106 protein-coding genes, 1 tRNA gene and 1 pseudogene (2 of these 108 cut by a window edge) are annotated in these 110,921 nt (G+C 62.9%); 50 read left to right on the forward strand and 58 right to left on the reverse strand.

Annotation, left to right across the window (positions count from 1 at the left end):
• Positions 1 to 820, reverse strand: partial view of an ABC transporter substrate-binding protein gene (locus ACVWWD_RS04795; protein ID WP_023783630.1) — the 5' portion only. 167 nt of this gene lie to the left of the window's left edge; 820 of the gene's 987 nt are visible here — the first part of the coding sequence; the start codon lies at positions 818 to 820; the stop codon falls past the left edge of the window.
• A gap of 263 nt (positions 821 to 1,083) precedes the next feature.
• Between ACVWWD_RS04795 and ACVWWD_RS04800 the strand changes: the two genes are divergently transcribed.
• Entirely contained in the window at positions 1,084 to 2,055 is a 972-nt protein-coding gene (locus tag ACVWWD_RS04800; RefSeq protein ID WP_352552686.1) for a sugar-binding transcriptional regulator, read from the forward strand.
• Positions 2,056 to 2,069: 14 nt separating this feature from the next.
• Here ACVWWD_RS04800 and ACVWWD_RS04805 read toward each other — a convergent pair whose 3' ends face one another.
• The 5 genes from ACVWWD_RS04805 to ACVWWD_RS04825 form a co-directional block, all read right to left on the reverse strand.
• Positions 2,070 to 2,438 (reverse strand): hypothetical protein, encoded by a 369-nt coding sequence (locus tag ACVWWD_RS04805; RefSeq protein ID WP_023774166.1) that lies wholly within the window; start codon positions 2,436 to 2,438, stop codon positions 2,070 to 2,072.
• Positions 2,439 to 2,548: 110 nt separating this feature from the next.
• Entirely contained in the window at positions 2,549 to 3,913 is a 1,365-nt protein-coding gene (locus tag ACVWWD_RS04810) for a pyruvate dehydrogenase complex dihydrolipoamide acetyltransferase (protein WP_457102931.1), read from the reverse strand.
• Between the two features lie 3 nt (positions 3,914 to 3,916).
• Positions 3,917 to 4,915: an alpha-ketoacid dehydrogenase subunit beta gene (locus ACVWWD_RS04815; protein ID WP_023774165.1), complete on the reverse strand. Its 999-nt coding sequence runs from the start codon at positions 4,913 to 4,915 to the stop codon at positions 3,917 to 3,919.
• Positions 4,915 to 5,943 carry a thiamine pyrophosphate-dependent dehydrogenase E1 component subunit alpha gene (locus tag ACVWWD_RS04820; protein WP_023783632.1) on the reverse strand — a complete coding sequence of 343 codons (1,029 nt, stop codon included), beginning with the start codon at positions 5,941 to 5,943 and terminating at the stop codon, positions 4,915 to 4,917. The genes ACVWWD_RS04815 and ACVWWD_RS04820 overlap by 1 nt, the downstream gene beginning before the upstream one ends.
• Positions 5,944 to 5,945: 2 nt before the next feature.
• A complete protein-coding gene (locus ACVWWD_RS04825) occupies positions 5,946 to 7,274 on the reverse strand; it encodes an NAD(P)H-dependent oxidoreductase (protein WP_352553608.1) in 1,329 nt (442 codons plus the stop codon).
• A 301-nt stretch (positions 7,275 to 7,575) separates the two neighbouring features.
• Between ACVWWD_RS04825 and ACVWWD_RS04830 the strand changes: the two genes are divergently transcribed.
• On the forward strand, positions 7,576 to 8,631 hold the full coding sequence (locus ACVWWD_RS04830; RefSeq protein ID WP_352553610.1) for a thioesterase domain-containing protein: 1,056 nt from the start codon (positions 7,576 to 7,578) through the stop codon (positions 8,629 to 8,631).
• Positions 8,628 to 10,100, forward strand: coding sequence for a class I adenylate-forming enzyme family protein (locus ACVWWD_RS04835; RefSeq protein ID WP_457102932.1), 1,473 nt, complete (start codon positions 8,628 to 8,630; stop codon positions 10,098 to 10,100). Before ACVWWD_RS04830 ends, ACVWWD_RS04835 begins: the two co-directional genes overlap by 4 nt.
• On the opposite strand, the gene ACVWWD_RS04840 is transcribed toward ACVWWD_RS04835, so the two are convergent.
• The 3 genes from ACVWWD_RS04840 to ACVWWD_RS04850 are packed head-to-tail and all read right to left on the reverse strand — an operon-like array spanning position 10,097 to position 13,536.
• Positions 10,097 to 12,070 carry a tripartite tricarboxylate transporter permease gene (locus tag ACVWWD_RS04840; RefSeq protein WP_352553614.1) on the reverse strand — a complete coding sequence of 658 codons (1,974 nt, stop codon included), beginning with the start codon at positions 12,068 to 12,070 and terminating at the stop codon, positions 10,097 to 10,099. The genes ACVWWD_RS04835 and ACVWWD_RS04840 overlap by 4 nt on opposite strands.
• A gap of 20 nt (positions 12,071 to 12,090) precedes the next feature.
• Positions 12,091 to 13,098 carry a Bug family tripartite tricarboxylate transporter substrate binding protein gene (locus ACVWWD_RS04845; protein ID WP_352553616.1) on the reverse strand — a complete coding sequence of 336 codons (1,008 nt, stop codon included), beginning with the start codon at positions 13,096 to 13,098 and terminating at the stop codon, positions 12,091 to 12,093.
• A gap of 36 nt (positions 13,099 to 13,134) precedes the next feature.
• Positions 13,135 to 13,536 (reverse strand): hypothetical protein, encoded by a 402-nt coding sequence (locus ACVWWD_RS04850; protein ID WP_457102933.1) that lies wholly within the window; start codon positions 13,534 to 13,536, stop codon positions 13,135 to 13,137.
• A gap of 243 nt (positions 13,537 to 13,779) precedes the next feature.
• Here ACVWWD_RS04850 and ACVWWD_RS04855 point away from each other — a divergent pair, with 243 nt between their 5' ends.
• Positions 13,780 to 14,205: a hypothetical protein gene (locus tag ACVWWD_RS04855; RefSeq protein ID WP_245276131.1), complete on the forward strand. Its 426-nt coding sequence runs from the start codon at positions 13,780 to 13,782 to the stop codon at positions 14,203 to 14,205.
• On the opposite strand, the gene ACVWWD_RS04860 is transcribed toward ACVWWD_RS04855, so the two are convergent.
• Both ACVWWD_RS04860 and ACVWWD_RS04865 read right to left on the reverse strand, forming a co-directional pair.
• On the reverse strand, positions 14,192 to 14,971 hold the full coding sequence (locus tag ACVWWD_RS04860; protein WP_352553904.1) for a phosphodiesterase: 780 nt from the start codon (positions 14,969 to 14,971) through the stop codon (positions 14,192 to 14,194). The genes ACVWWD_RS04855 and ACVWWD_RS04860 overlap by 14 nt on opposite strands.
• Before the next feature lie 66 nt (positions 14,972 to 15,037).
• Complete coding sequence (locus ACVWWD_RS04865; RefSeq protein WP_352553906.1) at positions 15,038 to 15,826, reverse strand: 3-hydroxybutyrate dehydrogenase; 789 nt, start codon at positions 15,824 to 15,826, stop codon at positions 15,038 to 15,040.
• Between the two features lie 244 nt (positions 15,827 to 16,070).
• Here ACVWWD_RS04865 and ACVWWD_RS04870 point away from each other — a divergent pair, with 244 nt between their 5' ends.
• Positions 16,071 to 16,859, forward strand: a complete 789-nt coding sequence (locus ACVWWD_RS04870) for an acetoacetate decarboxylase (protein ID WP_023774156.1) — start codon at positions 16,071 to 16,073, stop codon at positions 16,857 to 16,859.
• A complete protein-coding gene (locus ACVWWD_RS04875) occupies positions 16,852 to 18,012 on the forward strand; it encodes a patatin-like phospholipase family protein (protein ID WP_457102934.1) in 1,161 nt (386 codons plus the stop codon). Before ACVWWD_RS04870 ends, ACVWWD_RS04875 begins: the two co-directional genes overlap by 8 nt.
• Positions 18,013 to 18,394: 382 nt before the next feature.
• On the opposite strand, the gene ACVWWD_RS04880 is transcribed toward ACVWWD_RS04875, so the two are convergent.
• Positions 18,395 to 20,005 carry an inorganic phosphate transporter gene (locus ACVWWD_RS04880; RefSeq protein ID WP_352550557.1) on the reverse strand — a complete coding sequence of 537 codons (1,611 nt, stop codon included), beginning with the start codon at positions 20,003 to 20,005 and terminating at the stop codon, positions 18,395 to 18,397.
• 105 nt (positions 20,006 to 20,110) lie between these two features.
• Positions 20,111 to 21,325: an ROK family transcriptional regulator gene (locus ACVWWD_RS04885; protein ID WP_352550559.1), complete on the reverse strand. Its 1,215-nt coding sequence runs from the start codon at positions 21,323 to 21,325 to the stop codon at positions 20,111 to 20,113.
• Positions 21,326 to 21,541: 216 nt separating this feature from the next.
• On the opposite strand from ACVWWD_RS04885, the gene ACVWWD_RS04890 reads away from it, so the two are divergent.
• The 6 genes from ACVWWD_RS04890 (at position 21,542) to ACVWWD_RS04915 (ending at position 27,716) form a co-directional block, all read left to right on the forward strand.
• Entirely contained in the window at positions 21,542 to 22,780 is a 1,239-nt protein-coding gene (locus ACVWWD_RS04890; protein WP_352550561.1) for an extracellular solute-binding protein, read from the forward strand.
• Between the two features lie 186 nt (positions 22,781 to 22,966).
• Positions 22,967 to 23,851 (forward strand): carbohydrate ABC transporter permease, encoded by an 885-nt coding sequence (locus tag ACVWWD_RS04895; protein ID WP_023774150.1) that lies wholly within the window; start codon positions 22,967 to 22,969, stop codon positions 23,849 to 23,851.
• Positions 23,851 to 24,696, forward strand: coding sequence for a carbohydrate ABC transporter permease (locus ACVWWD_RS04900; protein ID WP_352550566.1), 846 nt, complete (start codon positions 23,851 to 23,853; stop codon positions 24,694 to 24,696). Before ACVWWD_RS04895 ends, ACVWWD_RS04900 begins: the two co-directional genes overlap by 1 nt.
• Positions 24,693 to 25,715, forward strand: coding sequence for an SIS domain-containing protein (locus tag ACVWWD_RS04905; RefSeq protein ID WP_352550568.1), 1,023 nt, complete (start codon positions 24,693 to 24,695; stop codon positions 25,713 to 25,715). Before ACVWWD_RS04900 ends, ACVWWD_RS04905 begins: the two co-directional genes overlap by 4 nt.
• Positions 25,715 to 26,653, forward strand: coding sequence for a PfkB family carbohydrate kinase (locus tag ACVWWD_RS04910; RefSeq protein WP_457102935.1), 939 nt, complete (start codon positions 25,715 to 25,717; stop codon positions 26,651 to 26,653). The genes ACVWWD_RS04905 and ACVWWD_RS04910 overlap by 1 nt, the downstream gene beginning before the upstream one ends.
• Positions 26,640 to 27,716 (forward strand): ABC transporter ATP-binding protein, encoded by a 1,077-nt coding sequence (locus ACVWWD_RS04915; RefSeq protein WP_023774146.1) that lies wholly within the window; start codon positions 26,640 to 26,642, stop codon positions 27,714 to 27,716. Before ACVWWD_RS04910 ends, ACVWWD_RS04915 begins: the two co-directional genes overlap by 14 nt.
• A gap of 54 nt (positions 27,717 to 27,770) precedes the next feature.
• Here ACVWWD_RS04915 and ACVWWD_RS04920 read toward each other — a convergent pair whose 3' ends face one another.
• A complete protein-coding gene (locus ACVWWD_RS04920) occupies positions 27,771 to 28,304 on the reverse strand; it encodes a TetR/AcrR family transcriptional regulator (protein WP_023783649.1) in 534 nt (177 codons plus the stop codon).
• A 146-nt stretch (positions 28,305 to 28,450) separates the two neighbouring features.
• On the opposite strand from ACVWWD_RS04920, the gene ACVWWD_RS04925 reads away from it, so the two are divergent.
• Together ACVWWD_RS04925 and ACVWWD_RS04930 are read left to right on the forward strand one after the other, a co-directional pair.
• Positions 28,451 to 29,860, forward strand: coding sequence for an efflux RND transporter periplasmic adaptor subunit (locus ACVWWD_RS04925; protein WP_352550573.1), 1,410 nt, complete (start codon positions 28,451 to 28,453; stop codon positions 29,858 to 29,860).
• The gene (locus ACVWWD_RS04930; RefSeq protein WP_023774144.1) at positions 29,857 to 32,940 is read left to right on the forward strand and encodes an efflux RND transporter permease subunit; all 3,084 of its coding nucleotides are present in this window, start codon (positions 29,857 to 29,859) and stop codon (positions 32,938 to 32,940) included. Before ACVWWD_RS04925 ends, ACVWWD_RS04930 begins: the two co-directional genes overlap by 4 nt.
• A 104-nt stretch (positions 32,941 to 33,044) precedes the next feature.
• On the opposite strand, the gene ACVWWD_RS04935 is transcribed toward ACVWWD_RS04930, so the two are convergent.
• On the reverse strand, positions 33,045 to 33,500 hold the full coding sequence (locus ACVWWD_RS04935; RefSeq protein WP_023774143.1) for a L,D-transpeptidase: 456 nt from the start codon (positions 33,498 to 33,500) through the stop codon (positions 33,045 to 33,047).
• 711 nt (positions 33,501 to 34,211) lie between these two features.
• On the opposite strand from ACVWWD_RS04935, the gene ACVWWD_RS04940 reads away from it, so the two are divergent.
• Positions 34,212 to 34,379, forward strand: a complete 168-nt coding sequence (locus ACVWWD_RS04940) for a hypothetical protein (protein WP_023774141.1) — start codon at positions 34,212 to 34,214, stop codon at positions 34,377 to 34,379.
• Positions 34,380 to 34,450: 71 nt separating this feature from the next.
• Here ACVWWD_RS04940 and ACVWWD_RS04945 read toward each other — a convergent pair whose 3' ends face one another.
• Entirely contained in the window at positions 34,451 to 35,152 is a 702-nt protein-coding gene (locus ACVWWD_RS04945; protein ID WP_023774140.1) for a response regulator transcription factor, read from the reverse strand.
• Between the two features lie 45 nt (positions 35,153 to 35,197).
• Here ACVWWD_RS04945 and ACVWWD_RS04950 point away from each other — a divergent pair, with 45 nt between their 5' ends.
• Together ACVWWD_RS04950 and ACVWWD_RS04955 are read left to right on the forward strand one after the other, a co-directional pair.
• The gene (locus ACVWWD_RS04950) at positions 35,198 to 35,971 is read left to right on the forward strand and encodes a response regulator transcription factor (protein WP_352550578.1); all 774 of its coding nucleotides are present in this window, start codon (positions 35,198 to 35,200) and stop codon (positions 35,969 to 35,971) included.
• Between the two features lie 79 nt (positions 35,972 to 36,050).
• Positions 36,051 to 38,138 (forward strand): PAS domain S-box protein, encoded by a 2,088-nt coding sequence (locus ACVWWD_RS04955; RefSeq protein ID WP_031241120.1) that lies wholly within the window; start codon positions 36,051 to 36,053, stop codon positions 38,136 to 38,138.
• Between the two features lie 129 nt (positions 38,139 to 38,267).
• Here the strand turns inward: ACVWWD_RS04955 and ACVWWD_RS04960 are convergent, their stop codons facing one another.
• On the reverse strand, positions 38,268 to 38,675 hold the full coding sequence (locus tag ACVWWD_RS04960) for a hypothetical protein (protein ID WP_023783652.1): 408 nt from the start codon (positions 38,673 to 38,675) through the stop codon (positions 38,268 to 38,270).
• Between the two features lie 451 nt (positions 38,676 to 39,126).
• Between ACVWWD_RS04960 and ACVWWD_RS04965 the strand changes: the two genes are divergently transcribed.
• The gene (locus ACVWWD_RS04965) at positions 39,127 to 40,329 is read left to right on the forward strand and encodes an aromatic ring-hydroxylating oxygenase subunit alpha (protein ID WP_023774136.1); all 1,203 of its coding nucleotides are present in this window, start codon (positions 39,127 to 39,129) and stop codon (positions 40,327 to 40,329) included.
• A 124-nt stretch (positions 40,330 to 40,453) separates the two neighbouring features.
• Here ACVWWD_RS04965 and ACVWWD_RS04970 read toward each other — a convergent pair whose 3' ends face one another.
• Positions 40,454 to 41,872 (reverse strand): aminotransferase, encoded by a 1,419-nt coding sequence (locus ACVWWD_RS04970; protein ID WP_457103614.1) that lies wholly within the window; start codon positions 41,870 to 41,872, stop codon positions 40,454 to 40,456.
• 268 nt (positions 41,873 to 42,140) lie between these two features.
• Between ACVWWD_RS04970 and ACVWWD_RS04975 the strand changes: the two genes are divergently transcribed.
• Genes ACVWWD_RS04975 through ACVWWD_RS04985 form a run of 3 tightly spaced genes read left to right on the forward strand, consistent with a single transcriptional unit; the run spans position 42,141 to position 45,002 of the window.
• Positions 42,141 to 43,058, forward strand: a complete 918-nt coding sequence (locus ACVWWD_RS04975; RefSeq protein WP_352550584.1) for an ABC transporter permease — start codon at positions 42,141 to 42,143, stop codon at positions 43,056 to 43,058.
• Complete coding sequence (locus ACVWWD_RS04980) at positions 43,055 to 43,876, forward strand: ABC transporter permease (RefSeq protein WP_352550586.1); 822 nt, start codon at positions 43,055 to 43,057, stop codon at positions 43,874 to 43,876. Before ACVWWD_RS04975 ends, ACVWWD_RS04980 begins: the two co-directional genes overlap by 4 nt.
• A 52-nt stretch (positions 43,877 to 43,928) precedes the next feature.
• Positions 43,929 to 45,002 carry an ABC transporter ATP-binding protein gene (locus tag ACVWWD_RS04985; RefSeq protein ID WP_023794983.1) on the forward strand — a complete coding sequence of 358 codons (1,074 nt, stop codon included), beginning with the start codon at positions 43,929 to 43,931 and terminating at the stop codon, positions 45,000 to 45,002.
• Here the strand turns inward: ACVWWD_RS04985 and ACVWWD_RS04990 are convergent.
• The 4 genes and pseudogenes from ACVWWD_RS04990 to betI all read right to left on the reverse strand — a co-directional run bounded on the left by ACVWWD_RS04990 (position 44,966) and on the right by betI (position 49,140).
• Positions 44,966 to 46,276, reverse strand: a complete 1,311-nt coding sequence (locus tag ACVWWD_RS04990) for a flavin monoamine oxidase family protein (RefSeq protein ID WP_352550588.1) — start codon at positions 46,274 to 46,276, stop codon at positions 44,966 to 44,968. The genes ACVWWD_RS04985 and ACVWWD_RS04990 overlap by 37 nt on opposite strands.
• A pseudogene (locus ACVWWD_RS04995) lies at positions 46,273 to 47,183 on the reverse strand (ABC transporter substrate-binding protein). Before ACVWWD_RS04995 ends, ACVWWD_RS04990 begins: the two are co-directional and overlap by 4 nt.
• A gap of 119 nt (positions 47,184 to 47,302) precedes the next feature.
• Positions 47,303 to 48,385, reverse strand: coding sequence for an ABC transporter substrate-binding protein (locus ACVWWD_RS05000; protein WP_352550590.1), 1,083 nt, complete (start codon positions 48,383 to 48,385; stop codon positions 47,303 to 47,305).
• Between the two features lie 41 nt (positions 48,386 to 48,426).
• Positions 48,427 to 49,140: a transcriptional regulator BetI gene (gene betI / locus ACVWWD_RS05005; RefSeq protein WP_435054021.1), complete on the reverse strand. Its 714-nt coding sequence runs from the start codon at positions 49,138 to 49,140 to the stop codon at positions 48,427 to 48,429.
• A gap of 341 nt (positions 49,141 to 49,481) precedes the next feature.
• Here betI and ACVWWD_RS05010 point away from each other — a divergent pair, with 341 nt between their 5' ends.
• Genes ACVWWD_RS05010 through ACVWWD_RS05025 form a run of 4 tightly spaced genes read left to right on the forward strand, consistent with a single transcriptional unit; the run spans position 49,482 to position 54,179 of the window.
• Positions 49,482 to 51,101, forward strand: coding sequence for a phytoene desaturase family protein (locus ACVWWD_RS05010; RefSeq protein WP_352550593.1), 1,620 nt, complete (start codon positions 49,482 to 49,484; stop codon positions 51,099 to 51,101).
• Positions 51,088 to 52,653 carry a phytoene desaturase family protein gene (locus ACVWWD_RS05015; RefSeq protein WP_352550595.1) on the forward strand — a complete coding sequence of 522 codons (1,566 nt, stop codon included), beginning with the start codon at positions 51,088 to 51,090 and terminating at the stop codon, positions 52,651 to 52,653. The genes ACVWWD_RS05010 and ACVWWD_RS05015 overlap by 14 nt, the downstream gene beginning before the upstream one ends.
• Before the next feature lie 3 nt (positions 52,654 to 52,656).
• Complete coding sequence (locus tag ACVWWD_RS05020) at positions 52,657 to 53,916, forward strand: aminomethyltransferase family protein (RefSeq protein WP_457102936.1); 1,260 nt, start codon at positions 52,657 to 52,659, stop codon at positions 53,914 to 53,916.
• Between the two features lie 2 nt (positions 53,917 to 53,918).
• The gene (locus ACVWWD_RS05025; protein ID WP_023774126.1) at positions 53,919 to 54,179 is read left to right on the forward strand and encodes a hypothetical protein; all 261 of its coding nucleotides are present in this window, start codon (positions 53,919 to 53,921) and stop codon (positions 54,177 to 54,179) included.
• A 6-nt stretch (positions 54,180 to 54,185) separates the two neighbouring features.
• On the opposite strand, the gene ACVWWD_RS05030 is transcribed toward ACVWWD_RS05025, so the two are convergent.
• The 4 genes from ACVWWD_RS05030 to ACVWWD_RS05045 all read right to left on the reverse strand — a co-directional run bounded on the left by ACVWWD_RS05030 (position 54,186) and on the right by ACVWWD_RS05045 (position 57,250).
• Positions 54,186 to 55,244 carry a dipeptidase gene (locus tag ACVWWD_RS05030; RefSeq protein WP_352550597.1) on the reverse strand — a complete coding sequence of 353 codons (1,059 nt, stop codon included), beginning with the start codon at positions 55,242 to 55,244 and terminating at the stop codon, positions 54,186 to 54,188.
• A 146-nt stretch (positions 55,245 to 55,390) separates the two neighbouring features.
• Positions 55,391 to 55,690: a GNAT family N-acetyltransferase gene (locus ACVWWD_RS05035; protein WP_023774124.1), complete on the reverse strand. Its 300-nt coding sequence runs from the start codon at positions 55,688 to 55,690 to the stop codon at positions 55,391 to 55,393.
• Between the two features lie 2 nt (positions 55,691 to 55,692).
• Positions 55,693 to 56,313, reverse strand: coding sequence for an alpha/beta hydrolase (locus ACVWWD_RS05040; RefSeq protein WP_457102937.1), 621 nt, complete (start codon positions 56,311 to 56,313; stop codon positions 55,693 to 55,695).
• Positions 56,314 to 56,317: 4 nt separating this feature from the next.
• Complete coding sequence (locus tag ACVWWD_RS05045) at positions 56,318 to 57,250, reverse strand: VOC family protein (RefSeq protein ID WP_352550601.1); 933 nt, start codon at positions 57,248 to 57,250, stop codon at positions 56,318 to 56,320.
• A gap of 226 nt (positions 57,251 to 57,476) precedes the next feature.
• On the opposite strand from ACVWWD_RS05045, the gene ACVWWD_RS05050 reads away from it, so the two are divergent.
• On the forward strand, positions 57,477 to 59,027 hold the full coding sequence (locus ACVWWD_RS05050; protein ID WP_457102938.1) for an alkaline phosphatase family protein: 1,551 nt from the start codon (positions 57,477 to 57,479) through the stop codon (positions 59,025 to 59,027).
• 85 nt (positions 59,028 to 59,112) lie between these two features.
• Here ACVWWD_RS05050 and ACVWWD_RS05055 read toward each other — a convergent pair whose 3' ends face one another.
• The gene (locus ACVWWD_RS05055; protein WP_457102939.1) at positions 59,113 to 60,432 is read right to left on the reverse strand and encodes a PRC-barrel domain-containing protein; all 1,320 of its coding nucleotides are present in this window, start codon (positions 60,430 to 60,432) and stop codon (positions 59,113 to 59,115) included.
• 285 nt (positions 60,433 to 60,717) lie between these two features.
• Between ACVWWD_RS05055 and ACVWWD_RS05060 the strand changes: the two genes are divergently transcribed.
• Entirely contained in the window at positions 60,718 to 61,638 is a 921-nt protein-coding gene (locus tag ACVWWD_RS05060; protein WP_023774119.1) for a diacylglycerol/lipid kinase family protein, read from the forward strand.
• A 29-nt stretch (positions 61,639 to 61,667) separates the two neighbouring features.
• Here the strand turns inward: ACVWWD_RS05060 and ACVWWD_RS05065 are convergent, their stop codons facing one another.
• On the reverse strand, positions 61,668 to 61,868 hold the full coding sequence (locus tag ACVWWD_RS05065) for a hypothetical protein (RefSeq protein WP_023774118.1): 201 nt from the start codon (positions 61,866 to 61,868) through the stop codon (positions 61,668 to 61,670).
• 145 nt (positions 61,869 to 62,013) lie between these two features.
• Here ACVWWD_RS05065 and ACVWWD_RS05070 point away from each other — a divergent pair, with 145 nt between their 5' ends.
• Entirely contained in the window at positions 62,014 to 63,546 is a 1,533-nt protein-coding gene (locus ACVWWD_RS05070; protein WP_457102940.1) for a sensor histidine kinase, read from the forward strand.
• 23 nt (positions 63,547 to 63,569) lie between these two features.
• Here the strand turns inward: ACVWWD_RS05070 and ACVWWD_RS05075 are convergent, their stop codons facing one another.
• The 3 genes from ACVWWD_RS05075 to ACVWWD_RS05085 form a co-directional block, all read right to left on the reverse strand.
• Positions 63,570 to 64,046, reverse strand: coding sequence for a hypothetical protein (locus ACVWWD_RS05075; protein ID WP_023774116.1), 477 nt, complete (start codon positions 64,044 to 64,046; stop codon positions 63,570 to 63,572).
• A gap of 10 nt (positions 64,047 to 64,056) precedes the next feature.
• Positions 64,057 to 64,383 carry a DUF883 family protein gene (locus ACVWWD_RS05080; RefSeq protein WP_023774115.1) on the reverse strand — a complete coding sequence of 109 codons (327 nt, stop codon included), beginning with the start codon at positions 64,381 to 64,383 and terminating at the stop codon, positions 64,057 to 64,059.
• A gap of 121 nt (positions 64,384 to 64,504) precedes the next feature.
• Positions 64,505 to 65,266, reverse strand: coding sequence for a Crp/Fnr family transcriptional regulator (locus ACVWWD_RS05085; protein WP_023774114.1), 762 nt, complete (start codon positions 65,264 to 65,266; stop codon positions 64,505 to 64,507).
• A 72-nt stretch (positions 65,267 to 65,338) separates the two neighbouring features.
• Here ACVWWD_RS05085 and ACVWWD_RS05090 point away from each other — a divergent pair, with 72 nt between their 5' ends.
• The gene (locus ACVWWD_RS05090) at positions 65,339 to 65,788 is read left to right on the forward strand and encodes a response regulator (RefSeq protein WP_435053041.1); all 450 of its coding nucleotides are present in this window, start codon (positions 65,339 to 65,341) and stop codon (positions 65,786 to 65,788) included.
• Positions 65,789 to 65,831: 43 nt separating this feature from the next.
• Here the strand turns inward: ACVWWD_RS05090 and ACVWWD_RS05095 are convergent, their stop codons facing one another.
• Together ACVWWD_RS05095 and ACVWWD_RS05100 are read right to left on the reverse strand one after the other, a co-directional pair.
• The gene (locus tag ACVWWD_RS05095) at positions 65,832 to 66,383 is read right to left on the reverse strand and encodes an RNA polymerase sigma factor (protein ID WP_010911883.1); all 552 of its coding nucleotides are present in this window, start codon (positions 66,381 to 66,383) and stop codon (positions 65,832 to 65,834) included.
• A gap of 3 nt (positions 66,384 to 66,386) precedes the next feature.
• A complete protein-coding gene (locus ACVWWD_RS05100) occupies positions 66,387 to 66,590 on the reverse strand; it encodes a NepR family anti-sigma factor (RefSeq protein ID WP_023774112.1) in 204 nt (67 codons plus the stop codon).
• A 216-nt stretch (positions 66,591 to 66,806) separates the two neighbouring features.
• On the opposite strand from ACVWWD_RS05100, the gene ACVWWD_RS05105 reads away from it, so the two are divergent.
• The 6 genes from ACVWWD_RS05105 to ACVWWD_RS05130 all read left to right on the forward strand — a co-directional run bounded on the left by ACVWWD_RS05105 (position 66,807) and on the right by ACVWWD_RS05130 (position 70,327).
• Positions 66,807 to 67,601 (forward strand): response regulator, encoded by a 795-nt coding sequence (locus ACVWWD_RS05105; protein WP_015315397.1) that lies wholly within the window; start codon positions 66,807 to 66,809, stop codon positions 67,599 to 67,601.
• 204 nt (positions 67,602 to 67,805) lie between these two features.
• Positions 67,806 to 67,970, forward strand: coding sequence for a DUF1328 domain-containing protein (locus ACVWWD_RS05110; RefSeq protein WP_010911886.1), 165 nt, complete (start codon positions 67,806 to 67,808; stop codon positions 67,968 to 67,970).
• Positions 67,971 to 68,156: 186 nt separating this feature from the next.
• Positions 68,157 to 69,191 (forward strand): sensor histidine kinase, encoded by a 1,035-nt coding sequence (locus tag ACVWWD_RS05115; protein ID WP_352550658.1) that lies wholly within the window; start codon positions 68,157 to 68,159, stop codon positions 69,189 to 69,191.
• A 132-nt stretch (positions 69,192 to 69,323) separates the two neighbouring features.
• A complete protein-coding gene (locus ACVWWD_RS05120; protein ID WP_352550660.1) occupies positions 69,324 to 69,497 on the forward strand; it encodes a hypothetical protein in 174 nt (57 codons plus the stop codon).
• Between the two features lie 176 nt (positions 69,498 to 69,673).
• Positions 69,674 to 70,000 (forward strand): hypothetical protein, encoded by a 327-nt coding sequence (locus ACVWWD_RS05125; protein ID WP_352550662.1) that lies wholly within the window; start codon positions 69,674 to 69,676, stop codon positions 69,998 to 70,000.
• An 81-nt stretch (positions 70,001 to 70,081) separates the two neighbouring features.
• On the forward strand, positions 70,082 to 70,327 hold the full coding sequence (locus ACVWWD_RS05130) for a YMGG-like glycine zipper-containing protein (RefSeq protein ID WP_015315393.1): 246 nt from the start codon (positions 70,082 to 70,084) through the stop codon (positions 70,325 to 70,327).
• A gap of 91 nt (positions 70,328 to 70,418) precedes the next feature.
• Here ACVWWD_RS05130 and ACVWWD_RS05135 read toward each other — a convergent pair whose 3' ends face one another.
• The 4 genes from ACVWWD_RS05135 to xylF all read right to left on the reverse strand — a co-directional run bounded on the left by ACVWWD_RS05135 (position 70,419) and on the right by xylF (position 75,540).
• A complete protein-coding gene (locus tag ACVWWD_RS05135) occupies positions 70,419 to 72,041 on the reverse strand; it encodes a CHASE domain-containing protein (RefSeq protein ID WP_352550664.1) in 1,623 nt (540 codons plus the stop codon).
• 138 nt (positions 72,042 to 72,179) lie between these two features.
• Positions 72,180 to 73,004 (reverse strand): ATP-binding cassette domain-containing protein, encoded by an 825-nt coding sequence (locus ACVWWD_RS05140; RefSeq protein WP_352550666.1) that lies wholly within the window; start codon positions 73,002 to 73,004, stop codon positions 72,180 to 72,182.
• A 10-nt stretch (positions 73,005 to 73,014) separates the two neighbouring features.
• A complete protein-coding gene (locus tag ACVWWD_RS05145; protein WP_352550668.1) occupies positions 73,015 to 74,367 on the reverse strand; it encodes a sugar ABC transporter permease in 1,353 nt (450 codons plus the stop codon).
• Positions 74,368 to 74,499: 132 nt separating this feature from the next.
• A complete protein-coding gene (gene xylF / locus ACVWWD_RS05150; RefSeq protein ID WP_023774105.1) occupies positions 74,500 to 75,540 on the reverse strand; it encodes a D-xylose ABC transporter substrate-binding protein in 1,041 nt (346 codons plus the stop codon).
• Positions 75,541 to 75,805: 265 nt separating this feature from the next.
• Here xylF and ACVWWD_RS05155 point away from each other — a divergent pair, with 265 nt between their 5' ends.
• Complete coding sequence (locus ACVWWD_RS05155) at positions 75,806 to 77,041, forward strand: ROK family protein (protein ID WP_023774104.1); 1,236 nt, start codon at positions 75,806 to 75,808, stop codon at positions 77,039 to 77,041.
• A 2-nt stretch (positions 77,042 to 77,043) separates the two neighbouring features.
• Here the strand turns inward: ACVWWD_RS05155 and phoB are convergent, their stop codons facing one another.
• The 8 genes from phoB to ACVWWD_RS05195 all read right to left on the reverse strand — a co-directional run bounded on the left by phoB (position 77,044) and on the right by ACVWWD_RS05195 (position 88,158).
• Complete coding sequence (phoB, locus tag ACVWWD_RS05160) at positions 77,044 to 77,733, reverse strand: phosphate regulon transcriptional regulator PhoB (protein ID WP_010911896.1); 690 nt, start codon at positions 77,731 to 77,733, stop codon at positions 77,044 to 77,046.
• Positions 77,734 to 77,752: 19 nt separating this feature from the next.
• Positions 77,753 to 78,460, reverse strand: a complete 708-nt coding sequence (gene phoU, locus ACVWWD_RS05165; protein WP_023774103.1) for a phosphate signaling complex protein PhoU — start codon at positions 78,458 to 78,460, stop codon at positions 77,753 to 77,755.
• A 25-nt stretch (positions 78,461 to 78,485) separates the two neighbouring features.
• Complete coding sequence (gene pstB / locus ACVWWD_RS05170; RefSeq protein WP_015315386.1) at positions 78,486 to 79,289, reverse strand: phosphate ABC transporter ATP-binding protein PstB; 804 nt, start codon at positions 79,287 to 79,289, stop codon at positions 78,486 to 78,488.
• A complete protein-coding gene (pstA, locus tag ACVWWD_RS05175; protein WP_023774102.1) occupies positions 79,286 to 80,137 on the reverse strand; it encodes a phosphate ABC transporter permease PstA in 852 nt (283 codons plus the stop codon). Before pstA ends, pstB begins: the two co-directional genes overlap by 4 nt.
• A gap of 3 nt (positions 80,138 to 80,140) precedes the next feature.
• Positions 80,141 to 81,124, reverse strand: coding sequence for a phosphate ABC transporter permease subunit PstC (gene pstC / locus ACVWWD_RS05180; protein ID WP_023794962.1), 984 nt, complete (start codon positions 81,122 to 81,124; stop codon positions 80,141 to 80,143).
• A gap of 66 nt (positions 81,125 to 81,190) precedes the next feature.
• The gene (gene pstS / locus ACVWWD_RS05185) at positions 81,191 to 82,246 is read right to left on the reverse strand and encodes a phosphate ABC transporter substrate-binding protein PstS (RefSeq protein ID WP_023774100.1); all 1,056 of its coding nucleotides are present in this window, start codon (positions 82,244 to 82,246) and stop codon (positions 81,191 to 81,193) included.
• A gap of 532 nt (positions 82,247 to 82,778) precedes the next feature.
• Positions 82,779 to 87,332, reverse strand: coding sequence for a PAS domain-containing protein (locus tag ACVWWD_RS05190; RefSeq protein ID WP_352550672.1), 4,554 nt, complete (start codon positions 87,330 to 87,332; stop codon positions 82,779 to 82,781).
• Between the two features lie 589 nt (positions 87,333 to 87,921).
• On the reverse strand, positions 87,922 to 88,158 hold the full coding sequence (locus ACVWWD_RS05195) for a hypothetical protein (protein WP_023774098.1): 237 nt from the start codon (positions 88,156 to 88,158) through the stop codon (positions 87,922 to 87,924).
• A 215-nt stretch (positions 88,159 to 88,373) separates the two neighbouring features.
• Here ACVWWD_RS05195 and ACVWWD_RS05200 point away from each other — a divergent pair, with 215 nt between their 5' ends.
• Positions 88,374 to 88,589 (forward strand): hypothetical protein, encoded by a 216-nt coding sequence (locus ACVWWD_RS05200; protein ID WP_084056335.1) that lies wholly within the window; start codon positions 88,374 to 88,376, stop codon positions 88,587 to 88,589.
• Between the two features lie 96 nt (positions 88,590 to 88,685).
• On the opposite strand, the gene ACVWWD_RS05205 is transcribed toward ACVWWD_RS05200, so the two are convergent.
• The 4 genes from ACVWWD_RS05205 to ACVWWD_RS05220 all read right to left on the reverse strand — a co-directional run bounded on the left by ACVWWD_RS05205 (position 88,686) and on the right by ACVWWD_RS05220 (position 90,837).
• Positions 88,686 to 89,051, reverse strand: coding sequence for a hypothetical protein (locus tag ACVWWD_RS05205; protein ID WP_352550674.1), 366 nt, complete (start codon positions 89,049 to 89,051; stop codon positions 88,686 to 88,688).
• Between the two features lie 793 nt (positions 89,052 to 89,844).
• A tRNA-Glu gene (locus tag ACVWWD_RS05210) sits at positions 89,845 to 89,919 on the reverse strand.
• Positions 89,920 to 90,009: 90 nt separating this feature from the next.
• On the reverse strand, positions 90,010 to 90,417 hold the full coding sequence (locus tag ACVWWD_RS05215) for a VOC family protein (RefSeq protein WP_352550676.1): 408 nt from the start codon (positions 90,415 to 90,417) through the stop codon (positions 90,010 to 90,012).
• Positions 90,418 to 90,453: 36 nt separating this feature from the next.
• On the reverse strand, positions 90,454 to 90,837 hold the full coding sequence (locus ACVWWD_RS05220; protein WP_352550678.1) for a fimbrial protein: 384 nt from the start codon (positions 90,835 to 90,837) through the stop codon (positions 90,454 to 90,456).
• Between the two features lie 26 nt (positions 90,838 to 90,863).
• On the opposite strand from ACVWWD_RS05220, the gene ACVWWD_RS05225 reads away from it, so the two are divergent.
• Both ACVWWD_RS05225 and rpoH read left to right on the forward strand, forming a co-directional pair.
• Positions 90,864 to 91,919: an RluA family pseudouridine synthase gene (locus ACVWWD_RS05225; RefSeq protein WP_352550680.1), complete on the forward strand. Its 1,056-nt coding sequence runs from the start codon at positions 90,864 to 90,866 to the stop codon at positions 91,917 to 91,919.
• 189 nt (positions 91,920 to 92,108) lie between these two features.
• Positions 92,109 to 93,020 (forward strand): RNA polymerase sigma factor RpoH, encoded by a 912-nt coding sequence (gene rpoH, locus ACVWWD_RS05230; protein ID WP_015315375.1) that lies wholly within the window; start codon positions 92,109 to 92,111, stop codon positions 93,018 to 93,020.
• 264 nt (positions 93,021 to 93,284) lie between these two features.
• Here the strand turns inward: rpoH and ACVWWD_RS05235 are convergent, their stop codons facing one another.
• The 4 genes from ACVWWD_RS05235 to ACVWWD_RS05250 all read right to left on the reverse strand — a co-directional run bounded on the left by ACVWWD_RS05235 (position 93,285) and on the right by ACVWWD_RS05250 (position 95,826).
• Positions 93,285 to 94,157 (reverse strand): MBL fold metallo-hydrolase, encoded by an 873-nt coding sequence (locus ACVWWD_RS05235; RefSeq protein WP_031248214.1) that lies wholly within the window; start codon positions 94,155 to 94,157, stop codon positions 93,285 to 93,287.
• A gap of 143 nt (positions 94,158 to 94,300) precedes the next feature.
• Positions 94,301 to 94,960 (reverse strand): peroxiredoxin, encoded by a 660-nt coding sequence (locus tag ACVWWD_RS05240; RefSeq protein ID WP_352550682.1) that lies wholly within the window; start codon positions 94,958 to 94,960, stop codon positions 94,301 to 94,303.
• A gap of 216 nt (positions 94,961 to 95,176) precedes the next feature.
• On the reverse strand, positions 95,177 to 95,542 hold the full coding sequence (locus ACVWWD_RS05245; RefSeq protein WP_140616704.1) for a cell division protein ZapA: 366 nt from the start codon (positions 95,540 to 95,542) through the stop codon (positions 95,177 to 95,179).
• An 11-nt stretch (positions 95,543 to 95,553) separates the two neighbouring features.
• Positions 95,554 to 95,826 carry a DUF4164 domain-containing protein gene (locus ACVWWD_RS05250; RefSeq protein ID WP_015315371.1) on the reverse strand — a complete coding sequence of 91 codons (273 nt, stop codon included), beginning with the start codon at positions 95,824 to 95,826 and terminating at the stop codon, positions 95,554 to 95,556.
• Positions 95,827 to 96,087: 261 nt separating this feature from the next.
• On the opposite strand from ACVWWD_RS05250, the gene tkt reads away from it, so the two are divergent.
• The 7 genes from tkt to ACVWWD_RS05285 all read left to right on the forward strand — a co-directional run bounded on the left by tkt (position 96,088) and on the right by ACVWWD_RS05285 (position 105,671).
• Complete coding sequence (gene tkt, locus ACVWWD_RS05255; RefSeq protein WP_023773986.1) at positions 96,088 to 98,079, forward strand: transketolase; 1,992 nt, start codon at positions 96,088 to 96,090, stop codon at positions 98,077 to 98,079.
• A 211-nt stretch (positions 98,080 to 98,290) separates the two neighbouring features.
• The gene (gap, locus tag ACVWWD_RS05260; protein WP_023773985.1) at positions 98,291 to 99,301 is read left to right on the forward strand and encodes a type I glyceraldehyde-3-phosphate dehydrogenase; all 1,011 of its coding nucleotides are present in this window, start codon (positions 98,291 to 98,293) and stop codon (positions 99,299 to 99,301) included.
• A gap of 186 nt (positions 99,302 to 99,487) precedes the next feature.
• Positions 99,488 to 101,368 (forward strand): potassium/proton antiporter, encoded by a 1,881-nt coding sequence (locus ACVWWD_RS05265; protein WP_023784536.1) that lies wholly within the window; start codon positions 99,488 to 99,490, stop codon positions 101,366 to 101,368.
• A gap of 157 nt (positions 101,369 to 101,525) precedes the next feature.
• Positions 101,526 to 102,722 (forward strand): phosphoglycerate kinase, encoded by a 1,197-nt coding sequence (locus tag ACVWWD_RS05270; protein WP_352550686.1) that lies wholly within the window; start codon positions 101,526 to 101,528, stop codon positions 102,720 to 102,722.
• A gap of 145 nt (positions 102,723 to 102,867) precedes the next feature.
• Positions 102,868 to 103,893 (forward strand): class I fructose-bisphosphate aldolase, encoded by a 1,026-nt coding sequence (locus tag ACVWWD_RS05275; RefSeq protein ID WP_023773982.1) that lies wholly within the window; start codon positions 102,868 to 102,870, stop codon positions 103,891 to 103,893.
• Between the two features lie 173 nt (positions 103,894 to 104,066).
• Entirely contained in the window at positions 104,067 to 104,810 is a 744-nt protein-coding gene (locus ACVWWD_RS05280; protein WP_352550688.1) for a DUF899 domain-containing protein, read from the forward strand.
• A gap of 144 nt (positions 104,811 to 104,954) precedes the next feature.
• On the forward strand, positions 104,955 to 105,671 hold the full coding sequence (locus tag ACVWWD_RS05285) for an SGNH/GDSL hydrolase family protein (RefSeq protein WP_023784533.1): 717 nt from the start codon (positions 104,955 to 104,957) through the stop codon (positions 105,669 to 105,671).
• A 25-nt stretch (positions 105,672 to 105,696) separates the two neighbouring features.
• Here ACVWWD_RS05285 and ACVWWD_RS05290 read toward each other — a convergent pair whose 3' ends face one another.
• Positions 105,697 to 105,858, reverse strand: coding sequence for a hypothetical protein (locus ACVWWD_RS05290; RefSeq protein ID WP_015315363.1), 162 nt, complete (start codon positions 105,856 to 105,858; stop codon positions 105,697 to 105,699).
• Positions 105,859 to 105,974: 116 nt separating this feature from the next.
• Positions 105,975 to 106,928, reverse strand: a complete 954-nt coding sequence (locus ACVWWD_RS05295; RefSeq protein WP_457102941.1) for a ring-cleaving dioxygenase — start codon at positions 106,926 to 106,928, stop codon at positions 105,975 to 105,977.
• Between the two features lie 265 nt (positions 106,929 to 107,193).
• Here ACVWWD_RS05295 and ACVWWD_RS05300 point away from each other — a divergent pair, with 265 nt between their 5' ends.
• The 4 genes from ACVWWD_RS05300 to ACVWWD_RS05315 all read left to right on the forward strand — a co-directional run bounded on the left by ACVWWD_RS05300 (position 107,194) and on the right by ACVWWD_RS05315 (position 109,302).
• On the forward strand, positions 107,194 to 107,361 hold the full coding sequence (locus ACVWWD_RS05300) for a hypothetical protein (RefSeq protein WP_015315361.1): 168 nt from the start codon (positions 107,194 to 107,196) through the stop codon (positions 107,359 to 107,361).
• Positions 107,362 to 107,445: 84 nt separating this feature from the next.
• Positions 107,446 to 108,036 carry a DJ-1/PfpI family protein gene (locus ACVWWD_RS05305; protein WP_352550692.1) on the forward strand — a complete coding sequence of 197 codons (591 nt, stop codon included), beginning with the start codon at positions 107,446 to 107,448 and terminating at the stop codon, positions 108,034 to 108,036.
• A gap of 66 nt (positions 108,037 to 108,102) precedes the next feature.
• Positions 108,103 to 108,510: a hypothetical protein gene (locus ACVWWD_RS05310; protein ID WP_352550694.1), complete on the forward strand. Its 408-nt coding sequence runs from the start codon at positions 108,103 to 108,105 to the stop codon at positions 108,508 to 108,510.
• A gap of 72 nt (positions 108,511 to 108,582) precedes the next feature.
• Positions 108,583 to 109,302 (forward strand): helix-turn-helix transcriptional regulator, encoded by a 720-nt coding sequence (locus tag ACVWWD_RS05315; protein ID WP_013529238.1) that lies wholly within the window; start codon positions 108,583 to 108,585, stop codon positions 109,300 to 109,302.
• A gap of 64 nt (positions 109,303 to 109,366) precedes the next feature.
• On the opposite strand, the gene ACVWWD_RS05320 is transcribed toward ACVWWD_RS05315, so the two are convergent.
• The 3 genes from ACVWWD_RS05320 to ACVWWD_RS05330 form a co-directional block, all read right to left on the reverse strand.
• Positions 109,367 to 110,059, reverse strand: coding sequence for a DUF1013 domain-containing protein (locus tag ACVWWD_RS05320; RefSeq protein WP_023773976.1), 693 nt, complete (start codon positions 110,057 to 110,059; stop codon positions 109,367 to 109,369).
• Positions 110,060 to 110,419: 360 nt separating this feature from the next.
• Positions 110,420 to 110,560 carry a DUF1127 domain-containing protein gene (locus ACVWWD_RS05325; RefSeq protein ID WP_352550696.1) on the reverse strand — a complete coding sequence of 47 codons (141 nt, stop codon included), beginning with the start codon at positions 110,558 to 110,560 and terminating at the stop codon, positions 110,420 to 110,422.
• Positions 110,561 to 110,761: 201 nt separating this feature from the next.
• Positions 110,762 to 110,921: the end of an NAD(P)H-quinone oxidoreductase gene (locus tag ACVWWD_RS05330; RefSeq protein ID WP_352550698.1), read on the reverse strand. The gene runs 851 nt beyond the window's last position; 160 of the gene's 1,011 nt are visible here — the last part of the coding sequence; its start codon lies beyond the right edge, outside the window; the stop codon is at positions 110,762 to 110,764.

A 110,921-nucleotide genomic window follows, 5' to 3' on the forward strand; every position in this document is an offset into this window, starting at 1 on the left:
GGCCTTCATCGGACAGAATGAAGTCGACGAACTTTTTCGCGCCGTCGACGTTCTTGGCTGTCTTCATGATGGCCACTGGTTCTGTCACGGCCGGCACGCCTTCAGAGGGGAACACGAATTCGACGGGCGAACCCTTCTTCTTGGCGTTCATCGCCATGAAGTCGACGAGGATGCCATAGGGCTTCTCGCCCGATGCCACCGACTTCAGCACCGCGCCATTGCCGCGCACGCTGACGGTATTGTTGGTCTTCAGCTTCTGGAAGAAATCCCAGCCATAATTGCTGTCGCCGGCGAAGCCCGAAAGCAGGTAGGCGGCCGCACCGGAATAGAGCGGGCTCGGCATGACCAGGCTGTCGGCATAGGCCGGCTTGGCGAGGTCCGCCCAATGCTGCGGCTTTTCGGCGGCAGCGGTGTTGTAGACGATGCCGGTGGTGATCAGCTTGCTGCCGAAATAAGTCTTGTCGGCGTCATAGGCATCCGCCTCGATGCCGTCGAGCTTGGCCTCGGGATAGGCCAGCAGCCGGTCGTCCTTCTTCAGCAGTTCCATCGACACCGCGTCGGCGATCAGCAGCACGTCGGGCTGCGGGCTGCCTGCGGCGAACTCGGCCGCCAGCTTGGTCAGGATGTCGCTGGTTCCGGAGCGATAGATGGTGACGTCGATGTCGGGCTGTGCCTTCTTGAAGGCATCCACGGTCTTGGCTGCATCTGCCTCGGGCTGGGATGTGTAGAGCGTCAGTGTTTCAGCATTTGCCACGCCGGCAAACAAAGTTGCCGCGAGCGCCAGCTGGCTAGCCAGCTGCTTGATGAAGTGCGTCTTCATGAGACCTCCTGTCTTGTCTGTGCATGACCGGTCCGGCCGCTGGCCAGCACCCCGTCTCTTCCTCCCTGCACGGCGCATATGACTGGTGGATGACACAGCGCGTGAAACCAACAAAATATGTTCATATGTACGATGTCAATTACAAATGATCACAATTATGCGATAATCGGCCTGCCGCGAACCCGACATCCGATTGACATAAGAGCGGCCTCTCCCGGATGAGGACAACGCCGGCCGCCATGACGCATGAGGGACGACAATCCATGCCCACGCAAAAGCCCGCACCGGCTCGCCTGCCGATGGTCTCGTCGGACCTCAGCGTCAAGACGGCATGGCTCTATTACGTCGAGGGCTTCACGCAGGAGCAGATCGCCGAAAAGCTCGGTGTCTCCAGGGTGAAGGTCATGCGTACGCTGGCCGCCTGTACCGCTGAAGGCATCGTCGTTACCACGATCAACGCGCCGACAGCCGAACAGGTGGCGCTTGAGCGGAAACTGGAAAAACGCTGGGCCCTCAACGCCGCGGTCGTCATCCCGACACCCTCGGTTCACGACCATCTGGAGAAGGCCATCGGCCACGCCGTGGCGGCCTATCTCGGCGAGCAGATGCAGGATGGCATGACGCTGGCGATCGGCGGTGGCGCCACGCTGCATGCCAGCGTGAGCTTCCTCGCCCGCCGGCACTTGAAGCGCACCTCCGTGGTGGCGCTTGTCGGCAGCCTGCCGCATTCGCAATGGATCAATCCGTCGATCGTGGCCGCCAAGGTCGCCGATGTGTTCGAGGTCGACAGCTATCAGATCACGGCGCCGGTAATGGTGGAGGACCCTTCACTGCGCGATCTCCTGTGGGCCCAGCCGACGCTGCAGGACGTGCGCCGGCGCGCCGCGGCGGCCGATATCGCATTGCTCACCGTCGGCGACATGTCGCCCGATGCAACCATCTTCCGGCATGGCATCGTGCCGTCATCGCTGATTACACCCTTGAAGGCAAAAGGCGCGGTCGCCAACATGCTGTGCTATTTCGTCGATGCCACCGGCAGGCTCGTCGACCACGAAGTCAACCGGCGCGTCATGGCGATCGATCTCGATGTCGTCGCCCATGTGCCGAATGTCGTGCTGGCCGCCGGCGGAAAGCGCAAGGTGGCGGCAATCCTCGCCGCGCTCAAGGCTGTCAGCGCCAATGTGCTGATCACCGACAGCGACACCGCCATGGCGTTGCTGGCCAAGGCGGGCTGAGACGCCTGCAGGGCTTAAATCAATCCGCGCTCGCGCAAAAAATCCTCGACGCCGACATGGGTCATGGATTCGAATTCGGCGATCGCTTCGGCCACGCGTCTACGCTGCCCCGCCAGCAGCGTGAACACCTGCTTCATCTCGCCCGAAACGCCAAAACGGTTCCAGCGCTCGGCGATATGAGCGGGCAGGCCGATATCATTGCAGAACGCATCGAGGCTGTCGTAGCCGAGGCCAACGACAAGCCGCCTTGTCTCTTCCGCCGACATGCGTGGCTCGAAAGCATGATCGTGCAGGCGCTGCGCCACCAGCTTGATGTCGGAAGGCGATGCACCCATGACCTTGCCGAACAAGGTTTTGACGTCAGACGGGTCGAATGCAGGCATGTTGGCCTCCCTTGGTCGCGATCACCCGAGAACATGGGTCAAGGGTCGGTGCCTGACAAGTCGTGTCATCATGAGCCGGCGCATCATTGGCGCCGGCTTACGGCAGGAAACTAGACCAGCATGCCCATCGGATTCTCGATCAGCTTCTTGAACGCGACCAGCAATTCGGCCCCCAGCGCGCCATCAACCGCACGATGGTCGGTCGACAGCGTCACCGACATCACTGTGGCAATCTTGATCTCGCCATTCCTGACCACCGCCCGCTGCTCGCCCGCGCCGACCGCCAGGATCGTCGCATGCGGCGGGTTGATGACGGCGGCAAAGTCCTTGATGCCGAACATGCCGAGGTTGGAGACGGCGGTCGTGCCGCCTTGATATTCTTCCGGCTTCAGCTTGCGGCTGCGGGCGCGGCTGGCCAGGTCCTTCATCTCGTTGGAGATGACCGACAGCGTCTTGTCGTCCGCATGCCGGATGATCGGCGTGATCAGGCCGCCGGGAATGGAGACGGCCACCCCGACATCGGCATGCTTGTGCTTGACCATGGCGCTCTCGGTCCATGAGGCATTGGCATCCGGCACCGCCTTCAGCGCCATCGCCATCGCCTTGATCACCATGTCATTGACCGACAGCTTGTAGGCGGGCGCCTCACCCTTTTCGGTCTTTTTCACCGGCGCAGCGGCATTGAGCTGAGTGCGTAAAGCCAGCAGCGCGTCGAGTTCGCAGTCGAGCGTCAGATAGAAATGCGGGATGGTGGTTTTTGCTTCGACCAGGCGCCGCGCGATGGTCTTGCGCATGTTGTCGTGAGGGACGAGTTCGTAGGAGCCTTGCTCGAACAGTTTCAGCACCTGCTCGTCCGACATCGCCTTCACCGGCGGGGCGGAGGCAGGCGCGCCAGCCGGAGCCTTGGCAGCCGGTGCCGCCTTGGCGCCACCACCGGCAATCGCGGCATCGACGTCAGCCTTGACCACACGGCCGTGTGGGCCGGTGCCGGATATGGCTGAAAGAGTCAGGCCCGCCTCGCGCGCGAGACGGCGAGCCAGCGGTGTCGCGCGGCCGCCCGACGCAGATTGGCCAATCTCCCCCCTCGTGGGGGAGATGCCCGGCAGGGCAGAGGGGAGTGTGAGGGGACGGGACGCTAGTGGGACAGCGCCCCCCCTTGTCGGCTTCGCCGACATCTCCCCCACGAGAGGCGAGATTGGCGTCCCATTCTGCTTCGCGCCAGCTCCATAGGTCTCATCCTCGGCATAGATCCAGGCAACCGCCGATCCGACCGCAATATCGACTCCTTCCTTGCCGGTCACGTCGCGCAACACACCGCTTGCCGGAGCGTCGATCTCCATCGCCGCCTTGTCGGTTTCGATCTCGAACAGCAAATCGCCCTTCTTCACGGTGGCGCCTTCCTCGGCGAACCAGCGCGAAATCTGTCCGGTCGCCATATCCATGTCGACCTTGGGAAGAATGACTTCGGTCGGCATGGATCAGCGAACCCCTTTGACGAGGTCGCGCGCGGCGGTGACGATGTCCGGAACCTGCGGCACCGTGGCTTTTTCCAGTTCCGGATTGTAGGGGATCGGCGTTTCCGCACCGCCCAGCCGCACGATCGGCGCATCGAGATAATCGAACGCCTCGCTCTCGGCGATCATGGCGCTGACCTCGGCGCCGATGCCCAGCGTCTTGACCGCCTCATAGACGCACATCAGCCGCGACGTCTTCTTGACGCTGTCGATGACGGTCTGCTTGTCCATCGGCCGGATAGTCCGGAGGTCGACGACTTCGACGTCGATGCCCTCGGCTTCCAGCGCGGCAGCGGCGTCGAGCGCCTTCTGTACCATGATCGAGGTGGCGACGATGGTGAGATCGCGGCCCTCGCGGCGGATATCTGCCTTGCCGATCGGAACGGTGTAATAGCCTTCAGGCACCGGGCCCTTCATTTTGTAGAGCAGCTTGTGCTCGAAGATCATCACCGGATCCGGATCGGCGACAGCAGCCAGAAGCATGCCCTTGGCATCATGTGGTGTCGCCGGCTGGATAACCTTGAGACCCGGCACGTGGCCGAGCCAGGCTTCCAGGCTCTGGCTGTGCTGCGCGGCGGCACCGGTACCGGAGCCGGCGGGAAAGCGCATCACGACGGGCACCGAAACCTCGCCGCCCAGCATGAATCGCATCTTGGCAGCCTGGTTGACGATCTGCTCCATGGCCAGCGTGGCGAAATCGGAGAACTGGAATTCGAAGATCGGCCGCATGCCGGTCAGCGCGGCGCCGACAGCGACGCCCGCGCCGCCGAGTTCCGAGATCGGCGTGTCCAGCACCCGGTCCGCGCCGTAACGATCGACGAGGTCGCCGGTCACCTGGAAGGCGCCGCCATAGACGCCGATGTCCTCGCCCATCAGGAAGACGCGCTCGTCCATGTCCATGGCGATTGCCATGGCTTCCTGGATCGCCTGGGCGTAGCTCAGTTCACGCACCATCGCGTCCATCACGCCTGCTCCGTATACACGTAATTGCCGGTCTCGCTGACGTCAGGCGACGGGCTCGCCTTGGCGAACTCGATGCCGTCGACGATCTCCCGCGCCACCACCTCGCGGATGGCTTCGATGCCCTTGTCGTCGATGAATCCGAATTCCCGCAACTCGTTTTCGAACAGTGTGATCGGATCGCGGTTCGACATCCAGTCCTCGATCTCTTCCTTGGTCCGGTAGCGATTGCGGTCGCTCTTGGAATGGCCGCGATGGCGATAGGTCTTGGATTCGATCAGCGTCGGCCCCTCGCCCGCACGTGCCCGCTCGACCGCCTTGTAAGAAGCCTCGGCGACCTCGGAAAAGATGTTGCCGTTGACGATGACGCCCGGCATCGAATAGGCGGCGGCGCGATCAGCGATATTCTTCACCGCGGTGGACCGGGCCGTCGATGTCGACATGCCGTAGCCATTGTTCTCGCAAACGAAAATGACAGGCAGCTTCCAGACCGCGGCCATGTTGAGCGCCTCGTGGAAGGCGCCTTCATTGTTGGCGCCGTCGCCGAAGAAGGAGACCACGACCTTGCCGGTCTTCATCATCTTGGCGGACAGCGCGGCGCCAACGGCGATCGGAATGCCGCCGCCGACAATGCCATTGGCACCGAGATTGCCCTTGGCGACATCGGCAATGTGCATCGAACCGCCGCGGCCCTTGCAGTAGCCGGTGGTCTTGCCGAAGAACTCCGCGAACATGCGCTTGACCTCGGCGCCCTTGGCGATGCAGTGGCCGTGCCCCCGATGGGTCGAGGTGATCTGGTCGTCCTCGCCAAGCGGCATGCATATGCCCATGGCGCTGGCCTCCTGGCCGATCGACAGATGCATGGTGCCGTGGATGAGGCCGCGCGTGTAGCTTTCCTCCGCGCCCTCTTCGAAACGGCGGATGAGGTACATCTTGTAGAGCACCTGCTTCAGCTGCTCGGCGCTGTACTGGCGATAGACGAAGGGCAGGTTGGCGCGGCTGTCCGCGACGGCTTTGCTGGCTCCGGCCATGATTACGCCTCCACGGTGCCGTAGACGAGCTTGTCCTGGCGGGCGCGCAGTTCGGCGATCTTGGAGCCCGCTGCCGGGGCGGCATTGGCGTAGGTGATAAGCTCACCCTTCTTGATCGGCGCCGTCACCGACCCGCCCTGCAGCAGGCCGCAGGGAATGGCCCTTGCGACATGCGCTTCCGGTGCAGTCATGATCCAGGCGCGGTAGCAATATTCGCCGATCGCATCGAGCTTCTCGCCGGGCTGCATGTCCTTCTTGGCCACGCCGGCCACTTCGGCTACCGGCTTGGCCAGCGGCACCATGTCGGGCTTGCCGTAGAGCACGACGCGGGCGCAGGTCAGCGGCACTTCGAGCGAGGTCAAATGATAGGGACGATGGAAGGTGAAGTACGGACCCTTGCCCATCTTCAAATCTTCCATGCGCTCCGAGATGCGCGGATGCGACATGTCGGCGACGACGAAGACGCCGGGGGCAACGCCCTTGCCGATCGAATAGTCGACGACGCCGACCCTGGACAGCACACCGCCATCCTTTTGCGGCACCAGGACCTTGGAGAGTTCACCAAGCGTCGCGGCCGGGCCATGCATGCCGGCCTTGTCGGGCACCAGACCTGTGGCGTTGGCGATCGCCGCCATCTCGACCATGGTTTTCGAGCCGTCGACGAACTCGACCAGCATGCGCACATTCATGTGCCGGCGCCTGGCCTCTTCCTCATAGGCGGGCGGCGTGGCGTCGATGTTGAGCGGATTGTTCTTGCCCTTGCCGGCGGCAACGATCGGGTGGCCCATCGCCGAGACGAATTCGATCAGCTCCATGCAGGAGGACGGCTCGTCGCCGGCGCCCAGCGAATAGGTGACGCCGAGCCGGTCGGCTTCGCTCTTGAGATAGGCGCCGATGGTGACATCGGCCTCGACATTCATCATCACCAGATGCTTGCCATGCTCCATCGCGCGCAAGCCGATTTCGGCGCCGACGGCGGGAACGCCGGTGGCATCTATGACGACGTCTATAAGATCGTTGTTGATGACCAGGCTGGCGTCGTTGGTCACCGCCACCTTGCCGGCCTCCATGGCGGCCGTCATCGCCGAGGCGTTCGACACCTCGCGCGCATGCCCGGTTTCCTGGAAGGCGATGTCCACCGCCTTGCTGGCGGCCGGCAGGTTCAGCTCGGAGATCGCGCCGATCTCTATGCCCGACATATGAGCGACGCGGGTGACGATGTCGGTTCCCATCTCGCCCGAGCCGATCAGCCCGATGCGGATCGGCTTGCCCGATTTGCCGCGTTCCTCGAGATCGCGGGCAAGGCCCGTCAACGAAACATTGGACGCCATACCGCTCATTCCTCCCATAATGCAGGCTCGTTCAATTGCCTGACGGGTATTGAACATCTGTATTTCTGTCAAGACTAATGTCCAAATCCGCGTGCTTTTGCAGCACTTTCACAAGGCATTCAGCAGGACGAAAAACCTGTTGAAGAGCCGGCAAATCGCGGGATTCGGCATTGCCGTCACTGGACTGCACGCAACGGCTGTTCGCGAGCGTCTCATCGCGCGGCGCACAGGACACTTGTTAGGAGCTCTCACCCTGCGTAAAAGCATTAGCAGTGAACACCCATCGGTTAGGGGTTTTCCGATGAACGTCCTACAACGGGCAAGACCTATGCCGCCGCCGGGCGATGGACCGGCCCATGCGATTGCCGGCATCTTCGCCGCGGAATTGAAGGTGCCGGCCGTCGGCTTCGACGACAATTTCTTCGATCTCGGCGGCGATTCGCTGATGGCGGAGACTCTGGTGCTCGCCGTGCAAAAGCGGTTCGGCGTGAAATTGCAGACTTCCGTCCTGCTCGAAGCGCAGACACCCCGCGAATTCGGCCGGTTGATCGCATCGCTGGTGCCGGAGCATCCGGCCCGTGAGCTGATCGTGCCCGTGTCCGGCAGCGTCGGCCAGGAGCCGATCGCGATGATCCACGGCATCACCGGCTCGGCCTTGTTCGCCAATCGCTTCAGCAGGCGTCTGAAAGAGAAATACGCGATCATGGCGGTGCGCGGCATGGGCACGGAACCCGGCGAGACGCCCTATTCCACCATGGCCGAAATTGGCACCAACTATTTTGAAGCCTTCACCTCGGTAACAGGCAGGCACCCTGAAGTCATCGGCGGCATATGCGTGGGTGGCCTGCTCGCGATCGAGGTCGGACGGCTGAGCCAAGAGGCGACGGGCAAGCGGCCGGCAATTGTGCTCATCGATCCGCCGTCGCCAGGTTCGGCCTGGCTGAAGCCGATGCTCGACGATCGCCTCACCGAGAGGAGGCGGCGCGATATCGCGCGCAAGGTGGCCTATTGGCGCCTGTTGCGAGACACGCTGACGACGGTCGGCTTCGGACAGACCCGCCTGGGCCGCCATCTGCGCAAGAAAGCATACAAGAGCGCGCTGCTGCAGGCCGCGGCCGGTTTTGTGCCCTCGTCCTATCCCTGCGACATCCTCATTCTCGCCAGTTCGGAATGGGGAGCCACTACAGTGAAGGACTACAAGGGCTGGGCATCTGACAAGGCCAGCGTGAAAACGGTCGTCATGCCGGGTACGCATAACAAATTCCGCAAGGCCAACATGGACGCGATCGACGCGGAGATCTTGACCTTCCTTTCCGCCCGGAGCGAAGCCGCGCGCGAAAACCCGCATCGCCAATGAGTTTTGGTCGGCAGATATTAGAGGCCTTCGCCGCGCATGGCGACAAGGTAGCGATGGTCAGCGGTCGGTCTGATATCACCTATTCCCAGGCCCTGACGCAGAGCGGGCATCTTGCAGCCAATTTCGGCGCATCGGACATCCGGCCGGGCGACCGCGTCGGCCTCGCCATGGTCGACAACATCGACGTGATCCTTTCCATCCTCGCCTGCTGGAAGATCGGCGCGACCCCTGTTGTCGTTGACTTTCGAACTCCCAGGAGTCAGCGAGCCAGGCAGGCCCGCGACTTCGATCTTAGAATGGTTTTCGAAAGCCGCGCCATGCCGGGCGATGAGGTCTATCCGAACGCCCTTTTCGACGCTGGCTGGAAATCGGCCCCGGCGCCGGGATCCGGCGTCGGCCCCCCGCCGAACGATGCCGCCCCGGCCTTTTTGATCTTTTCGTCCGGCACGACGGGCGATCCAAAGGCCTACACCCAGTCGCATGAGGCGCTCGCCAGGCGCATCGCGGCGCGCCGGGGCGTCGTGGAGGGAACCGCCAAGCGATTCCTGACCCCGATGGCCCTGTCATACTCGGCAATGCGCCACCAGGCCCTTGGCTATCTGCTTTATGGCGGCGTCGTCCGGTTCTTCCCGCCCCTGTTCACTCCCTCGGAACTCATCGAGGCGCTGTTATCGTTCCACGCAAGCGGCACGGCGCTGGCACCATCGGTGATTGCACGGATGGTCAAGGAAGCAGGCGAACGCGCGAGCCCCCTCCTTCCCCAGCTTTCTGTTCTTTACAGCATAGGCGGACCTGCCAGAGGCGAAGACAAGATCGCTGCCTACCGTTATCTCTCCTCCGGATACCGGATCAGCTACTCATCGAGCCTTACCGGCATCATATCCTCGCTATGGGGCGGGGATATTCTGGCAAAGCCGGAAAGCGCCGGCCGTCCGGTCGCCGGCGTACAGGTCGAAATCCTCGGCGCCGATGGCCGCGTATTGCCGCAAGGTGAGCGCGGGCTGATCAAGGCGTGGACACCGACCATGGCATCCGCGGTCCTCATGCCCGGCAACCGCCTGTTCGTCGATCCGCAGATCATGAGCTCCGACTGGGGCATCCCTGGCGATATAGGATTTCTGGACGCCGACGGATTTATCACAATCGTCGATCGGGAGGCCGATATGATTGTTCGCGGCGGTGTCAGCGTCGCGCCGCAGGAGCTTGAAAAGCTGATCCGCACCCATGCCAAGGTGCAGGACGTCGCCGTGGCCGGCTTTCCAGATGAGACCATGGGGCAGGAAATCGCTGCCTTCATCGTCTCCGACCGGGGAACAGTCGAGGAATTCCAGGCTTTCATGCGCGCCAACATCGCGCCCGACCGGCGCCCGCGCGAGATACGGCTCGTTGCATCGCTGCCTTACAGCGGCAACGGCAAGCTGCTGCGCCGCCAGATGGTCGAAGCACTGCTGCCCCATAAGGGTTCTTAGAAAATCCCACCGATGCCTGCGAGCCACGGCGTCGGCCAGGGCTGGGATGCCAGCATGTCGAAGACCGAATAGACAAAGGCCGTCGCGGCGGCAGCGATCACCAGGGGTGGCCGCCTCGACTTCGTTCCAAGCACCACTATGCTGCAGGCAACGAAAATAAAGGTCGCTGCCAGGTGCCCGACCAACAGGATGAGAAAGGCGAGGGCTAGGCAAAGGCCGATGATCGCGAGATTGCCTTTCATGGTGGGTTCCGAAACCGGAGACCATTCGCCTGGTATCGCGGCAGGCGCGGATAGGACAGGCGTGGCCCGCCTGCGCCATCGCAGCGACGTCTGCACTGTGGTCACCAGCGAAAACGCCATCAGCAATCCGGCCGTGATGATCGGGAAGATGGCGGCCTCGAAGGGAAAGCCGGTCACGGCCGTCACCAACGCCGCGAACGCAAGCAATGTCATGGTGGCGCCTGCGACAATGTCTGGCAGCGCGGGTGGCAGCGGTCCGCCGGAATTTCTGGCCCTGAACCACGACAGCGTCTGCCTGACGACCCCGAACACGGTCAGTCCAAGCAGGATGAGCACCAGCGGCTGGGCAAGCCACGACCAGCCGGAAATCTGATAGGCGAGAAAGAAATAGTTCTCGAGGCTGGGGCCGAGCACGAATCCCAGTGAAAAGGCCGAGCGTGGCCAGTTGAGTTCCTTCATCGCCATGCCGACGGCGCCGACGCTGATGACCAGCGCGAAATCGAAGGCGCTCATATTGGTCTGGTATGCGCCAACCACGATGAAAGTGACCACCAGTGGCACCAGTATGGCGGCCGGAACCTGCGCCACGCGTGCCAGCGGCCGGGTCAGCACAAGGCAGGTCACCGCGCCCACGATATTCGCCACGGCGATGCTGAACACCATCGACATGGTGAGCGCGGCATTCTTGCCCAGCATGTCGGGGCCGGGAACGAGCCCATGGACGACAAACGCGCCGAGCAGGATGCTCATCGAGGCTGAACCCGGCACGCCGAAGGCGATGGTCGGGATGAGCGAGCCGCCCTCCTTGGCATTGTTGGCGCTCTCGGGCGCGATGACGCCCCTGACATTGCCTTCGCCGAATTTCGGTCCCGAGCCAGGCCTCCTTGACGCATGGCCATAGGCGATCCAGTCCAGCACCGCGATGCCGACACCGGGAACCGCGCCAAGCAGCGAACCGATGCTGCTGCATCGCAGCACCAGCGGCCACTCCCGCAACGTGTCCCTGATGCCTTGCCACATGCCCGCATAGGTCGGTCGCTCCGCGTTGCCCTGGATGGAACCTCGCAACAGGAGCGAAGCCAGCTCCGGTAGGCCGAACAGGCCGAGAAACACCAGGGCCACCGGCAGACCGTCCCAAAGATAGATTTCACCGAAGGTCCACCGGTCGATGCCGGCGATCTTATCGATGCCGACAAACGAGGCGAGCATGCCGAACATGGCCGCAGCCAGCCCCTTCAGCGGCTGGCTCCCGGCCAGCATCGCGACGATAGAGAGGCCGAAGGCACAGATGGCGAAGAAGTCCGGCGTCTTTAGATAGAGGACAAGCGGTCGCATGACGGGAATAGCTGCGGCAAGCACCAGAGCGCCGAACACGCCGCCAATCATCGACGCGGAATAGGAGGCGCCGAAGGCGCGCGCGGCTTCGCCCTTTTTGGCCATGGCATGGCCGTCGAGCACCGTCGCCGCCGCGCCGACCGAGCCCGGAACCCCGAACAGGATGGCCGGGATCGTATCGGAGGTCGTATTGACCGATCCCATACCGAGCAGGAGCGCGAAGGCGGCATAGGCGTCCATGTTGTAGGTCATGGGGATGAGCAAGGCCATCGCGAACAGCCCGCCAATGCCCGGGACAACGCCGACGACGAGGCCGACGAAAACGCCGGTCACCAGCATCAGCATGCGAAACGGCTGGGCCATCTCGACGACGGCGGTGAGGATCAGATCCACCGTTGAGCCTCGGCGGGAATCTACTTCACCAGATTTCTGGCGGTCTCGAACACATTCGGATCCACCTTCAACTGCTTCGAGACAAGCCGGCTTATATCTTCGCCGCTGGTGGCGTTGACGGTCATTTCACTGAGCTTGCCGACGTCAGCCAGGAATACCGGATCCCTGACCATCTCCATATATCCCTTGCGCAGCGCTTCGACCGTCTCCTTGGGCGTGCCCGGTGGGACAACCAACGGGTGATGGAACTGCAAGGTCGTCTCGATGAGCGCGGCCGCCTCCCGGACCTTGGTATCCTCGATCTTGTCACTGAACCGAATAAGCTTCTCCTTGCCTGCGACGGTGCCTGAACCGAACCTCCCGATGAGGTTGAGCGTATCGCGGTTTCCGGAGATGTTGTAACTGGAAACTCCGCACATTCCGGCGATTTCGCCCCGCTGCATCGCCAGTTCGATGTCGGCTGTGCCTTCAAAGCCCGTCACGATCTTGAACTTCGCCTTCAGTCCATTCTTGACCAGCGCCGCGAAAATATAGGTCACACTGCTCTTGCCCGTCGCCCCTATCAGGAAATCAGACCGCAGGAACTTGTCCATCGTGTCGACGCCGGAGCTCTTGGCCGTCAGGCAATAGGCCGGCTCGTTGACGAGCGAGCCGATCCACTGCAGGGCAAGCGGATCGAAATTGGCGTTCTGGGGATCGAGCACTGGCGCATATGACATGGCTTCGCTGACGGAAGCGATGACGCTGCCGTCGGCCGGCTCGCTGCCCAGCACCATCTTGGTGAGTTTCAGGCTGCCGCCCCCGGGCACATTTTGGACCACTATATCCGGATTGCCTGGAAGGAACCGGCCGAAGTGGCGGGCGATCAGCCGCGATGTCTGGTCATAGCCCCCGCCGGGGCCATAGCCGACCTTGATCGTGATTGTCTTGAATTCGACCGCTTGCGCCTGGGCGCCCATGGCAAAGACAATACTCGCGGCAAGGAAGGGAACAGCGCGCAATGCGCGCAAGAAGATCACGACTAACATATCAACCCCCGTGCAGAACCCCATGGCATTTTAGCGCTACGATGTCGCGATTGATAGCGCCCGCGGCCAGATCAGGCTGAAATACAGCACGCGTGTACGACAAGCCGGTGGTCGCAAAAATTCTCGCGATTCGAGACCGGGGTTGTGGGAGGATGAGCTTCGTCTTATGGAGCGAGCATCCGATTTGGAGCCGTGGCGAAGTTTGTAATGAGCTGGAAACCGGCCAAGGGCCTTGTTGATCTGCTGAATCACAATTGGCCTGTCAGAAAGGCCAAGGCTTTTCGCAACGCCTTGGTTGAGCGTGACTTTCGCGGGCGCGGCGTTGCCGAAGGCCTGAAATTCGCCGAGGAGCTGCGGCAAACCGGCTCCCGGCGCTTCTGCTTTGTCATTGCCTTCAACACGCCCTGGGTCATCGATGCGCTCACCCGAGCCTGGCAATTATATTCCTCGGGAATGACGCTGGTGGTCATCGACAATTCATCCGATCGAACGGCCAGGGTGCGCATCGCGGACATCTGCCGGGCGCGAAAAATCGCTTATTTCGGTTTGCCTCGGAACCGGGAAAGCCATCCCAACCGGTCGCACGGGATATCCATGAACTGGATCTTCCACAACATCGTTCGGCCATTGCGGCCGGAGCTTTTCGGATTTCTGGATCACGACTGCTTTCCGACCGTCCCGGTGGATATCGCCGCGGCGATGGAGGGTAAAATCGTCCATGGCTCAAAGCGCCCAGCGCAAGCGGACCCCGAAGCCTGGTTCTTGTGGGCTGGGTTCTGCTTCTTCCGCTTCAGCGCCGTGCAAGGACTGGACCTGGACTTCACACCGCGCTTTGCCAGCGGAATGGACACCGGCGGCGGAAACTGGAGCCTGCTGTATCGCGGGCTTGGCGAAAACGATGTTTCCGATGCGCAAAAGACGGCAGCCGATCTCGACTTTGATGGGATGGAAGCGAACCATCGCATGCTGGGCGGCGCCTTTTTCCACGTCGGCGGCGCCTCGCACAGAAAATTGGTCATGACCCCGCGATACCGGCGGCTGATCTCCGATCATGTGTGGGAGACCCATCTTGGCGGCGGCGAAAGCCGCCTCGTCAAGGACCCTTGACCGGCTCGGGCCGGCCCGCCTCAAAATCGTGAAAATGGACGACCACTCCATCCGCATCGATGAAGATGACGGCACAGGCTGGCGGCTCGTGGCCGAGCCGCCAGCTGTCCGAAAAATCGAGGGCGCTCTGATGGTTGGTGCTGCGTAGCGTGCTCACCGGTATGCCGCGCCAGCTGCCGGCGATCAGCCGGTGGACATGGCCGGCAAAGATGTGGCCGACATTGCCATGGCGCCGGAGAATGTCATGGAAGGCATCGGCGTCGGCGAGCCTGACCTTGTCGAGCACAGGCATGTGGATGCGGAACGGCGGGTGGTGCATGAAGAGGAAGACCGGCCTGTCGCGCGCCTCGTGCAGCTTCTCGTCCAGCCAGTCGAGACGGGCAGCGCACAGCCTGCCCTCGACATGTCCGCTGTCCAGCGTATCGAGCAGGATCAGGCGGCCATCGCCGCCATCGAAAACGCTCTGGACGAAGTCGCACTCGGCCGGCATTCCCGGGAACATTTCCAGGAAAAGCGCCCTGTCGTCGTGGTTGCCGAGCATCAGCCGGCAAGGCGGCTCGAACCGCGCCAGCGCCTCTCGCAACGCCGCATAGGCCGCGCGCTCGCCGTCATTGGTCAGGTCGCCTGAGATCACCACCAGGTCGGCATCGGCATGGTTCCTGCCGATATCCGCCAGGCAGGCTTCTAGCCGGGCGAGCGGATCGGAACCGTAGAGAAGGCCACCCGGCGCCATCAGATGCGGATCGGAGAGCTGGATGATTTTCATGGGCCGCGTACTGCCTTCCTGCCAGCGCCCTGGCGTTGGCCTGAAGGCGGCGTGTTTCGACCAATTTTACTGTGCCGTCCAGCCGCCATCCATCGGCAACGTCGTGCCGGTGATCTGCCTGGCCGCATCCGAGCACAGGAACAATGCCAGTCCCGCCAGCTCTTCGACGGTGACGAATTCCTTGGTCGGCTGCGCGGCCAGAAGCACGTCGTGCTTGACCTGTTCCTCGGTCATGCCCCGCGCCTTCATCGTGTCGGGGATCTGCTTTTCGACTAGCGGCGTCCAGACATAGCCAGGCGCGATCGCGTTCACGGTGATGCCGTCCTGCGCGACTTCCAGCGCCACCGTCTTGGTCAGGCCTGATATGCCGTGCTTGGCCGAGACATAGGCCGACTTGAACGGCGAGGCGACCAGCGCGTGCGCGGAAGCCGTGTTGATGATGCGGCCCCATTTGCGTGCCTTCATGCCGGGCACCACCGCCTTGATGGCGTAGAAGGCGGCCAAAAGGTTGATGCGGATGATGGCTTCCCATTTGTCGTCGGGAAACTCCTCGATCGGCGCCACATGCTGGATGCCGGCATTGTTGACCAGTATGTCGAGGCTGCCGAGCGCCTCTTCCGCGTCATGGATCATGGCGGTGACCGCGGCGCCATCCATCATGTTGGCATCGGAATAGCGGCACTTGACGCCGAAATCCTTCTCGATGCCGGCGCGCTCCCGCTCGATGACGTCAGCATCCCCAAGACCGTTGATGGTCACGTTGGCGCCCTCGGCGGCAAAGGCGCGGGCGATTGCCAGGCCGATACCGCTGGTCGAGCCGGTGACGAGGGCATTCTTCGAAGACAGGGAACCCATGGGAGATCTCGCGCGAGGTGGGAGGGAACATGACGATATGATTGTGCGTCGCAGCATGACAATGGCAGAGCCATATGTCGATGCGATTACAAGCCAGGAGACAGCGCCTGCCTGTCCTCGCCGGTTCGGAAACCATGGTCGTTAGGCTGACACGGCACTGTCATGGTGCCGTGCAACACAATCGTTGCGCATTCGCGCGGTCCTTCCTGAACGAATTCGTCCGACAGAACCTTGGGGCACCAGCATGGAAATCGCCGATGTCGTTAAGCGCGCCTATGCAATGCCGCTCACCAATCCCTCATTCCCGCCGGGCCCCTATCGCTTCTTCGACCGCGAATACATCATCATCACCTATCGCACGACACGCGAGGCGCTCGAGGCCGTCGTGCCGGCGCCGCTGGAAATCGACGAACCGCTGGTCAAGTACGAATTCATCCGCATGCCGGACTCCACCGGCTTCGGCGACTACACCGAGACCGGCCAGGTCATCCCGGTGCGCTACAAGGGCCAGCATGGCGGCTACGTCCATTCGATGTATCTCGACGATGACGCGCCGATTGCCGGCGGTCGCGAGCTGTGGGGTTTTCCAAAGAAGCTCGCCAATCCCAAGATCGTCCATGAAGGCGAGGTGATCGTCGGCACGCTGCACTATGGCAGCGTTCTGTGCGCCACCGGCACGATGGGCTACAAGCATCGGGAAGCCGACCACGATTCCGTGCTCGCCTCGCTCGCCTCCCCCAATTTCCTTATCAAGATCATCCCCCATGTCGACGGCACGCCGCGCATCTGCGAGCTGGTCCGCTACTACCTCACCGATATCACGCTGAAGGAAGCTTGGACGGCGCCCGCCGCGCTCGATCTGCGGCCACATGTCATGGCCGACGTGGCGAAGCTGCCCGTGCTCGACATCGTGTCGGCGGTTCACTTCAAGGCCGATCTGACGCTCGGCCTGGGCGAAGTCGTGCATGATTACCTCGCTGACCACAGCCGATCCGCTGCCAGCGCAACCCAGCTGGAGAAAGTCAGTGCTTGATCGTAACCGCAACAAGGCAGCCGCCGCCACCATCGAGGAAATCACGGCGCAGTATGACCGTATCGCGCTGGTCTTTCAGGGCGGCGGCGCGCTCGGCGCCTATCAGGCAGGGGTCTATCAGGCGCTTGCCGATGCCGGCTGCGAGCCGACCTGGCTATCCGGAGTCTCGATCGGCGCCATCAATGCCGCGATCATCGCAGGCAACGAGCCGAGCCGCCGGCTGCAGCGGCTGGAACAGTTCTGGCAGACGATTTCCGGCCGCAAGATCTGGTCCTACACGCCCGAAGGCGACATCTACCGCGACATCCGCAACCAGACCTCATCGTTGATGACGATGACGATGGGCCAGCCCGGTTTCTTCAAGCCGCGCAATCCCAATCCTTGGTTCCAGCTGTCGGGCGCCGAAGGCGCCACCAGCTTCTACGACACCGCCGAACTGAAGGGCACGCTGGAGAGCCTGATCGACTTCGACGTGCTCAACGACGGCAAGAAGCGGCTGAGCGTCGGCGCGGTCAATGTCAGGACCGGTAACTTCGTCTATTTCGACACCGACAAGGTGCGTATCGAGCCGGAGCACATCATGGCCAGCGGCGCGCTGCCGCCGGCCTTTCCTTCGATCCGGATCGAGGGCGAGTACTATTGGGATGGTGGCATCGTCTCCAACACGCCGCTGCAATACCTGCTCGACCAGGAAGAGGACCGTTCCTCGCTAGTCTTCCAGGTCGATCTGTTCAGCGCCCGCGGCGTGCTGCCGCGCGGCATGGCCGACGTGCTGTCGCGCCACAAGGACATCATGTATTCGAGCCGCACGCGGCAGAACACCGACAATTTCGAGCGCATCTATGCGCTGAAGATGAAGCTGCTCGATGCGCTGAAGCGCGTGCCGTCGGAGCAGCTTAGGGAAGGCGAGCAGGAGTTGATCGTCGACTATTCCAACGCCGGCGTCGTCAACATCGTCCACCTGATCTATCAGCACAAGGGCTATGAGGGCCACGCCAAGGACTATGAGTTTTCGGGCACCTCGATGCGCGAGCATTGGGAGATGGGCCTCGAGGACACCGAGCGCACGCTGCGTCACAAGAAGTGGCTGATGCTGCCGACCAATGCCGACGGCGTCACCATCCACGACCTGCATCGCGAAGATCCGACCTGAAGGTCAGGCCTGAAACGCCTTGGCCCGGAATGCCGGGCCGGGCTCGGACCTAAGATTGGCGCAAGATCTCGTGCGCCCTTGCCGACAGCTTCCAGTCCGAGCGGTCCTCGTCCTGGAAAAGTGCCGCTAGCGCCGAGATCGGGCGGTGGAGGGAGACCGCCAGACGGCGAACATCTTTCAGCCGCCTTTTCGTCGGCAAGCCGTTCGGTCACCAGATGATCTTCCACCTCGTCGAGCCTCTTTGTCGTCACGGCAAGCAGGGCCGGATGCGATGCGTCGTTCATGACTGACGCCCGAAATCGTCGCGAACCTGTCGCTGGAAAACGAGACGGCGCCAATGTGGCGCCGTCGGTAGTGTTGTCAGTGTTGCCGCTTCGCCCGCTCAGAACACCTGGCGGAAGATGATGAACAGCACGAAGGCCAGTGTGATCGAGCAGGGCAGGGTCAGCACCCAGGCGAGCAGCAGATTGCGCACCGTCGACCATTGCAGGCCCGAGCCGTTGGCAGCCATGGTTCCGGCAACGCCGGACGACAGCACATGGGTCGTCGACACCGGCAGACCCAGGCGGTCGGCCATGCCGATGGTGACCATCGCCACGAGTTCGGCGGCCGCGCCCTGGCCATAGGTCAGGTGGCTCTTGCCGATCTTCTCGCCGACCGTGACGACGATGCGTTTCCAGCCGACCATGGTGCCCAGGCCAAGCGCCAGGGCCACCGCGACCTTCACCCAGATCGGGATGAACTTCGTCGCGTTGTCGACGGCCTTGTGATAGTCGGTCACCGCCTTGAGATCGGCGGCCTCCATCGGCAGCAACTGTTTCTTGTCGATCAGTTTCAGCGCCTCGCCGATCAGGTAGATGTCGTTGCGGGCGTTGCTGACCAGATCGGTCGGCACGGTGTCGACGGAAGCGTAAGGCTGCAGCTCGGCCGTCGTGTCGTGGATGTAGCTCTGCAGAGCGACGGTCGTCTTGTCGGTCCAGCTCCGGGTGCGCACGGCATCCTGCACGGCTGCCTTGGCATCCTTCGCATCGGCGATGGTGACACCGGGCTTCACATATTTGCCCAGCGCGGTCTCCACGCTGACCGAAGCGGACTTGTAGGCTTCGAGATAGTTGATGTCGGGCGTGCGGTTGAGCGCATAGGCCGTCGGCACCACGCCGATCAGGATCAGCATGATCAGGCCCATGCCCTTCTGGCCGTCATTGGAGCCATGCGCGAAGCTGACGCCGGTGCAGGTGAAGATCAACAGCGCGCGGATCCACCAGGGCGGCGGGGCATTGCCTTTCGGCGCCTCGTAGAGCGCCGGATTGCGGACGAGAAGCTTCATCGCATAGAGCAGGATCGCCGCGGCAAAGAAGCCGATGATCGGCGACACCAGCAGGGTTATGCCGACGTTGGTCGCCTGCGACCAGTCGACACCGCTGGTGGCGCTGCCGGCAGGCGCCATGAACTGGTTGGCGAGGCCGACGCCGATGATCGAACCGACCATCGTGTGTGAGCTCGACGCCGGCAGGCCGAGAAACCAGGTGCCGAGGTTCCACAGGATGGCGGCCACCAGCAGTGCGAACACCATGGCAAAGCCGGAGGAAGAACCCACCTGCAGGATCAGCTCGACCGGCAGTAGCGACAGGATGCCGAAGGCGACCGCGCCGCTGGAAGTGAGAACCCCGAGGAAATTGAAGGCGCCCGACCACATGACGGCGAATTCCGCCGGCAGCGAGCGTGTGTAGATGACGGTCGCCACCGCATTGGCGGTGTCATGGAAACCGTTGACGAATTCGAAGCCGAGCGCGATCAGCAAGGCGATGCCGAGCAGGATCCACGGCACCGTCTTGGCGACCGCCAGATCCTGGCTCAGTGCGTAGCCGACATACACCACCCCGACCAGCACCAGCACACCGAAGACCGGCAGGAACCACTTCGCGCCACCCGAACTATCCAGCGGATGATCCGGCCTTGGAATGCCCGCCTCGCTAGAAACTATGTCCACCATGTCCCACTCCTATTGCATTGCAGCAAAGAACTGGAAAAGACGCTATGTCCGGACAATGAACCCTGTGTGACGCCGGGAGAGGCTTGGCCTTGCGCGTGGTCTCCTTCAGGCGGGACCGGAACGTGTCTTCAGGATCGCCGAGAACAGCGGATCGAAGGCGCGGCTGATCGGCGCCGCCGCGGCTCCCAACGCGATCGACCAGGGATCGGTGGTGCCGAGCTGCAGGCGCGGCAAGGTCCGGCCTGGCCGGTCGGCGATCGACGAATGCAGCGGATGCATGGCCTCGACGAGCCGGCGCGCCAGCGCTTCCGGCGCGCCGCTGGTCAGGATGACTGTCTGCGGATCGAAGATGGTTTCGATGAGATGCACGCTCCAGCGCAGATCATGGGCCGCGCCCTCGATCCAGCGCATGATCTTCACATCACCCGCCGCGGCCAGCGCGCCGATCTTTCCGTAGAGGTCCTCGTCGGTGGGATCGAGGCCAAGATGCTGATAGAGCGAGGCGAGCGAGGCGCGATGTTCCAGCGGTGTCGAGCCCGGACCGGCCGGCGACAGCAAGGCCATGCCGATTTCTCCGGCATTGCCATGGCCGCCGCTGTACAGTTCGCCGTTGAGGATCAGTCCAGCGCCAATGCCATAGCCGACATAAAGACACACTGCGTGGTCGACGCCGTGCGCGGCGCCGACAATTCGCTCGGCGGTCGCGCAGGCGGCGGCATCGTTCTGCAGGCCGACATTCAGTCCCGTGCCCTTGGCCAGCATGTCCAGCAGCGGAAACTTCTGCCAGGCCGGCATCATCCATTTGTCATCCGAGTTCTTCAGGCCGAACGGGCCGGGCATGGCGACGCCCAGGCCGACGAGGCGTTTTTCCGACTGTGAGGAGATACCGGCCAGTTCGCGCCGAACGTCATCGATCAGGCCGAGGATCACCTCGACCCCCCTGGACGGCTCATCGAAAGGCAGGTTCGCCTCGTCCCGCGCCAGCACGCTGCCCATCAGATCGACCGCGACCGCCCGCGTCAGGTGACGGTCGATCTGAAGGCCGATGGCGAAAGCGCCTTCAGGCACCAGCCTGTAGGGGGTCGACGGTTGGCCCCTGCCCTTGCGCACCGCATCGAGCGCAACGACCAGGCCGTCGCGTTCCAGGTCCTCGATGATGTTGGAAACCCCCTGCTTGGTGAGCTGCGTCGCCCGCGCCAGATCGGCCCGCGACAGCGCGCCATTGAGACGCAGCGCCTCGACCATGACACGGCGGTTATGCGCGCTCGTGCCTTCCTGGTTGGTGCCGCTCTTGGCACGAATCGGACTGATGTCGTCCACCGGCGTTTCCCCTCTTGACACCATTAGAATATTGATCGACTAATTAAGTCAAGCGAGTTGACTTAATGTGAGCCGAACACCGCAAAACAAGATGGCCAAGGCTTCTGCCTGCCGCCACTGGTCCGCCGGCACCTCAGGTCACGCGACATGGATCCGGGAAGACGATGCCGAACGTCTGGCACCGCCGGCCCGTCAACGCTGCAATGGGAGAAGAAAATGCTTAGGACGATCACCAAGACACTGGTCGGCGCGGTTTTTGCCGGAGGACTGTTCGTCCCCCACGCTTTCGCCGAGACGACGCTCAACGCGCTTTTCATGGCGCAGGCCGCCTACAGCGAGGCCGACGTGCGTGCCATGACGGATGCCTTCACCAAGGCCAATCCCGACGTCAAGGTCAATCTCGAATTCGTCCCCTATGAGGGCCTGCACGACAAGACCGTGCTCGCCCAAGGCTCGGGCGGAGGCTATGACGTCGTCCTGTTCGACGTCATCTGGCCGGCCGAATACGCTACCAACAAGGTGCTGGTCGATGTGTCTTCCAAGATCACCGACGACATGAAGAAGGGCGTGTTGCCCGGCGCCTGGACCACGGTGCAGTATGACGGCAAGTCTTATGGCATGCCGTGGATCCTCGACACCAAATATCTGTTTTACAACAAGGATATCCTGGAAAAGGCCGGCATCAAGACCCCGCCGAAAACGTGGGAAGAACTCGGCGCACAGGCCAAGATCATCCAGGACAAAGGCCTGCTGAAGACGCCGATCGCGTGGAGCTGGTCGCAGGCGGAAGCGGCCATCTGCGACTACACCACGCTGGTCAGCGCCTATGGCGGCGAATTCCTCAAGGACGGCAAGCCGGACTTCCAGAATGGCGGCGGCCTGCTGGCTCTGAAATACATGGTCGACAGCTACAAGTCGGGTCTCACCAATCCCAATTCCAAGGAATTCCTCGAAGAGGACGTGCGCAAGGTTTTCGAAAACGGCGATGCCGCCTTCGCGCTGAACTGGACCTACATGTACAACATGGCTAACGACCCGAAGGACTCGAAGGTGGCCGGCAAGGTCGGCGTCGTGCCGGCGCCGGGCGTTGCCGGCACCAGCGAGGTGTCGGCCGTCAACGGCTCGATGGGTCTCGGCGTCACCTCGGTCTCCAAGCATCCGGACGAAGCCTGGAAGTACATCACCTTCATGACCTCGCAGGCGACGCAGAACCAGTACGCCAAGCTCTCTTTGCCGATCTGGGCCTCCTCCTATGACGACCCCGCCGTCACCAAGGGCCAGGAAGAACTGATCGCCGCCGCCAAGCTCGGTCTGGCCGCCATGTATCCGCGCCCGACCACGCCGAAATACCAGGAGTTGTCGACCGCGCTGCAGCAGGCAATCCAGGAATCGCTGCTCGGGACATCTTCGCCGGAAGACGCCCTGAAGACCGCCGCGCAGAACAGCGGCCTCTGAGGCAAGCCAGTCGTTCGATACGGGCGGCACTACAGCGTTGCGTCCCTTATGACGCGCAAAAGACGCTGTAGCACTTTCTATCTTGCGCGTGATCCTTCCGGAAATCGGCCTCCGATTTCCGGGGTCATGCGCGAGTGCCGCCCGTGCTATGTCCAGATCACAGATGAGAGAAGAGAGGCTGCTCTGATGTCGAGCACCTGGATGACGACCCGCGCATGGCTTTTGATGCTGCCTTTGCTGGTGGTCATGGTCGCCGTCATCGGCTGGCCGCTGGCCGATACGGTCGGGCTCTCCTTCACCGATGCCAAGCTGGTCGGCACGGCTGGCAATTTTGTCGGCTTCGACAATTACTCCAACATGCTGTCGAGCACCAACTTCTCGCGCACACTGATCACCACGACCGTGTTCGCGATTGTTTCGGTTGCCGCCGAAATGGTGATCGGCGTCCTCGCCGCCCTGCTGCTCAACCAGGAGTTTCGCGGCCGCGCAATCTTGCGCGCCCTGATGATCCTGCCCTGGGCATTGCCGACGGTGGTCAACGCCACGCTGTGGCGGCTGATCTACAATCCTGAATATGGCGCGCTGAATGCCGCCTTGACGCAGTTGCATCTCATCGACGCCTATCGGTCTTGGCTCGGCGAGCCAGGAACGGCGCTGGCTGCCCTCATCGTTGCGGACTGCTGGAAGAACTTTCCGCTGGTGGCGCTGATCGCGCTCGCCGCCCTCCAAGCGGTACCGCGTGACATCACCGCCGCCTCGCTGGTCGACGGCGCGGGACCGTTCAACCGTTTCCGCTTCGTCATCCTGCCCTATCTCGCCGGCCCGCTGATGGTGGCGCTGGTGCTGCGCACCATCGAGGCCTTCAAGGTCTTCGACATCATCTGGGTCATGACACGCGGCGGTCCGGCAAACACCACGCGAACACTCTCGATCCTTGTCTACCAGGAAGCGTTCTCCTTCCAGCGCGCCGGCTCGGGCGCGTCGCTGGCGCTGATCGTCACCTTGCTCGTCACGCTACTCGCCGTCGCCTATGCCGCCCTGGTGCGAAAGACCGCCGGGAGCGCCGCCTGATGGAACGCAAGAGCCCCGGCTTCACCGTCTTCATTTATGCCTGCGCGCTGCTGCTTGCCGCGATCATCCTGGCGCCTATCGCCTGGCTGTTCATCATGAGCATTTCGCCGGCCGCCGATCTTGCAGCCAAGCCGCTGCGCTGGTGGCCGCAGGCAGCCGACTTCTCCCGCTACCAGCAATTGCTGTCGACAGCCGAAAACAGCGCCGGCGCCGCCTTCACCTCGTCGCTGCGCAACAGTCTTGAGATCGCCGGCATGGCGACGCTGGCCGCACTCGCCTTGGCAATTCCCGCCGGCTGGGCGGTTTCGCGCACACCCGCGATCGGCTGGTCGCTGTCGATGGTCATCGCCACCTACATGCTGCCGCCGGTGGCGCTCGCCGTGCCGCTCTATATGGGCCTGTCGCATCTTGGCTTGCTCAACAATGTCTTCGGCCTGGCGCTGGTGTATCTCACCATACTGGCGCCCTTCACCACATGGCTGATGAAATCCGGCTTCGATTCCATCCCGCGCGAGATCGAGGCGGCGGCGATGATCGACGGCGCCGGCCTGTTCCAGACATTGCGCATCATCACATTGCCGCTGGCCGCGCCCGTGATGGCGACATCGGCGTTATTCGCCGTGCTACTGGCCTGGGACGAATTCTTCTACGCGCTGCTGTTTACCTCCGACCAGCGCGCCAAGACGCTTACCGTCGCCATCGCCGATTTGGCCGGCGGCCGTGTTTCCGACTACGGATTGATCGCCACGGCCGGCGTGCTGGCCGCCTTGCCGCCGGTGCTGATCGGCCTCGTCATGCAGCGGGCGCTGATCTCGGGCCTGACCAGCGGGGGTGTGAAAGGATGAACATGATTGCAGATAAAGAACGGCCGGCCGGACTGACCGCCATCGACCGCGAAATGGCGCGCCAGCACGCCGATGCGCGTGCTTCGTTCGAGAACAACGCTGCCATGGCGGCAGACGTCGCCGCTTCGATTGGGAAGACCGGCCGCCTGCTTCTGCTTGGCATGGGCGGCTCGCATGCGGTCGGCCGTGCCGTCGAGCCGCTCTATCGCGCACTCGGCATCGATGCGCTGGCGCTGCCGCTGTCCGAGCAGCTCGGCCAGCCATTGCCGCTGGCCGACCGAACGGTGCTTGTGACTTCGCAATCCGGCGAGAGCGCCGAAGTCGTCAGATGGTTTGCGCAGGCCGGCGGTAGCTCGGACGTTTTCGGCCTGACGCTCGAAGGCGGTTCTTTTCTTGCCCGCAACGCGCCTTGCCTGGTCGGCGCCGGCGGCACCGAACTGGCTTTCGCCGCGACCCGCAGCCTGACCGTGACCCTGGCCTTGCACCTGGCCATCCTCGCTGCTCTGGGCGAGGATCCGGCTCCTGCCCTTGCCATGCTCGAGGCTCCCCAGGATTGCGATATCGCCCAAGCACTCGCCGCGCTCGGCAAGGTGGCTACGATCGTCACCTCCGGCCGCCGCCTGCAGGGCGTGGCCGAAGCCCTGGCGCTTGGCCTGACCGAACTGTCGCGGCTGCCCTGCTTTTCGCTCGAGGGCGGCCAGTTGCGGCACGGGCCGATGGAGATGCTCGGCCCTCAGATCGGTGTTGTCTTGTTTCGCGGCGCCGACCCGACCTCGGAGCTGGTGACCGCGATGGCACTTTCGGTGGTCGAAACCGGCGCGCCGCTGGTCATCTTCGACGCGTCCGGACAAGCGCCGGTCGCCGGGGCCGTCACGCTCACGTTCAAACCAGCCGCGGGGGTGGCCGCTATCCTCGCAATGCTGCCGGTGGCACAGCGCCTGATGATCGCCTTCGCGGACGGTCGCGTCGACAATGCAGGCACGCCGGTGCGCACCACCAAGATCACAAGGAGCGAGTGATGCGCCCGCTGGCGGTGATCGGCAACGTCAATGTCGACCTGATCGTCGGCCCGGTCGCGCCATGGCCGAAGGCGGGCACCGAGACCGTTGTCGACCATGACGAATTGCGCGTCGGCGGCCAGGCCGGCAACACCAGGCTCGCCTGGCAAGCGCTGGGCGTCGACTTTGCGATTGCCGCCAATGTCGGTGACGACCAGTTCGGCCGCTGGCTTGGTGAGGCTTTTGGCGTCCGCGCCGAGAAATGGGCTATCCGTCCCGAAGGCACGACATTGTCGGTCGGGATGACCCATCCCGATGGGGAACGGACCTTCTTCACCACTCGCGGGCACTTGCCGCGCTTCGGCCTCGCCGATGTCTTGTCGGTTCTCGACGGCCCCGCGCTCTCCGGTGGCTACGCCCTGCTCTGCGGCTCGTTCCTGACCGAAGACCTCACGCGCGACTACAATGCTTTTTTCGACTGGGCCGACAGCCACGGCATTGCCGTGGCACTCGATACAGGCTGGCCGATCGATGGCTGGACCAACGCCAATTGCGCCGCGACAAGGACATGGCTGTCGCGGTGCGCGCTGGCGCTGTTCAACGAGGTTGAGACGGTGACCCTGGCGGGGTTGCCAAGTCCGGAGGAAGCGGCGCGTGAAATCCGATCCAGCATGAGGCAAGGCGCGACCTTCGTCGTTAAGCGCGGGCCACGTGGCGCCATCGCCATCGGCCCGGACGGCGCTCTCGTCGAAGCCGCCGCGCCCGAGGTCAGGGTGGTCGACACGATCGGTGCCGGCGACGTCTTCAATGCCGCCTTCCTGGCCGCATTGGCACAGGAACGGCCGCTGTCCGCCTGCCTCCGCGCCGCTACGCACGTCGCCTCGCGCGCCATTTCCACCTTGCCCCGCGACTATGGCGGGCCAATGCAGTTCGAGGGCCCCATGCATGAGCACGCTTGAAATTCGCGGCATCCGCAAGAGCTACGGCAGCGTCGAGACGCTGAAAGGCATCGACATCGCGCTGCAGAGCGGTGAATTCCTTGTGCTGCTCGGCTCGTCGGGATGCGGAAAATCGACGCTTCTCAACATCATCGCCGGTCTTGCCGAGGCGACCAGCGGCGACGTCCTGATCGGTGGCCGCTCGATCCTCGGCGTCCACCCCAAGAACCGCGATATCGCCATGGTCTTCCAGTCCTACGCGCTCTATCCCAACCTGACCGTGCGCCGCAACATCGGCTTCGGACTGGAGATGCGCGGCGTCGCGGCCGACGAGCGCGACGGTACGGTGAACGAAGCGGCAAGACTGCTGCAGATCGAGGCTCTGCTCGACCGCAAGCCGAGTCAGCTTTCCGGCGGCCAGCGCCAGCGCGTCGCCATCGGCAGGGCCCTGGTGCGCAAGCCGCGGGTCTTCCTGTTCGACGAGCCGCTGTCCAACCTCGACGCCAAACTGCGCCTGGAAATGCGCACCGAATTGAAGCGCCTGCACCAGATGCTGCGGACGACCGTCGTCTACGTCACCCATGACCAGATCGAGGCGATGACGCTGGCCAGCCGCATCGCCGTCATGCGCGACGGCAGGATCGAGCAGCTCGGCACCCCCGAGGAGATCTACAACGATCCGGCGACACTGTACGTCGCCGGCTTTGTCGGCGCGCCATCGATGAACATGCTGCAGGCCACCGTCACCGACGGCAAGCTGGCCATCGCCGGATCCGATGTACGGATCCCCATGCCGGCACGCTATGCTAATGCGGCGCCTGAGGGCGCACAAATGGTCGTCGGCATCAGGCCGGAAGCGCTGCGTGCGGCGACCGGAGCCGCCGCGGAGCCGTCACTGCCCGTGGAGATCGAGGTCGTCGAACTGACCGGCCCCGAGCTGGTCACCACGGCGCGGATCGGCACGCAACGGCTGACGGCGAGCCTGCCGCCGCGGGCCCAGTTCGCCAAGGGCGAACAGCGCAGCCTCGCCTTCGACGAAGCCGCGCTTCGCTTGTTCGATCCATCGACGGGCAAGGCCCTGTGAGCGCCGTCGATTGAGCCATCGTGGCAGCGTCGCCCTGCTCCCGCGCGGACAAGCCTATTTGGCGATATCGAGAAGTGACGACACCAGCAGGTCCCGTTCGTCCTTTGACAGCACGTCGGAATCGAACAGGTTCATGCTGCGCAGCCCTTCGATGGCGAGATAGCAGACCAGCAGCGATTTGAGATCCGGCGCCTCGCCCTTCAGGCGCTCGAAAAGCTGCCGCTTGAATGTCTTGATCGGCATCATGAAATCGGGATCCTCGGCGATCGCCGAGAATATCCAGGATGCGGATGGCTGCTTTTCCTCGCAATCCTCGGCTGACAGCCTGATATAGACGGCGAGGGGATTTTTGCCCTTGTCGTTGCTGTTCGCGGATTCCAGCGCTTGCTCGAAATCGCGCAGATAGCCTTCGACCAGGCCTTGCATCAATTTCGCCTTGGTGGGGAAATTGTAGAGCAGCCCGCCCTTCGACACGCCGGCGCGGCTGGCGACGGCATCGAGCGACAGGCTGCCGGGCCCGGATTCCCGGGCAACATCAGCCGCCGCGGCGAGAATCTTCTCGCGCGAGTTCGGTCGTTGGGCTCTCATGGCGCCTCCCATCGCAAGCTTAGGCCCAATTGACAAGACCGTCCAGACGGTACAGTAAGACCGCCACTATTTGAAATCGGGACCCGCAGTCGATATGTGTCCCGATGTCCGCGCTTCGCGCCGGATTTTCGACTGAGGGGACTTCCTTGTTCAAGCGCATACTCCGTGTCTTTATCGTTATTGTGGTCCTTGCCGTGCTCGTCATCGTGGTCGGCGGGATCGTCGGTTTCAACTTCCTGCGCGATAACGGTATTAAACAGTATTTCGCCACCATGAAGCCGCCGGCGGCGACCGTGTCGACAACCGTCGCCAAGCCGTCGAACTGGACACCGGGCGTCGAGGCGATCGGTACGGTGCGGGCCGTGCGCGGTGTCGACCTGACGGTCGAGACCGCCGGAATCGTCAAGGAAATCCCCTTCCATGCCAACCAGAAGGTGGCGGCCAACGCAGTGCTGCTGCAACTCGACGACGCCGTCGAGCGCGCCGATCTCGATGCGCAGAAGGCGCAGGCGGCACTCGATCAGACCACGCTGACCCGCGCCGTCGAACTGACAAAGCGTGGTGTTGGCTCCGACTCGACGCTGGACACAGCGCGTGCGGCGGCGTCCGCTTCGGCGTCCCAGGTCACCAGGCTGCAGGCCGTGCTCGACCAGAAGCAGCTTACCGCACCTTTCGCCGGCACGGTCGGCATTCCGAGAATCGATCTCGGCCAGTATCTGGCACCCGGCACCGCGGTGGTGACGCTGCAGGACCTCGACACGATGCGGGTCGACTTCTCGGTTCCCGAACAGCAGCTGCCGCTGCTCAAGATTGGCCAGACGGTTCGCCTGGGCCTTGGCGGCAGCGACGACATGCCCTTTGCCGGCGCCATTCGCGGCATCGACCCCAAGATCGACCCATCCAGCCGGCTGGTGAACATCCGAGCAGAAGTTGCCAATCCCGAAGGCAAATTGACCCCAGGTCAGTTCGTGCAGGTGCGTGTCGAACTGCCCGAGGAGCAGAACGTGCTGTCACTGCCGCAGACGGCACTGACCACCAGTCTCTATGGCGACTACATATTCGTGGTGGAGCCGGCGAAGCCCGCCGGGGCAGCCCCGGCGCAGCCAGCCAAGCCGGACGAAAAGCCGGCGGCGGCCACCGACAAGCCTGCGGATCCCAAGCCTGCGGATGCCAAGCCTGCGGATGCCAAGCCTACGGATGCCAAGACGGCAGACGCCAAGCCGGCAGACGCCATGAAACCCTCCGTCGATGCCATGAAGCCGGCCGCTGACGCAGCCAAGCCAGCGGACGAGGCCACTGCCGATGCCGCCAAGCCAGCAGCGGCCGATCCGGCCAAGCCGGCGGCGGAAGGCGACAAACCGGCGCTTGTTCTGTCACAGGTCTTCGTCAAGCCCGGCCGCCGCAATCAAGGCATGGTCGAGATCATCGAAGGGCTGAAGGCCGGCGACGAGGTCGTCACCGCGGGCCAGAACCGCCTCTTCAACGGCATGACCGTCAACGTCGACAACACCATCGACCCGACCAAATCGGCGAACAAGCAGGCCGACCAGCAATGAGCTTTTCCGATCTCTTCATCCGCCGGCCCGTCCTTTCGACCGTTCTTGCCTGCATGATCCTGCTGCTCGGTTTCCAGGGCATCTTCAACCTGTCGATCCGGCAGTATCCGAAGGTCGACGAGACCGCGATCACAATCACGACAGCCTATCCGGGCGCCAGCGCCGACCTGATCCAGGGCTTCATTTCCGCCCCGATCGCGCGCGCCGTCGCCTCGACCGAGAACATCGACTACGTCACCTCGTCCAGCCGTCCGTCCTCCAGCACCGTGACGGTGCAGATGAAGCTCGGTTCCAACCCAGACGTCGCGTTGACCGAAGTGCTGTCGAAGGTCCAAGGCGTGCGCGGCACCTTGCCGGACGCCTCCAAGGACCCGGTCATCGTCAAGGGCACGGGTCAGCAGTTCGCGATGATGTACATCTCGATGCAGAATCCGAACATGACCAAGGAGCAGCTGACCGAGTATATCGAACGCGTCATCAGGCCCCGCATGTCGACGGTCGAAGGCGTCGCCGACGTGCAGATCTTCGGCGCCCAGGAATACTCGATGCGCGTCTGGATCGACCCGGTCAGGCTTGCCGCGCGCGGCGTGACGGCGGCCGAAGTGCTGACGGCGATCAACAATTCCAATTTCCTGTCGGCGCCCGGCAACACCCAGAACGAATATATCGTCTCGTCGATCACCGTGCGCTCGACGCTGCAGACACCGGAAGCCTTCGCCGCGCTGCCATTGCGCTCGACCGACGGCAATGTCGTGCGCCTGCGCGACGTGGCCCGCGTCGAATTGGCCGCCGCGAACACCGACACCAGGGTTTCCTTCAATGGCAAGCCCGGCACCTTCCTCGCCATATTTCCGACCCCGGCAGCCAATCCGCTGACCACGGCGGCGGCACTCACCAAGCTCGTGCCGCAGATTCAGGATACACTGCCGAAGGGCATGACGATCGAAGTCGTCTACGACGCGACCGGACAGATCAGCGCCTCGATCGACGAGGTGTTCAAGACCATCGGCGAGGCGGTCGCCATCGTCGTTGTCGTCATCCTCCTGTTCCTCGGTTCGTTCCGCTCGGTGCTGATGCCGATCATCACCATCCCGCTGTCGCTGATCGGCGTCTGCTTCCTTTTGTTCGCGGTAGGCTATTCGATCAACCTTCTGTCGCTGCTGGCCATGGTGCTGGCGATCGGCCTTGTCGTCGACGACGCCATCGTCGTGGTGGAAAATATCCACCGCCACATGGAAGAGGATCACATGCCGCCCATGCAGGCGGCCTTCAGCGGCATGCGCGAGATCGCGTCGGCCATCGTCGCCATGACCATGACGCTGGCCGCCGTGTTCGCGCCGCTGGCCTTCACCGGCGGCCTGACCGGCGCCCTGTTTCGCGAATTCGCGGTGACGCTCGCCGGATCGGTGGTGCTGTCGGGCGTCATTGCCATCACCATCACGCCGATGATGTCGGCGCGCCTTCTGAAGCCCGGCAATGCCGGCCGTTTCCAGCGCATCGTCGACGGCACTTTCGCGCGCGTCGAGCATGTCTATGAGCGCGCCGTCACCGGATCTCTGAACTATCGCCCGCTGACGCTGCTCATCGTTCTGGCGCTTGTAGGCGTGACTGGCTTCATGTTCACCAAGACCTCGACGGAACTGGCGCCGGAAGAGGATCAGGGCTTCCTGCTCTCGCTGGTGACGGGGCCGCGCTATGCGACCTCCGATTATACCGAGACTTACGTCAATCAGATCCTGGGCCTGGTGAAGGACATTCCCGAAACCCGGGCGCAGTTCTCGGCCGTCGCCTTCGGTGGTACGACCAACAGCGCCTTCGTCGGTTTTGCCTTCAAGGATTGGGCGGAGCGGAAGCGCGGTTCGAAGGAGCTGCAGGCCGACATTACGGCTCGTATCGCCAAGGTGGCGGGTGTCCAGGCCTTCGTCTTCGCGCCGCCGACTCTGCCAGGCTCCGGCGGCGGCTTGCCGATTTCCATGGTGGTGCGCTCGACCGGTGATTCCGCTCAGGTCTACGAGGAAGCCGAGAAGATCAAGAACAAGGCGCAAGCCTCGGGCCGCTTCATCGTCGTGCAGAATTCGATGGCCTATGACGCACCTCAGGTGACGGTGACCATCGATCGCGACCGCGCCGCCGCGCTCAACCTGCCCATCGCCGATATCGGCCGGACGCTGACGCTGCTGGTCGGCGGTGCCGAAGTGGCGCAATTCGACCGCGACTCCAACAGCTATGACATCATCCCGCAGGTGCCGCAGGAATTCCGCGACAACCCCGAAAAGCTCGGCCAGTACTTCGTGCGCAGCGTGACGGGCGAGATGGTGCCGCTGTCGGCCGTGGTGACGATTTCGAACAATGCGTCGCCGGCGGCGATCGAGCAGTTCAACCAGCTGAATTCGTCGACGATCTCGGCGCTGCCGCTGCCCGGCGTCACCACGGGCGACGGTTTGAAAGTGCTCGAGGACATTGCCACGGAGAGCCTGCCCGACACTTTCTTCATCGACTATTCCGGCCAGTCCCGGCAGGAGAAGGAACAGGGCAACACGATCCTGATCGCTTTCGGCGCGGCCGTCATCGTCATCTACCTGGTGCTGGCGGCGCAGTTCGAAAGCTTCCGCGATCCGCTGATCATCATGATGGCGGTGCCACTGTCGATCTTCGGCGCGATCGTGCCGCTCAATCTGGGCCTAGGCACCCTCAACATCTATACCCAGGTCGGACTGATCACGCTGATCGGCCTGATCACCAAGCACGGCATCCTGCTGGTCGAATTCGCCAACCAGCAGCGAGAACTGCATGGCATGCGGCGGCGTGACGCCATCATCGCCTCGGCCAAGGTGCGCCTGCGGCCGATCCTGATGACGACGGCGGCGATGGCGCTGGGCGTGGTGCCGCTGATCGTTTCCAGCGGCGCCGGTGCCGCGGCCCGCTATTCGATGGGCCTTGTCATCTTCACCGGCATCCTGGTCGGCACCATGTTCACACTGTTCGTCGTGCCAATGTTCTATACTTTCATCGCCAGCAAGGACCTGCCGCATCTAGCGGAAAAGCCGGATCCCAAACTGATGCCGGCGCTGCCGAACTGAGGCACAGGGCGCAAGACACAAAAAGAGGCCGGGATTTCTCCGGCCTCTTTTTTGGCGATCGCTCCAGCAACTCCGGCACATAGCCGAATGCGGCAACCTGCCTGCTACTTGACGATGACGATGCTGGTGTTGGCCGGGCCGAAGGTCTCGACGAGCTGGTAGAAATCGGCGGCGTTGTCCGGGTGCAGCCGTACGCAGCCATGCGAGGCGGGCTGGCCGAGGCGCTTGATGGCATAGGTGGCGTGGACCGCGTAGCCGCCGCTGAAAAACACCGAATGTGGCATCGGCGCGTTGTCGTATTTCTTCGAATACCACATCTGATGCATGCGCGTCGGCTTGAACGAGCCGGTCGGCGTCACGTGCGCCCTGTCGCCAGTGGAAACCTTCCAGGCGAAAGTCGGCCGGCCGTCGACCGAGACTTCCATGACCTGCTGCGACAGCGAAACGCGGGCAACGATGCTGTTGGCGGCATGGGCGGCCTTGGCGCCGAACAGAAGTGCACTGCCCATGAGCGCGGCGGCGGTGATGTTGATGAACTTTGCGGAAATGGTGGTGTGCATGATGTCCCCTCTCTCTGCCGGTCCGGCCGGCTCCAATTCGATGAGGCGGCTTATCCCAGCGGCATGTTTCGGAAAGATTTCGCGAAATGCTCGTTTGTGTTTCGAATCTGTTTCCACTGGTTAACAGGGCAATTACCCTGTTCGATGGCGCTCCATTCCGAACATGGGACCATGGATGAAGGACACAGGCATTCACCATGAAACGAAAGTTCGAGTTGCCTCCTAGATGAAAGAGTTTGTCTCCATTCGAAACCAATCTGCAACAAAGTGCGGTTTTGGACGGCATGATCCGGATACCGACCGGATGCAAAAGTTGACGCAACGAAAGCAGACGGCAACGACTAAGGGAACGAAAACGAACATACGCTCCTGGCTCTTCAGGATCAGCATCACGGCGGCGGCTGTCGGCGGCGTCACCATTGCCGGCGGCCCCGTGCGGGGCTGGCGGCGATGAGTTCGAGTGAGATTTCGACCCTGCACGTCGCCCTGTTTGCGCCACGGTCTGGATCGTTTCCAGCCTGCGCATCGCCCGGTTGAAGGCCCTCTGGCGGGTTGGCCTTCGGCAACTGGCATTGCGCGGCCCCTCCGGCAACTTGCTGCCGAGAGGACCGAAGGCCCGCGCCGCGACGGGGGGCTCCGTGGGCGGCGCGGGCACTTCGGGAGTTTCGGGAAGCGATCCGCGACACAGTCATTTTTTGGGGAATTCAGATCATGAAAACAAAGTTCGCGGCTTCCGTGCTTTCCGCACTGCTTTATGCGCAGGGCCTACTCGGCTTTGCCGCACTCGCCACCGTGCTGCTCAAGGAACGCGCTCACGCAAGCGGGTTCGCCGTCAGCGGCGAAATGGCCTCGGGCCCGTCCTTGCTGGTGGTGCGCTGAACCTCGCGGGCATCGGCGCGGGAAACGGAAGCCCGATGTTCATCCGGCGAACCAGCGGGAAAACACAGCCGTCAGTCGGCGAACTGCCGTGGCGGATCGAACCTGTAGCCGGCGCCGCGTATGGTGGTGATGGTGTCGGTGTCGAGCTTGCGGCGCAGCCGCACGATGCGCGAGTCTATCGACCGATCGAAGGCGTCGGCATTCTCGGCCGGCGCCGCGGCGATAATGTCGTCACGCGTCAGCACCTTGCGCGGGCTCGCCAGGAACAGCCTGAGCAGCGCCACCTGGCCGGCCGAGAGCTGCTCCTGCGTACCGGAGCGGTGCATGACCATCGCCGACCTCAGGTCGACGGTCGCGTTCTCCAGCACGATCAGTTCCTGGGTGCCCCTGCCGCGCCGCGAAAGCAGGCCGCCGACTCGCGCGGCGAGTTCCCTGACATTGAGCGGACTTTCGACGACGTCGGCGGCGCCAAGCTCGAGCGCCAGCACCTTGTCGAGGAGATCGGCGGGCCGGCATATCAGGATGAAATCCGGTCCATGCTCGCTACCCCCAGCTTGGCCGCCAAAACGCCTGAGCAGATCCCGCCCTTCCGCCTGGCTGAGGCTGTCCCCGACGACGACAACGTCGATGCCGCCGCTCGCCAGCAGCGATTCCGCCTCCCAGGGCTGCCGCGCCCGGCGCACGTCATGGCCGCGCCGCTCCAGATGGTCGGCAAGCTCGGTCGCGACGACCTCGGCGACGGAAACAAGCGCGATGACGGCTCGTGCGGCCATGTTTTCCAACCGTTCCCTTGCAACCGGATATGAGTGCTGGACATCATGTTTATACCCAATCTACTTTCCACTGAAAGTGGGAGCGAGAGCATCGTGCGGGCAAGAATTGTCATCGTCGAGGATGAGCCCGACCTGAGGGACGCGGTCGCCGAATATCTCGGCGCCGCCGGCTACGATGTTTCGACCGCTGAAACCGCGGCCGCCGCGCGCGGCCTGATCGAGACGCAGTCCTTCCATCTGGCTATCCTCGACATCGCCATGCCGGGCGAGGATGGCTTGTCGCTTGGCCGCTGGCTGCGCTCGAAAATGCCGATCGGGATCATCTATGCGACCGCGGCCGGCACCGCGCTCGACCGCATCGTCGGACTGGAACTCGGCGCCGACGATTATATAGTCAAGCCGTATGAACTGCGCGAGGTGCTGGCCAGGGTGCGCAGCGTGCTGCGCCGTGTTCCCCAGCCGATGGAGCCGCAGGACAGGAAAGCCAGGACGGATCGGCGCTCCGTCGCTTTCGGCCCCTTTCAGGCCGATCTCGACGGCAGGATGGTCACCGGCGCCAACGGCACGGTGATCGACATGGCCAAGAGCGAATTTGACGTGCTGGAGGTTTTCCTGACCCGCGCCAACCGGCTGCTGACCAGGGCCGCGATCTCCGAGGCTATCGGCTTCACCGAGGATCCGGAATCGTCGCGCGCCGTCGATATCCGCATCATGCGCCTGCGCAAGAAGATCGAGGCGGACCCGGCCAACCCGAAATTCCTGCGCACGGTGCGTGGCGAAGGCTATATCTTCTCGCTGCCGGCCGGCGACGGCAACTGAGCGTCAGACCCACGGGGGTTCCGCTCCGCAGCCGTTGCCAGCCGATCGAATCGGCGTGACTCTGGACTAATGGCTGACAATGACGGGCGACACGACAAGCAAGGACATGCAAGGTTTCCGGCAGGGTGCGGCGATGGCCGCCGTGCGTGTCGTGCGCCGGCTGCGCGAGGCCGGCGACTGGCAGCGCGAAATGGACGGCATACTGGAAACGCTGTGCCACGCCATGGAGTGCCAGCGCGGCATCCTGTTCCGTCTGCGCGAATTGCCCGGCCAGGGTTTCGCCCAGTCGGTCGCTGCCTACTGGATCGATCCCGACTTCGGCGGCGAACTGGCCTCACCGACCGTCATCATGCAGTCGATCGTCAATTCGGATCCGCTGCTTGAGCGGCTGGCCGAGGATGAGCGGCAGGGCAAGATTTTCACCGGCCATACGCGCGATCTCGAAGGATTCCTGAGGGCCGATTTCGAGAAGCAGAACATCAAGTCGTTTCTGTCGGTGTCGGTCTTCGCGCACGGCCATTTGTGGGGCACGCTGGCCGTCAATGACTGCGTCGAAGAGCGGGAATGGACCGACGAGGAGGAGGCGACGCTGCACATCATCGCTCTCGCCATCGGCGACGCCATCGAACACTCCCCCTCCGACGCCCATGCCAGCGAAGTGATCCGCCGCACCATGCTGCAGGCGTCGCTCGACGCCATTATCGTCATCGACGAGGCCGGATCGATCATCGAATTCAATCCGGCCGCCGAGAAGATGTTCGGCTTCCTGCGCAGCGATATCCTCGGCAAGGACCTGCTCGACACCGTCGTTCCTGAATATTACCGCAAGGGCTATGCCTCGGGCGCCGACTACATGTCCGGCCGTGGCGCCCCGATGGTCGGACAGCGGCTCGAGACCGTGACACAGAATGCAGCCGGCGAGGTGTTTCCGATCGAACTGACGGCGACCGAGATGCGGGTCGCCGACCGCCGCCTCATCTTTGGCTCGATCCGCGACCTGCGCGACAGGCTGCGCGCCGAGGAAGAGATCAACCGGCAGCGCGAGAAGCTGCACCAGAACGAGAAGATGGCGGCGATGGGCTCGCTGCTTGCCGGCGTCTCGCACGAACTCAACAATCCACTGGCGGTCGTCGTGGCCCAGTCGACGCTGCTGCATGAATTCGCCTCGGATCCGCAGACCAAGGTCCGGGCCGAGAAGGTGCGTGCCGCCGCCGAGCGCTGCGGGCGCATCGTCAAAAGCTTCCTGTCGATGGTTCGCCTCCATCCGTCGGCACAGGCCGAGACCGATCTCAACCAGGTGATCCGCGCCGCTCTCGAAGTGACCGCCTACGGCGCGCGCTCGAGCGGCATCGTCATCGATACCGATTTCGCGCCAGGTCCGCTGCTCGCCATGGCCGATGCCGACCACGTGACACAGGTGGCGGCCAATTTCCTCATCAACAGCCAGCATGCCCTGGCCGGCGTCGCCGGCGACCGCCTGATCAAGGTGCGGAGCTTCCGCGGCGATCGTGGCAATCCCGGCTTCTCGGTCGAGGACAACGGGCCCGGCATTCCCGAAGCCATCCGTTCGCGCATTTTCGAATCCTATTTCACCACCAAGCCGGTCGGCGTAGGCACCGGCATTGGCCTGTCGATCTCGAAATCGATCATCGAACGGCACAATGGCAATGTCTGGTTCGAGGAGGTGTTGCCGAGAGGCGCGCGTTTCGTCGTCCAGTTGCCGGCGATCTCCGCGGGAATCGCGGCCGCCGGCGAAAGCCAGCCACGATCGAGCGGCCTGCGCCATGCGCTGATCATCGATGACGAGCCTGACGTCGCCGGCTCCTTGTCCGATATTCTCGAACTGATGGGCATCAAGTCGAGGATCGCGCCGCTCTGGGAATCGGGCGCCGCCACCTTGGACGGCCACATGCCCCCCGATATCGTCTTTTCGGATCTGCGCATGCCCGGTATATCAGGCATTTCGATCTACCGCGAACTGCTCGCCGAACGGCCCGACCTGGCGCGGCGTTTCGTGCTCGTCACCGGCGACCTGATCGGCGCGAAGGCGGAAGTCGAAGCCTTGCCGGCGCAGCAGCGGCCACAGATCCTCGAAAAACCGTTCAGCACGCTGGATGTACGCAGCGTGCTTTCGACCATCGCCGAGCAGGCCGCGTCGAAGGCATAAAAAGGCTCCCGGCCGATATCGCGGCGGGAGCCGAAGAGAGCGCTGAGAAGCGCTCGGGGAGGTAGGGCATGATCCCCAAACGGGAACCGGTTTCGGGATCATGCCCCGGCAGAAACGCAGAGGCAGAAATCAGAAGATGTTGGGCGCGCTGGTCAGCGGCGCGGCGTTGGCGATCATGCGGATCGCGCGGGTCTTGTGTGTTCCGGACTGCTCGGCAATGGCGCGCAGGCAATCCACGCTCTCGGCGCCCCAGGCCTGCCCCCTGCAGGCGAAATCGATTGCCGGCATGGGCAGGCGGGCGGTCGTGGTTGTGGTCGGCGCGCCTTCGATGAGGTTGGCGGGCGGATTCAACGAAGCGAAGGCTGGGCCGACCGTCGGCGTGAACGCCATGCCGGCGAAGGCGCAAGCAGCCAGCGCCATGAACATTCCCATCGGGTGGTCGGTGGCGCGCTGGCGAAGGGCCAGCTTCGGGCGACGGTCAGCGCGCTCTGGAGCTTCAAGGCGGTTGCCGCTGGTGATCTGGACTTTCGCATGCATCGTCATCCCCTTCGTTGATTTTCTTTTTGCGATGAAACGAATTTAATCGCGTCTTGTAACGGCGCAAAGGTGACGAGAGCCCGGCAATGTAACCGGATTGAAACATCGATACGGGCAAAAACGGGCAGGGTCGGTCATTGGAATATGTTTTGGACCAATAAGCGAGTTGCAAGGCGTGCACTACCGGGGGCCACGTACGTCGAGGCATTGCCGGCGGAAGACCTTGTCGGAAGGGCACGATTGGCGGCGCGAGCCGACGATAGATAGCGTTACGGAACCCTGGCTAAGATCCCGACTTTCCGGGGTTTTCGAAGCCCGCAACGGCGCGGGATTCCCATGGAGGAGCGCCGACATTTTGGCTGCGGAACCATAGTATTTCCACAAGCCATTGCATTTCAATGTAAAATATGATTATATTGAATGCTTATTCAATAAAAAGAAGAGACGTTTTATGAACCCGCACCTCCGTGACGTGGCAATCCCGAACGATTGGGACCGGCGGGGACTGCCGGGCTGGAGCTACCATTCCGACGCCCTTCTCGAACTCGAGAAGGAGCATGTGTTCCGCAATCATTGGCAGATCGTCGGCCATGTCTGCGACATCCCTGACGCCGGCGACTACCTCACCATGGATGTCGTTGGCGAGCGCGCCCTGATCGTGCGCGGCAAGGACGGCGTCGTGCGCGGTTTCAACAACATGTGCCGCCACCGCGGCAGCCGCGTCGTCGCCGACAGCCAGGGCAATTGCAAGAACGCGCTGGTCTGTCCTTTCCATGGCTGGGTCTACAATCTCGACGGCACGCTGCGCGGCGCCGCCCGCCCGCGCTCCTTCCCCGACCTCGACAAGACCGAGTTCGGCCTGATGCCGCTCGATCTCGAAATCTGGATGGGCTTCATCTTCATCCGCTTCCGCAATGGCGGGCCACAGCCCTCCGTTGCCGAACTGCTGAGGCCGATCGAACCCGAATTCGCGCATTACAAGGCCGCCGATATGGTGCCTTCCTGGGGTATTTGGACCCAGAAAACGCCGGTCAACTGGAAGTCGGTGCGCGACGTCGACAATGAAGGCTATCACGTCGCCATGGCGCATCCCGCCTTGCAGGATCTCTATGGCGCCACCTATTTCGACGAGCCCTTCGTCAACGGCGTCTCGCGCTCCTTCGCCACCTACAACCCGTATGCCGGCCGCCGCTGGAGCGTGAAGAACTACGTCAAGATCGCGCCGGAGCCGACGCATCTGCCGGACCATCTCAGGAAGGCCTGGGTCTATTACGGCATTTTCCCCAACGCCGTTCTGTCGGTGATGCCGGAATCGGTGCAGTTCTATCAGGAGTTCCCGCTATCGACGGGTGAGACGCTGCTGCGCGGCGCCATCTATCGCTACCGCGACGAGAGCCGAGAGCAGGCCGCCGCCCGCTACCTCTCCTTCCGCATCGATCGCGACACCATGTCGGAAGATGTGCAGCTCTCGGTCTGGTCGAACGAATCCATGCTGTCCGAGGCTTTCGAGGGCTTTTATCTCTCCGACCTCGAATATGGCGTGCGCACCCACCACGACCACCTGCGCAAGCAGGTTCCGGTGCTCGGCCTGGAAACAGCGCCGGAAGAAAAGGACATGTGGAATTTGAACGACGCGCTGCGGAGCCGGGCGTAACAATCCTGGTGATTGGCCAAAGCCGCGATGCGAGCGCCCCTCTTACCGTCAGCGCTGCCCTTCATCCGCCGTTCGGGCTCCTTCTCCGGTGAATGGGGAGGGTGAATGGGGAGAAGGAGGAAACTCACCCCTGCCACACACCCTCTTTCCTGAGATCTTCCATCGTGCGTGAAATGCCTTCGCGCAGGATGCCGACCATGTCGTCGATCTGCTCGCGCGTGATGACGAGCGGCGGCGACATAACGCACATGTTGATCAGCGGCCGCACCAGCAGGCCAAGCTCGTGGCAGTGGGCGTCGATGCGTTTGCCGACATCCTTGTCGAGCTGCAGCGGATCCTTGCTTTCGCGATCGGCGACGCATTCGACACAACCCATCAGCCCGACGCCACGCACTTCGCCGACCAGGGGCAGCTCTTCCAGCGTCTTGAGCTGCGCCTGGAAATAGGGCGCGACCTCGAGCGTATGCGCAAGCACGCTTTCTTCCAGCAGGTCGAGATTCTTCAAGGCCACGGCACAGCCGACCGGATGGCTGGTGTAGGTCAGGCCATGGCCGAACATCGCGTCGGGATGATTGGAACGCCGCAACTCTTCCAGCAGCCGCTCCGAGATGATGACGCCGCCAAGCGGGAAATAACCCGAGGTGACGCCCTTCGCGAAAGTGATCATGTCGGGGTCGATGCCAAACACGTCGCCCGAGGCAAAGACACGGCCCAGACGTCCGAAGCCCGTCACCACCTCGTCGGAGATATAGAGAATATCCTTGTCGCGGCAGATCTCGCGGATGCGCCTGAGGTAGCCGTCCGGCGGAATGATGACGCCGCCGGACGCCTGTATGGGTTCGCCGACGAAGGCGCCTAGTCTGTCCGCGCCGACACGCGCGACCGTATCGCGGAACTGATCGACAAGGAAATCGGTGAAGGCAGCGATGCTCATGCCTTTCGGCCGGCGGAACGGGTCGGGGGAGGCGAGCTTCACCACCAGCTCGTCGGCGCCATCCATCCAGTCGCGGTCGCGTGGGCGGCCATTGAGCGAAGCCGAGAGATAGGTTGAGCCATGATAGGCGCCGCCACGGCTCAGGATCAGCTTCTTTTCCGGCCGGCCGCGCACATTGTTGTAGAACTGCATGAAGCGCAGCGCCGTCTCGACCGCCGAGGAACCGCCCGTGGTGTAGAAGATATGGCTGAGATCTCCTGGGGCATGGCCGGCGATGCGCTTGGCGAGCTCCGCCGACGGCGCGTTCATGGTGTACCAGGGCGTGTTGTAGGACAGCGCCATCGCCTGGTCGTACATCACCCTGGCGAGTTCCTCGCGGCCATGCCCGACATTGACGCACCACATGCCGGCCGGGCCGTCGATCAGCCGCTTGCCGGTACTGTCGGTGATGTAGATGCTATCGCCCTCGCCGATCAGCGCGCGCGCCTCCGAACCGACGGAACCGGCGTAGGGCCAGGGCTGGATGAGATGACGCTTGGCCAGCTCGACCGCATCGTCGCCGCCAAGGCCAGCCGTTTCGCGTGCCTTCAGATCCCTCACAGCCGCCATCATCGCCTCCACATCATCCCCGAATTTTCCGGTCATCAATCCGGTTCGCCATGGCCGAAATCGGCACCCTGCTCACGTGATTTTGAATGTCCGTTCAATCAATATTGCAGAATTACCGCTTGATTTCAATCCGCGGATGCGCGCATGATGAAAGAAAGCCGGCAAGGGGAACAATAGCCGGCGCCAGCCCAAAGGGATGCCGTATGGCGGGACGATCCAGGCCAGCAATCGAGATCACACCCGGAGCCCGTCCCCCCAGGGTCTGGCAATGACGGCGGCTGCGGAAGGGTCGCCCTCGTTCGGCATGACGCGGGCCAGAAGAAATGCCTTTCTGCAATCCGAGCCTGTACAAGGCTTCGCCTTGATCAGCCCGACCTTTCTCTATGCTCTCATCCTTCTGGTCCTGCCGATCCTGGTGGTCATCGCCCATTCCTTCTGGACGCAGCACTACCTGACCATCGACCGAACCTTCACGCTGGAAAACTATCGCGTCGCACTGACCGAGCCGATCTACCGCGATCTGTTGTGGCGCTCGCTCTACATCTCGCTGACTGTCAGCCTGTCCACTGTCGTCCTCGCCTACCCGATCGCCTATTTCATTTCCTTCCATGGCGGCCGTCACAAGAGCCTGTGGCTCTTCCTCATCACCATCCCGTTCTGGACCAGCTATCTCTTGCGCGTGATGTCGTGGAAGGTCATTCTGGGCTACAACGGCGTTTTGAATTCCGGCCTGATGGGTCTGGGCATCATCGACGAACCGTCGACCGCCCTGCTCTACAATTCGAGCGCTGTCATCATCACGCTCACCCATGCTTGGGCGGCTTTCGCCATCCTGCCGATTTTCGTGTCCCTCGAGAAGGTCGACCGCACGCTGGTCGAAGCGGCCACCGACCTCGGCGATAGCCCCTTCCGATCGTTCCTGCGCGTGACCTTGCCGCTGTCGGCGCCAGGCATCATCTCCGCGGCGCTGATCGTCATGATCCCGACGGTCGGCGACTATGTCACGCCAAAGCTCGTCGGCGGCAAGGACGGGGTCATGATCGCCAATGCCATCCAAGCGCAGTTCGGCAAGGCCGCCAACTGGCCGCTCGGTGCCGCGCTTTCCGTCACCACCATGCTGATCGTCTCCCTGATGGCCGGCGCCACGGTGTTGATCATCCGCGGCTTGCAAAGGATGGCGCGATGAAGGCGCGGCGCTTGCTGCCGGGCGGCTGGCTATCGGCCTACGCGTTCCTCTATATCGTCTTCCTCTATCTGCCCGTCATCTTCCTGCCGATCTTCTCGGTCAACACGGCGGCGACGCCGAAATTCCCGCTGACGGGCTTCACCCTGCAGTGGTACGAAGACCTGCCGCGCACGCCGGCGCTGCTCGATGCTGCCTGGAACAGCCTGATCGTCGGCGTCTCGGCGGCCATCCTCTCCACCGTACTCGGCATCCTCGCCGCTCGCTCGATCACCCGCTACCGCTATCCCGGCCGCCGCGCCATCAACGGTCTGATCATGGCGCCGCTTGTGCTGCCTGAAGTGATCGTTGCCATCTCGATGCTGCTGGTGTTGCTGCAGTTGGACCTCGGTCTTTCGCTGTTCACCGTCGTGCTGGGCCACGTCCTGGTCTGCATTCCCTATTCGATGACGGTACTGACTTCCGGCTTCGAAGGTTTCGACCGCAGCCTAGAGGAAGCCTCCGCCGATCTCGGCGAAAGCGCCGTCGGCACTTTCCGGCGCGTGACGTTGCCGATGGTGGCGCCGGCGATCATTTCCAGCCTGCTGGTCTGCTTCACCATCTCGCTGGACGAATTCATCATCGCCTTCTTCCTTACCGGCACCGAGGCGACGCTGCCGATCTACATCTGGGGTCAGTTGCGTTTCGCCTCGAAACTGCCCGGCGTCCTGGCGCTGGGCACGCTGCTTTTGGTTGCCTCTTTCCTGTTGATGACAATTGCTGAAATCCTGCGTCGCCGCGCGGCCAGACGCACGCAGAACGAGGGAGGCCTCTATGCCTGAGCAGCCGCGGATCGAGCTATCTCACGCGGACAGGATCCATTCCGAAAGATCGATGATCGAGATCCGCGATGTCACCCGCAGCTATGGGGCGTTCAAGGCGCTGGACGACGCCTCCCTGACCATCAGGGGAGGCGAGTTCTTCTCGCTGCTCGGCCCGTCGGGCTGCGGCAAGACCACGCTTTTGCGCATGATCGCCGGCTTCGATAATCCGACCAGCGGTTCGATCGCGGTTGGCGGCCAGCCCATGGAGGGCGTACCGGCCAACCGCCGGCCGACCAACATGGTGTTCCAGAGCTACGCGATCTTCCCGCACCTCAATGTCGAGCAGAACGTCGCCTACGGGCTGAAGCGGTTGAAGCTGCGGGGTGGCGAAGAGAAGCGCCGGGTCGAGGAAGCGCTGGCGCAGGTCTCGCTCACCGGCCTCGGCAAGCGGCTTGGCACGGAGCTTTCCGGCGGCCAGCGGCAGCGCGTGGCGCTCGCCCGCGCCCTGGTGATGCGACCTAAGGTGCTTCTGCTCGACGAGCCGCTGTCGGCGCTCGACAAGAAGCTGCGCGAGCAGATGCAGGTCGAACTGCGCCGCCTCCAGCAGGCCGTCGGCATCACCTTCGTCCTGGTCACCCACGATCAGTATGAAGCGCTCGCAATGTCCGACCGCATCGCCGTGATGTTCGGCGGCAGGATCGCGCAGGTCGCCTCTCCGAAGGAAATCTACCAGCGCCCGGTAAACCGTCAGGTCGCCGACTTCCTTGGCGGCATGAATTTCGTCAAGGCCGACATCGTCGAGGAGAACGGCACCTCGCTGGTTCTCGATACGCTCGGATTCGGCCGCGTCAAGACCGACAAGCCGAAGGCTTTCGTGCGCAATGGCGGCGGCGCGACGCTCGGCATCCGACCGGAGCGCCTGCGCGTGCTATGGGACAACGCGACAGCCAAGTTCGAGGTCGCCGGCAAGGTGGTGGAACGCCACTATTTCGGCGAGATCACCCATCTGATCGTCGAGATCCCTGGCCTGGAGAAGCCGCTCTCGGTGACCGAGACCAACGATTTCGGCGCCGATGACATTCCAGTCGGCACCTCGATCCGCCTTGCCTATGATCCGGAAGCGCTGGTCGCGATGGCCGACTGAACTCCGGCGATGATCCTGCGCGCCGCGATACGCCCGGCCACGATCGCGCCCTCGACATAGCCCGGGAATGAGGGCGACAATTCCGACGACGCGAAATGCACCGGCGGTGCGCCGGCAAGAATGGTGCGCTCGGCACCCCTCGCCGACACATCGACGATCACGTCGCTATAGGCGCCCCCGCTCCAGCGGTCATGCGTCCAGTCGCGGCGGCTGAAATCGAGAACATCCGCCGCCTCCGCACCCAGCGCCTCCACAAGCTTCCTCGTCACCTGTCTCCGCAGATCCGACTCGCCGAGTTCGTGCCAGCGCAGCGCCAGCGGTCCGCCAACGAAGACGACAAGCGCCGCATGATCGGGATCCCTGCTCGCGTCGCAGGCAAACAGCCCCGGCAGATCGCGCCACATCACCATCCCGCTCAAATCCCGCTCGCGCCAGAATGGCTTGGGATAGCGGACCAGGACCTTGATCACCGCGCCGCTTTCCCAGGCGCCGAGCGCCGTTTCCAGGGCTGCCGGCAAGGGGGGCGTAAAATCGAGCTTCGCGGCTGTCGCCGGCGGCACGGCGACCAGAACTTCTCGCGCTTCGATCACGCTATTGCTGGAGACGACACGAACCCCTGCCGGACCGTATTCGATGCCGATGACAGGTTCGCCGAGCCTCGCCCGGTCGCCGAGGTCCTCCGCCAGATCATCGGCCAACGACTGCATGGTCTCGCGTAGGGAATATTGCAGCTCCGGCACCTCGTTGGTGATACGGCGGTCATTGTCGATCAGATACCAGAGCGGCACCTTCTCCAACGCCAGGCACCACAGGCCCTCGATCATCGACCGGAAGGCCGCCTTGGCCTCGCCCACGTCATCCTGCCTCTCCAGCCACTCGGCAACGGTCGATCCGGCAATGGCGGGATCGTTGGGCTCGATGCTGTTCATGCGTTCGCGGATCGCCATCGAGGCTTGATAGGTCCGCTCGGCCCGGCCGACCGACATTGACGGGTAGGTGATGAAATCGCCCTCGACGTAGGTCTCGACGAAGGTCCTGCCGCGAGCCTGGGCCAGTTCCATCAGCTGCGGCATGTCCTCGCAAAGGAACTGGCCGCCGCTGTCGATGCGCTCGCCAAGCCCGTTCCACATCGCCTCGACCCGCCCACCGACGCGGTCGCGTGCCTCGAGCAGCAGGAAGCCGACGCCGGCCCTCTTCAGCTCAAGCGCCGCCGACAGGCCGGTGAAGCCGGCGCCGACGATGACGACGTCGGTTCTTTCTGTCTGGTCGTTCAATAGCCAGCCTTGATCTTCTCGAACTCGTCGATCATGCGCTTCTTCAACTCGGGCGCGACAGGCTGCTGGAACAGGGTCTTGTCGAGGAATTTTTCGAGATTGTCGAAGCCGCTGTCGGCCACCACCTTGTGGTCGATATCAGCCATTCCGGCGTCGTTGCCGTGGCCATAGCCGAAGGTCTTGACCATATAATCGGACACGCCGGGCGCATTGACGGCGCTGAGGAAATCATGGGCCTGGTCGAGCTTGCCTGGCGGTCGGTCCAGTAGAAACGGATGTTCTTGTGCACGTCGCGCAGGAAAGCGGACGCCTGCTTGAACTGGCCGTCGGTCATCTTGGTCCAGTCCTTGAGACCAATGACCAGGCTCGCCAAGGCATGGGCGTCGTCGACATTCTCACCGATGGTGACGCGGCCCTTGAAACGCGGATCGGCGAAAATCTTGAGCGACTGTGCCTGATCGGCCGTCACCTTGTCGGTGCGATAGAGCAGCGAGGTGTTGCCCCAGTCGAATGGCATGAACCATGCCTTGCCGTCGGCGGTGACGGCGAGATCCTTCATCGCCATGATATCGGGGTTGAGATCCTTCCAGCCGGAGATCCTCGACGTGTCGAGCGGCTGCAGCATGCCGGCCTCGCGCCACTTGACCACGCTCTGCGAGCAGGGATGCGCTATATCGGCCTTGAAACCTGCCCGCATCTTCTCAAACGCCTCGTCCTCGTCGCCGAAGAAAGCAAAGGTCGGCTCGGCGCCATACTTGGCAGTGTAGGCCGGGTGCAGGAGTGGATCCTCGTAGCCCGACCAGTCGAACACGACGAGGTCGCCGCCGCCTTCGGCGAGCGCGTAAACCGCGCCGGCACCGAGCGTACAGGCAGCGGCGATGACAACGCGGCGAAGCACGGAATTCATGGCGCGAAAAACTCCCCCATCGCGAAAGATGTCGAGAGCGAAGTTAGGCAAATTCAAGCGCTTTGGCGAGCCCATCCGCCGATGCTGCCGGCAGACGGATGGGCACGATAGACAACGGCTCAATAGCCGGCTTTGATCTTCTCGAACTCGGCGATCATCTTGAGCTTGAGATCGGACGGCAGCGGCTGCTGGAACAGTGTCTTGTCGACGAATTTCTGCAAGTCGTCATAGCCCTTTTCCTTCAGGATGGCCTGATCGACGCCGGCCATGCCCTTGGCGTTGGCCTGGCCGTAGCCCCAGTCCTTGACCAGCACCTTGGCGGTCTCCGGATCGTTGACCGCGTTGAGATAGTCATAGGCCTTGTCGGTATTGCCGGGCGCATCCTTGAACAGCACGTAGCCGCACACCCACGTCGAGATGCCTTCCGCCGTGTCCTTCTTCGACTTGATCGGCACGCCGGCAGCAACCGACTGCACGGTCGCATCGTTCCAGGCCCAGGCGAGATCGACCTCGCCGCCGCTCAGAAGCTGGACGACGTCGGTGGTATCGGTCCAGTAGGAGCGCACGTTCTTGTGCACCTGGCGCAGGAAGTCGGAGGCCTGCTTGAACTGGTCGTCGGTCATCTTGGTCCAGTCCTTCAGGCCGATGGCAAGGCTCGCCAGCGCATAGGCGTCGTCGACATTGTCGCCGATCGAAACCCGGCCCTTGAACTTCGGGTCGGCGAACGCCTTCAGCGACTGCACGTCCTTTTCGTCGATCTTGGAGGAGTTGTAGGTAAGCTGCGTGTTGCCCCAGTCCCAGGGCATGAACCAGGCTTTCCCGTCTTCCGTCGTGGCGAGATTTTTCATCGCCATGATGCCGGGATTGAGGTCCTTCCAGCCCGTGATCTTCGAGGTATCGAGCGGTTGCAGCAGGCCCGCCTCGCGCCACTTCGTCACGCTCTGCGAGCAGGGATGGCCAAGGTCGGCCTTGAAGCCGGAACGGACCTTTTCGAACGCCTCGTCCTCGTCGCCGAAGAAGGCAAAGGTCGGCGAATCGCCGTTTTTCTCGACATATTTTGGGTGGAAGCTCGGATCCTCATAGCCTGACCAGTCGAACACGATCAGATCCTTGTCGGCCGCGATCGCCAGCGCCGCGGCCGAAGCCGCCAGTGTTCCCGCTAGCGCGAGCGTCAGCGTCAGGCGTCTTGTCAGTGTCTTCATTGCTGTTCCATCCTCTGCCGTTTCTTATGGTTTCGTCTTTCTTATGATCTCGTTTGGCTGGCGGCCTTCAGCGGATAGTGTTTCGGGAAAGCCGCCGACAGGAATTCATTGGCCGCCTGCAAGGAGGTCTCCCGCGTGGTGTCCTCGGTTCCCATCATCAACCGCAGCCACAAGCCTTCCAGCATGGCGCTGAGCGCCAGCGCCATGACCTGCGGCTCATAGGCGTAGCCGCCGCTCTGTTTCAGAGCCGCGCACAGGTCGATGAAAATATTCTGGTAAACGGCATCCCGCGCGCTGCTCAGCGCCTGGTAGGTCGGCCGCGACTTGGCCTCTCCCCAGAAGGCGCACCATGCGGCAAGCTTGCGCTTGTTGCAGATGGAGCGGTCGAAATCGGCCGCGACGAGGACCTGGAGTTGCCGCGCGGGGTCGTCTCCTGCCTTTTGCAAGGCATTGCGCCAGTGCGCGGAATACTCGTCGTACATATAGCGTAGCGTCGCGACGAGCAGCTTCTCCTTGCTCTCGAAATGGAAATTGACAATGCCGCGCGACAGGCCGGCGCCGTCGGCGACATCGGCCATCGTCGTTTCCGAATAGCCGCGCTTGGCGAGCGAATCGATCGTCGCCTCGATGAGTTGAAGCTGCCTGACCTCCTTCGAGGCCTTGCGCCCGCGCTTCTCGGATTCGGCTTTCCGCGCCGGTTCAAGAAGCGCGTCCCTGGCGTCTGCCGTTTTCATGCGTGTGAAGGTCTCCAGCATCGCCGGCTATCCCTTTGCATCCGGCTTCCACCAGCGAAGATGAGTGGGACGGTGCTCGCGCTGTCAAGCACCTTCTGCATGGCCTCCCAGCTTATGATGGCGGCCTCGTCATACTGCGAAGTGACGTCTGCCATTTCAATCATCAGCCTCGGTTCTCACGGACGGATTACTGGGTTCGAATGCCGGCAAAGCGTAACTCACGCCCGGAAAAACGCAACATTATTTGTTGAACATTCATTCAGTAAGGCTGGACACAATGGCTGGTACCGTGCCAAATTCCGCGCATTCGACAACAAATCACGCAGAAGTGAAAGCGGGACGCAGATGAGCACTGGGCTACAATGAAAGCTTGGGATGCGATCATCATCGGCGGCGGACACAATGGCCTTGTCAACGCCTGTTACCTGCAGCGCGCCGGTCTCGACGTGCTGGTTGTGGAGAAGAACGACTGGGTCGGAGGCGCGGCCACCAGCCGCGAGCTGACGCCGGGCTTCCTCTACTCCAACTGCTCCTACGTCTGCTCGCTGTTCCGGCCCGAGATCATGCGCGATCTGGAGCTCCCCCGCTTCGGCCTGCAAGTCATCTCCTATGAGGGCGGCGCGGTGTTCACCCGGGATGGCGACTACCTCGCCAACTACCGCGACCACGACGCGCACCGGCGGGAATTCGCTCGTTTCTCCAAAAGGGATGCCGAGGCCTATGACCGCTACGCCCGCGACGTGACGCGGCAGTGCCGCTTCATCCAGCCGCTTTTGATGCGCACCGCGCCGGATCCGACCAGCCTGCGCCCGCGCGACCTCGGCGAGCTGCTCTATCTCGGCAAGAAATTCGCGGGTCTCTCCGCCGAGGAAATGGCGTTGACGCTGCGCTTCTGGACCATGTCTATCTCTGAGTTCCTCGACGAATATTTCGAGACCGACGTCATCAAGGCGAACTTCGCCCTGTCTGGCATCATCGGCACGGCACTCGGGCCGATGTCGCCCGGCACCGCTTACGTGCTGCTGCATCACTATATGGGCGAGGTCGACGGATCGGTCGGCGCCTGGGGCTATGCGCGCGGCGGCATGGGCGCCGTCACCAAGGCGCTGGCCGCCTCGTTCAAGGCCTCGGGTGGGACCATCCGCACCGGCGCCGAGGTCGACCATGTGCTGGTGAGCCGTGGCAAGGCCAGGGGCGTCGTGCTGGCCGGCGGCGAGGAGGTTTACGGCAAGCTGGTCGTCTCCAATGCCGACGTGAAGCGCACCTTCCTGAAGCTGGTCGAGGAGAAGGAACTGCCCGACATCTTTCTGCGCCGGGTGAAGAACTTCAAGATTCGCGGATCTTCCGGAAAGGTCAACATAGCCCTCGATTCGCTGCCGGAATTCCCGGCGCTGCCAAAGGATTCGCCGGTCTATCGCGGCGACATGCATTTCACCGATTCGATGGAGCGCATGGAGCGCGCCTATGACGACTGGAAGGCCGGCCGCTGGTCCGCCGATCCGTTCCTCGACATGGTCATCCCGACGACGCTCGACCCGACCATGGCGCCGCCCGGGAAACATTTCATGAGTTGCTTCGTGCAGTACGCTCCGCCCAAGATCGCTGGTCGCGAGTGGACGGACGCCGATCGTGACGGTTTTGCTGAAAGCGTGATCGCGCAGATATCGGACTATTCACCCGGGTTCCGCGACCGCATCGTCCATATGGAGGTGCGGACGCCACGCGAGATCGAGGCCGAGGTCGGCCTCACCGAAGGCAACATCTTTCAGGGCGAACTGACCTTCGACCAGTTGCTGTTCAACCGTCCGGTGCCCGGGTACGCGCAGTATCGGTCGCCGGTCGGCGGCCTCTATATGTGCGGCTCCTCGACCCACCCCGGCGGCGGCGTCATGGGTGCACCCGGACGCAACGCAGCCGCCGAAATCCTGCGCGATCTCGCAAAATCCACTTCGCATATGAGCCCGGCCCATGACGTCATTTGATGCCATCGTTATCGGCGGCGGCCACAACGGGCTTGTCGCAGCCGCCACGCTGGCGGAGGCAGGCCGTAAGGTGCTGGTGCTGGAAGCAGGAGCCGAACTCGGGGGCGCCGCGCGGACCGAGGAATTTGCGCCCGGTTTTCGCGCTTCGTCCATCGCGCATGTGTTGAACCGGCTGCATCCCGACGTGGTGAAAACGCTGGAGCTGGAAAAGCACGGGCTGCGGATCGCTCGCTCCGACTTCCTGCCGTCGGTCGCATTGTCGAAAGATGGACCGCCGCTTGTCCTGCATGGTGCTTATGGCGAGGTGCTGAGTGGCGCCAGTTCGTCGGAACAGTCCGCCTGGAAGGAATTGCGCGCGCAATTGCTGCGCTATGCCGGCATCCTGAAACCCTTCCTGTCGCGCCGGCCGCCCGATCTCGGCGGCATGTCGCTGCAGGAGGCCGCTTCGCTCGCCCATACCGCGGTGGCGCTGAAGAAACTTGGCAAGGAAGACATGCGCGACTTCCTGCGCGTGCTTTTGATGAACGTTGCCGACCTGCTTGACGAACAGCTCGCCGATATCAGGCTGAAAGGGCTGCTCGCCTTCGACGCAACGCTCGGCAGCCATCTCGGCCCGCGCTCGCCGACCTCGCTGCTCGGCCTCTATTATCGTCTGACCGGCGCGAGCGGCGGTGCGGCCGGAGCGCAATTGCTGCCAAAGGGCGGCATGGGCGCGGTGGTCGCCGCCATCCGCACTGCTGCCGAAAAGGCTGGCGTCACGATCCGCGCATCGGTGCCCGTCGCCAGGATCATTGTCGACAAAGGCCGCGCCGTCGGCGTCGCCCTCGAGAATGGCGAAGAACTTCGCGCCCGAACGATCGTCTCGGCGATCAATCCGACGACCACCTTCCTCGACCTCGTCGGACCGCGCGAGATCGACACCGGCTTCGTGCGCAAGGTGAAAAACATCCGGATGAGGGGCGATGCCGCCAAGCTCCATCTGGCGCTCGACCGGCCGCCGCGGTTTGCCGGTGTCGACGACGCCGGCCATAAGGGCCGACTGGTGATCGCGCCCTCCCCCGATCATGTCGAGCGTGCCTTCAATCCATCGAAATATGGCGAGTTCTCACCCGAGCCGGTGATGGAGATCACGCTACCCAGCCTCGCCGACCCCTCGCTCGCGCCCGACGGCGCCTGCGTGCTGTCGGCCGTGGTGCAATACGCGCCCTATCGGTTGAAAGAGGGCTGGGATGCCGGCAAGCCGAAATTCCTAAAAGCGATCATGGCGCAGTTCGAGGCTTACGCACCCGGTATCGGCAAGAGCGTTGTCCATGCCGAGCTGCTGACGCCTGCCGATATAGAGATGCGCTACCGCATGCCGGGCGGCCATTGGCACCATGGTGAATTACAGGCCGATCAGATGCTGATCTCGCGTCCCGTCTCCGGCTGGTCGGGTTACGACACGCCGCTCGACGGGCTGTTCCTGGCCGGCGCGGGTTCGCATCCTGGTGGCGGTGTTTCGGGTGCGCCAGGATTGAACGCCGCGCGGCGCATCATTGCGATGAAGGGGTAGGTCATGGTCCAGCTAACCAGGAAGAAGCCCGTCTCGAAGACAGCCGATCCAGCCGTTTCCGATCGCATCGAAGCCCAATCGCACTTCCACACGCTGCGCCTCGGCACGCCATTCCAGCCGCGCATCGACGCACTGGCCAAGACCCAGGACTGGTACAATTGGGCCGGCTACCGCGCGCCGCATTCGCTGTGGCACGAGGAGCTCGAATATTTCGCGATCCGCAGTCAGGCGGCGCTGTTCGATATTTCGCCCATGACCAAATACCGGATCGAGGGGCCGCACGCAGAAGCCTTCCTCGATCGGGTCACGCTGCGCGATGTGACAAAGCTGAAACCCGGCCGGGTGCATTACACCGCGTGGTGCGACGATGAGGGCTTCGTCCTCGATGATGGCACACTGTTTCGGCTCTCGCCGGACCGCTTCCGGCTGTGTTCGCAGGAGCGGCATCTGCCGTGGCTGTTGGACAGCGCCCTTGGTTTCGACGTCATCGTCGAGGAAGAGACCGAGGCCGTCGCCGGGCTCGCCTTGCAGGGCCCCACATGCTTCGCTGTGCTGCGCGATGCCGGTTTCGCCGGTGTCGAGAGGCTGAAAATATTCGACCTTGCCGAATTCCCGCATGACGGCGGCACGGCCATCATTTCACGGACCGGCTTTACCGGCGATCTCGGTTACGAACTGTTCGTTCCGGCCGAAAAGGCGCTGAGCCTGTGGGACCGGCTGATGACAGCTGGGGAACTGCGCGGCATCAGGGCGATCGGCTACACCGCCCTCAACCGTGCCCGTCTCGAGGCTGGGCTGATCGTCGCCAATGCCGATTTCACCACCGCCGAACATGCCATCCGCGCCGACCGCTTGCGCATGCCCGACGAGATCGGGCTCGGCTTCATGGTTGATCTGGAGAAGGGCCATTTCAATGGCCGCCGCGCCATCCTCGAGGCCCGCGCCAAACGCAAGCTTCGGCATGTCCTCGTCGGACTGGAGATCGAAGGCAACATCCCGGCCGAACACGCGATCGTCTATCACAGGAAAACCCAGGAGGTCGGCCTGGTCAGCGCCGCCATGTGGTCGCCGATGGCCAAGCGCAACATCGCCATCGCCTCGCTGGCGCGGCCCTATGGTGATACTGTCGTGGAAGACCTCTGGGTCGAGATCTACGCCATGCGCGAACTGCAGTACCAGAAGCTGATGAAACGGGCCAAGGTGGTGGCGCGACCCTTCATCAAGCTCGACCGCCGTACCGCCAATCCGCCGGCGGATTTCTGACCATGACCGAGGAAGCGGGCAAGCAGCAGGAAGAAGGTGAAGCCGCCGAACAGTGGGAGCTGGTCAACACGCCGCTCGGCGAAAAATGGTCTGGCCGCGCGCGCTATGCCGCCGCCATGTTCTTCTACAAGCGTGGCGAGATGAGCGCCGAGACGCTGGAGGTCTATCGCATTTGCGCTCGGCTCGATGCGGAAAACCCGCTGCCGATCATTCGCGATCGCGGCGTCGGCAAGGAATGGCTGAATCGCATGGGCTTCGAATAAGGCGACCTAACCTATCGTTCTTTCCAGCATGCTTAGCCAGTTGCGGTAGGCGATCTTTTCGATCAGAGCCCGGCCAAAACCGCGCGCCGCCAGCGCATCGATGAGTTTCGGCAGGCCGGCGACGTCGCCGATGACGGCCGGGATCATGGCGCCGTCGAAATCCGAACCGAGACCGACGCCATCCTCGCCCAAAGCCTGCAGCAGGGAATCGATATGGCGCACGATGATGTCGAGGCTGGTGTCGGCATTCATGCGGCCGTCCTCGCGCAGGAAGCCGGTGGCGAAGTTCAACCCGACCATGCCGCCGGAGTCGCGGATCGCGCCGAGCTGCCAGTCGGTGAGATTGCGCGAATGGCCGCAGATCGCGTGCACGTTGGAGTGGGTGGCGACCAGCGGTGCATCGCTAAGCGCTGCGACGTCGCGAAAACCCTTCTCGTTGAGATGCGAGAGATCGATCATGATCCTCAGTTCATTGCAGGTCTTGACCAGCGCTTTGCCGGCATCGGTCAGCCCGGGACCGGTATCCGGCGAGGACGGAAAGCGAAACGGCACGCCGTGGCCGAACGCATTCGGCCGGCTCCAGACGATGCCGAGCGAGCGCAGGCCCGCGGCATGCAGCACGTCGAGCATGGTGAGTTCGGGATCGATCGCCTCGACGCCCTCGATGTGGAACACCGCGGCAATCGTGCCTTGCGCCATGGCATTGCGCACATCGCCGGCACTGCGGCAGATCGCCAACGCTCCGGCGCGCTCCAGCCGGAAGAGGATGGACGCCATCGCGATCGTCGAGTTGAGCGCATCGGCGCGAGGCACCTCGGGCGGCAGCGGCTCGCTGTCGCTTGGCGCCGAAGGGACGGCGCTGCGCCGCGCTTTCTCGACCGGCGGCGGGAAGATGGCGAACATACCGCCGGCGAATCCGCCGGCCTTGGCGCGCGGCAAGTCGACATGGCCGCCCGATTTCCCTTCGATGAATAGCTTTTCGACGTCCGCGTCTTTCGCCTGGTGCAAACGCAGCAGCGTGTCGTTGTGGCCGTCAAAGACGGGGACGAGGTCTGTTTCGGTCATCTGGGGGATCATTCGGTCTGTTTGTCGGCAGGGCGATGTATCATATCTAGGCAAGATGTGCCGCCGGGGCAAACTACAAAGCCAACGGGAAGGCAATGGCCGCCCGTTTTGCTCTGTTCTACAAATCCACTTTGTGCTTGCGGGACCTACCGCTTCAGCACATCCGCCCATTCCGGGTGACGGCGGAACTGGGCGTTGGCGAACGGGCAGAGCGGGATGATCTTCTTGCCTGCTGCTCGCGCGTCCTCGACGGCACGGGTGACGAGCCGAAGCCCGGCGCCCTGGCCGCGAAAGGCGTCCGGCACTTCGGTGTGATCGATGATCAGTTGGTGCTCGCCGATTTTGGTGAAGGTCATCTCCGCCTCGGCACCGCCGGCGCCGCGCAGGACGTAGCGACCCTTGGAGCCCCGATCCTCAAGTTCGATCTCTGGCAATTGATCGGGCATCTCTACACTCCTTGGGCGATAGTGGCGAAAAGCCGCCGCGCCGCTTCGATTTCGTTTGGCCGCACCTCGTGCCCGCCTTCGTGCCACTCAACTGTGACATCGGCACGGTCGGCACGCAAATAGGCTTCGAGCCGCGAGGTCAGGTTGGGCGGGCAGATCGGATCGCGCTTGCCGGCGGTCACCAGGATGTGACGGCCGGCGAGGCTGCCCTTGACCTGCGGCTCGAACGGGATCAGCGGATGCATCAGCACCGTGGCGTCGAACAGGTCAGGTGCTTCGAACACCAGCGAAGCCAGAACGTTGGCGCCATTGGAGTAGCCGAGGCCCAGCACGACCGACGGCTTCGCCGCCTCGACATGGGCTTGGACGAAGCCCGCCATCTTGTCCGTGGCCCGCGCCAGATCGTCCATGTCATAGACGCCCCCGCCGGTGCGGCGGAAAAAGCGCGCGGCACCTTGCTCCGACACATCGCCGCGTGGCGAGACGATGGTGGCCTGTGGCGCGAGATCGCGCCCCAGCGAGACAAGCTGGCTCTCGTCGCCGCCAGTGCCGTGGAAGACCAAAAGCAGCGGACCACCCGGCGAACCAGGCAGCACCTTGTGGGCGTAAGCGCCTTTGCTCATCGTCTCAGCCCTCCAACTTCTGCAGATGCTGTTCGAGATATGGCCGCAGATGCTGATGCTGGGTCGGCAGCTTCAGCGCCTCGCCGAGATGGGCGGTGTCCTCGTCCTTGTCGAAACCCGGCTCATTGGTGGCGACTTCGAACAGCACGCCTCCCGGCGTGCGGAAATAGATCGCCCAGAAATAGTCGCGGTCGATCACCGGCGTCACGCCATAACCCGTATCCATCAGCGCTTTGCGCACTTCAAGCTGCTTGGCGCGGTTCTCGACGGCAAAGGCCACATGATGGACGGAGCCGGCGCCGAGATCGGCGAAGGGTGCGGTCGGCAGCGCTTCGATATCGACGAAATCGGCGCCGTTGCCGTTCTTGACGGCGAGCCGCCTGATATTGCCTGACTTGTCGACCTCCTCGTAACCCATGAACTTCAACAACTCCTCGGTGGCGCCGCCATCCTTCAGCCTCAGCGAAACCGAGTGAAAGCCGCGGATCGCCTCGTCCGCGGCAATACCGCCCTTAACCCAGGGCGCTCTGCCGTCGGCCTTGTCCTCGACGAGGGCAAACCCGTCGCCGTCCGGGCCGGCAAATGCGAGCCGCTTCTCGCCAAAGCTTTCTTCGCGGGAGACATTGGTTACGCCTTCGTCGGTAAAGCGTTTTTCCCAATAGGCGAGCGTGCCTTCCGGCACGGAATAGACCGTGGTGCCGACTTCGCCGACGCCAGGCTGGCCCTTGCCGATGTTGGGAAACGGGAAATAGGTCATTACCGAGCCGGGTGTGCCGGCCCCGTCGCCATAATAGAGATGGTAGACGTCGGGCGCATCGAAATTGACCGTCTTCTTGACCCGGCGCAGGCCGAGCTTGTGGGTGAAGAAATCATTGTTCTGCCTTGCGTCCCTGGCCATCGAGGTGACGTGATGCAAGCCCTTGATCTGGTCGAGCATGGTCTCTGCTCCTTCCCTTGGTGTTTGTACGGCCCTCGCCGCTGTCCTCGCAAATATGAGAATACGAGCGAGTATGGCAAAGGCGGCAAACACAGGATGGACTGTGCCTAAAAAGAGAACAATCAAAAGACTCTTGTTCACCGTTTAGCAAACAACGCTGGTCTTGCGCGGTCGATGGAATCGGTTCCATGTGCGCATTCGAACGTACTGGAGAGGGGCAGCGCAAGTGACTGGAAAAGGCAGGCGGCCAAATGTCCTCCTTATTACCTGCGACCAGTGGCGCGGCGATTGCCTGTCGGCTGCCGGTCATCCCCAGTTGAAAACGCCGAATGTCGATGCGCTGGCCGCCGACGGTGTGCTGTTCAAGCGCCATTACGGCGGCGCGGCGCCTTGCTCACCCGCCCGTGCCTGCCTCTACACAGGCCTCTATCAGATGAACAATCGTGTCTGCCGCAACGGCACGCCGCTCGACGCCCGCCACGGCAATATTGCGCTCGCCGCGCGCAGCGTCGGCTATGATCCAACCTTGTTCGGCTATACCGATGTGTCGCTCGATCCGCGCCAGCTTGCACCAGCCGATCCACGGTTGCACAGCTATGAGGGTGTGCTGCCCGGCTTCACGGTGCGCCAATTCCTGCCCGAACATCAGAAGCAGTGGCTGTCCTGGCTAAAGCAGCAGGGCATCGATGCCGGCGCTGGAAGTCCTGACATCCACCGTCCCGTGGGCGAGGTCGACGAGGCGGTGACCGAAGCGCCACCCGTCTACTCCAGCGACCAGACGCCGACGGCCTTCCTTGCCGGCGAGTTCATCCGCTGGCTGGGCGAGCAGGACGAGGCCACGCCGTGGTTTGCGCATCTTTCCTTTATCAGCCCGCATCCGCCCTTCATCGTACCGGAACCGTACAACACTCAATACGATCCCGCGGACGGCCCCTCTTTTCACCGCGCGGAAAGTTGGCGTGCCGAATCTCAGGGCCACCCCTACGTCGCCTATGACCTCGACCGCCAAAAACGAGCAAAGTTCCGCCCCGGCGCCACGGGCAAGGTGCACGACTGGAGCGAGGATGATTTCCGCCGCATCCGGGCGATCTATTACGGCATGATCTCGGAGGTGGACGCGCAGCTCGGCCGCCTGTGGCAAGCGCTGAAGACCGAAGCCGCGTGGGACAACACGATCATCGTGCTCACCTCCGACCATGCCGAAATGATGGGCGACCACTTCATGCTGGGCAAGGGCGGCTATTTCGACGGCAGCTACCATATCCCGCTGATCATCCGCGATCCACGCCACCGCAAGGTTGCCGGCAGTGCTGTCGATCGCTTCACCGAAGCGGTGGACATTTTGCCTACGCTCATCGACCTGCTGGGAGTGTCTCCCGAACCGCACCTTGACGGATGCTCGCTGAAACCCTTCCTGAGCGGTGGAACGCCCGCCATTTGGCGCGACGCCGCGCACTGGGAGTTCGACTTTCGCTCGATCGCGCACGGTGAAGCCGAACGACACTTCGGCATCACCTCGCGCCAGTGCAACCTCGCTGTCATCCGCACGAAGAAATTCAAATACGTGCATTTTGGCGGCGGCCTGCCGCCGCTGCTTTTCGACATGGAGGACGACCCTGGCGAATCGAAGAACCTCGCCGGCAGCCCGGCACATCGTTCCACCCGACTGGAATTCGCCGAAAGGCTGCTCGCCTGGCGCGCCGAACATCTCGACCAGTCGCTTGCCCTCTTGGAACTGACGGAAAACGGAGTGGCTGGATATTCCAAGTCGCAATAAGGGCGGTAGGGGATTCCCCTACCGCCCTTATCCTTGCCTATCGAATATCCTTGCCTATCGAAGTATCCTGACCTGTCGACGTATCCTACCGGACGATCAGACGCTGCTCGTCGCGCTTCTGAGCGTAGGAGCCTTTATCGTAAGCCGCTTGCTTTTCGAGCTGCTCCTTGGTGAAGGTCGTATAAAGGTACTTCTTGCCGTCCTTGTCGGTCATGAACTTCAAATTGTCCATGCCGACCGCGACCTCCTTCTCGCCAATGCCAAGGAAGCCGCCGACATCGACGATCACGGCGTCGGTCTTCTTGTCTGGGGTCAGCACCACATCGCCGATCTCACCGACCTTGGCGTCGTTGGCGCCATAGACCGTCGTGCCCTTCAGATCGTCGCCCCTGATCTCTCCAACCGGCATCTCGGTAAGCTTGGACTTGTCGATTGCCGCGGTCTGTGTCTGGTCAGGAGCCGTGGCGTCAGCCGGCGCCGCCGCGGTCTTGTTCGCCGGAGCGGCGGCGGGAGCTGTCGTGGCGGACGGGGCGGTTGCCGCGGGTTCATTGGATGCCGTCGTTGCGGGCGCCGGATCATAGGCCTTGCGGTCGAAATCCGGCTGCGCCTGCAGCTCTTCCTTGGTGGTCTGCGCCACCAACCAGCGGTCGCCGTTCTTCTGTGCCCACTTCGCCTTGGCGAAATCATAGGCCACATTCTTCTCGCCCATGCCCAGGAATCCGCCGACGCCAATAATCAGCGACTGCGCCTTGCCTTCCTTGGTCAGCACGATGTCGTTCACATCGCCGATCTTCTGGGCGTCATCGCCGGTGCCGTTGTAGACATTTTCACCGATGATGTTTGTGGCCAGGTTGCCATCAGCCGGTTTGACCGGCTCGGCGTTAGTGGACTGCTGTGCGGTGTCGGTCGACGTGGCCGGCGCCTGTGCGGTCGTCGACGTGGCCGGGGCCTGGGCGTTCGTCGCTGCGGCCGGGGCTGGGGCGTAAGCCTTGCTGTCGAACTCCGGATGCGCCTTCAGTTCGTCCTTCGTCGTCTGCGCTACCAGCCAGCGATCGCCGTTCTTCTCGGCCCATTGCAGCTTGTCGTAGTCGAAGGCGACATTCTTGGTTCCCACGCCAAGGAAACCGCCGACGCCTATGACGACGGATTTCGCCATGCCGTCCTTGTCGAAGACCACGTCGGCGACCTTGCCGATATTTTCGGCATTGTCGCCAGTGCCATTGTAGACGGTTTCGCCGAGGATGTTGGTGACGATGCTGCCTTCAGCGCGCGGTACCGGCGCCGTCGCGGCCGGCTCCTGGGCGGCGGGCGGGTTCGCGGGGGCTGGGGTTGCAGCGCTCTGCGCGAAGGCGCCGGTTGCAACCATTGTCGCAAGGGCGGTCGTCGCTAAAAGGGTGCGGATCATGATACTCTCTCCTCGTGCCTGATTTCGTACATGCCGCGCCCGGTTGAGCCCCGCACTGGGGATCGGACGCGACATCTCTGCAGGTTCACAACGTCGTGACCATGCTGTTGTTCCGACAAATCCGCTGTGGCCGAGCCAAATCCCAAGAAGCGGATCTGACCGCCCGTTGCCGAAAACCTGGGGCTGGCCAGAGATTCCGGCCTGCCGGAACCATTCCGGATTTGGCGCGTTTCAGCCGTTGGCTGGGGTACTCCGGCCGGTTAGAACTGAGCAGCGGAGCGGGGCATGAAGTTCGCAGCGGTGCTGAACCGGGACGGCGGCACCTTGCGTACCACCGATCTCGCCGCCTTTTCGGACCGGATGCGTCAGACGCTGGAATCGGCGGGCCACTCTCTCAGCATCGACATTGTTGGCGGCAAGGACGTTGTGGACACCCTCGACAGCGCGGCGTCGCGCCACGCTGTCGACGTCGTGCTCGCCGGAGGCGGTGACGGCACCATCTCGGCCGCGGCCGCCAGGCTGATGGGCAGGAAAAAGGCGCTCGCCATATTGCCGGCCGGCACCATGAACCTGTTTGCGCGGGGCCTTGGTATTCCGCAGTCGCTCGATGCGGCGCTGAAATCCTTCGCCGACGGCGAAATCATCGCGGTCGACATGGCTACGGCCAATGGCCAGCCTTTCGTTCATCAGTTCTCGATCGGCATGCATGCCAAGATGGTGCAACTGCGCCAGGGCATGGAATTCGGCTCACGCCTGGGCAAGATCGGCGCTTCCGCGAAGGCAGCCTGGGCAACGATCAAGAACCCGCCGGCAATGAACGTCACGCTCGGCATCGGTGAAGCGGAGATGACTGCCCGCATATCCGGCCTCGGCGTGACCAACAATCTCTTCGGCGAAGGTCACCTGCCCTATGCCGACAATCCGGCCGGTGGCGTGCTCGGCATTTACGTCACCGTAGCTCAGCAACGCGCCGAACTGGTCAAGTTCTTGTTCAACGTGGCGCGTGGCAAGTGGCGTGACAACGAACATGTCGAAATCCACCAGGCCGACAGGGCGACCCTCAAAATCCATTCCGGCGGCAGGAAGTTCCGCGCCGTCATGGACGGCGAACTGGTCAGGCTCGATCGCGAGACGACGATCGAAATCAAACCTGGAGCGCTCAATGTGCTGGTACCGGCCAGCGTCGCCCAGGTGAAGGCCGCCTGATGCGGTGTGAAGCCATCAAGGTGCTGACTTCAGCCGGAGGGCGCCGGACTGGTGCTCGGCGGCGTGGGGACATGTTGCTCGTCGCTGTTCGGCGCCTTGATCAACACGCCGTATATCTCGGCGACGCCCCAGGCGACGAGCACCAGGAGCAGTCCGGCGATCAGGATTCGGAACCCATGCCAACCCCACCGCCCCTGACGCGCTTTGTTTTCGGGAATGTTCCTGGCCATGGCGGGTCCTCGTCTGGTTTCGCGTCGGCTGACGCGATCGGCAAATCACGCTCGGGTAACGGTCCCTCGCAAGGATGGTTCCGGGTGCAGGGCTGTCTCGGGTCGGCGACGGCAAGGACATCAAGGCAAGGCACGGGAACTTGGTTTGAATAGCAGGGTGGAAACAGCAGCCGGTCTGCCGGCCGAGGTTGCGCGCGCCGTGCAGGACGAGCACCGGCTGGCAGTGCTGCACTGGCTTGAGATGCTGGATACGGCGCCCGACTCGGATTTCGACCGCATCGGCGGCTTTGCCGCCGCTGTGATGCGCGCGCCGATCGCGCTGGTCACGCTTGTCGATCTCGATCGGCAATGGTTCAAATCCTGTTCTGGCATGCAAGAAACACAGATTGCGACAGCCATCTCCTTCTGTGCGCACGCCATCGCCGCTGGCGATGAGCCGATGGTGGTGACGGACGCAGGGGCCGACCAGCGTTTTGACGCCAATCCCTTGGTGACCGGCAAGCATCATGTGCGCTTCTATGCGGGCGTCCCGATCATTGTCGCGGGAGCGCGAATCGGAACCCTGTGCGTCATGCACCGCAAGCCGTGTGCCCACCCGTCCCGGTCCAGGCTCGACCAGTTGAAAACGCTCGCCGGCCTCGCCGGCAGCCTGTTCACCCTGAAGCACGCGACCCGCACTGGCGCTGTCGCCGAAGCCGCGCTCGCGCGTGAGGAAAAGCGGCGCGCCATCGCCCTTGATGCAGCTTCGCTGGCAAGTTGGGCCTGGGACGTCCGCACCGACGTAATCGACTGCGACGTCCGATTGCCGGAATTGTTCAACCTGCCGCGCTCGACACGGTTGCGGGCCCGCGACGTTCTGACGGCCATCGATCCACGCGACGTCTACCAGACCGAAACCAGCTTTCGTGATGCCTTGACCGGCAGTGACGATTATTTTGGCGAATACCGGGTGAAAGGCTTCCATCCACCGCGATGGGTGGCCACGCGCGGCCGTGTCATCGAACGCGATGGCGAGGGCAAGCCGACGCTGATTTTCGGCGTCAACTACGACATTTCGGAACGCAAGCTCGGTGACGAACGGCAACGGCTCTTGCTGCGTGAACTCAACCACCGCGTCAAGAACACGCTGGCGACGGTCCAGGCGCTGGCGACCCAGACCGTGCGCCATGCCCGCCAGCCGAGCGAATTCCTCGAAGCCTTCAGCGCGCGGCTTCAGGCCCTGGGTATCGCCCATGGTCTGCTGTCCGACCGCGAGTGGCGCGGCATTGGCATCCGCGAACTCGTCCAGGTCGAAATCAGACCTTTCGACAGCGCCGCCCAGCCGCGGCTGGCAATCTCGGGCGCCGATCTGTTGCTCTCGCCCGACCAGGCCGTCGGCCTCGGGCTGATTTTGCACGAGCTGGCCAGCAACGCGCTGCAATATGGGTCCCTGTCGGTTGCGTCAGGCAAGGTTGATCTCGACTGGAAAGCGCAAGGCAAGAATGGCGACAGGCGCCTGGTGCTCACCTGGCGCGAAAGCGGCGGTCCTGACGTTGCGCCGCCCGAGCGGCAAGGCTTCGGCTCGATCCTCATCCGGTGCAGTCTGGCCAAGGTGATTTCGAGCGAAGTAACCCACGAATTCCGGCGCGATGGGGTCTTCGCCGAAATATCGATGCCGCTGGAAGATCTGTCGAGGTGACGTGAGCACGGCCGCTGGCGCGACTACCCCTCGCCGGCATCCGGGTGGTGGTTGGTGTCGGACTTCACATTCTCGCGGTAGATGGCATAGGCCGCGAGCGCCACGGCCGGACCCACAATAATCCCGAGCCCACCTTTTCCCTTGAGCCCACCTTTGAGCAACGACGGCAGCACAGCGAGCGCGGCCGTAATGCCGATCGCTTTCATGTCGGTCTTGCGCCGCCTAGCCTCGCGGCGGATCCGCGTGCCCGACATCAGCCGATGGATCAAAAGAACGAGGCCCGCGATGACCAGAAAGCCGACACCGAAACCAAGCGCCGCAGCCAGCGATCCGTAGCGGGCCGATGTCCAGATATAGGCCGCGCCAATCAGGAAGCCGATGCCACAGAACGCCGCCAGCGCGGCAAGCGTATAGACGATGGCCGCAGTCCGTGCTCGACGTAAGGCGGCCACGGTTTCGCCCGAGGCGAAACCCGAGAGCAACGATGCCAGCAGTCCCATCTCGGCGGAACTAGCGACGCGTGAGCAGCGCGAACAGGAAGCCGACGCCCGCGGCGATAGCCAGCGACGTCACCGGCTTTTCGCGCACGCTTGCCACCATCTGCGCCTCGATATCCCTGGCGTTACCGCGCAAGCTGTCGAAGGCGGCCTCACCTTGGGCGCGCAACTGGTCGACGCCTTCGGCCGCCGCGCGCCGCGCTGTGCCATAGCCGTGTTCACCGGTCTTGGCCAATTGTTTGGTGAGCTTGTCGATATCGGCCTTCAACTGCCTGATGTCGGCTTCCAGATCCGGATTCGTCCGCGCTTCGTTGGCTGTCTTCCCTGCGACGGTGGCCATTGCTTAACTCCTTGTGATTGCTCGATTTCAAACGCGCCTTGCGTCTCAAGGTTCCGATGTCGGGACAAACTACCCGAAAACCCGGTCACGCGCACCCGATCCGCCCCCGGCAAGGTGCAGGTCAGATCAGCGGCCGACGGCCCTCGGCCAGCCCCTCCCAGCCGGCGAGCTGTTTCAGGCCTTCAATATCGACGACCCCGCAACCGCCGTCGCGCCAGACGATCAGCTGGCGGTCCATCAGCTTGCGGATCGTCTTGTTGGTGTGAACCAACGACAGGCCAAGCGTGTCGGCGATGTGCTGCTGCGTGATCGGTATCTGGATGGACTGCGTGCCGTTCAGGCCCACGACCTTGGCACGGCTGGCGATGAAGGCGACAAGATAGGCGGCGCGTTCGATCGCGCTGCGGCGGCCGACACTGAGCAGGTTCTCGTCCAGCATTCGTTCCTCCCGCGAAGCGATCCAGGTGATGTCGTAGGCGAGGCCCGGATGGTTGCGGTAGATCTCGAGCAGATTGTCGCGTTCGAACACGCAAAGCAGCATTGGCGACAGCGCCTCGACGGAATGCTGCATTTCCCCCATGACGCTACCTTGCAGACCGATGAGATCGCCGGGCATGAGGTAATTGAGGATCTGCCGGCGGCCGTCCTGCAGCAGCTTGTAGCGGAACGCCCAGCCGGACAGCACCGTGTAGAGATGCGCGCTGTGGCTTCCTTCCACGAGGACCGTGGCACCCTTGTCGACCGCGAGTTCTCCCTTCTTGAGCTTGCTGATGAAGGCCAGCTCCGGCTTCTCGAACTCCCGGAACACCGGCAGGGACCTTAACGGGCATCGCTCGCACGGGTATTGACGGCTTGAGGAAGAGCGCCCGGTCTGGCTTGGCATTTCGACCCTCTTGCGAATGCCTGCCGTGAGCAGGTCTGTTTTTGCGCGTTGCCGAGATCGGCCTGTCGGCGGATGTCTTTTTTAAATGACAACACACCAAATTACGATCATGACTCCCGGCGTTTCAAGGAGCAATTGCCTGTGCCCCAATTACTTGATGGATTGCGCATTCTTGTCCTGGAGGATGAATTCCTCATCGCCATGGATGTCGAGCAACTCTGCCGTGACCACGGTGCAGGCGAGGTGGTGGTTGCCCGCGATTTGGCCGAGGTCGACGGCCGGAAGGTCGCGAAGGATTTCGACGCGGCCATTGTCGACCTGATGCTGGGTGGCGCCTCGACGCTTGAATTTGCCGCGGGCCTTCGTGAGACCGGCGTCCCGTTCGTGTTTGCGTCCGGTTACTCCGATGCGGATGAGATCAAGGCGTCCTTCCCGGGGGTGAGGCTGGTCACCAAGCCCTATTCGGGCGAAGACCTCGTCGAAGCCTTGGCCCTGGCCTATGGTCGCGGCTCCCCTGGCTGAGACTGACGCGACACGTCCGAGGCGCCGTTATTCGGCCCTCATTTCAATGCGCGGCCGTCCCCGTGACCTGAGCCGAGATCGCGTCGGGGCCATACTCGTCCTCACCTGAGATTTTCAGGATTTCCTGCAGGCGCGTGCGAGCCCTGCTGACGCGGCTTTTGATCGTTCCGACCGCGCAACCGCAGATTTCGGCGGCCTCCTCGTACGAGAAGCCCGATGCGCCGATGAGGATGATGGCTTCGCGCTGGTCCTCCGGCAATTGCTCGAGCGCACCGCGAAAATCCTTGAGGTCGAGTTGGCCGTGCTGGGCCGGGTGCACTGCAAGCCGGGCCGTCATGATGCCGTCGCTGTCCTGCACCTCGCGGCCGCGCTTGCGCATTTGCGAATAGAACTCATTGCGCAGGATCGTGAAAAGCCATGCCTTGAGGTTGGTGCCGGGCTGGAAGCTTTCATGCTTGTCCCAGGCCTTGACCAACGTTTCCTGAACGAGGTCGTCGGCCTTGTCGGCATTCTGCGTCAGCGACACGGCAAAGGCCCGCAAGCTCGGGATTGCCCCAAGCAGATCGGTCTTGAAGCCTTGGGACACCGCTGCCATGTCCTAGTCCTTCTTCTGTGCGGGTTCAGCCTGTTCCAGTTGGCTGAGCAACTGGGCGAAGCGATCCGGCACATTGTCAGAGACCAGCTCGTCGTAATATTGTTTGAGTTTGCGTCCGATTTCGGAGTTCGGCCCCAACGGGTCGCCGGCACCGTTCCGGCGCCTGCCCGTGACGCCAGCCAGAATATCTTTGGTCATATCCTTCATTTCGCCCTTATATTCCCAGAACTCAAGCCGCTCACAACACAACACAAGGCAAGCGGCACCCTCGTCTGGTTGCCCATCCCGACGTTGAAACGCCATTGCCGCTGATTCGTTCCATACCGGCGGAACTTTTTCAGAAAAGCGGCGTTGTCTTCCACGGGGCTTGCAATCGGCATAGCCCGAATCCGTCCAATGCGTCATCTGAGGGAGACGTCTATTATGAGCTTGTCCGCCACCATCGCTCCGCATCTGCCATTCCTGCGGCGCTTTTCGCGTGCCGTATCCGGGTCGCAAGAGAGCGGCGACGCGCTGGTCGCCGCGATGCTGGAGGCTATCATTGCCGATGTCGACATCTTCCCGGAGGCGTCGAGTGACCGGATCGCTCTATACAAGGTTTTCGCCAAGCTCTTCACATCGGTTGCCATCCGCGTTCCGCAAGAGCAGACGCAGGCGGGCTGGGAACAGCGCGCGGCCGCCAATCTCAATGCGATCGCGCCGCTTCCCCGCCAGGCCTTCCTGCTGGTTGCCGTCGAAGGTTTCAGCGAGGACGAGGCGGCCGAGATCCTCGATGTCGGCGACCAGCAATTCTCCGAGCTGCTTGCCCAGGCAAGCAACGAGATTTCCCGTCAGGTGGCGACCGACGTGCTGATCATCGAGGATGAGCCGCTCATTGCCATGGATATAGAGGAGATGGTCGAGAGCCTCGGCCATCGGGTCGTGGGCACGGCGCGTACCCATGCCGAAGCGGTGACGATGTTCGGCAAGACCCGTCCGAAGATGGTGCTCGCCGATATCCAGCTCGCCGACGGCAGCTCGGGCATCGAGGCGGTGAACGAAATCCTGTCATCGACATCGGTGCCGGTAATCTTCATCACCGCTTTTCCCGAGCGTCTGCTGACCGGAGAGCGTCCCGAACCTGCCTTCCTCGTGACCAAGCCGTTCAATCCCGACATGGTGAAGGCGCTGATCAGCCAGGCGCTGTTCTTCGACCGGCAGGCCAAGGCCGCTGCATAAGTCGCGGCCTCGCGAGCCGGACAAGGACATAACAGGCCACTGGGTGCGATGCATTCGGTGGCCTTCTTGACAAGCCGGATCGGCCGCCGGCGAATTTCCAGCCCACGCTAGCGGAACGGTTTGCAAGCATCGCCTTTTTCGGCGAATGGTGGAACAAACCGCATTTACCCACGTTTTTACCGTATCATAGGAAGGAGATGAACCATGCTTTACTGGGCGCTCGTATTTCTCGTCGTGGCGATTATTGCCGGCGCGCTTGGTTTCGGCGGCATCGCCGGCACATCCGCCGGTATCGCGCAAATTCTGTTCTTCATCTTCCTCGCATTCCTGGTCATTTCGCTTTTGGCTGGCCTTTTCAGACGGGCGTGAGCCTGGCGGCTGAATAGAGGAACACTGGAAGCCGCACCCCTCAAACGGTTTCCAGCCACCGCCGGGCGGTGTCCTTTAATGGACACCGTCCGGCGGACCGCTTTAGGAGGGGTGGTTATCCAGATTCATTTGGAACCGATGTGGCAGGTGAGCGGTTCAGTCTGAGTTGGGTGGACAGGTTGACCGATGCGCTCGAGGACTTCAAATAGAGAGGAAGGCGCACGGGGCGATGAAGCGATCGCCATGCATCCCGCCGAGAGCGGCATGCAGCTTGGCCGGGCTCTTCTCCACGCGCTCCACAATGCCGGCATTTCCGTCCTCTATCAGGATCGCGAGATGAAGACCGTATGGGCCCGCAACATGCGCGCCCCTTGGGCCTCCGACGATGTCGATGGCAACGGCATTTTGCCGACGGCGCAGACCGACCGCATCGGCGCCGCCAAGCGCGATGTGATTGCGACCGGCAATCCCCAGCGCCTTGAAATCAGTGTCCCGGTCGAGAATGGGGTTCGCTGGTTTCAGATTTGGGTCGACGCCGACCGAGGCGACGATGGCGATGTCCAGGGCGTCGTCACCACCATGGTCGAGACGACCGAGCAAAAGCGGCGCGAACAGACGCTGACGACGCTGCTGCGGGAAGTCAGCCATCGCTCGAAGAACCTCCTGGCGATCATCCAGAGCATCGCGACCCAGACCGGTCGCTATTCCGACGGCATCGGCGACTTCCTGACGCGCTTCCGCGGCCGGCTGCAGTCGCTGGCCTCCTCCCAGGATCTGGTGACATCCTCCAATTGGCGAGGGGCAGCCCTTCATGAACTGGTGGCGGGCCAGGTCGGCCGCTATGGCGCGAACCCGTCGCACAGCCTCCGTTTTCGCGGCGCCAATCCTTACCTCAATCCCAACGCCGCGCTGCATATCGGGCTGGCGATGCATGAGCTCGCCGTCAACTCGGTGAGTTACGGCGCCCTGTCCCGGCCGGGTGGCTTCGTCGAGGTCACCGCTAAACTCGACGCTGCTGCCACGGGGGAGGTTGCCCTGTCGCTGACATGGGCCGAAACCATAGAAGCCAATCGCGGTGGCGGCGGTCAACGGCGATTCGGCAGCGTCGCGTTGGAGCGGGTGGTGCCGGCATCCCTGAACGGAACCGCGAACCTGGATATCGGCGAGGGTCACCTCGAATATCGCCTTGTCGTGCCGCACAGCAATTTCGAGACGCAGTGAGAGCGTGGCAAACAACGATCCTTAACCGGCTGTTCACCATAAATGGGACTCTGTTTTTGCCAGATGCCGTCGGAACCTGCCCTGCCTTCGGAGATTGTTGGCAGGCTTGAAGCACGGTACGGGAGGAATGTCTTGACGGTTGCCGATATCAACAGATTGGAACAAGCCGCCCGCATTTCGATGGGTGAATTTCTTGATTCCGAACCCTCCGTGGAGGCACTCCCTGCAGGTAGGGGATTGATGAAAGGGATCGTTCTTGCCGCGGCCGCGATCATGGTGCTGGCCGTTTTCTGGCACTTGACCTGATTAAAATCAGCCCTCCTCACTGTTCGCGCCAGTCGAAGTCGCCGGGCGGGTCAAAACCGCAGCACCTCCAACCGTGAGGAGCCGCGGCTTTCTGCTAACTATTCGCGTAACGCTGTTGGAATGACAGGAACTTTTTGACGATGCCGGCCGTTAATGCGGCCAGAGGAACATTCGTCATGGAACACATAGCCGCGTTGTTACTGGTGATCGGTTGCTCGAACACGATGGCCGAATGTCAGGAATTGCAGGTCCCTGTCAGTGTTTTTGCGACTGCTGACGAATGCACCGCTGAGCGCCCTTTCGCACTGGGCGACGTGCAGGGGCAGGCGCAGCATGTCGTCGCCGAATGCCTCGCGGTCGATCCCGCCTTGGAGGATGACTACGATCAGATTGTCTGGAAGGTGCGGCCAGATGGTAGTCTTGACGCTTCGTTGGCCATATCCAACTTCGTCATGGCATCGAACACGATCCGCCCAGAAAAGGACTACCTTAGCCAACAATAAATGCAGCAGCAAAGGCCGTCATTTCGTGCTAAATGGCTGTTGGAGCTTACCAAAGTGTGGACACAAGTGAGGAGTGACTCTATGCGGAAAATACTTATTGCCATGGTTGCGGTGGTCGCCGTCAGCGGCTGTACCTCGACCGAGCAGGACGTCGTCGGCGGCGGCTTGATCGGCGCGGGTGTGGGTGGGTTGGTCGGCGGCGGCAAGGGTGCCCTGATCGGCGCGGCCGTCGGTGCCGGCTCCGGCCTGCTGGTTCGCAACCTGCGCAACGGCTACTGCCAGTATCGCGACCATCGCGGCCGGATCTACACGGCACGCTGTAACTAATTCAGCGATAACAAGACAAAATCCGGAGGCTCAACGGCCTCCGGATTTTCGTGGCTGGGAGTCTGCCGCTAGGCCCGCTGACGGGTGGGTTTCAGCCGGCCAGTGGAATTTTGATTTCCACCTTGAGGCCATCGGCCCGAAAATCGCGTCTAATCGTGCCGCGCAACTCGCGCGTGACATTGAGATCGATCAGCTTGGTGCCGAATCCCGTCCGCGACGGCGCCTCTACCCTCTTCTTCCCCGCCTCCCGCCAGTTCAGCGCCAACGTCCGCTCGCGCCCGCGCCCTTCCAGCGACCAGTTCACCTTGAGAGCGCCAACGAAATTGCCGGCTTCGCCATATTTCAGCGCATTGGTGGCGAGTTCATGAAAGGTCAGGCCAAGCGCCTGCGTCGTGGTTTCATCGAGCAGCACCTCCGGGCCTGACAGGAGCCCGTCCGGCAGTTCCTTGCCGAACACCTGGCCAAGCTCGATGCGCAGCAGATCGGCAAGGTCGGCTTTCTGCCAGCGCGAGCGCGTCAACATGTCCTGCGAGGCGGCCATCGCCTGCAGTCTGGCCGAGAAGGAAGCGGAAAACTCATTGACGTCGGTTGCCCGCGAAGCCGTCTGCCGCGCGATCGCCAGCACCCTGGTGATGGAGTTCTTGATGCGATGCTTCATCTCCTGCAGCATCAGGTCCTTTTCGAGCAGGCTTTTTTCCATCGTCTCGTGCAAGGCCGACACTGCGTCATAGGCTCGCTCCTGATAGCGCGCCACCAGCGCGATGGCGCCTGCCAGGAGCAGGCCGAACAGCCCCAGCATTACGGGGATGGCGCGCGAAGAGGGCTGCGAGAAGGCGCTGGTTGGCCTGAACAATACGGTCCAAGGGCGTCCCGCCACGGTCATCTTGCGGGTGACCAGCAGCCGGTCTCCCAAGGACGAAGCCGGTGGCGTCTCCGAGCGGAACAACAGATTGTCGCCGTTCACCGCTCCATCATAGATCTCGGTGTTGACTGGCAGTAGCGGCGCACGGCTGAGCGCGATCTGGAACAGGTCCCGGGCCCGAAAGGCCGCATAGAGAAAGCCGGCGGTCGAGGACCGCGATGCGTTGATGACCTCCGGTGCCGTCTCGACGTTGAGCCGCACATAAACCAGGAAGCCCGTGAACGTCTGCGCCACGCCCGTGCCCTGGCCGAGTTGCACCAGCCCGCTCGCATGCTGCTGGTCGTCGGCCATGGCTTTTTCGATCGCCGCACGCCGCACCGGCTCGCTGAACGTGTCGTACCCGATGATGGTCTGGTTGGACGGATCGAGCGGCTCGAAAAGCGCGATCGGCGCGCGCCAGGCCTGCGTCGTTTCCGGATAGACCGGATGACTGGCGCCGAAATCGTGGAGGATGTCGCGTTCCACCGCAGCCTCGTCGCCCGTCCTGACCAGCCGCAGGAAGCCGATGCCTCGCAGGCCGGCGAAATTGTTGTCGACATCCAGCGCCTTGAAGAATGCCTTGAACTCGTTTTGGGAAATATCCCCATTGCGCGCGTCGAACAGGGCCTGGGTCGAGCGCAGCAGCGACAGGTGCAGGTCGATACGGCTCTCGATCCGGTTGAGGGCGTCATCGGCCGCCCCTTCGAACTTGATGCGGGCGGCTTCCTGGGTCGCGAAATAAGCGAACCCCGCCATGGTCATGCTGATCAGTGCAACGGCAATGAAGGCGACGATTGGAAAAAGCTTCTTCAACGGATGATGCGGTCCATGAGCAAAACAGACCTTTTATGGGGAAGTCGCCGGGCCAACACAATGGTCAGGCCAAACCATCGTCATCACTGGCATATCACGTGAGCGGCAACGGCGTTGCCCGAGACGGCCTGGCCGGCCTCAGGCGGCGATCCTCAGCGCACCCGGCCCCGGAATAGCACCTGGAGGGCATTTGCCCAGGATGATCATCCCAAGCACCTCGTCCTGCGTGACGTCAGTCGTGCGGGCGGTGCCGACCACCTGGCCGTTCTTCATCACGCAGACACGGTCGGCCAGCTCGAACACGTCGTGGATGTCGTGGCTGATCAGGAAGATGCCGATACCGTCGGATTTGAGCTGCCTGACCAATTCGCCGACCTGTGCCGTTTCCTGGGGGCCGAGTGCCGCCGTCGGCTCGTCCATGATCAGGATACGGGCGTTGAACAGGATCGCGCGTGCGATCGCCACCGACTGCCGCTGACCGCCCGACAGCTTGATCACCGGCTCCTTGAAACGCTGGAAGCGGGGATTGAGCCGCCCCATCACCTTGCGCGCCTCGGCCTCCATGGCAACGTCGTCGAGCGTGCCCCAGGCGGTCATCAGCTCGCGGCCGAGGAACAGGTTGGCGGCGGCATCGACGTTGTCGGCCAGCGCCAGCGTCTGGTAGATTGTCTCGATGCCGTATTTCTTCGCGTCGCGCGGGTTGGAGATCGCTGCCTCCTCGCCATTGACGAAGATCTGCCCCGCATCGCGCTTGTAAGCGCCGGACAGGATCTTGATCAGCGTCGACTTGCCGGCGCCGTTATGGCCGAGCAGCGCCACGACCTCCCCGGGGAAAAGATCGATCGAGGCGTCGTCGACGGCACGGATGCCGCCGAAGGCGATCGAGATGTTGCGCATGTCGACCAGCGGCGTGCCAGTAGGCGAAGTTGTGAGGGCCGTTACGGGAGCGGTTTTGTCAGCCATGGTCGTACCCCTAAACCCGCTTGCGATAGACGGTGTCGAGCCAGACGGCGATGACCAGCACGGCGCCGACGACGATGCTCTGCAACGGCGAGTCGACGCCGAGCAGCACCATGCCCGACTGCAGCGACTGCATCAGCAATGCACCGAGCATGGCACCGATGATGGTTCCCGATCCGCCGGCAAGCGAGGTGCCACCGATGACGGCCGCGGCAATGACGAGCAGCTCATCCAATGTTCCCAGCACATTGGTCGACGAGTTCTGCCGGGCCGACGAAATGGCGGCGGCGATCGTGGCCAGCACGCCCATGATCATGAACACCTTCATGGTGATCCAGCGCGTGTTGATGCCGGCGAGATTGGCCGCTTCCGGATTGCCGCCAATGGCAAAGACATAGCGGCCGAAACGGGTGCGGTTGGTGATGAAGGTCATGACCAGACCGACGGCGACCGCCATCAGCACCGGTATGGCGATGCCGTGGGCGATGAACAGCCCACCCTCCGGCACGGAGATGTTGTTGGCGGCCGCGTACCGGTTCACGATCCCGATGGGCCATGGATAGGAGTTGGCCAGCCAGACCGCGCCCATGATGACGGCGCAGGTGACGACGCCGTGCAGCGTCTCGGCCCAGATCGGCCGCAGGGGGAAGCGGAAGCGCTTGCGCTGAACCCGCCCGTTGAACAGCGCGAACACGACGGCCAGGCAGGCGACGATGCCCACGACCCAGCTCCAGGTGGCACCGATCGATCCGGTCGGTCCGCCGCCCATCAACTGGAAAGTGGCGTCGAGCGGTGCCACCGTCTGGCCTGACGTGACCCACCAGGCTGCCCCGCGCCAGACCAGCAGGCCACCCAGTGTGACGATGAAGGCCGGCACTTCCAGATAGGCGATGACGAAGCCCTGGAACGCGCCGATCAAAAGCCCGAGCGCCAGACCGATGACCAGTGCCAGGACCCAGATCCATGGGTTGCCGAGTTCAAGTCCCACGAAGCGAACCAGGAAATGCACCTGGGCAAAGCCCATGACCATGCCGATCAGGCCCTCGGCGGAACCGACGGACAGATCGATGTTGCGCATGACGATGACCAGGACCATGCCGCAGGCCATGATGGCGACCGCGGACGTCTGCACCGACAGGTTCCACAGATTGCGTGGCGTGAGGAACGTGCGGCTGTCGAAATCGAGCGGATCGACGCCAAGACGCAGGCTCGAAATCACATGCAGCGCGACCCAGATCAACAGCAGCGCGCCGATCATGCCAAGCATACGGGTATCGATCTCGGTCGCCTTGAGGAACCGGGCGACCGCGCCGAGTTCCGACGCACGCGCCGTATCGGCCCGCGAGGTTGAGGTCGTGTCGGTCATGATGTCCTCCCAGCGGCTTGCCGTCTGACGCGGAGCCGGACCAGAGCCCAGAAGTTAGCGAAACACAAATCTCGTTGAGAAAACGCCGCGACTCATGAGCCGCGGCGCTTCCGACTTTTCAGGCGATCAAGCTTAGTTGCAGGCCGCGACGCTGCCGGCGGCGACACCCGTGCAGACTTCGTCCTTCTTGATCCAGCCGGCGTCGATGACGAGGTTGAGATTGTCCTTGGTGATGGCCACCGGGGTCAGGAACAGCGACTTGACGGTGTTGCCGCCAGGCGTCGTGAAGTCCTTCACGCCGGCGATGTCGGTCATCTTCTTGCCGTCGGCGAGTTGCGAGGCGATCTCGGCGGCGTTCTTGCCGAGTTCGCGCGCGTCCTTCCACACCGACACGGTCTGGGTGCCGAGCGCGATGCGGTTGAGCGCGGCGTGGTCGCCGTCCTGGCCAGAGACCGGCACGGTGCCGGCGAGCCCCTGTGCCGTCAGCGCCGCGACCACGCCGCCGGCGGTGCCGTCATTGGCGGCGACCACGGCGTCGACCTTGTTGTCGTTGGCGGTGAGGAACTGTTCCATGTTCTTCTGGGCGTTGGCGGGTAGCCAGCCGTCCGTATAGGCTTCGCCGACATTCTTGATCTTGCCGCTGTCCATGGCTGCCTTCAGCACTTCCATCGAGCCCGAGAACAGGAAGTCGGCATTCGGATCGGCGCCCGAGCCCTTGATGAAGACGTAATTGCCCTCAGGCTTCGCCTTGAACACTTCGCGGGCCTGCATGCGGCCGACTTCCTTGTTGTCGAAGGTTAGGTAGAAGACGTCCTTGTTCTCGATCAGGCGGTCATAGCCGACGACCGGAATGCCCTCGTCGAGCGCTTTCTGTACCGCCGGGCCGATGGCCGACGCGTCCTGCGCCAGGATGATCAGTGAACTGGCGCCCTGCGAAATCAGGCTCTCGACATCGGTCAGCTGCTTGCCGGGATTGGACTGCGCATCGGCGGAAATGTACTTGTCGCCTGCGGCCTCGATGGCCTTCTTCATGGCCGCCTCGTCGGTCTTCCAGCGCTCTTCCTGGAAGTTCGACCACGACACGCCGATCACTTTGTCCTTCCCCTGAGCGACCGACGCGAGCGTCAGCGACATGGCGACACCCGCCAGAATGGCGACTGTGAATCTCTTCATGATATCCTCCCTGCGCCGCGTGTGGCGCGACCAAACTGGCCCCAAGGCCGGCACGAAGGCCCTATTTTTTCGAGCCTCGAAAAAATATTCGTCCATCGCCGGAACCCTGTCAACATCGATTCTGACGGATTTTGAGGTGCCGGAAGCCTTTTTTCGAGCCTCGCAATAAATAAATGACAGCCCCAGCCGCTTCTGCCAGTATTCGACCTGTTGCCGGAGGGTGTTCGGGGGGGCGTCAAGAACCGCGGCGACGGGGAGGGAAATCATGTCGGTCGGAATCCGCCACGACGATCTGCGCCGGCGCAATCGAGCAATGGTGATTGGAGCCGTGCGCCGGGGTGGCCAGCCCTCGCGCACCGAGATCGCCGCCACCACCGCCCTCAGCCACTCGACTATATCGGCGATATCAGCCGACCTGATCGGCGAAGGTATCCTGAGCGAAGGCAAGCCGAACGAGGCCGGCTCACTGAAACGCGGCCGGCCGCAGGTTGGCCTTGGCCTCAACCCCGAGGCCGCGGCGGTCATGACCGTGGTGCTGTCGCTGAATTTCCTCTCCGTCGCCGTCATCGACTACGCCGGCCAGGTGATATCGGAGGAGCAGCGCCGGCTGGACACGCTGACCATGTCGCGCGAGGCGCTGATCGGCGAATGCGTGGCCATCGTCCGGCGCCGCCTCGAGGATCCCGACCTCGACGTCGCCAGCATCGCCCGCATCGCGCTGGCGATCCAGGGCATCACCGACACCGAGGCGCGCGCCATGCTGTGGTCGCCGATCACGCCCCAGACGGACATTGCCTTCGCCGATATACTCGAAGCCGAATTCGGCATCCCCGCCACCATGGAGAACGACTGCAACATGATGGCGGTGGCGCTGCGCTGGCGCGACCCCGAGCGCTACCGCGACGACTTCATCGCCATCCTGCTCTCGCACGGCATCGGCATGGGCCTGGTGCTGAAGGGCGAGCTGTTCACAGGCACCCATTCCTCGGGCGGCGAGTTCGGCCACATGATCCATCGCCCGGGCGGCGCGCTCTGCCGCTGCGGGCGGCGCGGCTGCGTCGAGGCCTATGCCGGCAACTATGCCATCTGGCGCAATGCAGGACAGATGGGTGAGGACGCCAAACCGGTCGACGTCAGCGACGCCGACATGCGTGCATTGGCGGCCACGGCGCGCGAAAGAGACGGACCGGAACGCGAGGCCTATCGCAAGGCCGGGGAGGCGCTGGGCTATGGGCTTGGCAGCCTGTTCGCGCTGATCGATCCGGCGCCCGTTGCGATGGTCGGCGTCAGCGCCGCCGCCTTCGATCTGATCGAGCCGGCCTTGCGCGAGGCCATCGCCCAGACCGCCGGCGGCCAGCATTCGACGTCGATTTCCTTCGATACAGAGCCGAACGAATTGCCGCTGATCCGCGAGGGCTGCGCCATGCGCGCGCTCACCTTCGTCGACCAGGAGATCTTCGCGCCGGGCGTGCAGGTGAGATCCGGCAAGAACGTGGCCTGATCTCAATCCTCGCGGATCGCGTAGCCTGCGCCACGGATGGTGCGTATCACATCGGGCATGCGGCCATTGTTTACCGCCTTGCGCAGGCGGCCGACATGCACATCCACGGTGCGCTCGTCGATGTAGATCGTCTCGCCCCAGACATTGTCGAGCAACTGGCTGCGCGAGAATACGCGGCCGGGATGGCGCATCATGAACTCGAGCAGGCGGAACTCGGTCGGTCCGAGCCGGATCTCGCTCTTCTTGCGATAGACCCGGTGCGATTCGCGGTCGAGCACGATGTCGCCGACCTTGAGCACGCTGGACAACACTTCCGGCTTGGCGCGGCGCAGCAGTGCCTTGACCCGGGCCATGAATTCCGGCGTCGAGAACGGCTTGACCAGATAGTCGTCGGCGCCGGTCGAGAGGCCGCGCACGCGGTCGCTCTCCTCGCCGCGCGCCGTCAGCATGATGATCGGCAACCGCTCCGTCTCGGGCCGCATACGCAGGCGCCGACAGAGTTCGATGCCGGAAACCGCCGGCACCATCCAGTCGAGCACCAGGAGGTCGGGCACGTTTTCCTGGAGGCGGATCTCGGCTTCGTCGCCGCGTGTCACCACCTCGACCTGGTAACCCTCGGACTCCAGATTGTAGCGGAGGAGCACGCCCAGCGGCTCCTCGTCCTCCACCACCATGATGCGTGGCGCGATCATCGATTGATCATCCCTGCCGTCAAGCCGCCGGCACCGACATCGCCGTCTCGTCCTGCTTCGGACGGTTGGCGGGCAGTTGCGTGCCGGTCAGCACATAATACGCATTCTCGGCAATGTTGGTCACATGGTCGCCGATGCGTTCGAGATTCTTGGCGCAGAACAAAAGATGCGTGCAAGCCGTGATGTTGCGGGGATCCTCCATCATGTAGGTCAGGAGTTCGCGGAAGACCGAAGTGTATTTGACATCGATGCGTTCGTCGTCATTCCTGAGCTTGGCGAGGGCGGCGGCATCGCCGGCCGCATATTCCTCGACCACGCCCTGCACCTGGATCAGCACCAGCTGCGCCATGGAGTCTATGGAATGCGACAGGTCGCGCGGCGTGGCGGTGAGGCCGACGGAGCCGACGCGCTTGGCGATGTTCTTGGCAAGGTCGCCGATGCGTTCGAGATCGCCCGCCATGCGGATCGAGCCGACCACATGACGCAGATCGTCGGCCATCGGCTGGCGCTTGGCGATCAGGGTGATGGCGCGATCATCGAGTTCGCGCTGGCGCGCGTCCATAATGGCGTCGTCGGAGACGACGCGCTGTGCCAGCGCGTTGTCGGAATTCAGCAGCGCCTTGGTGGCGCCGCCGACCATGATGCCGGCGAGATCGCCCATGTCGCTGATCAGCCTGCTGATCTGTCCGAGATCCTCGTCGAAGGCTGCGACTGTGTGTTCGGCCATGATCCTGGTCCTCGTATGCGTGAGATCAGCCGAAGCGGCCGGTGATATAGTCCTGCGTGCGCTTCTCGCGAGGCGACGTGAAGATCTTCTCGGTCTTGTCGAATTCGACCAGCTCGCCCAGATACATGAAAGCCGTCTGCTTCGAGACGCGCGCGGCCTGCTGCATGTTGTGGGTGACGATGACGATTGTGTAGTCGGCTTGCAACTCGTCGATCAATTCCTCGATCTTCGCGGTCGACAATGGGTCGAGCGCCGACGCCGGCTCATCGAGCAGGATGACCTCCGGCTTCACCGCCACCGTGCGGGCGATGCAAAGCCGCTGCTGCTGGCCGCCGGACAGGCTGAGGCCGCTGGCATTGAGCTTGTCCTTGACCTCGTTCCAGAGCGCGGCGCGTTTCAACGCCTGCTCGACACGGCCGTCCATTTCGGCCTTGCCGATCTTCTCATAGAGCCGGACGCCGAAGGCGATGTTCTCATAGATCGACATCGGGAACGGCGTCGGCTTCTGGAACACCATGCCGATCTTGGTGCGCAACAGGTTGAGGTCCTGCGAGCGGTCGAGAACGTTCTGGCCGTCGAGCAGCACCTGACCCTCGGCGGTCTGCTTGGGGTAGAGCTCGTAGATGCGGTTGAAGACGCGCAGCAGCGTCGACTTTCCGCAACCCGACGGTCCGATGAAGGCAGTCACGCTGCGCTCGGGCAGCGACAAGGTGATGTCCTTCAGCGCCTTCGACTGGCCGTAGTAGAAATTGAGGTTCTTGACCTCGATCTTCGCCTTGGCGGCTGCCTCGGCGGCAATCGTCATGTCTGGAGACAACATCTGGCTCATTTGTCCTCTCTGCGTCCGGTCAGGCTGCGCGCGAAGATGCTGAGCGCGAGAACCGTCAATGTGATTATGAGTGCGCCGGTCCAGGCCAGTTGCTGCCATTCTTCGTAGGGGCTGAGAGCGAACTGGAAGATGGTGACCGGCAGGCTGGCCATCGGCGCGTTGAGGTTGCTCGACCAGAACTGGTTGTTCAGCGCCGTGAAAAGAAGTGGCGCGGTCTCGCCGGAGATGCGGGCGATCGACAGCAATATGCCGGTGACGATGCCGGACAGTGCCGCGCGGTAAGCGACCGACTTGATGACCACCCAGCGCGGCGCGCCGATCGCGGTGCCGGCTTCGCGCAAGGCGTTCGGCACCAGGTTGAGCATGTCCTCGGTGGTGCGCACGACCACGGGGATGACCAGGATAGCCAGCGCGACGGCGCCGGCGATGGCCGAGAAATGCCCCATCGGCCGCACCATCAATTCGTAGACGAAAAGGCCGATGATGATCGACGGCGCCGACAGCAGGATGTCGTTGATGAACCGCACCACGGTGGTGAGCTTGGAGAAACGGCCATATTCGGCCATGTAGGTGCCGGCGAGGACACCGATCGGCGTGCCGACGATGACGGCGATGACGGTCATCACCACGCTGCCATAGATGGCGTTGAGCAGGCCGCCCGCATCGCCGGGGGGCGGCGTCATCCGCGTGAAGACGTCAAGGGACAGCCCGGCGGCGCCTTTGTAGACCAGTGCGCCGAGGATCAGTGCCAGCCAGGCAAGCCCGATGCCCGCGGCGACGACGCACAGCGTCATCATCACCGAGTTTCTGGTCTTGCGGCGGCTGTGAAGCGACGAGGCTGTCGACATCGGTCAGGCTCCGGTGCGGGCGTCGATGCGCATCAGCATGTAGCGTGCGATGGCAAGGATGAGGAAGGTGATGACGAACAGGATCAGGCCGAGCGCCACCAGCGACGACGTGTAGAGATCGCCGACGGCTTCGGTGAATTCATTGGCGATGGTCGCGGAGATTGTCGTTGCCGGCGCGAACAGCGAGGTAGAGATGCGATGCGCGTTTCCGATGACGAAGGTTACCGCCATGGTTTCGCCAAGCGCGCGGCCGAGGCCGAGCATGACGCCGCCCATGATGCCGATGCGGGTGTAGGGGATGACGACGCGGCGCGTCACTTCCCAGGTCGTGCAGCCAATGCCGTAGGCGGACTCCTTCAGCACCGGCGGCACCGTGTCGAACACGTCCTTGGTGATCGAGGTGATGAAGGGCAGCACCATGATGGCGAGGATCAGCGACGAGGTCAGCAGGCCGATGCCGTAGGGCGGGCCGGCAAACAGACTGCTAAGGCCGGGAATGCCATGGAACACGCTGATGATGAATGGTTGCACTGTCGTCTGCAGGAACGGTGCCAACACGAACAGGCCCCAGATGCCGTAGATGATCGAAGGGATGCCGGCGAGCAGTTCCACCGCCATGCCGATCGGGCGCCGGAGCGGACGCGGGCAAAGCTCGGTGAGAAAAATGGCGATGCCGATGCCGAGCGGCACGGCGATCAGGATGGCGATGGCCGAGGTTACGATGGTGCCATAAATGGGCGCCAGGGCGCCGAATTTCTCGGTGACGGGGTTCCAGCTCTCGGTGGTCAGAAAGGAGAAGCCGAAGGTCGACAGGGCCTGCCAGGAACCGGCGAACAATGAGATGGCGACGCCGCCGAGCAGCACCAACACGAGAATGGCGGCGGCGCGGGTCAGCCCATGGAAGATCGAATCGGTCAACGCGAACCGTCTGACGGTGGCGTCACGTGAACCTCGAACGGCTGGCAAGGCTTCCTGGGCAGCGCTCATGTCAAGCTCGGCTCTTTGTGTTGATTGAAAAGGAGCGCCGCGGGGCGGCGCTCCTCCAGAGAGATGTTACTCGCCGGCGTAGACGGGCTTGCCGTCGGCCTGGATGTCGGCCTTCCACGAAGCCTTGATCAGGTCGACGACGCTGTCGGGGATCGACACGTAGTCGAGCGCCTTGGCGGTTTCCTTGCCGTCCTTGTAGGCCCAGGCGAAGAACTTGAGCGCTTCGCCGGTGGCCGCGGCATCGTCCGGGGCCTTGTGGATCAGCACCCAGGTCGAGGCAGCGATCGGCCAGCTGGCGTCGCCGGGCTCGTTGGTGATGATGACGTTGAAGTTCTTGGCGCCCTTGAAGTCGGCGTTCGAAGCAGCCGCGCCGAAGGATTCGAGCGACGGCTCGACGACCTTGCCGGCGGCGTTCAGCATCTTGGAGTAGGAGAGATTGTTCTGCTTGGCATAGGCATATTCGACGTAGCCGATGCCGCCGTCGGTCTGCTTGACGGTGTTGGCAACGCCTTCGCTGCCCTTGGCGCCGACGCCGGTCGGCCATTCGACGGCCGTGTCCGAACCAACCTTGTCCTTCCAGTCGGGTGACAGTTTCACCAGGTAGTTGGTGAAGTTGAACGTCGTGCCCGAGCCGTCCGAACGATGCACGACGGCGATAGCGGTCGACGGCAGGGTGAGCGAGGGGTTCAGCGCCTTGATCGCGGCGTCATCCCAGGTGGTGATGGCGCCGAGATAGATTTGGGCAATCGTCTTCCCGTCGAGGACGAGTTCGCCCGGCTTGATGCCCGTGAGGTTGACGATCGGCACGATACCGCCCATCACCATCGGGAACTGCACGAGGCCGTTCTTTTGCAGATCAGCGTCGGACATCGGCTTGTCGGTGGCGCCGAAGGTCACGGTCTTGGCGATGACCTGCTTGATGCCGCCGCCCGAGCCGATCGACTGATAGTTGAGGCCGATGCCGGTATCCTTCTTGTAGGTGTCGGCCCATTTGGCGAACACCGGATAGATGAAGGTCGAGCCGGCGCCGGAAAGGTCAGCTGCCATTGCTGCGGAAAGGGTGAGGGTGGACGCCGCAGCCATTGCAATCGCAACGGCCGCCGAGCGGATGAAATGTCTCATGTGGCCTGCTCCTGTTCGGAAGATGGTCTCTCGGCGCCACTTCTAGCCGGCGCCCGCTGAGGCCAATAGCCTTCGATTATAACAGTCGCATGACAGTTTCATGTCAGCCAGGTAACGCGTTGCCGGCAACGCGAAAGACGCTGATCTCGGGCGCTCGCGGCGCGGTCCGAGTTTACCGCCGGAATCAGGGGCTTGAGCCGACCGACGGCTGGAATCACCCCGTACTCGACCAGGCTCTTCCCAAATGAAGAAAATCCGGACGGGAGCGCGTTGCTCGCAGCCAGAGCGTGTCATGGCCGGGCCATCGCCAAAAACAGGTCCGTTGGGGTAGAGTGACACTGTTTCTTGCAGGCGGTCGCTGCTCCCGCCCGTAACTGAGAAGAGCGGAATTCGATTTCGCTATTGTTCCGGCTGGACACGGCCTTTGATATGGCGCGATCGCACCATAGCCATTGCACGCAGCGGTAGCAGTGAATCTCCCGCTGATTCCTTGATTGCCTCGCCTGATCCTGCAATCGAGGCGACGCGCGCTCTATCCCGCGTTGCGGTGGACCTGACGGCCGGCGCCGACCCAGCGCTCGACCTTCTCGAGCAGGGCCCTGGGGCTGATCGGCTTGGGCAGATAGTCGTCCATGCCCGCCTCCAGGCAGCGCTCGCGGTCGCCTTTCAGCGCATGCGCTGTGACGCCGACGATCGGCACATGCGTGCCGGTCTCCTGCTCCAGCCGGCGGATCGCGGCCGTCGCTTCGAGACCGCTCATCTCGGGCATCGAGACATCCATCAGGATCATGCACGGATTGAGCGTGCCGAAGGCGTCGAGCGCCTTGCGGCCATTGCCGACGATCTCGAAACCATAGCCGGTCTCGCCGAGGATTTGCGTGAACACCATCTGGTTCACCTCATTGTCCTCGGCCACCAGTATATCCAGCCTGTGCCCGCCGGCCGTCGCAGGCAGCCTGGGGCGAACCTGTGGCGGCTGCAATTGCGCGCGCTGCTCCGATGGCGCCAGGGGCGGCGGCCAGGAAGCCTCGGGCGCCTCGTCCGCGAGCGTTTGAACGGCGTGGCCGCTGGTGGTGTGGCGATGGCGCTGGATGGTCGCGACCAGCGTTTCCAGGAGCACCGAGGAACGCGCCGGCTTGATCAGCTGGGCATCGATGCCGAGATCGCGGTAGCTGGTGTTGGCAAGCGATTGGTCGACCGATGTCAGCATGATGATCGGCGTGTCGGCGAGGCCTTCGGTGTTGCGCACGATGCGCGCCATTTCGGCGCCGCTCATCTCGGGCATCTGGTAATCGAGCACGACGCAATCGACAGGCACGCCATAGGCGGCGGCCGCGATCAGCACCTTGAGACCTTCGGCGCCGCTTTCGGCCGCGCAGGAATCGAACGTCCACGAGATCATCTGCTCGGTCAGGATGGCGCGGTTGACGGCGTTGTCGTCGACGATCAGCACGCGTGCGCCCGTCACGTCCACCGGCGTGATGCGCTGCCCGCTCTGCTGCCCGGCCCCCGGCAACGTTACGGTGAACCAGAAGGTCGACCCCTTGCCTTCGGCGCTCTCGACGCCAATGTCGCCGCCCATCAGGTCGACCAGCCGCGAGGTGATGGCAAGGCCAAGGCCGGTGCCCTCGTGGCGCCTTGTCGAGGACGTATCGACCTGGCTGAATTTCTCGAACACCAGTTTCAGTTTTTCCTCGGGGATGCCTATGCCGGTGTCGGTGACCGAGATCGTCAGCCTGGTTCCCGTCGGAACCCGTTCGCCGGTCACGTCGACCAGCACGTGGCCTTCATCGGTGAACTTCACCGCATTGCCGAGCAGGTTGGTGACGATTTGCCGGATGCGGCCGACATCGCCGATGAATAGGCTTTCGAGCCGTGGTTCGATGCGCACGATGAGCTCGAGATCCTTTTCCTTGGCCCGTGTCGAAACCAGCGTCGCCACGTCCTCGATCGCCTCGGCCAGATTGAAAGGCGCCGGGTCGAGCACCAGCTGGCCGGCATCGATCTTGGAGAAATCCAGGATGTCGTTGATGATGGTCAAGAGCGCGTTGCCCGATTTGACGATGATGTCGGTGAATGTCTTCTGCTTCGGATCGAGATTGGATTTGGCCAGGAGTTCAGCCATGCCCAGTACGCCGTTCATCGGCGTGCGGATCTCGTGGCTCATATTGGCGAGGAACTCCGACTTGGCGCGGTCGGCGAGCACGGCGCGCTGGCGCGCCTCGCTGAGCTCCGCCTCGCGCTGCTTGAGTTCCGTGATATCGGTGGTCGAACCGATCAGGTAGAGCGAACCGTCGGAGGCGATCATTGCGCCCTTGCGCGCGAACTGATGCCTGACGCTGCCGTCTGAAAGGCGCACCGTCTCCTCGATCTCCTGGGTCTCGCCCGTACGCAGTACAGCGAGATCGCTTGCCACGAAGGCCTCGCCATCCGGCCCGAAGATCTCGACGTCGGTCTTGCCGATCGCCTCCTGCTTGCTGAAGCCGGTGAGATCGCACCAGCCCTTATTGACATAGAATTGCCTGAGATCGGAGCGCTTGGCGTAGATCGACACCGGCACGTTGTCGATCAGGCTGCGGAACACCTCGTTCTCGCGCATGCTCTCTTCCAGAGCTTGCTCGCGCGCCTTGACGTCGGTGATGTCGGTGCTGGATCCGACCAGATGCACCGATCCGTCCGTGGCCACCAGGCGGCTCTTGCGCGTCATCAACTGCCGCACCGTTCCGTCACGATGAGTGACGGGCTCCTCGACCTCGCGCACATTCCCGTTCGTCACGACATCGGTGTCGTCCTGGCTGAAGCCTTCCGCTTCCTCGCCGCTGAACAGCTGACGGTCGGTCCGGCCGATGACATCGTCCTTGGCGAGACCGGTCAGCGCGCACCAGGCCTTGTTGACGAATTCGATGCTCAGGTCCTGCGCCTTGATGAAGGCGGCCACCGGCAACTCGTCCATGACATGACGGAAGAGATCGATCTGGCGCATCGAGTCATGAAGCGCCGCCTCGCGGCTCTTGAGGTCGGTGATGTCGACGCGCACGCCGATGAACGTGCCGTCGCCTGTGCGCATATCGTAGACCTGGTACCAGCGGCCATCCGCGTTGAGGCGCTCATAGGAGGAATTCGGCAGACGGTAACGCGCCAGGATGCCGTCAAGCCAGCGTTCGGAATCGGCTTCGTACAGGCTGTCGATCTCAGGATCGCCACTCGAACGGAAATAACCCACCGAATGGCCGAACTCCAGCGCTTCGCGGAAGGTGCGGCCGGGCTGCCAGAAGGGCTTCAGCGCCGGCAACGTATCCTGCAGTCTGTGGTTGGCGAAGACGAACTTGTCGTCGCGGTCGTAGATGATGACGCCCGCCGGCAGCGATTCCAGCACGCTGGCGAGATGCTTGCGCGCGTCTTCGGCTTCGGTCTCGCGCCGCTTCATGTCGGAGATGTCGAAGAGAAAGCCGGCGACATAGTCGCGGCCGCTTGCCATGCGGACGCGATTCTTCCTGACGATACGCGAACGGGTGCCGCCGCCGGCCTCGAAGCTTTCTTCCACTTCGTATTGCTGTCCCCCGGCCAGCACCTCGCGTTCGCTGCTTTCGAACAGCGCGACCTCGTCCGGCCCGAGGAAATCGCTTCCCGGCCTGCCAAGCATGGCTTGCGGCGCCTGCTTGAACAGCGCCGCGAAGGCCCTGTTGACGAACACGAAGCGCAGATTGTCGTCCTTGACGAAGATCGGATCCTTGACCCCGTTGATTACTGCTTCCGCCAGCCGCGCCTTTTCCAGCGCTTCGGCAAGTTCGGCCTCGCGATCCTTCATGTCGGTGACATCGACATAGGAAATGAACCGCTTGCCGCCGGCCAGCGGCGCCATCGACGAGATCAGCGTCCTGCCGTCATTGCGCGGGAACTGCCTCGCTCCAGCTGTGCCGGCCCTGATTTCAGCCTCGCGTTCGGCGACATGCCGCTGCCATGTCGCGTCGTCCGAACCATACGGGTCGATGTCGCGGCTGGCTTCCATCAGATCGCGGAAGCTGCAGCCGGTCTCGGCGCGCCGGGCGTCGATCTGCCAGAAATCGTAAAAGGCGCGGTTGATGACCTCGGCGCGCATGTCGGCATCGAGGACGAGAACACCGATCGGCATCTGATCGACCATGGTGCGGAGATTGGCGAAAGTCTCGGCTATCTTTGCGTTGGCGTTCTCGATCTCGGCGTCGCGCTGCTTGATCTCGGTGACCTCGTAGTAGGTCAGCAGCCGTTTGCCTCCCGACAGAGCCGTGACGGAGAACATCATGGTGCGCCCGTCGGTGTGGACAAACTCCCGAGGCGCGACGGTACCGTTCTTGATCTCTTCGATGCGCGTGGCGAGGTAGCGCTGCCATTGCTCTTCGTCGATGTCGCCATAGATGCCGTTGCGGCGATTGAGTTCCATCAGCAGGCTGAACGGCGCGCCTACCGTCACGGCCCCATCCGGAATCCTGGAGAGATCGCGATAGGCCTTATTGACGATGAGCGTATCGAGCCTGGCGTCTAGAAGCACGACGCCCATATGCATGGCATCCATCGTCCGCTCGAGATCGGCGAGATGCTGGACGGTGTCGCCGCCAGCCGCCGGCTGCATGGCCTCGAAGGAGCTGGCCACCAGCGCGGTGACGTTGCGGCCAAGGCCGCGATAGCCGACGAATTTTCCTTCGCTGTCGAAACGCGGGACGCCTGACGTCAGCACCCAGCGGCAGTCGGGGCGGCCTCCCTTCAGTTCGTAGACGAAGTCGCGGAACGGCCGGTGCGCCTGCAAATCCTCCAGATGCGCCGCCGCACCGCGGTTGCCCTGCAGGACCTGGTTGAGAAAGTCGAAGCGGAACCGACCTAGCACGATTGCCGGATCGATACCGGTTGCCGCCTGATAATCTTGGGAAAGCCAGGAAAAGCGCAGTTCCGCGTCGGTTTCCCAAATCCAGTCCGAGCCCGCTTCGACGAGTTGGCGCAGCGCGTCGACGCAATCCATGTCGACGCCGGATGACCCATCGCCGCCATGCGCGGCTGCCTTGCCGGGCTTGCGCTTGCCCCGCGCGCCGATTGCTTCGTCCGTTTCCGCCATGCTGTCCCCACCCCGAAAATCAAGGCCGAACCCTCCCTCCGCGGTTCGTCGGCGGAATGTGCCGCAGAAGCATTAACGATCCGCTAACCTTAACGGCGCAACCGGCCTGTTCCTGCTGCGTTATTCCGTCCGGTTGTGGCGCGGAGCAAGGCCGCGCTATAAGCATGCGCAGGGGTGTTGCTAATGTACGGACGGATAGGGCCTTTCTTGCTGGGCGTGGCGCTGCTTTTCGGCGGCGGCTGCTCTCGCAGCTATGACGGCACGGTGGTAATCCCGCGGCCGCTCGACGCCAGGCGGATCTGGGACCGGCCGCCGCCCAATGTCGATTACCAGCCGCCGGTCGACAACGGCGCCTTCCCGGGTCCACCCCAGCCTCCCGGGCGGTTTTACGAGCGCAGGGTGGTTAAGCCTGCGCCCCACAGACGGTCTCAGGCCAGGGTGTCACCGCCCTCTCCTCCGTCATCGGGCCCCGAAAAACAATTGGCATGCAGGAACGTAAGCGCTCCCGGTCAAAGAGTTCGCATGGTTTGCGATTAATGCATAAAACAAAGGCCTGAATCCGCTTCGACGCGACGTGCTTTAGAACGGTCTATAGCGATGCCGCGCCCTTCCTCGGTTCCTTGGCGCCGAGCTTGTCGAGCGCAAGCCGAACCTGGCGCAGATCGTCCTGCCAGCCGTCATCGTCGCCCATCGGGCTCTCCGACGCCGCCCGTTGCAGCCCGCGCGCCTCGGATTCGATCTTGCGCAATTCGGCGATCTTCTGGTCGGTAGTCAGTGAGGCGTCTTCGACGATCTCCAGTACCCGCATTTCCCTGAACGTGGCCATGGCGTTCTCCCTGCCTGATATCGACCACAACGCCGGGAGGCGGACCCCGTTCCGAAGACGAACGTTCCCGCGAAAACACTCGTGGGTCATTCAGCCGGGAAAAAGGCGGGGCCGACCACACGCACCGTCGAGCCTGCGATCAATCAGGCATTACGGTGTCTGGTGCTGAAACCTTTGCCCGTGCTGCTGCGTTGAAGCGCAAAGGAGAACGCGGGATGTCGATGCATTTCACCGTATCGGAGCTAACAAGAAATCTTTTTCACTCTCTCGGGCTGGATCACGGGCGTGCCCCACGGCCGCTCAGTCCCGAGGAAAGCCTGTTGCTGGAGTGCTATCTGGCCGGGCAAATCCCGGAATCCGCCTGGAGCGACTACGTCTTCGAGACTCCGGATTTGGCACGGCATGCCGAAGCACGGCGCCTGAGCCATTGATCCGCGGCGCGGGAAAGACGCCCGACCAGGTTCTCCGGTCCGACGAACCACCCGTGCCGATGCCCACTCCATGGCAGGCGTTTTTTGGGCATACCGCTAGTGCTTGGGCGAAACGAATTGCTGCGTAAACACGTTGCCGGCAATTCCTTGCGATAGCTGCGGCGATAGACTCAGCGGCGTGCAATTCTTCACCGCCGCTATTGCCGCATCGATGAACGCCTTACGCGCCTTGTCGTCGCCAGCCACCTTGGCGGCGGTTGGTCGCGGCGGCCCTATCAGAGTACCGTCGCGCTTGAAACTGAAACTCAGGGTTACAGTCGAATCTCCGGCACCGGCAGGCGGTGTCCAGCAGGACTGGATCGCGGTCCCGACATCGTCCATGGTATTGAGCGCTGCGGCCGATGCGCATGCGACACCTGCCGACATCAAACCCGCGATCGCCAGTTTTGCAACATGTTTCATCGCAAGCCCTCATCATCACGACAGTCCGGCAACCCGCCGGACTACTGGGATCGATGGTAGAGCCGACATGGGCAATGACAATATCCCTGCCAAAAAGTTGTTCGAAGAGAGCCGACTCCGGAGCCGCCCTGGCGCCTGGCCAATGCGAGCGATGTAGCCCGAAAACAAAAAGGCCGGCACAGAGCCGACCTTTCCTTTCCGCCTCGACAGCTGCGCCAGTACATCCGTGGTCGCAGGCCCAAAGCGAATTGTCCCCAGTAGACAGGCTATTGGTAAACCAAACCTTAACCTGCCTGCCGTCCCCACCGCAAGGCCAGGAATAGATTGCCGCGAAGCCCACGATTGTCGCGATAGAACGGCCTATGCGACGGCCCTGAACTCGGTTTCTGGTATCGTTCCAAGCCCGGCACACTGCGCGCATATCATGGTCTTTCCCGGGCAACCGCTTTGATGTGTCCAGTGCGGGCAGCAATACCCTTTTGAAGCACGCCATCTCGAGCAATCGAAAACCTTTCCACCGCCATGGCAGTGCGTGCATGTCGTCCTAACAGAGGCCATTCCAAACTCTACCCGACTCAAGACCCGGGTTGCCGCGAAAGCTATCCCCGCGCCCCAAGTCTCAGAGAACGCACTACTTTCAAGCGTCGCGGCTTGGCTTAAATTGGGTTGGATTCGGGGTATGGGAAGCCCCCGCTATCGCAGGCTTTGCGTGCTCTTTCGAGGTATGCGGAGCCCATGCGGAAAGGGTCCGAAACTGCAGGATTGTCTGGAGGTCAACGACAGGACCGTTGCTTGGTACGCCCAAGGGGAATCGAACCCCTGTTCCCGCCGTGAGAGGGCGGTGTCCTGACCGCTAGACGATGGGCGCGCTCAAGAAGGGGCGATATAGGCTGACGGCCGGGAAAAAGCAACTGGGGTTCGGCGGCTTTGCCGCATCGAATGAAAAGCCGCCCCCGCGTTAGCGTTTCGGCTGGATCAGGTCCCACAGATTGCCATGCAGATCGGCGAAAACCGCCACCGTGCCATAGGCTTCGTGACGCGGCGCCTCGCGGAATTCGACGCCCTTGTCCAGCATCGCTGCATGGTCGCCGGCGAAATCGTGGGTTTCGAGGAAGAGAAAAACCCGGCCGCCGGTCTGGTTGCCGATGCTTTTCCTCTGCGTCTCGTCGGACGGCTCGGCCAGCAGCAGCCTGGCGCCCGGCCCGTCGGCCGGCGCGACCGTGACCCAGCGTTTGCCGCCGCCGAGATCGACATCCTCGGTCAGCGTAAAGCCCAGCCGCTCTACATACCAGGCGATCGCCTCGTCATAGTTGGCGACGACCAGCGCCACGGTCGCGACACGACGGTGTTCGGCGAAGCCGGTCATGTCCGTGGCAAATGTGTTTGCCGCATTGGCGCCTGCCTATTTGTTGCGGATCGCGAAACGGCCGATCAGGTGGCGCTCGGCGATATCATAGATGAAGATCGCACGGCTGCCGTCGGCAAGCTCGGCGTCGATCGAAAGGCGGTTGCCCGACAGTGACTGACCGACCACCCTGGCGCCAACCGGAAGAACGATGTCCCCGGTGAGCGGTTCGCTGGCGGGTACCTGGACGTCGCCAGCCAGCGGCGGGCTCACCGGCGATGCTTTGCGTGATTTGTAGACAATCGCCGCGATCACCACCATAACAGCCAGAAAGAGCAGGCCGAGATTGATGGCCATGAAGCGGATGAGCTTGCCGCGCAGCTTGTCGACTTCGGGGTCGAGCGGCTTTTCCTGCTCTTCATCGGCATCGGGCCGGGCCATGGCAAACATTCCGGAATGGTTTTTCGATGAGCGCTCATAGCGAAGAGGCCCCCGAATTGATAGAGGACCTGTTGATAGAGGCCGCGCCCACCTTGCTGGTCGCCGGCTCGGACGCGGCCGGCCAACGCCTCGATCAGTGGCTGGCCGCAGCACTTGGCCCGGATATGTCACGCAGTCGCGTGCAGATGCTGATCAGGCAAGGCGCCGTCGTCATCGACGGCAAGCCGGTCGACGAAACCAAGCGCAAGATGCGCGCGGGCGAAAATGTGTCGGTAGCCATGCCGGAACCGGAGCCGGCGCAGCCGGAGGGCGAGAACATCGCGCTCGAGGTGCTCCACGAAGACGACGAGTTGATCGTCATCAACAAGCCGGCGGGGCTTGTCGTGCACCCTGGCGCCGGCAACTGGACCGGCACGCTGGTCAATGCGCTGATTCATCATTGCGGCGACAGCCTGTCTGGCATTGGCGGGGTGCGCCGCCCGGGCATCGTCCATCGCCTCGACAAGGAGACCAGCGGCGTCATGGTGGTCGCCAAGACCGACCGTGCCCACAAGGCCCTGTCGGAGGCGTTCGCCGACCACGGCCTGACGGGTGATCTCGAACGCGCCTACCTGGCGCTGGTCTGGGGCATACCGCAGAGGCCGACCGGAACGATCGATGCGCCGCTTGGCCGCGCCTCCGACCGGGTTCGCCGCGCCGTAGTGCCGGAAGGCCGTGACGACGCACGGCACGCCGTCACTCGTTTTGCCGTGCAGGAGCGTTTCGGCGAGGGCCACCGGGAATTCGCTGCCGCTAGCCTCGTCGAATGCCGGCTGGAAACCGGCCGCACCCACCAAATCCGCGTCCACATGGCCCATATCGGCCATCCCGTGATTGGCGACCCGGACTACGGCCTCGCCTTCCGTACCAAGGCCAATCGGCTGCCCGAACCGCTGAAAAGCCAGGTCCAGGCATTTTCCCGGCAAGCCTTGCATGCACGGCTCCTTGCATTTCGGCACCCGACTACCCATCTAACGATGAGGTTCGAGGCGCCGTTACCGGGGGACATGGAGGAACTCGTCGGCGGCTTCCGCAAGCTCTGAACCTGCCGTCAAAAACCTGAGTGGCATTGTTCACTTCAACGTGACACACTGTTTCGTGTTGAACAAATGCCTGTCTTTTCTGGTTTTGTTCCTGTATAAGATCTGTTGTCGCGAGCGAGCCTTTTGGTGTTCGCGTCACATGCCCGCCGCGTTTCGGGGGCATCACTCCAATAGAGAGGGGGCGCTACCATGGCCCAGTCATTACCCAGTATCGTTTCCGGTGAAGGCGGCCTCAGCCGCTATCTGGAAGAAATCCGCCGCTTTCCCATGCTTCAGCCGCAGGAAGAGTATATGCTCGCCAAGCGTTACGCCGAGCATGAAGACACTACGGCCGCGCACAAGCTCGTCACCAGCCATTTGAGGCTCGTCGCCAAGATCGCCATGGGCTATCGCGGCTATGGCCTGCCGATCGGCGAAGTGATCTCGGAAGGCAATGTCGGCCTCATGCAGGCCGTCAAGAAATTCGAACCCGAGCGTGGTTTCCGCCTCGCCACCTACGCCATGTGGTGGATCAAGGCCTCGATCCAGGAATACATCCTGCGCTCGTGGAGCCTGGTCAAGATGGGCACGACCGCCAACCAGAAGCGTCTGTTCTTCAATCTCCGCAAGGTGAAGGGCAAGATCCAGGCGCTGGACGATGGCGACCTCAAGCCCGACCAGATCGCCGAAATCGCGACGCGGCTGAACGTTTCCGAGGCCGAAGTGGTGTCGATGAACCGCCGCCTGTCCGGCGACGCGTCACTCAACGCGCCGATCCGGGCGACGGAAGGCGAGTCCGGCGAATGGCAGGACTGGCTGGTCGACGACCACGAAAGCCAGGAAGAGATGCTGATCGAGCAGGACGAGCTGGAAAACCGGCGCGGCATGCTGTCGGGCGCTCTCGCCGTGCTCAACGATCGCGAGCGGCGCATCTTCGAGGCGCGCCGCCTCGCCGAGGAGCCGCTGACGCTCGAGGAACTGTCGGCCGAGTTCGACATCAGCCGCGAGCGCGTGCGGCAGATCGAGGTGCGCGCCTTCGAGAAGGTGCAGGATGCGGTCAAGGCCGCCGCCAAGCGCCAGATGCAGGCGCTGCGCACCATCGAGGCACAGCCGGCGGCTTAAAGCCGGCTTTGGGCAGGAAATAGCAGGGCGGCGTCAGGAAACTGGCGCCGCCTTTTTGTTGGCGAAGCCGCCGACGCAGCGCCTTTCTCCCCGTCACTACACGGGGAGAAATGTCCGGCAGGACAATGAGGGGCGGCGCTGAGGTTGCCAGGTTCTTGCCGGAGCAACAGCACATGCCGGTCATCATCATCAATGCTGGCGCCGCCCCTCATCCGGCTGCCGCCACCTTCTCCCCTTATAGGGGCGGGGAGAAGGGACTAAACCTCACAGCCCGTCCAGCGGGAATTTGAGGTAGCGCCGGCCATTGGCTTCCGGCTCCGGCAGCCGCCCGCCATTGATGTTGATCTGCAGTGCATGCAGGATCAGCCGCGGCATCGGCAATGTGCGATCGCGCGCCTCGCGTAGCGCGACGAACTCGGCCTCTGTACGCGCGGCGACCAGGTGGATGTTGGTCGCCTTCTGTGCCGCGACCGTGCTTTCCCACATCGGTTCTCGCCCGCCAGCCTGGTAATCATGGCCGACGAACAGCCGGGTTTCCTCCGGCAAGGCCAGGATGCCTTGGACGGAGCGCCACAACCGCGCGGCGCTTCCACCGGGAAAATCCGTCCTTGCCGTGCCGCTGTCGGGCATGAACAGCGTGTCGTGGATGAAGCCGGCGTCGCCGATCACATACGTAATCGATGCCAATGTATGTCCAGGCGAGAACAGCACCCTGACCGGAAGGGTTCCGATCCGGAAGGTCTCACCCTCGGCGAACAGCCTGTCCCACTGTGAGCCGTCAGCCGGAAAGTCCGGCCAGTTATAGATCACTTTCCACAGTGCCTGGACGTCGACGACCTTGTCGCCGATCGCCATCGGCGCTCCAGTCTTCTGTTTCAGGTAATGCGCCGCCGAGAAATGGTCGGCGTGGGGATGGGTATCGAGGATCCACTCAAGTTCCAGCCCGTTTTCCCCAATGAAGTCGAGCAAGCTATCCGCGCTCATCGTACTGGTCGCGCCGGATTTTTCATCGAAGTCGAGGATCGGATCGATAATGGCGCATCGCTTCGTCGCCGGGTCTGCGACGACATACTGGATGGCCCCGGTCGGCTTGTCATAAAAGCCGCTGACCTGCGGCTTCGCCAAAGCTATCTGCACGTCCGGCTTCCCCAAACCTAGCCGGCAGAAACGATTTTCTCCGCCGGAACCCACCGTGAGCATCGTTGTCCGCCCCGACGAACCAGTCAAGCGTGACTTGGTTCGCAGGAGCGGAAAGCCGGAAACTATTCCGACGTACCGGCTTAGGCGGAGGGCTGCTTGGTTTTCCTGAGATAGGGCAGGATCGTCTCGTAGGCGCCGAAGCGCTTGATCGCATCCTCGTTGGAAACGGCGGCGGTGATGATGACGTCCTCACCCTGTTTCCAGTTCGCCGGCGTCGCCACCTGATGCTTGGCGGTAAGCTGCATGGAATCGACCGCCCGCAGGATCTCGTCGAAGTTGCGCCCCGTGGTCATCGGGTAGGTCAGCACCAGCTTTATCTTCTTGTCCGGCCCGATGACGTAGACCGAGCGTACGGTGGCGTTGTCGGCGGGTGTGCGGCCTTCCGAGGTTTCGCCGGCGCCGCCTGGCAGCATGTCATAAAGCTTGGCGACCTTGAGGTCCTTGTCGCCGATGAGCGGGTAATGCACCGAATGGCCGGTCGCCGTCTTGATGTCATCCTGCCATTTGCCATGGCTTTCGACCGGGTCGACCGAAATGCCGATGATCTTGACGTTGCGCTTCTTGAACTCGCCCTCGAGCCCCGCCATCGTGCCAAGCTCGGTCGTGCAGACCGGCGTGAAATTCTTCGGATGGCTGAACAGGATCGCCCAGCCGTCGCCGATCCAGTCATGGAATTTGATGGCTCCCTGCGTGGTGTCGGCGGTGAAGTCCGGCGCGATATCGTTGATACGAAGACTCATGACCTATCCCTACCCCTTGTGAATGTGGCCGGTATCTTCGCCGCCCGGCGCCCGGCACCTAATCGTAGCACCGCAGCGCGACTGATTAAACGCTGGAGATGACGGTCCTTCACTCGATGCGCAAAAAATTTTTCCACACACGCGGGATCAGGGCCAAAAATTACGACGTGATTGATATCGGGCATGAGACAAGCGGCAGGAATCGGCAAAGACGCCTCAGGCCTTGTTGATTGCCAGCGTCGCCGTCAAATCTTCCATGCGCTGCGCCAAGGCGCCGAGCGCGCTGGTCAGCACGCTGTCGCTCTTGTCGGCCTTGGTCAGCGCCTCGTCGCGCGTCTTGCGCAAGGTCAGCACTTCGCTTTCCATGCCCTTGACGCGCTTCTGCAACTCCGAAAGCTCGTCCATCACCATGATGCCGGCCATGACGGTCAGCCGCTGGTCACCGATCTCGCCGAAAGAATCCTTCAGATGCGAGACATAGCGGTCGAAGCGCTCGGCGAGATCGATCAGATGCTCTTCCTGGCCCTCGTCGCAGGCCATGCGGTACTGCTTGCCGTCGATTGAAACCGTGACCTGTGCCATCGGGCCAGCTCCTATCTGTCCAACACGGCGCGGATGGTTTCCATCGCGGTCACCAGTCTTCGCGACACTTCCTTGTTGGCGTCTTCCAGCCGTTCGGCGCGCGCTTCGGAATTGTCGAGTTCCTGCGCCAACCGCGAGCGGTCGGCATTCATCCGCTGCACTTCGGCCTCGGCTTCCGAATAGTCGCGTTCATGCTCGAGCTTGGCCGCGACGGCGTTTTCCAGCCCTTCGATGGCCTTGCTCAGCCTGGCGATTACTTCCTTGAGCGTGGTTTCCCCGGTCATGGCTTCGTCCTGTGCCCTGCCCATCACCGAATCGTTCGCGTTCAGAACGCGTTATCCCGGAAACATTAGGCACCGGGTGAAGGCAACGTCAATAAAGCTCTCGCGACTGTCCCCCGCTAACGCTAAAGTAGATCCGCCGCCGACATCACAAGACCGGCAAATCTGCACCCGATTTGTTGACTAAAAGCCCGCGCCTGCTATGTGTCGCGCACCCTTTTCAAGGGCTCTCCCAAGCCCCCAAACCCCCACCCTGGAGGTACCATGACGTCGCGTGAACAACATGACCGGATGGCCAATGCGATCCGTTTTCTCTCCATGGATGCAGTCGAGAAGGCGAATTCTGGCCATCCCGGCCTGCCCATGGGCTGCGCCGACATTGCCACGGTGCTGTTCACCCGCTTCCTGAAATACGACCCCAAGGCCCCGCATTGGGCCGACCGTGACCGCTTCATCCTGTCGGCGGGCCATGGTTCGATGCTGCTCTATTCGTTGCTGCACCTGACCGGCTACGAAGACATGACCATCGACCAGATCAAACACTTCCGCCAGTTGGGCTCGAAAACCGCCGGCCATCCCGAATATGGCCATGCCACCGGCATCGAGACCACGACCGGCCCGCTCGGCCAGGGCCTCGCCAATTCGGTCGGCTTCGCGCTCGGCGAGCGCATCATGAACGCCGCCTTCGGCAACGACCTTGTCGACCACTACACCTATGTGTTGGCCGGCGACGGCTGCCTGATGGAAGGTGTTTCCCAGGAAGCCATCGCCCTTGCCGGTCACCTCAAGCTCAACAAGCTGATTGTTTTCTGGGACAACAACAACATCTCGATCGACGGTCCGGTCTCGCTTGCCGACAACACCGACCAGGTCGCGCGCTTCCAGGCCTCCGGTTGGAACGCCAGCCACATCGACGGCACCGATCCGGAAGCGATCGCCTATGCCATCGAGGCCGCCCGCCATTCCGACAAGCCGACGATGATCGCCTGCAAGACGACCATCGGCTTCGGTGCCCCGACCAAGGCCGGCACCAACAAGGCGCATGGCTCGCCGCTCGGCCCAGATGAGATCGCTGGCGCGCGCAAGTTCTTCAACTGGGACTCGCCGCCCTTCGAGATCCCGGCTGACATTCTCGACGCCTGGCGCACGGCCGGCAAGGCCGGCGTCAAGGCGCGCACGGACTGGGAAGGCCGCCTGGCCAAGGCCGATCCGAAGCTGAAGGCCGAGTTCGAGCGCCGTACCAGTGGCAAGCTGCCGGCGAATTTCGACTCCGTCATCGCCGACTACAAGAAGAAGCTTTCAGCCGACAAGCCGAAGGTCGCGACCCGCAAATCGTCGGAAATGGCGCTGGAAGTCATCAATGGCGCGGTGCCGGAAACCATCGGCGGCTCGGCCGACCTGACCGGCTCCAACAACACCAAGACCAGCCAGACCAAGAACATCACGCCGGACGATTACGGCCAGCGCTATGTCCATTACGGCATCCGGGAACACGGCATGGCTGCCGCGATCAACGGCCTGACGCTGCATGGCGGCCTCATTGCCTATGGCGGTACCTTCATGTGCTTCTCCGACTATGCCCGCCCCTCGATGCGGCTTGCCTCGCTGATGGGCATCCGCTCGATCTTCGTCATGACCCATGATTCCATCGGTCTGGGCGAAGACGGGCCGACCCACCAGCCGGTCGAGCACATGGCCGCCCTGCGCGCCATTCCCAACCACAATGTGTTCCGTCCGGCCGACGCGGTGGAAACCGCCGAATGCTGGCAGATCGCGCTCGAATCCGAAAAGACGCCGTCGACCCTGGCGCTGACCCGCCAGAACCTGCCGACGGTGCGCACCGAGTTCACCGAAAAGAACCTGAGCAGCCAGGGGGCCTATGAACTCGCCGCCGCCAGCGGCGAGGCCGCTGTGACGATCTTCGCCACCGGTTCCGAGGTCGAGATCGCGCTTGGCGCCCGCGACCTTCTGGAAAAGCATGGTCACCCGACCCGTGTCGTCTCGGTGCCCTGCTTCGAACTGTTCGATAAGCAGAGCGACGCCTATCGCAAGAAGACGATCGGCGACGCACCGATCAAGATGGCGATCGAGGCCGGCATCCGCCAGGGCTGGGATCATCTCATCGGCTCGGACGGCATCTTCATCGGCATGACCGGCTTCGGTGCGAGCGGTACGATCGAACAGCTTTATCCGCATTTCGGCATCACAGCCGAGGCGGCTGCCAAGGCGGCGGAAGCCCGCCTGCAAGGCAGATGAGGCCTGGCATGTCGCCCAAAAGTGTATCGCGATTTGGGACAACGACATGCACGAAACAAAATACCCGACGAGATCGCGTGAAAAGCGGTTTCGCCGGGCTGGCTAAACCTAATCGATTTAAATTCAGTCCGCCGCGGCTGGATTCTTTGCCCATCCGCCGCTATGAAGCTGCGGACCAATCGTCTGCCCTCCAGCTCCCCGGGAGAGAAAAATGACTGTCAGAGTTGCCATCAACGGATTTGGCCGCATCGGCCGCAACATCCTGCGCGCCATCCATGAGTCCGGCCGCAAGGACATCGATGTCGTCGCCGTCAACGATCTTGGCCCGGTCGAGACCAACGCCCACCTGCTGCGCTTTGACAGCGTGCACGGCCGCTTTCCGCATGAAGTGTCGGTCGACGGCGACCAGATCACCGTCGGCAAGGAAAAGTTCAAGGTCACCGCGATCAAGGATCCGACGCAGTTGCCGTGGAAGGAACTCGGCATCGACATCGCGCTCGAATGCACCGGCATCTTCACCGCCCGCGACAAGGCAGCCGCGCACCTGACCGCCGGCGCCAAGCGCGTGCTGGTCTCGGCGCCCGCCGACGGCGCTGACTTGACCGTCGTCTACGGCATCAACCACGACAAGCTGACCAAGGACCACATCGTCATCTCGAATGCGTCCTGCACCACCAACTGCCTGGCGCCGCTGGCGGCCGTCCTGCATGAGACGGTCGGCATCGAAAAGGGCATGATGACGACGATCCATTCCTACACGGGCGACCAGCCGACGCTGGACACCATGCACAAGGATCTCTACCGCGCCCGCGCCGCCGCCCTGTCGCAGATCCCGACCTCGACCGGCGCCGCCAAGGCGATCGGCCTCGTCCTGCCCGACCTCAAGGGCAAGCTCGACGGCATCTCGATCCGCGTGCCGACGCCGAACGTCTCGGTCGTCGACTTCAAGTTCATCGCCAAGCGCTCGACCACGGTGCAGGAAATCAACGAGGCGGTCATCGCCGCCTCCAACGGCAAGCTGAAGGGCATCCTCGGCGTCACCCATCACCCGAACGTGTCGATCGACTTCAATCACGATCCGCGTTCCTCGATCATGGCGCTCGACCAGACCAAGGTGATGGACGGCAACTTCGTTTCGGTGCTGTCCTGGTACGACAATGAATGGGGCTTTTCCAACCGCATGGGCGACACCGCCGTCGCTTTCGGCAAGACCATCGCCTGATCGAAGATCGATCTTCCCGACACTCGAAACGCCCGGCTTCGTCCGGGCGTTTTCATCTGCCGGAGCAGCAGCGCGAAAATCGGCGGCGCCGGGCAAAAAACCACCCTCCCGCCTTGCACTGGTCACGCCTTCGCCCCACTCTGCCGCGAAGCCAGGAGGCAGAGGAATTCGAGGGGCAAATCACGGATGGAGCATGCGATCTATCTCGTTACGCTGGTCGGCACGGCGCTTGTTGTCGCAGCGGCGTTTTCGAGCCTGATCGCCTTCCGCTTTGGCGCCCCGCTCCTGCTCCTGTTTCTGTGCATCGGGCTCGCCACTGGAACCGACGGCCTCGGCATCCAGTTCGACAATGCCCGCATCGCTTATTTTGCTGGCTCACTGGCGCTCGCCGTCATCCTGTTCGATTCCGGTTTCGGCACGCCGCTCAACGCCCTGCGGCAGGCGGCAGGACCAGCCCTGTCGCTGGCGACCTTCGGCGTCCTTCTCACCACCGGTCTGTTCGGCGCCGCCGCCTACTACCTGCTCGACCTCAGCTGGCTGGAATCCTTCCTGCTCGGCGCAGCCGTCGCTTCGACCGACGCGGCGGCGGTGTTCTTCCTGCTGCGCGCCGGCGAGATCAATCTGCGCGAGCGCGTGCGCTCCACGCTCGAGGTTGAATCGGGCACCAATGATCCGATCGCCATCTTCCTGACCATCACGCTGGTCGAGATCATCGCCGCCCACGCCAACCCCGAAGCCAATGTCCTGGTCACCAATCTGATCCTCGGCTTCCTCATAAACATGGGGCTTGGCGCGATCGTCGGCGTGCTTGGCGGCCTCGCCATCGTGCGCCTGGTCGATCGGCTCAACCTCGACCATGGCCTGCTGCCGATCTTCGTGCTGACCTTGTCCTTGATGGTCTTTGCCGCCGCCGGTGCCATCGGCGGCTCCGGCTTCCTGGCGGTCTATATCGCCGGGCTCATCGCCGGCAATTCCGACATCCGCGCTGTCACCATCCTGAAGCGCTTCCAGGACGGCATGTCGTGGCTGGCGCAGATCATTATGTTCCTCATCCTCGGCCTGTTCGCGACGCCCTCGCAATTTCCGGCGATCATGGTGCCTGCGATAGCGCTTGGCCTGTTCCTGATGTTCGTCGCCCGTCCTGTCGCGGTCTGGCTCTGCCTTGTCCCCTTCCGCCTGCCGCGTCCCGAAGTCGCCTTTGTCTCCTGGGTCGGCCTGCGCGGCGCCGTATCCATCCTGCTCGCCATCACACCGCTGCTCGGCGGGCTGGAAAACGGCCGCACCATCTTCAACGCCGCCTTCATCATCGTTCTGGTGTCCCTGGTCATCCAGGGCTGGACCGTCGGCCCGCTGGCGCGACGCCTCGGCCTGATCGTGCCGGCCCGGCTCGGACCGCTGGACAAGGTCGAACTGGAACTGCCCGGCTCCGCGCATCACGAACTCCTTGCCTATCGTGTGGCGCCGGGCAGTCCGGTGGCGCGCGGCGAACGCATCCCGCGCTGGGCGCGGCCCTCGCTGGTGCTGCGTGACGGCCGCTCGATGCGTTTCCAGGACATGGGCCGGCTCGCCGCCGGCGATCAGGTCTACATCTTCGTGCCCGATCGCTATCCCCGCCTGCTCGACAAGCTGTTCGCCAGCCGGGCCGTCGTCGATCCGGAGGATGCTGATTTCTTCGGCGCCTTCGCCGTCGATCCGGCGCGTTCCGCCGCCGAACTGGAAGCCGCCTATGCGCCCGGTCTCAGCGAGGCCGAGCAGAAACAGACCGTCGGTGCGCTGGTCACCGCGCGGCTCGGCGGCCATGCCGAATATGCCGACCGCGTGCTGCTTGGTCCGATCGAGCTGATTGTGCGCGACGTCGACGACAAGGGCAAAATCACCGGGCTCGGCCTGTCCTTCGAGCCGACCGCGCCGGTGGCGCGCGTGCCTGTGTTCCTGAGCGCCGGCGAGATCGGCGACCGTCTCACCGCCTTTATCCGCAACTGGCGCAAGCCGGCTGGGGCGCGGGGGGCAACACAGGCGGATGACGCCCCTGAGCCCCCGGTCGAGAAAGCGTCGGCCGAAAGCTGACGCGGGCGACCGTTCGCCCCGCCCGACATAGGCCGGGCGGTCTTCACGGACTTATGTCCCCGTCCGCCTCAAAATTTCGCACCTGGCCCCAGCCAAGCCTTGCATCGTCGTTGATGCGAGGTATGGTCCCGGCGATTTCAGACGAAAAGGAACCGGCATGGCTGTCTTCAAGACACTGGACGATATCGGCAACATCAGCGGCAAGCGCGTGCTGGTGCGCGTCGACCTCAACGTTCCCGTCACCGAGGGCAAGGTCTCCGACGCCACCCGCATCGAACGCATCGCGCCAACTATCGCCGAATTGTCCGGCAAGGGCGCCAAGGTCATCCTGCTCGCCCATTTCGGTCGGCCCAAGGATGGTCCCTCGCCCGAATTCTCGCTAGAGCCCATCGCCAGGGCGACGGCCGAGGTGCTCGGCCGTCCCGTTGCATTCGCCTCCGACTGCATCGGCGACACGGCAGGCAGCGCTGTCGCCGCCATGGACAAGGGCGACGTGCTGCTCCTGGAAAACACCCGCTTCTACAAGGCCGAAGAGAAGAACGATTCCGCTTTTACCGAACGGCTCGCCGCCAATGGCGACATCTTCGTCAACGATGCCTTTTCCGCCGCCCACCGTGCCCATTCGTCAACTGAAGGGCTGGCGCACCTCTTGCCGTCCTTCGCCGGCCGCACCATGCAGGCCGAACTCGAGGCCCTGGAAAAGGGCCTGGGTAACCCGGTCCGTCCGGTCGTTGCCATCGTCGGCGGCGCCAAGGTCTCGACGAAGATCGACCTGTTGATGAACCTGGTGAAGAAGGTCGATGCGCTGGTCATCGGCGGCGGCATGGCCAACACCTTTCTCGCCGCGCGCGGCACCGATGTCGGCAAGTCACTGTGTGAGCACGACTTGGCTCCGACCGCCAAGCAGATCATGATCGAAGCGGCAGAGGCCGGCTGCGCCATAATCCTGCCGGTCGACGGCGTCGTCGCCAAGGAATTCAAGGCGGGTGCGGCCTGCGAGACCGTCGCCATCTCGGACGTGCCGGCCGATGGCATGATCCTCGATGTCGGCGCCAGGACCGTGACGACGATCGGCGAGTGGATCGACCGCGCCGCGACGCTGGTCTGGAACGGGCCGCTCGGCGCCTTCGAGATCGAGCCGTTCGATCACGCCACGGTGGCGGCGGCCAGGCATGCGGCAGCGCGCACAAAGGCAGGCAAGCTGGTTTCGGTCGCCGGCGGCGGCGATACCGTGGCTGCGTTGAACCACGCCGGTGTCGCTGACGACTTCACCTATGTCTCGACCGCCGGCGGCGCCTTCCTGGAATGGATGGAAGGCAAGCCATTGCCCGGCGTGGACGTGCTGAAGCGCTGAGGGCGCCACGGCTCACCGGCAATTCGATCAACTCGAAGGGAACTGGCGGCAGCGCCGGCCACTTTCGCTCGATTCGAGCTTTCCGGCGTCATTCCTTTGGCGGTAGTGTCGTGCTGGCCGATACCAACCGGTTAGGAGAAGCATGATGAGCGAACGTCTCGAAGACATTGCCGCGGCGATTGTGGCCGACGGCAAGGGCCTGCTGGCCGCTGATGAAAGCTCCGGCACGATCAAGAAGCGCTTCGACGTCATCGGCGTCGAGTCTACCCCCGACAGCCGCCGCGATTACCGCGAGATGATGTTCCGCGCCAAGGACGCGATGGCCAAATACATTTCCGGCGTTATCCTCTATGACGAAACCATTCGCCAGAAGGCCGCCGACGGCACTCCGCTGGTCGATATCATCAAGGCGGCAGGCGCCATTCCAGGCATCAAGGTCGATGCCGGCGCCAAGCCGCTGGCCGGCTTTCCCGGCGACACCATTACCGAGGGCCTCGACGGCCTGCGCGAGCGGCTTGCCGACTATTACAAGCTCGGGGCCCGCTTCGCCAAATGGCGCGCGGTGATCGACATCGATACCGGCAAGGGCGTGCCTTCGGTCACTTCGATCAACTCGAACACCCATGCGCTTGCCCGCTATGCGGCACTTTGCCAGGAGGCCGGCATCGTGCCGATCGTCGAGCCCGAAGTGCTGATGGACGGCGCTCACGACATCGACACTTGTTTTGAGGTCTCCAAGGCGACGCTGATAAAGCTCTATGACGAGCTCCACGCTGCCGGTGTCGTCCTCGAAGGCACGATCCTGAAGCCCAACATGGTGCTTTCTGGCAAGAAGTCCGGCACGGTGGACAGTCCTGAGCAAGTCGCGGAGAAGACGATAAAACTGTTCCGCGAGACGGTGCCGGCCGCGGTGCCGGGCATTGCCTTCCTCTCGGGCGGCCAGGAGGACGAGGAGGCGACCGCCAACCTCAATGCCATCAACGCCATCGGCCAGCATCCGTGGAAGCTGACTTTCTCCTATGGCCGCGCGCTGCAGGCCGCCCCGCAGAAGGCATGGAGCGGCAAGCCCTCGAACATCGCCGCCGGCCAGGCCGCCTTCACCCACCGCGCCCACATGAACCACCTGGCGGCACTTGGGAAATGGAAGGCGAGCCTGGAACAGGCTGCCTGAAGCCCCTGCTATCCTTCCCTTCAAACCCGGGCCGACATGCCCGGGTTTTGTTTTGGCGCACCGGCCTTGGGTCAAGGCATCCGAATTCTTATTTTCTCCGGGCATTCCTGACAGCGGCGATGTCGGGGCGAGCCCATCCCGTACGTCCTTGGGGTGCAGACAGGGAGAAGTTCATGCATCGCAACAAGGTCGTTTCGCGCGAAGAATGGTTCGAGGCTCATAAGGCACATCTGGCCCGCGAGAAGGAACTGACGCGGCTTCGCGAGCGCGTCGCGGCCGAGCGGCGCGAACTGCCCTGGTTGAAAATCCGCAAGGACTACGTCTTCGAGACCGAACGGGGGCCGAAGAAACTTGCCGATCTGTTTGGCGCCAACAGCCAGCTGATCGTCTACCATTTCATGTTCGTGCCGGGCTGCGTCAATCATTGCGAAGGCTGCTCCTTTCTTGCCGATCATATCGACGGTGCCAACCAGCACCTCATGCACCACGACGTATCGCTGGTCGTGATCTCGCGCGCGCCGCTGGAAGAGCTTCTAGCCTACAAGCAGCGCATGGGCTGGAAGTTCGACTGGGTGTCGTCCTATGCGTCTGATTTCAACTTCGATATGCAGGTTTCCTTCACCGACAGGCAGATCGCGGCTGGCGACACCACCTACAATTTCGAGACCCGACCCCGGACATCGAAGGAGCTTCCGGGCGCCAGCGTTTTCTACAGGGACGAGAACGGCGACATTTTCCTGACCTTCGTTTCGCGTGCCCGCGGCGGCGAACAACTGATCGGCGCCTACCACTATCTGGACCTGACGCCGAAGGGCCGCGATGAGACCGGCCTCTACCGCAATCTGATGGATTGGGTGCGGCTTCATGACGAATATGCAGGCGAGCCGCAAGCGGAGCGCGATTGCCACGATGGCTGACCAGCAAAAGTGCGGAGCGCCTCCGGAATTGCGTAAAACACAGGGGTAGAGCGTTCGAGGCGATCCTGTTTTCGCCGGAAATGCTCGTTCACCTCTCTCGCGACATGCGTTAAATGCTGGTCGAAAACCAGTTCAATGGACCAGATGCGACGCTTTCCGACCTTCCTCACCTGGCTCGCCTTCCCGATCTATGTCTGGCAGGGATTGGGTGTCCGCCGCCGCACCTCGCGCATGCTGCCGGCGCGGGGACCGGTCATGCACGAGATCTCGGGCCAGCCTCCGGCAATCTCGCTGTTGGTGCTGGGCGATTCCTCCGCCGCCTCGGTCGGCATCGGCAATTCCGAAAACGGACTTGCCGCGCAGCTTGCGGTCATGATTGCGCAGCGCACCGGCAGCGCTGTGCGCTGGCGTGCCGCCGGCTTCAATTCGGCGACATCCGGTCAGATCCGCGACCATGTCCTGCCCAATCTGTCGGCTGATCCGTGGACGCATATCGTGCTCGCCATCGGCACCAACGACACCAAGAACTTTCATTCCGTGCCGCGCTTCAAGAAGGAGTTCGGCGGCCTGCTTTACGCGCTGCGCGCCAAATGGCCGGAGTCGCGCGTGGTATGGTCGCCGGTGCTGGAGTTCACGCGTGCGCCGGCCATGCCGTCGCCGCTCGGCAAGATCCTCGAGATCCGCGCCACCGCGGTGAACCGGATGGGCGAACGGCTCTGCCTGGAGCGCGGCGCGGTGCCGGCGCCGCGCCTGCCGATCACCAACCCCGAGGCCGGTTTTGCTTCCGACGGGTTTCATGCCTCGGAGGCCGGCTACCGGGCTTGGGCGGAACATCTCGTCGGCCCAGTGCTTGCCGACTGAAGAGCGACCGCGCTGTCACCAGGCCCTATGTCAAGTGCCCGAGCACGGCCGCCAGCGAGATCGCCGCCATGGCGAGCAATGCCAATTTCCAGAAGTCGCCGCGGCGCCTGAGCCCCGGCCAGCCGAGCGGCTTGATGAGCTGGATGACCATGAACCCGACGATGACAAGGGCGAGGAGTTTCGTCATGCTGCCTTTGACCAGCAACGCTTGCGCCTGTCAAAGCGGTTCGTTCGGTCTCCGGGAAAGAAAAGGCGCCGCGAACCCGAACTGGAACGCGACGCACGCCTTGACCGCGCAGCAATCTACTTCAGCGGCTTGAGGCCAGCCTCGATCGATGCGCGTTTTGCCTCCAGGAACGGTGGCAGGGCAAGGCTTTCGCCCAACGTCTCCAGCGGCTCGTCGGCGGTGAACCCTGGCCCGTCGGTGGCAATCTCGAACAGGATGCCGTTCGGCTCACGGAAATAGAGCGAGCGGAAGTAATAGCGCTCGACCTCGCCGCTTGACGGCAGCCGGAATTCGGCCAGGCGCCCTGTCCACTGATGCAGCGTCTCCTCGTCTGGCGCCCTGAAGGCGACATGGTGAACCGCACCGGCGCCCTGCCTTGCGGGTGCCAGCCCAGGTTGCACGGCCACATGAAGCTCCGCCGCCGGCCCGCCCGCGCCCATTTCGAAGACGTGGACCTGGCCCTCGCCGTCGGGCGAAGCATAGTCGCGGACCTTGCGCATGTTCATCACCTCGGTCAGCACCGCCTCGGTGTTGGTGATGTCGGGAACACTGATAACGATCGGCCCAAGTCCGCGGATCTGATGCTCGGCCGGTACCGGGCTTTTCGTCCAGGGATGGCTGCCGCCCTTGCCGCCATCGCTGACGAGCCTCAGGCGCTGGCCTTCGGGATCCTCGAAATCCAGCGACTTGTAGCCGCCGACATCGGCAGTCTCTCCTGTCACGATGCCTTCGCTGGCAAGGTGCTGCTTCCACCAGCCAAGGCTCTCCTGGCTGCCGACCCTGAGGCTGGTCCTCGCGATGCTATGGGTGCCGCGCCGTTCGCGGCCGATCGGCCAGTCGAAGAAGGTGAGGTCGGTACCCGGCGTTGCGTCGCCGTCGGCGTAAAAGAGATGGTAGGCCGAGGTATCGTCTTGGTTCACTGTCTTCTTGACCAGCCGCAGCCCCAGCACCTTCGTGTAGAAGTGAAGATTACCGGGCGCATTGGCGGTGATGGCGGTCAGGTGGTGAATTCCTGTCAGTTGCAAGCTCATGGTGGTCTCCCTGTTTTTGGGGAAGAATTTTCCACTTTCATATCAGAACTCCGGTCACTTCGCTGAAGGCCACCTATCCCGACAGTCCGTCACCAAATTATGAACAATACCGCCCCGATTAGCTCTATTTTAATGAACAATCCGCGCTCGCGTGACCCGTCACGACAAGAACGGAACAGTCGCCGCACGACCTGCCATCCTCCTGACAGACTGCTGTCAGGAGGGGTGTGCGATAGTGTCTCCGGTTAGAGAGAGGAGATTGGTCATGAACGGTTTTACCATTCTGCGCGGCATGCAGCATTATGTCGGCAAGATCCGCACGATGCGAAACGAGATCCGGACCCAGCGGTTCATGAACGCGCTTCCCGCCGACATTCGCAAGGATATCGGCTGGCCAGACATGTATGCCGAGCGTCGACATCACGGCAATTGAGACGAAATTTTCAACGCAGCATCTGGATGCTCACGCGTCAGCACCCAGATATCAAATCCGGCGCGCGAGGGATGGAGCGAGCTCATGCCCGATCAGAAGACAATCGGCTTTCTGTTTATCGAAGGTTTTGCCGACTGGGAGTATGGGCTGCTGGCGGCCTCGGCGGTCGAATGGTTCGGCGCTCGCGCCGTATCGCTGACGCCCGACGGCAAGCCGGTGACCGGAATCAGCGGTTTTAAGCTGACGCCAGACCGCTCGGCCAGCATCGATGAGAATACCGATGTCGATGCCGTGGCCGTTATCGGTTCCGACCACTGGGCGAGCAAGGCACCGCCGGATGCTGCCGAACTGCTGATGGCTGTCGCATCGCGCGGCGGTGTCGTTGGTGGCATCTGTGCGGGAACGCTGGCGCTGGCCCGAGCCGGCATGTTCGAGAACGCCAAGCACACCAGCAATGGCCGTGATTGGATCAGCGGTCACGAGCCCGGCTATGCCGGCGACGGCAATTATCAGGATGTGCCACATGCCGTGGCCGACGGCAAAATCGTGTCCGCGCCAGGTTCGGCGCCCGGCACTTTCGCCCTTGCCTTCCTGCAGACGCTCTATCCGGAAAAAGGCAGCGAACTCGCGCAGATGCGGACCATGTTCGCCAAGGAGTATACTGAAGCCTCCTGACAGTATGCTGTCAGGAGGTGCGTGCGATGGTGGGATAATGCGCATGGCCGGCCGAGAGGACGATCTATGAAAAACTGGACCGACAGGCTGAACACGCCTGGTATCAACGGCGTGAAGCCAACGCCGCGCACCGTAGGGGACATTATCGAAGGCCAGCCCATGCTGGTTCCGACCGCGCGCCAGGTCGACGATTTCATCCGCTCCATCCCCGAAGGCGTCGAGATGGACGTTCGCGCGCTGCGCACGGCCCTTGCCATCGAGCATGGCGCCGAAGTGACATGCCCGGTCACCATGGGCTATCATCTGCGTACGGTCGCCGAGGCTGCCAAGGAGGATCTCGAGCGCGGCATGATGCTCAGCGGCGTCGCTCCCTTCTGGCGCGTGCTCGATGCGAAGACGCCGACAACGAGGAAACTGTCCTTCGGCGCGGAATTCGTCGCCGCGCAGCGCAAGCGCGAAGGGCTGAAACCGTAATGCATGTCATGTGGAAGTGGATCCGGTCAGGGAGCCACGGCATGCATGGGAAAAACACTGGGGAAGCAAACGATGCGCCGCGCCGACAGGCTCTTTCAGATTGTGCAGCATCTGCGAGGTGGCCGTCTGGTCACCGCTCAGAAGCTCGGCACATGGCTCGAGGTTTCCGAGCGAACCATCTACCGCGACATAGCCGACCTGCAGTCGACCGGGGTGCCGATCGACGGCGAGGCTGGCGTTGGCTACATGATGAGGGAGGGTTTCGACCTTCCGCCGCTGATGTTCACGCGTGACGAGATCGTGGCGCTGGTGGCAGGCGCACGCATGGTGCGCGCCTTTGGCGGCGCCGCCATGGCGCGGGCCGCCGACGAGGCACTGGTCAAGATCGGTGCCGTGCTGCCCGATGCCGAGAAGGACCGCATTGCCCGCACCGAGATCCACACGCCGATGTGGGTGGTCAGCGATGCCGCCCGCGAGGCGATCGACCTGATCGAGCGCGCGGTCGAAAAGCGCCAGGTGCTGACCATCGACTATTCGGACGAAGCCGGCCGCGGCACCGCGCGCGATATCAGGCCGCTCGGCCTGTGGTTCTGGGGCAAGGTGTGGACGCTGGTCGCCTGGTGCGAGATGCGCGATGATTTCCGCGCCTTCCGCATCGACCGCATTGCCTCCGTGGTCATCGCCGGCCGAATCTTCAAGCCGGAGCGCGGCAAGCAGCTTGCCGATTTCTACCGGGCGGTGGAGCGCAGCGAGGACTACGGCATGGCGCCCGACCGCGCGGCGCGAAGCTGAGACTTGCCGGACCGCACAAAAAAGCCCGCTCGAAGCGGGCTATTTTGTTGCGTTGGCGAAAAGCCTATTCCTCGTCGGTATCGGTGTCCTTCGACTTCAGCGCCGACAGCTTGGCGAAGACGGCGTTTGCATCGAGCTCCGCATCCTCGTCCTTCGGCTTCTCCGGTGCAGGCACCAACCGCTCGGTCAATGCCGCCGGCAGCAGCGTGTCGCCGACCGGCTGCGCCTGCTCGCGGCCGCGCGAGGCGCGGTTGACTTCCATATCTAGGTCGATCTGCGAGGCGAGACCCAGCGTCACCGGGTCCATCGGCTGCAGATTGGCCGAATTCCAGTGTTTGCGTTCGCGGATCTGCTCGATTGTCGACTTGGTGGTGCCGACGAGGCGCGAAATCTGCGCGTCCTTCAGTTCGGGATGATTGCGCACCAGCCACAGAATGGCGTTCGGCCGGTCCTGGCGCTTCGACAGCGGCGTATAGCGCGGGCCTTTGCGCTTGGATTCAGGCACCCGCACCTTGGGATCGGAAAGCTTCAGGCGCTGGTTCGGATCCTTCTCGGCGCGCGCGATCTCGTCGCGGGTCAGCTGGCCGGTCATGATCGGATCCATGCCCTTGATGCCTTGCGCTGATTCACCGTCGGCGATCGCCTTTACCTCGAGCGGATGCAGCCCGCAGAACTGCGCGATCTGCTCGAAGGAAAGCGCGGTGTTGTCGACCAGCCAGACGGCGGTCGCCTTGGGCATCAGCAGCGTATTGGCCATGTGCAAAATCCTTCTCGTTCGCCCGCGTTCCCGCGCGGGCGGTGGTTTTAGAGCCACCAAAATGGGAAATTCGCGGCCTGTATAACCGTTCCAGACTGCTTTCGCAACGTTTTTGGAAGAGCTGGAAACGACCTAACCAGCCAACGCAGCGGTAGCGCTAACGTTTGCCACGGCGGTCCAAACCCTGCCATGGCACTTGCTGCGGAGCGCCATGGCAAATCACGCCGGAGCCGAGATGAATCCAAAGCTCCAAAAGACAAAACCCGCCGGACAGGGTCCGGCGGGTTTGGAACCGGCGACGACAAGCGTCTGCGGCGGCTCTGCATTGCGACCCTGCCATTCGGCGGGTCGCGCTTGCAATCAGATCGCCTGACGGGCGATCCGCTCGATGTCGCCGCGGTTGATGCCCAGGTCGCTGAGCTGACGTGCGTTGAGGCGGTTCAGTTCGCGAAGGGTCTCGTTGTACATGCGCCAGTTACGGAAAGCACGGATCGGGTTCATGGTGGTCCTCCTGAATTGGGTTCGTTTCCATGATGCTCAAATAGTGATCATCGAGCGGGACTTGAACAGCCGATTTTGCATAGCAATGATGCAAATGCTGCATTGCACCATTAAGTTTCTGTTCATCTTGTAAGCAGGGGCGAAGGGCGCTGGCCGGACCGTGTCGATATCCGGTCAGGCCGAGCCGAAAATGCTGGCGTGTTAGCCGACGTCGAGCACGATCTTGCCGATATGTTCGCCCTCCTCCATCCGCTCATGCGCGCGCCAGGCGTCGGTGAGCGGGTAGATCATGTCCATCACCGGTGCCACCTTCCGAGTGCCCAGCAGAGGCCACACCTGTGCCTCCAGCGCCGCCGCGATC

It is taken from the genome of Mesorhizobium sp. URHB0026 (genome assembly GCF_054059755.1).

Bases quoted from the DNA above. Each gene is read 5' to 3' on its own strand.
- ACVWWD_RS05145 (WP_352550668.1), bottom strand. From the start codon at position 74,367: ATGACCGACACGACCTCAACCTCGCGGGCCGATACGGCGCGTGCGTCG.
- ACVWWD_RS04910 (WP_457102935.1), top strand. From the start codon at position 25,715: ATGCGCCCGCTGGCGGTGATCGGCAACGTCAATGTCGACCTGATCGTC.
- ACVWWD_RS04890 (WP_352550561.1), top strand. From the start codon at position 21,542: ATGCTTAGGACGATCACCAAGACACTGGTCGGCGCGGTTTTTGCCGGA.
- ACVWWD_RS04870 (WP_023774156.1), top strand. From the start codon at position 16,071: ATGGAAATCGCCGATGTCGTTAAGCGCGCCTATGCAATGCCGCTCACC.
- ACVWWD_RS04935 (WP_023774143.1), bottom strand. From the start codon at position 33,500: ATGCACACCACCATTTCCGCAAAGTTCATCAACATCACCGCCGCCGCG.
- ACVWWD_RS05315 (WP_013529238.1), top strand. From the start codon at position 108,583: ATGCGCCGCGCCGACAGGCTCTTTCAGATTGTGCAGCATCTGCGAGGT.
- ACVWWD_RS05060 (WP_023774119.1), top strand. From the start codon at position 60,718: ATGAAGTTCGCAGCGGTGCTGAACCGGGACGGCGGCACCTTGCGTACC.
- ACVWWD_RS04970 (WP_457103614.1), bottom strand. From the start codon at position 41,872: ATGGCGGCTGTGAGGGATCTGAAGGCACGCGAAACGGCTGGCCTTGGC.
- ACVWWD_RS04965 (WP_023774136.1), top strand. From the start codon at position 39,127: ATGAACCCGCACCTCCGTGACGTGGCAATCCCGAACGATTGGGACCGG.
- ACVWWD_RS05220 (WP_352550678.1), bottom strand. From the start codon at position 90,837: ATGGCCCGGCCCGATGCCGATGAAGAGCAGGAAAAGCCGCTCGACCCC.
- ACVWWD_RS04945 (WP_023774140.1), bottom strand. From the start codon at position 35,152: ATGGCCGCACGAGCCGTCATCGCGCTTGTTTCCGTCGCCGAGGTCGTC.
- ACVWWD_RS04900 (WP_352550566.1), top strand. From the start codon at position 23,851: ATGGAACGCAAGAGCCCCGGCTTCACCGTCTTCATTTATGCCTGCGCG.
- ACVWWD_RS05265 (WP_023784536.1), top strand. From the start codon at position 99,488: ATGGAGCATGCGATCTATCTCGTTACGCTGGTCGGCACGGCGCTTGTT.
- ACVWWD_RS05010 (WP_352550593.1), top strand. From the start codon at position 49,482: ATGAAAGCTTGGGATGCGATCATCATCGGCGGCGGACACAATGGCCTT.
- ACVWWD_RS05200 (WP_084056335.1), top strand. From the start codon at position 88,374: ATGTCGATGCATTTCACCGTATCGGAGCTAACAAGAAATCTTTTTCAC.
- ACVWWD_RS05190 (WP_352550672.1), bottom strand. From the start codon at position 87,332: ATGGCGGAAACGGACGAAGCAATCGGCGCGCGGGGCAAGCGCAAGCCC.
- ACVWWD_RS04805 (WP_023774166.1), bottom strand. From the start codon at position 2,438: ATGCCTGCATTCGACCCGTCTGACGTCAAAACCTTGTTCGGCAAGGTC.
- ACVWWD_RS05125 (WP_352550662.1), top strand. From the start codon at position 69,674: ATGGAACACATAGCCGCGTTGTTACTGGTGATCGGTTGCTCGAACACG.
- ACVWWD_RS05065 (WP_023774118.1), bottom strand. From the start codon at position 61,868: ATGGCCAGGAACATTCCCGAAAACAAAGCGCGTCAGGGGCGGTGGGGT.
- ACVWWD_RS05130 (WP_015315393.1), top strand. From the start codon at position 70,082: ATGCGGAAAATACTTATTGCCATGGTTGCGGTGGTCGCCGTCAGCGGC.
- ACVWWD_RS05275 (WP_023773982.1), top strand. From the start codon at position 102,868: ATGAGCGAACGTCTCGAAGACATTGCCGCGGCGATTGTGGCCGACGGC.
- ACVWWD_RS05115 (WP_352550658.1), top strand. From the start codon at position 68,157: ATGCGCTCGAGGACTTCAAATAGAGAGGAAGGCGCACGGGGCGATGAA.
- ACVWWD_RS05320 (WP_023773976.1), bottom strand. From the start codon at position 110,059: ATGGCCAATACGCTGCTGATGCCCAAGGCGACCGCCGTCTGGCTGGTC.
- ACVWWD_RS05245 (WP_140616704.1), bottom strand. From the start codon at position 95,542: ATGGCACAGGTCACGGTTTCAATCGACGGCAAGCAGTACCGCATGGCC.
- pstA (WP_023774102.1), bottom strand. From the start codon at position 80,137: ATGTCGACAGCCTCGTCGCTTCACAGCCGCCGCAAGACCAGAAACTCG.
- ACVWWD_RS04985 (WP_023794983.1), top strand. From the start codon at position 43,929: ATGATCGAGATCCGCGATGTCACCCGCAGCTATGGGGCGTTCAAGGCG.
- ACVWWD_RS05310 (WP_352550694.1), top strand. From the start codon at position 108,103: ATGAAAAACTGGACCGACAGGCTGAACACGCCTGGTATCAACGGCGTG.
- ACVWWD_RS05075 (WP_023774116.1), bottom strand. From the start codon at position 64,046: ATGGGACTGCTGGCATCGTTGCTCTCGGGTTTCGCCTCGGGCGAAACC.
- ACVWWD_RS05045 (WP_352550601.1), bottom strand. From the start codon at position 57,250: ATGCTCGACCAGATCAAGGGCTTGCATCACGTCACCTCGATGGCCAGG.
- ACVWWD_RS04940 (WP_023774141.1), top strand. From the start codon at position 34,212: ATGAAAACAAAGTTCGCGGCTTCCGTGCTTTCCGCACTGCTTTATGCG.
- ACVWWD_RS05110 (WP_010911886.1), top strand. From the start codon at position 67,806: ATGCTTTACTGGGCGCTCGTATTTCTCGTCGTGGCGATTATTGCCGGC.
- ACVWWD_RS04975 (WP_352550584.1), top strand. From the start codon at position 42,141: ATGACGGCGGCTGCGGAAGGGTCGCCCTCGTTCGGCATGACGCGGGCC.
- ACVWWD_RS04865 (WP_352553906.1), bottom strand. From the start codon at position 15,826: ATGGGTTCCCTGTCTTCGAAGAATGCCCTCGTCACCGGCTCGACCAGC.
- gap (WP_023773985.1), top strand. From the start codon at position 98,291: ATGACTGTCAGAGTTGCCATCAACGGATTTGGCCGCATCGGCCGCAAC.
- ACVWWD_RS05140 (WP_352550666.1), bottom strand. From the start codon at position 73,004: ATGGCTGACAAAACCGCTCCCGTAACGGCCCTCACAACTTCGCCTACT.
- ACVWWD_RS05325 (WP_352550696.1), bottom strand. From the start codon at position 110,560: ATGAACCCGATCCGTGCTTTCCGTAACTGGCGCATGTACAACGAGACC.
- ACVWWD_RS05085 (WP_023774114.1), bottom strand. From the start codon at position 65,266: ATGCCAAGCCAGACCGGGCGCTCTTCCTCAAGCCGTCAATACCCGTGC.
- pstS (WP_023774100.1), bottom strand. From the start codon at position 82,246: ATGAGACATTTCATCCGCTCGGCGGCCGTTGCGATTGCAATGGCTGCG.
- ACVWWD_RS05095 (WP_010911883.1), bottom strand. From the start codon at position 66,383: ATGGCAGCGGTGTCCCAAGGCTTCAAGACCGATCTGCTTGGGGCAATC.
- ACVWWD_RS05015 (WP_352550595.1), top strand. From the start codon at position 51,088: ATGACGTCATTTGATGCCATCGTTATCGGCGGCGGCCACAACGGGCTT.
- ACVWWD_RS05055 (WP_457102939.1), bottom strand. From the start codon at position 60,432: ATGATCCGCACCCTTTTAGCGACGACCGCCCTTGCGACAATGGTTGCA.
- ACVWWD_RS05250 (WP_015315371.1), bottom strand. From the start codon at position 95,826: ATGACCGGGGAAACCACGCTCAAGGAAGTAATCGCCAGGCTGAGCAAG.
- ACVWWD_RS04880 (WP_352550557.1), bottom strand. From the start codon at position 20,005: ATGGTGGACATAGTTTCTAGCGAGGCGGGCATTCCAAGGCCGGATCAT.
- xylF (WP_023774105.1), bottom strand. From the start codon at position 75,540: ATGAAGAGATTCACAGTCGCCATTCTGGCGGGTGTCGCCATGTCGCTG.
- ACVWWD_RS05105 (WP_015315397.1), top strand. From the start codon at position 66,807: ATGAGCTTGTCCGCCACCATCGCTCCGCATCTGCCATTCCTGCGGCGC.
- ACVWWD_RS04915 (WP_023774146.1), top strand. From the start codon at position 26,640: ATGAGCACGCTTGAAATTCGCGGCATCCGCAAGAGCTACGGCAGCGTC.
- ACVWWD_RS04955 (WP_031241120.1), top strand. From the start codon at position 36,051: ATGACGGGCGACACGACAAGCAAGGACATGCAAGGTTTCCGGCAGGGT.
- ACVWWD_RS05195 (WP_023774098.1), bottom strand. From the start codon at position 88,158: ATGGCCACGTTCAGGGAAATGCGGGTACTGGAGATCGTCGAAGACGCC.
- ACVWWD_RS04830 (WP_352553610.1), top strand. From the start codon at position 7,576: ATGAACGTCCTACAACGGGCAAGACCTATGCCGCCGCCGGGCGATGGA.
- ACVWWD_RS05155 (WP_023774104.1), top strand. From the start codon at position 75,806: ATGTCGGTCGGAATCCGCCACGACGATCTGCGCCGGCGCAATCGAGCA.
- ACVWWD_RS05020 (WP_457102936.1), top strand. From the start codon at position 52,657: ATGGTCCAGCTAACCAGGAAGAAGCCCGTCTCGAAGACAGCCGATCCA.
- ACVWWD_RS05215 (WP_352550676.1), bottom strand. From the start codon at position 90,417: ATGACCGGCTTCGCCGAACACCGTCGTGTCGCGACCGTGGCGCTGGTC.
- ACVWWD_RS04930 (WP_023774144.1), top strand. From the start codon at position 29,857: ATGAGCTTTTCCGATCTCTTCATCCGCCGGCCCGTCCTTTCGACCGTT.
- ACVWWD_RS05225 (WP_352550680.1), top strand. From the start codon at position 90,864: ATGAGCGCTCATAGCGAAGAGGCCCCCGAATTGATAGAGGACCTGTTG.
- ACVWWD_RS05305 (WP_352550692.1), top strand. From the start codon at position 107,446: ATGCCCGATCAGAAGACAATCGGCTTTCTGTTTATCGAAGGTTTTGCC.
- ACVWWD_RS04810 (WP_457102931.1), bottom strand. From the start codon at position 3,913: ATGCCGACCGAAGTCATTCTTCCCAAGGTCGACATGGATATGGCGACC.
- pstB (WP_015315386.1), bottom strand. From the start codon at position 79,289: ATGAGCCAGATGTTGTCTCCAGACATGACGATTGCCGCCGAGGCAGCC.
- ACVWWD_RS04905 (WP_352550568.1), top strand. From the start codon at position 24,693: ATGAACATGATTGCAGATAAAGAACGGCCGGCCGGACTGACCGCCATC.
- phoU (WP_023774103.1), bottom strand. From the start codon at position 78,460: ATGGCCGAACACACAGTCGCAGCCTTCGACGAGGATCTCGGACAGATC.
- ACVWWD_RS05090 (WP_435053041.1), top strand. From the start codon at position 65,339: ATGTCTTTTTTAAATGACAACACACCAAATTACGATCATGACTCCCGG.
- ACVWWD_RS05205 (WP_352550674.1), bottom strand. From the start codon at position 89,051: ATGAAACATGTTGCAAAACTGGCGATCGCGGGTTTGATGTCGGCAGGT.
- ACVWWD_RS04845 (WP_352553616.1), bottom strand. From the start codon at position 13,098: ATGTTAGTCGTGATCTTCTTGCGCGCATTGCGCGCTGTTCCCTTCCTT.
- ACVWWD_RS05270 (WP_352550686.1), top strand. From the start codon at position 101,526: ATGGCTGTCTTCAAGACACTGGACGATATCGGCAACATCAGCGGCAAG.
- ACVWWD_RS04920 (WP_023783649.1), bottom strand. From the start codon at position 28,304: ATGAGAGCCCAACGACCGAACTCGCGCGAGAAGATTCTCGCCGCGGCG.
- ACVWWD_RS05080 (WP_023774115.1), bottom strand. From the start codon at position 64,383: ATGGCCACCGTCGCAGGGAAGACAGCCAACGAAGCGCGGACGAATCCG.
- ACVWWD_RS05300 (WP_015315361.1), top strand. From the start codon at position 107,194: ATGAACGGTTTTACCATTCTGCGCGGCATGCAGCATTATGTCGGCAAG.
- ACVWWD_RS05035 (WP_023774124.1), bottom strand. From the start codon at position 55,690: ATGCCCGATCAATTGCCAGAGATCGAACTTGAGGATCGGGGCTCCAAG.
- rpoH (WP_015315375.1), top strand. From the start codon at position 92,109: ATGGCCCAGTCATTACCCAGTATCGTTTCCGGTGAAGGCGGCCTCAGC.
- ACVWWD_RS05285 (WP_023784533.1), top strand. From the start codon at position 104,955: ATGCGACGCTTTCCGACCTTCCTCACCTGGCTCGCCTTCCCGATCTAT.
- ACVWWD_RS05290 (WP_015315363.1), bottom strand. From the start codon at position 105,858: ATGACGAAACTCCTCGCCCTTGTCATCGTCGGGTTCATGGTCATCCAG.
- ACVWWD_RS05025 (WP_023774126.1), top strand. From the start codon at position 53,919: ATGACCGAGGAAGCGGGCAAGCAGCAGGAAGAAGGTGAAGCCGCCGAA.
- betI (WP_435054021.1), bottom strand. From the start codon at position 49,140: ATGCTGGAGACCTTCACACGCATGAAAACGGCAGACGCCAGGGACGCG.
- ACVWWD_RS05240 (WP_352550682.1), bottom strand. From the start codon at position 94,960: ATGAGTCTTCGTATCAACGATATCGCGCCGGACTTCACCGCCGACACC.
- ACVWWD_RS04815 (WP_023774165.1), bottom strand. From the start codon at position 4,915: ATGGACGCGATGGTGCGTGAACTGAGCTACGCCCAGGCGATCCAGGAA.
- ACVWWD_RS04835 (WP_457102932.1), top strand. From the start codon at position 8,628: ATGAGTTTTGGTCGGCAGATATTAGAGGCCTTCGCCGCGCATGGCGAC.
- ACVWWD_RS04950 (WP_352550578.1), top strand. From the start codon at position 35,198: ATGTTTATACCCAATCTACTTTCCACTGAAAGTGGGAGCGAGAGCATC.
- pstC (WP_023794962.1), bottom strand. From the start codon at position 81,124: ATGAGCGCTGCCCAGGAAGCCTTGCCAGCCGTTCGAGGTTCACGTGAC.
- ACVWWD_RS05000 (WP_352550590.1), bottom strand. From the start codon at position 48,385: ATGAAGACACTGACAAGACGCCTGACGCTGACGCTCGCGCTAGCGGGA.
- ACVWWD_RS05295 (WP_457102941.1), bottom strand. From the start codon at position 106,928: ATGAGCTTGCAACTGACAGGAATTCACCACCTGACCGCCATCACCGCC.
- ACVWWD_RS05100 (WP_023774112.1), bottom strand. From the start codon at position 66,590: ATGAAGGATATGACCAAAGATATTCTGGCTGGCGTCACGGGCAGGCGC.
- phoB (WP_010911896.1), bottom strand. From the start codon at position 77,733: ATGATCGCGCCACGCATCATGGTGGTGGAGGACGAGGAGCCGCTGGGC.
- ACVWWD_RS04895 (WP_023774150.1), top strand. From the start codon at position 22,967: ATGTCGAGCACCTGGATGACGACCCGCGCATGGCTTTTGATGCTGCCT.
- ACVWWD_RS04800 (WP_352552686.1), top strand. From the start codon at position 1,084: ATGCCCACGCAAAAGCCCGCACCGGCTCGCCTGCCGATGGTCTCGTCG.
- ACVWWD_RS05280 (WP_352550688.1), top strand. From the start codon at position 104,067: ATGCATCGCAACAAGGTCGTTTCGCGCGAAGAATGGTTCGAGGCTCAT.
- ACVWWD_RS04860 (WP_352553904.1), bottom strand. From the start codon at position 14,971: ATGAAAATCATCCAGCTCTCCGATCCGCATCTGATGGCGCCGGGTGGC.
- ACVWWD_RS04960 (WP_023783652.1), bottom strand. From the start codon at position 38,675: ATGCATGCGAAAGTCCAGATCACCAGCGGCAACCGCCTTGAAGCTCCA.
- ACVWWD_RS05040 (WP_457102937.1), bottom strand. From the start codon at position 56,313: ATGAGCAAAGGCGCTTACGCCCACAAGGTGCTGCCTGGTTCGCCGGGT.
- ACVWWD_RS04820 (WP_023783632.1), bottom strand. From the start codon at position 5,943: ATGGCCGGAGCCAGCAAAGCCGTCGCGGACAGCCGCGCCAACCTGCCC.
- ACVWWD_RS05030 (WP_352550597.1), bottom strand. From the start codon at position 55,244: ATGACCGAAACAGACCTCGTCCCCGTCTTTGACGGCCACAACGACACG.
- ACVWWD_RS04980 (WP_352550586.1), top strand. From the start codon at position 43,055: ATGAAGGCGCGGCGCTTGCTGCCGGGCGGCTGGCTATCGGCCTACGCG.
- ACVWWD_RS04825 (WP_352553608.1), bottom strand. From the start codon at position 7,274: ATGGCGTCCAATGTTTCGTTGACGGGCCTTGCCCGCGATCTCGAGGAA.
- tkt (WP_023773986.1), top strand. From the start codon at position 96,088: ATGACGTCGCGTGAACAACATGACCGGATGGCCAATGCGATCCGTTTT.